Raw genomic sequence first — 87654 nt, 5'->3', positions numbered from 1 at the left:
ATCCGAAAGTTAGCCTTGATGATGCAATTACTGTCCTGAAAAGCGTCAATCGTCCCAATGCATCACGGTTAGCGAAAATAGGAATAAACTGCATTCGTGATTTGGTTTATCTATTTCCAAATCGTCATTTGGATTACACCGCACGCAGAACAATTTCGCAGCTGATACCTGGGGATGAACAGACAGTAGTGGCGACTATCTGGGAGGCCAGGGAAGTAAGGCTTGGGCGTAACGGCAGAATGCGAGCAACCGAAGCTGTTGTCGGTGATGAAACTGGGAATATACGGGTAGTTTGGTTTGGCCAACCATGGCTAGCAGTGTCATTAAAACGTGCTATGACTTACGCGTCGGAAACTGCTAACGTACCAGCGCAGGTAGTACTGAGTGGGAAGGTCAAAATTTTTAACGGTCGCCAGCAACTGGATTCGCCTGAATGGGAAATCCTGGACGATCCTGAAGCAGCTGACCTTCTTCACACGGGTCGATTAGTTCCGATTTACCCTTCAACCGACGGTATCCCTGCAAGGACAATGAGGAGAATGGTTCGTGAAGCTCTTGATGCGATTGCATCTGCAGAAGGGCTACTAATTGACGACCCTTTACCCGTGTCTTTACTTGAAGAACTTGAATTCCCAGATTTACCCTGGGCAATTGCGCAATCACATTTTCCTGAGAGTTTAGAAAGCAAAGAGCAGGCACGACGAAGGCTTGCATTCGATGAATTATTGATTTTACAGTTAGCGCTTGCGAGTAAGCGCACAGCCAGTACTGATCAGCCAGGCATCAAGTTGCCAAGCTTCCCACCATTGGTAACTAATTTCATTGGTTCGTTACCATTTGAGCTCACGGAAGGTCAGAAACAAGCGTTAAATATTGGTATGGAAGAAATATCGATTGCCGCTAAGCCAATGACACGCTTATTGCAAGGAGATGTGGGATCGGGAAAGACAGTGGTGGCTTTGGCTCTCTTACTTTCAGCGGTAGCAGATGGATACCAAGGAGCAATGATGGCTCCCACCGAAGTTTTAGCCGAGCAGCATTACTTTAATCTCAGGCGTCTACTTGCTGAAGTTGCTTCGCCTATTGAGAACCCCGATTGGTTTTCCGTGCAATTGGGCGGACATGACAACCCCATTGTTATAGCGTTGCTAACAGGGAGCACGAAAGTTGCTGCAAGACGTGAAATTCATCGAATGCTTTCTGATGGAATTTTGAATGTACTTGTGGGAACACATGCCCTAATACAAAAGGATGTAGAGATCCCCAATTTGGCTATCGCGGTTGTGGATGAGCAGCATAGATTTGGGGTGATGCAGCGTGCTGCATTAAAAAGCAAAGGTACGATGCCGCATCTACTTTTAATGTCAGCAACTCCCATCCCAAGGACATTGTCGGCGACGGTATATGGAGATTTAGATGTCTCTACAATGCAAGAATTGCCTAAGGGGCGAAAACAAATTCGCACGAGAATAGTGCCATCTAGCCGCTCAGAAGACGCAGAGAATTTTTTACGCGAGCAGGTAGATTTGGGCAGGCAATGCTTTGTGGTTTGCCCACTAATTGAGGAGTCGGAGGCAGTGATGGCAAAAGCTGCCACTGTTGAGTACGAAAGATTATGCACAACTACCCTTGCAGATGTCCGGGTAGGTTTACTCCATGGTCAAATGGGTATGGTAGAAAAACAGAAAATCATGGACGAATTCCGCGATGGTAAAACTGACATACTGGTCGCAACTTCAGTGATAGAAGTCGGGATTGATGTCCCTAATGCCACGGTGATGATGATTTTGGGTGCAGACAGATTTGGTCTTGCACAGTTACATCAGCTCAGAGGCCGAGTTGGTCGTGGCGAGCACCAGAGTTATTGTTTCCTGTTGTCTGAAACACTATCTGACGATTCACGAAAACGACTTGAAGTTCTTGTAAGAACAAATGATGGATTTGAAATCGCGGAGGCCGACTTGAGCTTGCGTGGGCCAGGAGATTTTTTTGGTACTAGGCAATCTGGTCTACCCACTTTAAGAATGGCCTCTCTCCAGGATAGGGAGTTGCTGTCGGCTTCTAAAGAACAGGCGAGCAATTTATTTTCAAATAGTAGACAGCTTGAACTACTTCCGAAATTAAAAGAGTCGGTATCTCGCTACATGAACACAGTAGCTGAGGAAAATGCCTAATGACATGGTATTTTAAAATGATTAAGGCATAATTAGCCCCAATGTACATTGTTAAACTCGAATGGAGAGGTGTCCGTATCCCCTTACGGGATCTAGACTTAGCCATCGACCCTCGTAAAGCCGGACGTAATGCCCTTATTATTTGGATGCATATGGATAACGGGGTAGTTGGGTTTGGAGAAGCTGCTCCCATAGGTCCCGGGCGACCTCCTCGAATTGCAGAAGTGGCAGAAATCCTTCATGAATTAGCTCCCTCTGCGTTAGGTTTACATCCTGCAATAGCCTTTGATGTTTTGGCAGCACTTGCGCCTCGGAGTAATGCTGGTGATGCACTCAGATTTGGGCTTGAAACAGCCGCATTTGATGCGATGGGTAAAAATGCCGGACGGCCAATTACTGACTTATTGGGCGGTGTAATTGATTGGGTTCCGATGGTTGCTCTCTTGGATTTTATGAACCCTGAAGAAGCTGCAATTCAGGCACGCAACGCGGTAGAAAGAGGGTATGAGTGCATTAAGGCATCTCTGGGATTCCGGGATCCCGATATGGATGTGGAAGTAATAAAGCAGATACGTTCTGCTGTTGGGGATGAAATTGCGATAAGGGCAGATGCGGATGAGGGATGGACTACAGAGCGAGCACTTTATACCGTCGAGCGATTACAACCATTTGGCTTAGAGTTTCTTGAACAGCCTGTGATTGCAGAGGACCTTAGTGGTTTGGCCAGAATTAGAAATTCAACAGAAGTCCCCATTGCTGCAGATGAAGTGGTGGGAACCTTGGCAGATGCACAGAAGGTAGTTTCAGCTGGTGCAGCTGACGTTTTGGTGGTCAAGGCTGCGAAGGCTGGAGGTATCAGGCATGCGCAGGCAATTATGCTTTATGCCGCACAGAATAATTTGCGGTCTACTGTTGCTTCCTCATTAGAGACTGGGATTGGATTGGCCGCAGGACTACATTTGTCCACCTCTTTGGGGAAGGCAAGTGCAGCAAGTTTAGGAACAGGAACGAGACTAGAGAGTGATCTATTGCTGAACCCCATGATACCTGTTCGGGGACATATTACTGTTCCTCACGTGCCTGGCTTAGGCATTGAATTAGACTATGAAGCTATCGATCGATATACAACTAATGTAATGGGTGTGATAGCAGGGTAGATTAATAATAGGTACACACTGATATCATTAGGGAATGCTAGTTAGAGATACAATTGCAACTCGGCTTAAAGATGCCATCCATAAAGCACAGAATCAGAGCTTAATTCAGTCAGATCTTGAGATTCCAGGCACTGGCTTAGTGGAACGTCCCCAAAAATCAGAAAATGGTGACTTTGCCTCAAGCTTTCCGCTAAGAGTGGCAAAATCAGTAAAGAAACCGCCTTTGGAAATCGCTCAAATCATCGCCGATTCTTTTGAAATCGGAGGATGCGTAGGTGCAGTTTTTGTCGCGCCCCCGGGTTTTATTAATTTCAAGCTTAGCTCTGATTGGCTTCAGGAACAGGTAGAAAAAATTCGCGACCAAGCAGAGGTATTTGGGAATACCGATACGGGTAAAGGTCGTTCGGTACAGGTTGAATTTGTTTCAGTTAACCCAACAGGGCCAGTGCATGTGGGACATGCTCGTGGGGCAGTACTTGGAAGTGCACTCGCAAATGCTCTGAGCGCTGCTGGATTTGATGTAACTCGTGAGTATTACGTGAACGATGCGGGTACACAGATGGAACTATTTTATAGCTCAACTTTTGCTCGCTATGCACAGGCAAGAGGACGTACGGATATTGGTATTCCCGAGAATGGATACCAAGGTGCTTATCTTGTTGAGCTAGGTGAAAAGCTTGCTGAAAAATACGAAGATAAATTCTTAAAGATGGATGAGCAGAAGGCAATCGCTGAATTAGGTGAGGAAGCACTGAATTTGATGCTTCAGGTGATAGGAGTGGATCTAGAGCGCATCGGGGTTAATTTCGATGTTTGGTTTCGAGAAAAAACTCTTTATGAGGACGGGAAGTACGAGGCAGCAATCAATTATCTTAGGGGGCGTGGATTAACTGAGATCCACGACGGAGCTGAATGGTTTACTTCGACTGCTCTGGGTGATGAAAAAGATAATGTTATTGTAAGAACCTCCGGTGCCCCAACATATTTCGCCTCGGACATTGCGTATCACAGAGATAAATTTATAGGACGTGATTTTAACCAAGTTATAAATATATGGGGCGCAGACCATCAGGGGCATGTTCCAAGAATGAAGGCTGTCATGAAAGCATTGGAACTTGATCCTGAACGATTGACGATTCTTATTGCTCAGCTTGTTACGCTTAAGAGTGGAGGTGATATTGTCCGGGCCTCTAAGCGTACTGGCCAGATAGTTACTTTGGCAGATTTAGTAGAAGAGGTTGGTCCGGATGCATGCCGGTATTTCTTTTTAGCAAGAGCTGCTGAAAGCCAGATGGAATTTGATTTAGAGCTAGCCAAGCGTGAATCGAGCGAAAACCCTGTTTTCTATGTCCAGTATGCCCATGCTCGGATTGCAGGTATTTTGCAACAGGCTTCTGATCGTCGAATTGATTGGCAGGATGGAGATGTTTCGCTTCTTCAAGATGACGCAGAATTACAACTGCTTAAGAAAATGTTGCAGCTCCCCGAAATCATCGACACCATTGCTATAACACTGGCACCGCATGCTTTACCGCACTACTCAATTGAATTAGCGACTGCTTTTCATGGGTTCTACGATCATTGCAGAGTATTGTCCAGTGACCCTGATGATGAGCCAATGATGAAAGCCCGATTGAAATTAGTTGAATCGGCAAAAATAGCATTGTCGCGAACTCTGCAGATTATGGGAATGAACGCTCCCGAGACTATGTAATTATTTATTATCGACGATGGAGGCTTCTGGTGATCGATTACTCGTGATCTGTGCAACCCCTTCGTCAACATTAGTATCGATGATCGGATGACTAGCGTCTCTGAAAACTCCTATAGGGTCTTTCCCTTCGTGCACTAGCTGTATTTGCTCTTTCATAATTCTCCGTAGCATTACCACGCCACGATCTGAATAACTAAGATGCTCCGCGGTCCTGTCAGTGATTGGACCTTGGGTTTCCCATGCCATTTGGTCCTGTGAATTTACGTCGTGGAGGATGAATTTTGTAAAAGGATGATCTTTTTCAGGATCAGTTTTATTAGGGGGGTCGATTAGAATCTCGGGATCAAATGCATTTGGATCCTCACTCCCGTCTGCATTTGGATAAAAATGCATGCGAATGTGGAGTGTATGGGTATCATCAATAGGTGTTCTGAATTGGGTACTTGAACCCTGCCTAAGAATGTTTGGAAAGAGGACAGGGTGCTGGTCAACCATTCCATTTTTGTAGGTTCGTTTTTTCATAAGCCCGCCATAGTCAGTCATGGAGAAAATGAAATCTTCTACATCGTCCGTATATCCACGGGTTGTGTTAACTGGTTCACGTCCTCTTCCTATGAATTCCTGATGGAGAACTTGTAGGTGAGCCGGATCCATAGAATTTTCCATGGCCTGGAACCAGTTACAGTTAAGTGGAGGATGAACCCTTACCATTCTAGTTCCATCTTTTCTGAACATGGTGTCATACGGTGGTAGAGGTGGTGCAGGGTCGGGCCCAAGATAGGCGAACAGTAGACCTATATGTTCTTTAATTTTATAGGCCCTTTGTTTTACGGATTTTGTAATGGCTTCGTTAATTTCAGGAGGCGTTTCGAGGATATTTCCTTCACAGTCATAGAGCCAGCCATGGTAGGCACAGGAAATCCCTCTTTCCTCTACTCGACCATAAACCAAAGATGCATTTCTGTGCGAGCATTTGTCAGCGAGTAATCCAAGGCGCCCAGACTTATCTTTGAATATTACTAGGTCTTCACCTAATACTCGAACAAATTTCGTAGGTGAATCGTCGGTAATATCTTGTGCAAGCGAAACAGGGTACCAATATCTGCGCAAAAGGGTACCTGCAGGAGTTCCGGGTCCAACTTGCGTAAGTAATTCATTTTCCTCTTTGGTGAGCATGACTTCCGCCTTTTGGCATTGACTTAGTTACATTATGAAAGATGCGTCAAGTATTGACTACACGAACGAAGCGTCGTCTCCCAGCGCGAATGATGGATCCAAAGCGGACGAAAGATGTTTCCTCCGATGCTCTTTCACCGTCAATCTCAATCGCATTCTGTGACATTAAGCGCCGGGCTTCACTTTTGCTTTTAGCAAGGGAGGTAATAACTAAGAGATCCAGTACATCAACCAAGACGCCATCAGCATTTTGATCTCTGATTGAATTTGCAATCTCGGCAATAGAAACCTCAGGAATTTCTTCAGGTTCTTGTCCTCTTTGTATCACTCTTTCGAATTCTGCATTGGCAGTAATGGCGGCTTCAGGGGAATGGAACCAAGAGACCATTTCAACCCCGAGTTTCTTTTTGAAGTCCATAGGGTTTTCAGTGTGCAGTTCTATTGAAGTAGTTAGGTGTTCGAGTTCAGGTTCCGGTAGATCTGTCAACAGTTCAAAATACAAAGGAATTACTTCGTCGGGTAGTGACATTATTTTACCGAACATATCCTTCGGAGAATCTTCAATCGCTATATAATTATTGAGAGATTTACCCATTCTTCGAACCCCATCTGTGCCAGGTAGAATCGGCATTAAGAACACGATTTGTGGATCCTGTCCCATTTTTTCTTGCAGTTCTCTTCCTACCATAAGATTGAAGAGCTGATCAGTGCCACCGAATTCTACGTCTGCTTTTATTGCTACGGAGTCATAGGCCTGAAGGAGAGGGTACAACAACTCGGTTACTGCAATAGGCTTTTGGGTTGCATAACGTTTAGAGAAGTCATCGCGATGCAGAAATTGATTAACTGTAAAGAACGAAGTAAGCCTAATTACATCTGTAAGAGAAAAATTTCCAAACCATTCGCTTTGGTATACGGCTTTAGTTTTTTCAGGATCCACAATTTTGAAAAATTGCTGCATGTATGTTTCGGCGTTTTGCTGAACTTCAGATGCAGTGAGCATTGATCGAGTGTCTGATTGACCCGAAGGATCCCCAATTTGCGCAGTCCAATCTCCAACTATTAGCGTGAGCTCATGACCTAAATCTTGGAGTTGGCGTAATTTTTTCAGTCCTACCACGTGCCCTAAATGTAAATCAGGTTTGCTAGGGTCAAAGCCCATTTTCAGGCGTAATGGCGTGCCCTCATTTAGCCGTTTAATGAAATCATTTTCGGGAATGATTTCAGCTACGCCCCTACGAGTAATTTTGCGCAGGGTATTTGAGTCAATTGTACTCATATTATTTCTACAATACTCCGAGGATACGTTTTGTCTCTACAATGTCTTTTTCAATTTCTGCACTTAATAATTCTATAGTGCTAAATTTCTCTTGACCTCGAATTCGTTCAACAAATTCTAATTCAAGATGCTCACCGTAGAGATTTCTTTTGAAATCGAGTATAAACGTCTCGACTGTTAATGGCGCGTCTGTATGAAATGTTGGCTTTTTCCCGATACTCGTAGCCGATGGTAGAAGCTGATCATTGAATTTAATCCACGTAGCATATATTCCTTCGGCTGGTATTGCCTGGGAGGGAGAAACATTTATATTTGCAGTTGGGTAGCCAAGTAATTCCTTCCCTATCCCTTCTCCTTGAATTACAGGTCCGATTAGCGAGAAATGCCTTCCAAGTAACTGAGTGACGGTAGTTAGGTCTCCTTGATTCAAGGCCTTGCGTATGGAAGTACTTCGGACAGGAAGTTCGTGAAGATTGAATTGCTCTACGGTTTCAATGCTGTAGCCGATTTGACTCCCTAATTCGGTAAGTACTTTTAAATCTCCTGCACGGTTATGGCCGATAGAAACGTCTTGCCCTGCCACGAAGTGCTCCATGTGTAATGCGTTCTTTAAGGTCTGCATAAAATCTTTTGCGCTGAGCTGAGAGATTGCTTTGGTAAAAGTTAAAGGCACGACGTATTCAATACCAGCATCTTTGATTAAATGAAGTCTTTGATCTAAGGAAGTAAGCATATGTATTTCTACTTCTGGGCGCAACACGGATAGAGGGTGATTCGCGAGTGTGACTACAATCGGTACTAGGTCTCTTTTTGCAGCGGCTTTTTGTAGAGTGTTGAACACATGCTTGTGACCTAGGTGAACTCCATCGAAGACACCAAAAGCTACCGCAGTGGGTTCTTTTTTCGCATAGAGTTCGAGCTCTCGCAAAAGCTCATTCATTCAAGCCCTCAGGATTGAGCAACCGGTACGGCTGCGAGTGTTTTATGGGCTTGAGTTAGCATTTCTTCTGTCTCTTCCCAGCTCATACAGGCGTCGGTAATAGAGATTCCATATTTAAGAGCCGAAGGATCATTTCCTAAATCTTGCCTTCCACCATGTAAATGACTCTCTACCATCAATCCAACAAGGTCAGGGTTTCCAGATAGTCGTTGCGCTACAACATTATGGAATGCAATCGGTTGTCGATTGTGATCCTTTTCAGAATTGGCATGAGAGCAATCAACCATAATTCGATGGGGTAGCGTGGCATTTTCAAGCTTCGCTTGGACATCTTTAACGCTAGTTTCAGAGTAATTCGGACCTCCGGTGCCGCCTCGGAGAATCAAGTGACCGTAAGGGTTCCCACCTGTGTGTACGACGCAGGTTTGACCTTGACGATCAATTCCAAGAAATGAATGAGGAGCTCGTGCAGTTTTCATCGCGTCAATTGCTATTTGTGAATTACCATCCGTACCATTTTTGAAACCAACTGGCATGCTCAACCCGCTTGCCATTTCGCGGTGTGTTTGACTTTCGGTAGTACGTGCACCAATAGCTGCCCACGATACTAGGTCTGCGAAATATTGCGGTGTAATAGGGTCGAGGAATTCAGTTGCCGCTAGGACGCCCATTGAAGCTAGCTCTAAAAGCAGCTTCCTCGCTCTACTTAGCCCGCCTGCTACGTCAAAAGAGCCGTCAAGATTGGGGTCATTGATAAGGCCTTTCCATCCCAATGAGGTTCTAGGCTTTTCAAAATAGACCCGCATAACCACTAGGATCTGATCATTTAGATTTTCAGCTAGACCCTTAAGTCTTGAGGCGTACTCAAGTGCTGCTTTTTCATCGTGGATTGAACAAGGACCGACAATTACCAGAAGCCTAGGATCTTTACCTGAAAGAATACTCTCGATTTGATCGCGGCCTGAAGCAATTGTCGTTGCAATTTCCTCAGAAACTGGGAATTCAGATTGAAGCTGTTCAGGTGAAATTAAAGCCTCAATTTGTTTAATATGTAAATCACTTATAGAGCGAGCCACTACAATTTCCTCCGGTGACCTCGTTTGAAGCCAGACTACTAACGATAATCCGACTAATTAGATGGAGTACGCAATTTAGTTGCGCCTTTCAGGTAGACGTAATGCAAATCTTCTTTTTGTTTAGTTGTATTGATTAGCATTAGGACCCGAATGACCGATTCCGGAGCGCCAGGTACCGGAATTTCGGTGCAGTCCATCAAGGCTGTTGTTTCCCAACCAAGTCTTAACCTTGCAGCTTTCGCTGGGAACTCAGCATTGAGGTCATTAGTCACGCTAAAGAATAACGCACCAATGTCTGCCTCCACAAGGTCGTTAACTGCTACAAGCTCTCTTAAGAGCTCTTCTGTGGCATCAAGAATTGCAGATGCAGTATTGCTGTCTGCAGTTGTCGCTCCACGTAGTCCTAACGTTTGCATGAGAATTTCCCTTACTTTGAGTTATATAGAGGATATTATGAAATCAGAGATGAGACGAATGTTTTTGCAGCTTCTGGTATTTCGCCTTCATTAGCGGAGTCTAACACGTTGATAAGAGCGCTTCCGACAATGGCGATATCTGCGATAGCACCGACTGCTTGAACATGTTTTTTTTCTGCGATACCGAACCCGACTGCAATTGGTAGCGTTGTATAGCTTCTAACGCGCGCAATAAATGAATTGAGGTCTTTAGGAAGCTCGGATCTCGCCCCTGTAACGCCCGCAATGCTAACGCAATAAACGAACCCATCAGACATCCGTACGCCCAGTGCAATGCGTTCATTGGGGCTCGTAGGCGCAAGTAGTGATATTAGTCCTAATCCATTGGCGTGTAGCGCTTCACGTAATTCATCTGATTCATCCGGGGGCAAGTCGGGCACTATAACTGCATCCACTCCAGCATTTGCGCAATCTTCCGCGTAAGATTCAATTCCATAGCTTAGTATCGGATTAAAATATCCCATAAATATAATGGGGATCTCAATACCACTTTGGCGTAGCTCACCCACTAAATTTATGCATGCTGTCGTGGTTATACCTTGGCTTAATGCTTTATAGCTTGAGGCTTGGATAGTAGGGCCATCTGCTACAGGATCACAGTAAGGGACTCCAAGCTCTACGGCATCTGCTCCAGCTTCTTCGATAGACTTAACGATTTGAAGGGTGTCTTCTAGCCGTGGAAAGCCTATTGTTACGTAAGGTATCAAGCCAGTTCGTTTTTCAAGTAAGATTTTGTCTAAACTGTTTTGTAGTCGAGTTAGCATTTTCACTCTTGATTGCGAGATTTTGAGTATCCAAACTAATTTTAAAACACCCTTTTAACAAGGCCAATACCTACTGGAAGGGGTAATTATTAGTTTGACAAACTGCTTCTTTGATGTTATCCTATCGGGGCTTTCATATTAAATCCACTGTGAAGGGAAGTAGTAGGAAGTAGTACGTCAAAGCGAGTCAAGGTTTGGTGTGAGCTTGATGACGTGGCCTTCTGAACTCGTCCCTGAGTGGCCAACTTGAAAAATGTACTAGAGTTGGCGGGCGCACCGATATCGCGTATAAGCTGCCTCGTAGAATAATGCGAGGAAGTTGGGTGGTACCGCGGTTCAATATCCGTCCCTTCGTGAGGGGCGGTTTTTTTATTTCCGCGGTTTTAGGGTTAAGGGGTATCTGATTTGCAGTTAACTGGTGCACAAATGATTTGTGAAAGTCTCATTCATGAGAATGTAGACCTTATGTTTGGTTTGCCTGGCGGGGCAATACTTCCTTTTTACCAAACTCTTCCAGAATACCCACAATTACGGCATATTCTTGTTCGGCACGAGCAGAACGCAGGTCACGCTGCCGATGCATATGCGCGCGTGTCGGGCAAAGTTGGTGTGGCTGTAGCTACTTCTGGGCCAGGCGCCACCAATTTGGTTACGCCTTTAGCTACGGCAATGATGGACTCAGTGCCAATGGTTGCAATTACTGGTCAAGTACCTAGAGCTGCAATTGGACGTGATGCTTTTCAAGAAACTGATACGACCGGAATTACGGTGCCGGTGACCAAACATAATTATTTAGTCATGCACGTCAATGATATTCCTAATGTTATGAAAGAGGCTTTCCATGTAGCTCGTTCTGGCAGGCCTGGACCAGTTTTGATAGATGTTCCTCGTGACGTATTAACCGACGAAGGTATTTTTCATTACCCAGAAACTGTTAATTTACGTTCATTTAAGATCAGTACAAATGTCAATGCACAGATGATCAAGCGTGCCGCAAGGCTAATTAAAGACGCGGAGAGGCCTTTGCTGTTAGTAGGCCATGGGGCCTCTATTTCTGGTGCGTTTACTGAGGTAAAGCTAGTAGCTGAAAAAGCCCAAATCCCTGTGATTAGTACACTGTTAGGTATTGGAGCGCTGCATAGCGATCACCCGTTAAATATGGGAATGCCTGGGATGCATGGCCCTGCATACAATAACTGGGCGATTGAACGAGCAGATCTTGTTATAGGCGTGGGTATGCGGTTTGATGATCGGGTTACTGGAAGGATTAGTACTTTTGCTCCGAACGCGAAAGTGATCCATATTGATATAGACCCTGCAGAAATAGGCAAGAATGTTAGGGTTACTGTTCCTCTCTTAGGTGATGCAAAAATAATTATGGACGCCTTGGCTAGTGAGATCGAGGCCAAGTCAAACAGTTTATGGCTGGATGAAATTGAAACCCTGAAAGCTGAGCACCCACTTAGCATTAATTCGGACTATCTTTCGCCTCAATATGTGATCAAGGCACTTAGCGACATAACCTCAGGAGACGCTATTGTTGTCACTGGGGTTGGCCAGCATCAAATGTGGGCTGCTCAGCATTATGCGTTCAACCAGCCCAATTCGTGGATAACTTCCGGAGGTCTAGGCACTATGGGATTCGAAGTTCCCGGTGCTATGGGGGCCGCCTTGGCTAAGCCTGATCGTCAAGTCTGGAGTATCGCGGGAGACGGTGGATTCCAAATGACGATGTCTGAACTAGCGACAATTGTTGAGAATAATATTTCCGTAAAATTTGCGATCCTAAACAACAATAATTTGGGACTAGTGAGGCAATTACAGGACCTTTTTTATGGAGGGCTCCGAGTGGCTTCCAGTTACTCAGGTAATCCTAATTTCGTTAAATTGGCTGAAGCGTATGGTATTTGGGCTAAAAAAATTGAAAATCAGTCAGAGGTAATCCCCGCTTTACGAGAAGCTATGTCATTTGAAGGCCCTGCAATTCTCGATTTTCATGTGAATGCTGAGGAAAATGTTTATCCTCATGTGCCTGCTGGGGAGAGTGTTTTAGAAATGATAGATCTTTCATCTGTAAAGGGTGAGCAATAATATGATGGATTTATCAGGAAATACACAAAGGCATACTATTTCAGCTTTGGTTGCGGATAAACCTGGTGTTCTTGCACGTGTTGCAGGCTTATTTTCACGTCGAGGTTTTAATATTTCTAATCTGTCGGTAGGCCGTAGTGAGTCGGAAGGACTCTCAAGGATGACCTTTGTAGTAGAGGGCGATGAATGGGTGGTTGAGCAAGTAACAAAGCAACTATACAAACTTATTGACGTTATACGCGTTAGTGACCTTTCAGAAGATAGCATAATTGTTCGCGAGTTAGCGTTTATTAAAGTTAAATCGGATAGCAGTAACAGTGCGGAAATTATTAAAATAGCCGAATCGTATAGGGCTAATATCGTAGATATTGATAAAGATTCTTTGATTATTGAAGTTACTGGAGATGATGGTAAAGTCGATTTACTTCTTAATTCACTGAAGCCTTTTGGTGTACGTGAAACTATGCGAACAGGAAGAATTGCGATGACAAGAGGTGCAGCCACTACGGGGCTTAAGAAAACTTCTAATATGGTTGATCATAGTGCTCCTGATGCTGATGTTGTGCCTTGAATTAGAAAAAGATTTATTGATGGGGAGAATGTAAAAATGGCAAAGATTTATTACGAAAAAGACGCAGACCCTAGTTTGATTACGAATAAGAAAGTTGGGATCATTGGTTACGGGAGTCAAGGGCACGCCCATGCTCTTAATTTGAGAGACAGTGGAGTAGATGTGATGGTAGGGCTTCACGAGGGTAGCGCTAGCCGTGCTAAGGCTGAGGCTGAAGGCCTGAAAGTGAGCTCGCCGGCGGAAGTAACTAAAGCGTCTGATGTGATTATGGTGCTTGTGCCTGACACGGTCCAAGGTTCAGTTTATAAAGACTCGATTGAACCTAATTTAGACAGTACAAAAACATTAATGTTTGCGCATGGATTTAATATTCATTTTGGTGAGATTACACCACCGGAAAACGTAGATGTATCGATGATTGCTCCCAAAGCTCCAGGGCACCGTGTCCGTGAAGTTTTTGTTGATGGACAAGGCGTACCTTCATTAGTTGCTATTCACCAAGATGCTTCAGGGAATGCGCTAGATAATGCTCTTTCTTACGGAGCAGGGATTGGTTCTATGCGAGCAGGAATCGTTGAAACTACGTTTAAGGAAGAAACCGAAACTGACTTATTTGGAGAACAAACAGTTCTGTGTGGAGGGGTAACCAGCTTGGTAACAAATGCATTTGAAGTTTTGGTAGAGGCTGGATATCAACCAGAAATTGCTTATTTTGAAGTGATGCATGAATTGAAGCTCATTGTTGATTTGCTTTACGAAGGCGGGATGAAGTACATGCGTTATTCGGTTAGTGAAACTGCAGAGTATGGAGATTATAGCCGAGGTCCCCGAGTTGTTGATGAGCATGCGCGGGTAGCTATGAAGCAAGTACTTAATGAGATTCAAGACGGTACTTTTGCGAAGGAATGGATTGCAGAAAACCATGAAGGGCAGCCACGATTCCAGGCAATGCGCCAGGCAGCTGAAACTCATGAAATTGAAGATGTTGGGGCACAGTTACGAGGAATGATGTCTTTTCTGGGGAAGAAATAGGGGCAGTTATGGGTACTAATCCATAACAATCTTGGAGGAGTCCAATGGAAGATCGAGTTTTAATATTTGATACAACACTTAGAGATGGCGAACAGTCGGCAGGTGCTGCAATGACTGTGGAAGAAAAAGTTGAGATTGCCAAGCAACTTGAAAGGTTGAAGGTAGATGTTATTGAGGCTGGCTTTCCTATAAGTTCACCAGGTGATTTTGAGGCTGTACAACGGATTTCGCGAGAAGTTCGAGGCCCTGTGATAGCGGCATTGGCTCATGCAAACGAGGCTGCTGTCGATCGTGCAGGTGAAGCGTTGAGAGATGCCGCTCGATCCAGAATCCATGTATTCATATCCTCATCAGATCAGCATATTCAGCATCAATTGAGAAAGAATCGTGAAGAAGTTGTTGAGATGGCAGCAAAAGCAGTTGCAAGAGCACGGAAGCATACTGATGACGTGGAATTTTCCCCAATGGATTCCAGTAGAACGGACAGAGAATTTCTTGCTCATATGGTTAAAGCAGCAGTTGAAGCTGGCGCCACCACTGTAAATATCCCAGACACAGTAGGCTATGCGATTCCTGAGGAATTTGCTTCACTAATCACATTTTTACGAGATCAGGTACCTGAATTAGGTAACGAAGTGCGACTTTCAGTTCATTGCCATGATGATTTAGGAATGTCAGTTGCAAATAGCTTAGCTGCTGTTAAGGCAGGGGCCCGTCAAGTCGAAGGTTGTATAAATGGGATCGGCGAGCGTGCAGGCAATACTGCAATTGAAGAAGTTATTATGGCTTTGCGTACTAGGCCTGATTATTTTGGCGTAGATTCAGAGGTTGAAACCGAACAGCTATACACCACAAGTAGATTGGTAAGCCAAGTAAGTGGATTCCCCGTTCAGCCTAACAAAGCAGTTATAGGAAGGAACGCGTTTCGGCATGCCTCAGGTATTCATCAAGATGGGGTGCTAAAGGAGCGTTCCACCTATGAGATCATTAACCCCTTGGACGTTGGTGTACCTCGGAGCGAGCTTGTATTAGGTAAATTAAGTGGTCGTCACGGGTTACGGTCTCGTTTAGAAGAACTTGGCTATACGCTTACTGAAGCCGAACTAAACAAAGTGCATGAAGCTTTTAAAGATCTGGCTGACAAGAAGAGGGAAGTAACTGACAGAGATCTTATTGCACTTATGGGGAGTGAGAGAACTTCAGTTGTCGAGACATATACCTTAGGTCATGTTCAAGTTACTTGCGGGAATAATGAAATTGCCACTGCGACTGTTGAGCTAATAGACCAAAATGGGGAAGCAAAGGTTGATGCGGCTACAGGTACTGGGCCGGTAGATGCCGTGTACAGGACTATTAACCGCATTGTAGGGGTGGAGAACGAACTCACCGAATTTAGTGTTAATTCCGTTACTGAAGGGATTGATGCTGTAGGAGAAGTGAGCATCAGAATTGAGCAAGATGGCCGTCCCTACATTGGGAGAGGTGCAGATACAGATATTATTGTTGCATCTGCGCGTGCATACATGAATGCCTTGAATAGACTACTTGCTATGGGCGATACTTCTCGTGCTCCAGAAGCAGCTGGGGCGGTATAGAATAGGAATGTGCTGGGGTTAAAAATTTTATAGAATATTGGAATGTCACAGCGCTCCCTAAGGAGCGCTGTGACATGATTGGTATCTTGGATCAAGTTGGGAGGCATCATGGTCACTAAGACAATGTTTGAGAAAATTTGGGATTTGCATGTAGTACGAGAAGAGCCTGACAAGCCTTCACTCTTATACGTTGATCTTCATCTGGTTCATGAAGTTACTTCACCACAAGCATTTGATGGCTTAAGAATGAACGGGAGGGCTGTCAGAAGGCTGGATAGGACAGTTGCTGTAGCTGATCATAATGTACCTACAAATGATCGTGACAAGCCTTTGACGGATGAAGTCTCCAAAGCCCAACTAGAAGCAATGCAACGGAATGCAGATGAGTTTGGGCTTGAATATTTCGACATGTTTAGTGAAAAGCAGGGTATCGTTCATGTGATCGGGCCTGAACAAGGCAGAACTCAACCTGGAATGATTATAGTTTGCGGTGATAGCCATACGGCTACACATGGTGCCGTAGGCGCAATAGCATTTGGAATAGGGACATCGGAAGTCGAGCATGTTCTTGCAACTCAATGCATTTGGCAATCAAAACCAAAGACGATGGAAGTTCGAGTAAACGGTGAATTAGCTCCTGGAATTACTCCTAAGGACGTCATATTGGCGATTATTGGGAAGCTCGGTACTTCGGGTGGAATTGGTCATGCTATCGAATACACGGGTGATGTTTTCCGGAATATGTCGATGGAAGGAAGAATGACTGTTTGCAATATGTCCATTGAAGCAGGTGCTAGAACTGGCATGGTTGCTCCCGATCAGATCACATTTGATTACCTAAAGGGACGGGAATATTCCCCAAATGATGCAGATTGGGATTCTTCTGTTGCATTCTGGTCTTCACTTTGTACTGATGAAGGTGCAGTTTTTGATACGGTTGTTGAACTTGAGGGGTCTGAAATCCAGCCTCAGGTGACTTGGGGCACAAACCCTGGACAGGTTTTACCAGTTGGCGAGAGAGTGCCATCTCCTGAAGATTATAATTCTTCACAGGAACAAGCCGCGGTAGAAAAAGCTCTGGAATACATGGGTCTTCAAGGTGGTGAACGGATACAAGATATCAAGGTTGATACAGTATTCATTGGTTCGTGTACGAACTCTAGAATTGAAGATATGCGTGCAGCAGCTTCAGTAGCTAAAGGGAAAAAGAAATCGGAATTAGTGCGAGCGATGGTGGTTCCAGGCTCTTGGGTTGTTAAGCAACAGGCTGAGGCTGAAGGGCTAGATAAGATTTTCATGGAAGCAGGATTTGAATGGAGAGAAGCAGGGTGTTCGATGTGCCTTGCAATGAATCCGGATCGTTTGACTCCTGGTGAGAGGAGTGCTTCTACCTCAAACCGTAATTTTGAAGGAAGGCAGGGACCAGGCGGGCGTACTCATTTGGTGAGTCCTGCCATGGCCGCAGCTGCAGCGATTGCAGGACACTTTGTGGATATCAGGGAGTGGGAATAAAGCTATGGATGCATTTATAGAACACACGGGTAAAGTTGTCCCCTATGACATGTCCAATGTAGACACTGACCAAATCATACCTGCGCGGTTTTTAAAAAAAATCGACCGGGTAGGTTTTGGTGAATTATTATTTTTTGAGCTTCGTTATAACGAAGACGGTAGCCCAAATGATGCTTTTGTTCTGAACCAAGAAAAATACCAAGGAAGTTCGGTACTGGTTAGTGGTCCTCAATTTGGGATTGGTTCTTCACGTGAGCATGCACCTTGGGCTCTTCAGCAGTACGGGTTTAAGGCTGTAATTACCCCAAGTTTTGGTGATATTTTCAAGAATAATTGTTACCAAATTGGTTTACTGCCTGTTCAATTATCTTCTGGGGAAGTTGACACTTTAATATCGCGAGCGCAGGAATTGGATGGCTATGAGATAACTGTTGATTTAAACACTCAGGAAGTAAGAGATTCTCATGGATTTATTGCTAAATTTGAAATTGATAGTTTTAGGAAAGGGACTTTACTGCAGGGGTTGGACGATATAGGGCTGACTTTGCAGTACAGCGAAGATATAACCAAGTTTGAAGGGGAATACCGTTAATTTCCCAGGATAGAGGTTTGGATGGCGACATTTAACATAGCAGTTCTCCCTGGAGATGGAATTGGTCCTGAGGTTACGCATGCCTCACAGCAAATCCTCGATGCAGTGGGTGAACGGTGGAAGCATAATTTCCGATTTGAAAGCGATCTTGTTGGGGGCTGCAGTATTGATGCGCATGGTACGCCATTACGTGAGGAAACCATAGGAATAGCTAAGAAATCGGACGCTGTTTTATTTGGTGCAGTTGGTGGGCCAAAATGGGATGACGAACAAGTAAGGCCTGAAGCGGCTATTTTAGGATTGCGTAAGGCACTTGGGCTGTATGCAAACATACGTCCAGTAAAAGTATTTCCAGGTATGGAGGACGCGAGCCCTTTAAAAAATGATCGAGTCCGTGGTGCTGACATGGTTATTTTGCGTGAACTTACAGGTGGTTTGTACTACGCAAAACCGAAACGGCGATGGCAAAATAAATCTGGTCGTAAAGGTGTGGATACGCTTTTATATGCTGAAAAAGAGATCGAAAGGATAGTACGTGTGGGCTTTGAGCTTGCTCGGTCCCGTCGTAAAAAGCTCACGTCTGTGGATAAAGCCAATGTACTGCAGTCTTCGAGGTTATGGAGAGATATAGCAATAGAGGTATCAAAAGATTATCCAGATGTAGAATTAGAGCATCAATTAGTAGATTCTTGTGCAATGCTCCTGATTACCCGGCCAACTTCATTTGATGTAATGGTAATGGAAAATATGTTCGGGGATATTATTTCGGATGAGGCTGCTGTCCTTTCTGCTTCTCTAGGAATGCTTCCGTCTGCGAGCTTAGCTGGTCTTCCTGGTTCGGATTCGAAGGGCAAGGCTAAACGTGTGAGGGGTTTGTATGAGCCAAGTCACGGTAGTGCACCAGATATTGCGGGTCAGCAGAAGGCGAATCCAGTAGGTTCGATATTAAGCACGGCTTTCATGTTGCAGTACTCGTTTGGTTTACTTGAGGAAGCATCCGCAGTGAATAACGCGGTTGAGAAAACTTTGAATGATGGATTTCGCACAGCTGATTTGGTCGGCGCAGGAGCGGAATTTTCAACTACGCAGCATATGACAGAGAAAATTCTCGAAAATCTTTAGACTATACGTTGGGTTAGCAATTACCTAATCAATAATCGAAAGTTGTGCTAATGGATCCACTTGTTGCTCTTCTTCTAGCTAGTACCGCGTTCGTTGCTGCGCTTATAGGAGGCCTTGCAGGTTTAGGATCTGCAATAATCATGATTCCTGTGTTGGCATTTACGGTTGGTATTCGTGAGGCTGTCCCCATAACGACAATAGCGGTGACCATGCAGACATGGTCAAGGGTATGGGTAAATAGGTCCTTGATTGATAAGCAAGTTGTGGGGTGGTTTTTGCTAGGTGCGGTACCGGCTGGCACCGTAGGTGCGATGCTGTTTGCTAATCTCCCTGCAGAATATTTGCAAAAAGGTCTAGCTGTTTTTCTTGTTGCAATAGTTCTGTATAGGCATACGCCTCTTGTAAGACAGATATCTATGAAGCCGCGTTGGTTTGCTGCAGTTGGGATGGGGCAGGGTTTTCTTTCTGCAATTTTTGGAGGAGCTGGACCATTTGGTGCGTCTTTTTTCCTATCCTATGGTCTTAGGCGAGGAGCATTCGTAGGTACGATGGCATCTGGTATGACGGGCGTAAACTTTGTGAAGATAGGAGTTTACGGGAACTACTCTTTACTAGATCTCGATGGAATAGCAATTGCAGTAGTACTAGGATTGATTATGGTATTTGGTGCTTATGTTGGAGGACTTTTGGTAAATCGATTATCGGATAAAGTTTTTGTATATATTGTTGAACTAGTGATGCTGGTAGCTGCAGCCTCATTATTTTTAGGATAGGAGCGCATGAAAATAGGTCTCTCACTTTCTGGTCTTTTGCAACATGAGGGATCAGGAGATATGGTTCAGCGATTTGCGGATGTTCTTGATCTTGTTCGATTCGGACGAGAATTAGGTTTTGATTACATATATGCAGGGCAGCATTACCTCTCATACCCCTACCAAATGCTGCAGCCTCTGATTTCGATGGCTCGCTTAAGCGCAGAAACTGACCAAATGGATCTTTTGTCCACGGTACTTGTGCCCCTTCAGAACCCTGTCCAAATGGCAGAAGATATAGCAACCTTGGATGTTCTTACTAATGGCAAAGTAATAATTAACGCTGCACTAGGGTATAGGGACCAAGAGTACCAGGCATTTGGAGTCGAACGGGAAGATCGGATCTCTCGGATGTTTGAAAACTTAGAGATTGCCCAAAAACTTTGGTCTGGGGACGAAGTGAATTTTCAGGGTAGATTTACTACTTTAGAGAACGCGTATATAGGAGTTAAACCTATTCAAAAGCCTCATCCTAGAATTTGGATTGCTGCAAATGGAGACGGGATGGTCAAGCGGATTGCTCGCATGGGTTATGTCTGGTACTTAAATCCTCACGCTCCTTATGAAACACTTTCAAGGCAACTGCAAATTTACCGTGACGTTCGCAAATCCAACGGGTATGGAGACCCCAGTATCATTCCCATGTCACGAGAAACATTTGTTGCTGATACTCGTCAAAAGGCCATTGCGACAGCTCGTCCCTACCTTGAGGGGAAATATGCAACATATGCACAATGGGGCCAAGACAAAGCCCTTCCCGGCGAAGAAGATTTTACAAAGCCTTTTGAAGAACTTACCGAAGGGAGATTTATCATAGGAAGCCCTGAAGATGTAATAAGCGATTTAAAGAAATTCGACGAAATAGGCGTGACTCATGCATCCTTGCGATTCGGGTGGCCTGGTACTCCTAAACAAATTGTAAAGGATGCAATTAGTTTGGCTGCATCTGAAGTCCTTCCGCATTTCAGGGATTCAACGAAGTAATGAGGACATCTAAATGGCATTGATATACGAAGGGAAGCATTTGATTTTTAAGGTTTCTGGAATGGGGCCGTATGACAATAATGGGTATGTAATTGCGGATCCTAAAACCAAAGAGGCTTATTTGGTTGATGCCCCTGAAGGAATTGAGAGTCTTTTGACCGAGGCTAGCAGCTTTAGCATAAAAGGTTTAATAATTACTCATACTCATCCTGATCATGTAGCAGGGTATGGGCTATTAAGGCAAATTACAGATATCCCCGTTGCAGTTCATGAATCTGATATAAGTCGATTTCCGGGGAAACCGGAAATGATTATTTCAGACAAAGATAAATTTAATATCGGGAATATTAAAATTCATGCAGTCCATACTCCTGGTCATACCCCTGGAGCGGTTTGCCTCTATATTCCAGGTACCTTGATCTCAGGAGATACTTTATTTCCCGGTGGTCCAGGGAGAACGGAAAGTTCTGAGAAGTTCACTCAAATTGTTGAGAGCATTGAGAAGAAATTATTTACTTTTGACGACGAGACTTTAGTAATGCCCGGCCATGGTTCAGATACGGTACTTTCAATATCAAAGTATGAGTATGAGGTATTTAAAGGTAAAACTCATCTCAACGGTTTATTCGGTCATATAAATTGGTTAACAAGTTAAACGCATAGCCTTATGATTCAATAGTTGATCCAATGGAAATTGGGCTTATTGAGGTAAATTTTGCCACCAGAATTGAATGGCCGTCTTGATTTTTGGAATATTGGATACCCTTTAGGGGCTCTTGTTTATTTCACTGCGCTTATTTCAGTGATGGCCATTGCGTGGGCACTCTGGAATCGTTCCAAATATTGGCAACTAGGCCGCCCGAATCCGGATGTGGGTTCATGGAAAATACGTATAAAGGTAGGCCTACGTACTCTACTTATTGATTCTGCAGGACATAGGAAATTTGTTAAGCATGAAACATATCCCGGATTAATGCATTTTCTGATTGTTTGGGGGCTTTTATTATTATTTGTTGCCACTACCATCGATGCGTTTGAATTCAATACTGAGAAATACTTGGGATGGCATCTTCCTACTAGAGAAATAAGCCTTCAACTCGAATTAATATGGGATATCGCAGGCCTTATGCTTATTGCGGGTATTGGAATGGCCGCATATAGACGTTATGTGATACGCCCTGACAGACTAAATACAATGCTCGAAAATTCGGTTCTACTGATATTGCTATTTGGACAAGCTATGTCTGGGTTTGTACTTCAATCGTTTAGGATGGCCGCAACTGAGTTAGAGCCCTCAAGTGAGTTGTACTCAGTAGAATCTTCATATTGGTCTCCTTTTTCGTATGTTATTGCCTTAGGTATTCGTGGGTTTGGATTTTCTGTGCAGGCAATGGAATCTTCGCACTTTATTTTATGGTGGGGGCATGCGGCATTGATGACCCTTACTTTTGTGTATGCAGCGTGGCGCTTTGGTCCTCTGATGCATATTTTTGTTAGTCCAATGAATTTACTTCTTAGGTCGTCTGTTGTACGCCCGAAAGGAGCACTAAGGCCTATATTAAATATGGATACTATCGAAGTTTTTGGTGCTCGCGATATTACAGATTTAACCTCAAAGCAACTACTAGATTTTGATTCATGTACTAATTGTGGCCGCTGCCAAGATCAATGCCCTGCGTGGCGCAGCGGAAAACCTCTTTCTCCTCGAGCGCTCATCCAAGATGCTAAGTCTTACATGGTTGAGAGGGCTCCTCTATTGATTCGCGATGGTAAGGATGCTCCCCCACCAGATGTTAATTTGATTGGTGGTTTTATTAGCCCCGAAGTGTTGTGGTCATGTACCAGTTGCCGGGCATGTATGGAAGCTTGTCCTGTTTCGATAGAGCATATTGATACAATTATTGATATGCGACGGTACCTAACTATGGAGGAAGCTTCTGTTCCTCAAACTGCAATGGACGCGCTGAATTCGATGGAGCAAAGAGGTCATCCATGGAGAGGGACGCAATCTACAAGAATTGATTGGATGGAGGGAACAGGCTCTGTAACGATGGCAGAAGACCCTGAGCATGAAATCCTTTTATGGATTGGGTGTACATCAGCTTTAGATGGCAGAGGCCAGCAGGTTGCAAAGGCAATGGCGTCCGTACTTAAGCTGGCAGATATTAAATATAGAGTTTTAGGCATGGAAGAAAATTGTACGGGCGACCCAGCTAGAAGGTTAGGGAATGAATACCTTTACCAGATTATGGCTGAGCAGAATATTGAGATTCTGAATAATTATGGCGTGAGAAAAATTTTAACTCTTTGCCCGCATTGCTTTAATACCATTAAAAATGAATACCCTCAGTTCGGAGGGATTTTTGAAGTTGTTCATTACACGGAATATGTAGCAGAGTTACTTAGAGATAACAAAATTAAACCTCGGAAGGCAATACCTATGTCAGTTGCGTATCACGATTCATGCTATTTGGGTAGACATAATGATATTTATGATCCCCCGAGAGAAATCGTGGACTCTATCCCGGGACTTCAACTGATTGAAATGGGGGAAGATAGGTGTCGTGAACGAGGATTTTGCTGCGGTGCGGGTGGTGGTCGCATGTGGATGGAAGAGGCAGGCACTAAAGTTAATCACATTAGGACTGACCATTTTATAGAAACCTCTGCGGATGCCGTAGGCGTTTCTTGCCCTTTTTGCCTTCAGATGATGGAAGAGGGTATTGGGTCTAAGGGTTTGACTTCAGAGAAATCTGCAAAAGATTTACTAGAACTTCTTGCAGAATCACTTAATGGTTAATTCGCGATTTCTTCTTCCAAATCCTCTATCAATAAATCATCGTCGGGGTTGTCTTCTAACTGAATACTCGCTCCAACTAAAACCAATTGATTGGAATCTTGATCAGTTTCAAAAACCTCGTCCACATTTTGTAGATGGTTAATAATTTCAGAATCTTGTTCAATTTGAACAGGTTCTTCGATTGAAATTAAATCCCATGAGGCAGTTGGAGGGAATGAAATTTTGGAGCGTTGGTTAGGATCTTGGTAGCATTCTCTTAATATTGCGCGTAGTGCTCCTTCAGAACGCCCTGAAATGGCACCATCATATTTATTCCCGCCATCCATAAGACATATTAATCTGCGAGATAATTTTGAAGGTACATATCCCAATCGATTATTACTTTGGTCCAAGGCTACAATTGTATTTCCCTCAATTGCGAGCGTAATTGGAGTACCAGGTGAAGGGTCACAATTTACGGAGCTTTCACTTAAAGTAACTTCAACGGATTTTCCACTTTGTCCTATGAAAAATTTAGCAGAGAGACTCCTTACAGAAGTGTTAGTTGAAGGAGTAATATCAGATTTATTAGCGTTCGCCCAATTTAATCGATTTATATTTTTTGCAGCTATGGTGTTCCCAGGATTTATGCTTAAAACCTTAGTAAATGCTTCGAGAGCTTCATCGAATTGATTGAGTTCAATAAGTGCTTTCCCTAGCCGATTTAGTGATTCAACGTTATCAGGCAAAGAATTTAAGATTTCCCGATTGATTGCCACTGCTTCTGACCAATTTCCTTCCATGGCAAGGCTTACGGCCACTCTAGTTTTTTCCTTTATGATTCTTGATTCGTCTGTTTCTCGAAAAACCATTTGCCTCTCCTTACTTAAGCCTTAACTATTTGTTGTGGGTTTGATATTTAAAAATCGGTGTTCTATCGCAGTACATTTATCCATAACAACATCTAATCCATAATCGGCTGCTTTTTTTGCAGCTTCGTTGTGAACTATTCCTAATTGCATCCAAACTGCAGACGCGCCGATTGCTATAGCTGAGTCAATCACAGGCGGTACGTCGATAGACCTTCGGAAGATATCAACAAGGTCTACATGTTCAGTTAATTCTTCAAGTCTTCCGTAAGGTTTTTCTCCAAGCACTGGCTCAGTTAATTTAGGGTTAATAGGAATTATGCGATATCCATTTCTTTGAAGATATTGTGCTACTCCGTAGGAGGAGCGCGTAGGATCATTTGATAGTCCTACAACTGCAATTACTTTGGTTCGCAGCAATATTTCTTCGACTGTAGACATCATTAATCACCCTAATCTGACATAGCAGGGTGTAGGGTCGTTAGATAATCAAATAGCGTCAATGAGATTTTATCTAATTACAAAGCAATTTTTTTGCATTTCTATTGATATAAATTTTGAGGATAGCGTTATATAAATGTCAGTACGTTCAAGTACAGAACAGCAATAGTAAGAACTGTACTGCACTCGTGAATTACTTACACGCACTTGTGCTTACTTGAAGGTGCTATTTTATTATGAATCTAAGCCAAAAGCGTGATGAAGCACACGAGTCGCATCGTCAATTTGAGCTTCATTAACGATGCAGGTTATACGGATTTGTGACGTTGTGATCATTTCAATGTTTACATTTGCTTCAGAAAGAGTCGAAAACATTAGAGAAGCAACCCCTGGTGCATTTTGCATGCCGGTTCCAACGATACTTACCTGCCCTAATTGATCGCTCGTTGTACATTCTGTTGCATTGATTGACGAAGCGATTCCGGAAGTTACACGAAAAGCCATTTCAAGATCTTTTCCGTCGACAGTAAATGATAAGTCAGTGAGGTTTTCAGCACTTGCATTTTGGACGATAGTATCAACACTAATATTAGCCTCAGAAAGTGGCGCAAAAACAGAAGCTGCGATACCTGGTCTATCAGGAATTCCTCTGACTGTAATTCGTGCGATGCCTTTCTGATAGGTTACCCCGCTCACTTTGTTAGCGATTTCCATAAAATTATCCTTTGTATCGACTGAATGAATCATTGTACCTGGGATAGATTCATAACTGGCCGCGACCAGTATCGGAACTTTGTACCATGCTCCAAGCTCTATAGAGCGGGGGTGCATTTTTGCTCCGTAGCTTGCAAGTTCAAGCATTTCCTCGTATCCAATTTCCTTAATTTTTTTTGCATTTGGTACTACTCTCGGGTCAGCGGTGTATATACCATCTACATCAGTAAAGACTTCGCACCTTTCAGCACCTATGGCCGCGGCAAGAGCAACTGCTGTTGTATCAGACCCTCCTCTTCCGAGGGTCGTAATATCCATGTCTTCGCTAACGCCTTGGAAACCAGCGACGATTGCCACAGTACCTGAATTAAGGATGCTGATGATTCGATTTGCATCAAGGCCTACAATGGATGCTCTCCCGTGAGCTGTATCAGTTTTTATCCCTGCTTGGGCGCCACTCATGCTTATTGCCGGAATACCTAATTCTCTTAGAGCCATTGCCATTAAGGTGCATGACACTAGCTCTCCTGTAGATAGCAATGTATCCAACTCTCGTGGTTCAGGGTTAGTACTGATCGACTCTGCCAGTTCAATTAGTTGATCAGTAGAGTCACCCATGGCTGATAAAACAACTGCTAGTTGATGCCCTTGCTTTTTTGATTCAGCAATTCTTAACGCCACACTCTTTATTTTTGTCGCGTTACTTACAGATGAGCCGCCATATTTTTGAACCAGTATAGACATTAATTATCCAGTGGGACGCTCTATTAATTTAGCCCCGTGTGTTGTCGGCCTAAGTACTTTAAAAGTACCTGTTAATCCTGATTTGTCTGCAGCATCTGCCATTTCATAGCCTATAGTGAAGGCTCGATTCTCTTCAGTAGTAGTGAATGCAATTATCGTTGATCCTGCACCGGATAGGAACGCACCTTTTGCCCCTGCGGCAATCGCGTGATCTAAAATGACTTTCATTTGCCGAAATATCTGTTGCCTATGAGGTTGATGTAATCGATCTTGTGTTGCTAGTTTTAAGTACTCAAATTCGCCTTGGCTAAGTGCTGCAACTAACAAAGCGGTTCTACTTATGTTGAAAATAGCATCCTCTCTTGGGACGCGGGGTTCTAGAAGACTTCGCGCATTACTAGTGGACATTGGAGTATCAGGGATATACGCCACACATTGTAGGTTCTCTGGAAGCTCTACTGGGACAGCATGTACAAGCGAATTTTCTGTTACGACAATACTCATTCCTCCCATTAAGGCAGGTGCAACATTATCAGGGTGCCCTTCAATTTCTGTTGCGATTTGTAATAATTGATGGGGTGTTAAAGGATAGCCCAGTAGGGCATTTACTCCATAAATGCTACCTGTGATTGCTGCTGAACTACTACCAAGGCCTCTGCTTAATGGGATATCTAACCAAGCTTCAATTGAAAGTTCTTTCTCTTCTTGACCAGCTTCTTTGAGTATTCGCTTACCTGCCGTATACATTAAATTACTTTCATCAATGGGAAGTGAATCTTCACCTTCTCCATGAATAATTACCTCTGGAGATTCAGAGATTTTCATAGATAGGGTATTCCATAAAGAAAGCGCTATGCCTAGGCAGTCAAAGCCTGGGCCAAGATTAGCTGATGTCGCTGGAACATTTACAGTTATTGAATCTGTCATATGCCTGTCACTCTTTATTCTGATATGAGATTATACAGTTAGATGTGGATATAGTATTTATGGGATTAATATTCTGGTAGGGTAATTGTTCATTGAGAGACTTTTTCAATATTTTTATTAGGTTCGCACACTTATGAGCATCGCATATATCGTAGGTTATTCTTCTGGGTCTGGGACAACGGCTATGGCTGTAGGATTGGCCACATCTTGGAAAAATTCAGGGAAAAAAGTTTTGTTGATACCAGCAGCCGATGGAACTGCCTCTGATATTAAAACCTTTGTAGATAGTGTGCTACCTTCAAATAATGAAGCAGAATTATTTTTAGGGGCTGGAAGAGATGAAAAAATTGAATTATTGCGCGATTGGCAACAGTCTTACGATGTAATTGTTATTGATGGTGGAGCTTCCACTGAAACTCCACAAAATAGAGCAGAAATTGAAGTTGACATTATCAATGCTACGCATGCAAAAGTACTAGGAGTGATCGGTTACGATCGATCTATAAATAGAGAAGAAGTACGAAAATGGAGTCGTACTTATGGAGATCATTTTACCGGGCTTATCGTAAATAAATGCCATAAATATTCAACTAATGATGTTGATAATAGATTGCTTCCCGAATTAAGTCTTGATGGAATTAGTATGATCAAGGTGATTCCAGAGAAGCGAGTGCTCATTGCGCCTACGGTTGCTCAAATAGTTGAGCATATCCAAGGTAAATACTTTGCCAATGCTGATAGAAATGAAGATCTTGTTGAACATTTACTAATAGGGGGGCTTATTACTGAATGGGGAGGGAATTATTTTAATCGTTTCTCTAACCAGGCAGTGATTGTAAGAGGAGGGCGTATCGATATACAAATGTCTGCTCTCAACTTCCCTTTGAATTTATTGATTTTGACAAATTGTGAGACTCCATCTCAATATGTTTTCCAAAGGGCAGAAGATTTAGGGGTACCTCTTGTTACTGTTTCCTCTGACACTCATCAAACTATGAGCTTATTGGAAACATTGCATTCGCGAGTAAATGTCATGCATCCAGAAAAAATCAATTACCTTTCAGGTTTATTAGATGAGGATGCTACTTCGCACGTCCTTGGACAGGCATTAGGTGTTTTGTAATAGTGCCGAATATAGTTGTTACCGCTACGGGACCACGCGAAGCAATTCCATACACAGCTTCAATTCAATCAAGGGGAGGGCAAGCTAAAGTTCTTACACCTAAGAGCTTTATCAGCGCGGAAGATAGCTTCATAAGTGCTAGTGGCTTACTGTTGTGCGGGGGGTATGATCTCGAGCCTTCACTTTATGGTGAAGAGCCCAAAATTGAAATTGAAGAAACGTTTCGTGCACGTGACGATATGGAATTGGCACTCTTGAAGTACGCAATAAGTTGTGAGATTCCAGTTCTCGGTATATGTCGAGGAATGCAGCTCATCAATGTAGCTTTCGGCGGCAAGCTGCTCCAAGACATACCAAATCACAGAGACCCTCTAGATCAAGATGATCAAAAACCTCTCCTTCACAGCACGTATGTTTCCCCTGGAAGCAGGCTTGGAGCAATTATTGGGGCTGGAGCCATATACCGTGTTAATAGTTTGCACCACCAGGGCTTGAAGGAAGCGCAACGGGCACCTTCTTTGTTAGCATCAGCTTATTCTCCGGATGACGGTATCATTGAAGCGCTAGAGAGCCCGGATTACCCGTTGCTGATAGGAGTTCAATGCCATCCTGAGCGTGAAAAAGAAGTACCTAAAAGCTTTTTGAAGCTATTTGACTGGCTAATAAATTGGGCAGAATTTTATGAACGGGGTTCTTTGTAAGATGAAAATGAACCAAAAGGGATCGGGGCAGATTGATAGCAGTGGTAATTGCCGACATTTATATCTTAAACGTGGTTCGGATGCGATTGCTGCTTCGTGTATACATTGCAATATGCAATTTAAATTGGAGTGGACGTCAGTTCGTAAGGATTTAATAAGACCTGCAACTCGTAATTTAGCATTAGCGTTTACTGCAACTGCACTGTTGGTTGTTTCGCAGCTTTTCGGCCTACAGCTTGGGGCTTTCCCTATTTCATCCGTTTTCTTAATGATCGCAGTGCTCTTCTTCACTCGCTCAGTATTAGGAGGGTTTGAACTCTGGACAAGGCATGGTTTTGTCCCTGGGAGGTTAGGCCCTATAGTCAGAAGGAATAGAATTAACCCGCTTCCTCCTAAGCCTTATGTAACTACACTGGGGCCAGTTAGATTTCCGATAGATTTAGCTACTTATAGATTGTTTGATCCGGGCGACACATTACTCATTGAGCATCTGCGATGGTCAAGAATTCCTGTTGCCATTTATAAGGGAAGCATATAAGCGTTTAATTTAACATCTGTTTGGCCTATAAAATCAATTGAGCCTGTAGATTTCTTCAGATACTGACTATGGAAAAAATGGACATAGCCTAAATATAGATATTTAGGAGTGTCTGCTTACGCGTGCGCGCGCGCGGTATGTGTTATACTCAATTGTAGCTATATATAGAGTTGTTTTGGATCACTGGTACTAGATGTTGCTAGTATTGATCCTCAGTTGATGAAAGGAGCCAGGATGGTAACTGGTAATTCGGGCAATGTAAGGCCGGTTCGAATTGAAGAAGAGATGAGAAGTGCTTATCTGGATTATGCGATGAGCGTGATCGTCTCGAGAGCATTGCCAGACGTAAGAGACGGCTTGAAGCCTGTCCATCGACGTATTCTTTATGCAATGCAGGGAATGGGTCTTCGCCCCGGTTCTTCTTACAAAAAAAGCGCAGCAGTTGTAGGTGAAGTCCTTGGTAAATACCATCCTCACGGTGATTCATCTGTTTATGACGCTTTGGTGAGAATGGCGCAGGATTTTTCGATGCGGCATACCTTGGTTGATGGACAGGGGAATTTTGGGTCCGTAGATGATGATCCTCCCGCGGCTATGCGCTATACAGAAGCAAGGCTTGCTCCAATTGCTGAGCAACTCCTTCAGGACATTGACCGAGATACTATTGATTTTGTGGATAACTATGATGGTTCACAGCGTGAACCAACTGTGCTCCCGTCGCGGATACCTGGTTTTTTGATTAATGGTTCTTCAGGTATAGCGGTCGGAATGGCAACAAATATACCTCCTCATAACCTTAGGGAGGTTTGTGATGCTATCGATCATCTGATTGAGAATCCTGAAGCTACGGCAGACGAATTGATTCAATTTGTTCAGGGCCCTGATTTCCCTACTGCAGCCACCATTATGGGCCGTGAGGGTATTTCCCAAGCCTATCATACTGGCCACGGTCGGATAATGACTCGTGCTACGGCTTATTTTGAGGATATGGAAAAAAGCGGTTCTCGCCAGAGGATTATAGTCAACGAGCTGCCCTATCAAGTTAATAAAGCTGCTCTTATAGAAAAAATAGCTTTCCTTTCGAAGGATAAAAAAATTGAGGGGATTTCTGAGATCAGAGATGAATCTGATCGTGAAGGAATGCGAATCGTAATTGAATTACAGAGGAATGCTGCAGCAAATGTTGTATTAAATAATCTATACCAGCATACACAAATGCAGAGTGCATTTCATGTGAACATGGTCGCTTTGGTTGACGGGCAGCCAAGGATCCTGAGCCTAAAATCATCTCTTCAGCACTTCATTGAATTTAGGAAAACAGTCGTGCGGCGTAGAGCCGAATACGATTTGGCACGAGCCAGAGAGCGTGCACATATCCTCGAAGGATTGAGAGTTGCTTTAGAAAATTTGGATGATGTTATTGCGCTTATAAGGCAGTCTCCAGACGTAGAAAATGCCAGGAATGGTTTGACCGTAAAATTTGGCCTAACTGACCAACAGGCGCAAGCCATACTCGATATGCAACTGCGCCGATTAGCGGCTTTGGAAAGAGAGCGGATTGAGAATGAATATCAAGATTTAATGAAAAAAATTGCTGAGCTGGAGGAATTACTATCGAGCGCTTCTAAAGTATTAGCAGTAATTAAATTGGAGAATTCTGAGCTCCGCAAGAATTTTGGGCAAGATAGGCGCACGCAAATATCTGACGAAGAGGCACGAGACCAGTCACGAGAAGAATTAACTCCTCACGCTGATGTGGTATTTACGTTAAGTGATCGAGGGTATATTAAGCGATTACCTATTGCACTTTATCGACTGCAACACCGGAAGGGTAAAGGCGTTAGAGGGCAGCAGCCCCGAGAAGGAGATGCTGTTCAGCAATTGATTGTTGCTGATACGCATGATTGGCTACTATTTTTCACGGATAAGGGGAAGATATATAGAAAACGAGTGTTTGAAGTATCTCAGGATTCTTCCAGGACATCGCGTGGCACACCCATCCAAAATTTGATTGACACGATCAATCCGAATGAAGAAATAGTTACAGCAGTAGTCAATATTTCGGACCCTAATGCGGATCAATATATTTTCATGGCTACGCGAAAAGGGAAAATTAAAAAAATGCATTTAAGCAAATTCGCTAACATACGAAGGAGCGGAATAGCTGCATTTGATCTGGAAAAAGATGATAGCTTGCTTACAGCTAGGCTAGTTAGCGATGGTATGACCGCAATTCTTGTTAGTAGGAACGGTAAGGGAGTTCAATTCAATATTGACGACGTTACTATTCGACAAGGTCGTACTGCTGGTGGCGTGAGAGGGATCAAATTAATAGATGATGACCACGTCATTGCCATGGATGTGGCAACCCCTGATGCGCAGTTAATGATTCTTTCTAGTAGGGGTTATGGCAAGCGCACTGCAGTTGAGAAATTCCGAATCACGGGGCGTAATGTCCAAGGGGTAATCGCGATGAAAATAACGGACAAAACTGGCCCAATCGCTGCTGCTGTTGTAACGGGCCCTGATGTAGAGGAAATTATGGTAGGTTCTCAAAAAGCCATGGTTTTCCGCACCCCCATAATGGAAATTAGATCAATGGGTCGGGCAACACAAGGTGTTCAGGTGATGACAAAATTGTCTGAAGACGATCGGGTGATTTCAATGAGTGCATTTAAAGAGCGTACGTGGGAAGACTTTGAGCAAATCTCTACGACACCAGTAAAGACTAAGGAAATTACTTCGCCTCAAGCAGAATCGTTAGACGAAGAAAGCGAAGAAACTGATGAGGTGGAAGTAACTATAGAGGATGAAGAAGACGCGCAATCTCAACTGGTGATGGAATTACCTACAGAAGAGGAACCAGAAGAGGAGATCGAATCAGAGTAATAAACTACTCTTCTCTCGCTTTGCAGCATCTAAGTAGGGCGCCAATTTGGTGCCCTACTTGCTCTGCGAGAGATACTCACGTAAAATTCTCTAGTTGTCATGGAATACGCAATAATACAAACAGGTGGAAAGCAATACCGAGTTCAGCCAGGTGATTTGATTACCGTGGAGAAACTCGAAGGTGATGAAGGCTCGACTGTTGAGCTTGATCAAGTGCTGCTAATTGCTAAGGACTCGAATGTATCTATTGGACAGCCAATGGTTCAAGGTGCAAAAGTGGTCGCAGAGGTTGCTCAGCAGGGCCGCGCCGATAAAGTTATTGTGTTCAAATACAAACCTAAAACTAGGTACCATGTTAAGAATGGCCATCGGCAAAGCGTGACTAAGCTTTCAATTAAGCAAATTGTTGCCGAAGGTGAATCTCCTCAGGCCCCTAAGAGAAGAAAGAGAGCTACCAATGGCGCATAAGAAAGCTGGCGGAAGTAGTCGTAATGGGCGCGATAGCCAAGGTAAGCGTTTGGGCGTCAAAAGATTTGCAGGGCAGCAGGTAAAAGCGGGCACTATAATTGCTCGCCAAAGAGGTACTAAGATATATCCTGGTATCAATGTTGGAATGGGTCGAGATTTCACTTTGTTTGCTCTTGTAGATGGTGAAATTAAATTCGACCATGCCACTAAATTAAGAAAACGAGCTAATGTAGTTGCGGTCTAAAGGTATTTATAGGAAAGATAATGAAAGCAGATATTCATCCTACATACTACGCTGAGGCAGTGGTTACTTGTTCCTGCGGTAATACTTTTGTTACGGGAGCAACAAAGCCACAGATCAAAATAGAAATTTGTGGAGCATGCCACCCGTTTTTCACAGGTGAGCAGAAAATTGTTGATACAGAGGGTCGAGTCGAACGTCTCAGAAGACGCTTTAACCTTGAGTGATATGATTTCAGCTGCCCTTTTATTGAGCGAGGGGTAGTTTTTTCTTAAATGAATAGAGAAGTACAAGCTAAATCTATATACGGTGGTCAGGCTGTTATCGAAGGCGTGATGATACGTGGCCGCCATGTGTATACAGTTGCCGCAAGGCACCCTGATGGGGTGATTAAAACAATAGTTCGCGACGTTCCAAATTGGAGCACTAATCGGTTTAGGCAAATACCATTTATTCGAGGGATTTTGGTGTTGTCAGAGTCATTGGTAGTTGGTATGCGAGCTTTATCGTATTCTGCCCAAGTTTCGGTGGGTGAAGAAGACGACGATGAGCCTATTCCTGCATGGACCATGGCATTAACTCTGAGCTTTTCACTTGGCCTCGGGATTGCACTTTTCTTTGTCCTGCCTCTTTTGCTTACTCATGGTTTTATCGATAAATTCACAGAGAGTTCGGTTCTAAGCAATACAGGTGAGGGAGTACTTAGGCTTGCAATTTTCTTTGCCTATTTGGGATTAATCGGGTTTATGCCTAGCATTCGCCGAGTATTTGGGTATCATGCCGCTGAGCATATGGCAGTGCATGCACATGAGGCATCCTTGAACTTGAATAGTACTAATTTGAGACTTTTCCCTGCCGCTCATCCTCGTTGTGGGACTGCTTTTTTGCTCACCGTAATGATTGTCTCGATTATTATTTTTGTTTTTCTTGGTACTCCTGATTTGCCATTGCGAATTGCATCTAGAATAGTTTTGATTCCTGTGATTGCCGGAATTGCCTATGAGGTTATTCGATTTAATGCAAGGCATAGTTCTAATGTACTTGTAAGAATGGGTACTATTCCGAGTCTAGCATTGCAATCACTAACCACACGCAAGCCTGATGAAGGTCAAATTGAAGTCGCTATTGCAGCAATGAATGCAGCCATAGATGGCGACAATGCAAGATCGACTTAATTATTTTTGGTACTTGTTGCGTTAGTCAGTAGTTCGGCAGCTGCATTTGCTAGAGTTTCTGATTCATTATTCCCTAGCATCTCTGCTAATTCTAAAATCTTTTCCTTCTTGTTAAGCTCCCTGGCGCTTGCGTATGTTCGTTCATTAATTACTGATTTTTCCACTTTGAAATGGCTATCTGCAAATGCTGCAATTTGAGGTAAATGGGTTACGCATAAAACTTGGGCTTGCTTTGATGACGACCATAATTTCTTACCTACAATTTCAGCCAAACGTCCGCCAATACCAGAATCAATTTCATCAAAAATTAGAGTGGAGTAGGTTGAGTTACTCTGGATAGCACTGTTTATGGCAAGCATTGCCCGAGAAGTTTCCCCTCCAGAGGCAATCTTCGATAAAGGTTTTAACTGCTCTCCAGGATTTGGGCTAAGTAGAAAATTAATGAAATCGATCCCATCGCTATTGTATGTAAATTGCTGACCATTAGGACTCGGTAAGCCCGTTGTGGACGGGCTGTTACTAATTTCTATTTGGAATACAGAATTTTCCAGTCCAACTTCAGCAAGTTCAAGTTGGGTTATTTCTTCGAGAGACTTAGCAGCTTTTTTCCGACCATCGGAGAGGCTAATAGCGATCTCTCCTGCTAATTGCCAAGCTTCTTTCATGGATAAATTTAGAATTTTTTGATCTTGCAGCAAATCATCATTCCCTTGAACATGGTCTCGTAATTGGTTCGCATATTGATTTACCTGTTCTTCACTTTGTCCATATTTTCGTTTTAAGTTTTTGAGTAACTCGATCCTGTTTTCAACGTAATCCAACCGTGCTTCATCTGCTTCAATTCCGGCACTAAGGGACTTTAGTTCGCGAGATACTTCTTTAAGCTGCTCCGTAAGGCTAAGGAGTACTTCTACCTTCGGCTGGATAAAGCCCGAAGGATCTGGAGATCGCTGAAGCGGAGTGACTACGTGTCCTAGAAGATCAATGATGTTATTGTCTTGTTCTTGTAGCGTGAGATAAGCATTTTCTAATGCGTCAATGATTTTTGTTGAGTGGTATAACAACTCCCTTTCTACCACCAACTGGGACTCCTCATCAGGCTTGATATTAGACTCCTCAATTTCTTTTAACTGAAATTTATAGAGGTCAGCTTTTTCGTTATTCTGGCTAATTAGTTCTGCTATGGAATTAATTTCTTTTTGTAGACTGATCGCTCTTTGCAATTCTTTTTCAAAAGACTTTTTTTCGCCATTCAGCCCTTTGTAAGTGTCAATTATCTGCAATTGACGGGTAGTCTTCACTAAGGAAAGGTGACTTCCTTGGCCATGTATATCCACGAGCATATTAGCTATGGCCTTTAATGTTTTTACAGTAACAGTTTGCCCATTAATTTTAGAAATAATTTTCCCTTCAATGTGCAATTTCCGAAAAATAACAAGTAAGCCATCTGCTTCGCAATTTATGTCAAATTCAGTTTCCAAATAATGAAGCTGTGATGCTGTTGCAATGGAAAATACTGCTTCTACACTAGTCGAATCAGTTTGATTTCTTAGGAGATCACGATTGGAATTTTCTCCTAAAGCAAACTCAAGGGCGTCTATAAGCAACGATTTGCCTGCACCAGTTTCTCCAGTAATTACGTTAAATCCTGGTCCAAACGTAAGGTTAGTTTCATGAATTATTGCTAAATTTTTGACATTTAATTCTAGGAGCATTTTAAAACTCAACCCAACCTTATGCTGAAGTGTTTACTGAACACGCATTAATTCAGTAACTTCTTGTAAATCGGGAGCTTTTTCGATTTCCCATAATGTACTAAGCAGCTTGTTGACTTGACTACTATTCAATACTTCTCCTGCAAGGTCCCTAAATTTAGACTCTAAGGAAGCGTCAGACATCGGATTTTCGGGTGATCCTGTTGCATGTTTCACATGATGCTCGAGCGTTTGGCCGTTATTCATCACGATTGAGATGTAGACCTCATCTTCTCCTAAGGAATCATCAATTTGCGCATTTACCTTACTTCGTATATTTGCAATTAGTGGTTCGGTGATTTTTGTGTCTGAAAATTGAGCATCATGACCTGCACCATCTACTAAAGCTGCTGCAGCACAATGTTGGAATGAAAATTTACCTTCTAGCCCTCGCTGGGGTTCGGGTCTGTTCATCAATTCTAGTACCAATGGATGGACTCGAGCGTTTATTGCAGAAACATTTGCGGGTTGGATAGAGTGGGTGTTTCGGAGGTAAATCACCGCATCTTGTATTGGATGTGAAACAACGCCGTTTGCGTAGGGTTTAAGGCCATTGTTTTTCAATTCCCAATGGTCTCCAAAATTATTGAGCAGGATCTCCTTATTATGGCCATTTGGAGATAGTACTTCCCAAAAACCCCTTCTGCCTCCAATAATGTCATCGGCACCAGTAAAACCACTGGTCGCAAGATAGGCTGATTGCAAGCCGTTACTTGCTGCTTTTGCAGCATGCATCGGCTTTGTATGTGAGCCAAAAACTTCCCGAATTCCGCTCGCGTATGTTCCTGCTTGACCGATGGCCATATTAAGGGTTGTATTGTCTAAATTTAATATTTTCCCTACGCCAATTACTGCGCCAAATACGCCTGTAGTTCCCGTAATATGCCATCCCATATCGTAATGCCATGGGTGTACGGACATCGCAAGCCTGCAGGCTATTTCGGCGCCTAGTACAAAAGACCCTAAAGATTGCAAGCCTGTGGCATTCTGATCTTCGCTTGCAGCGAAAACAGCTGGCCAAACTGGTGCTGTAGGGTGCAAAACAGTCGGGAAATGCGTGTCGTCATAGTCTTGAAGATGAGCTAAAAACCCATTCATCAGCGCCGCATTAAAGGGACTCGTACGAACTGAACTGCCTATGATGGAAGCTCTAGGGCTAGCATTTTCTTTTTCGATCCAAGATAGAAGCATGTCGTTTCCCGAAGAAGTAGAGGCTGAAAGCGATATACCTACCATATTGATTAATGTGCGTTTTGCCTCATGTATTGTCCAAGAAGGTAAATCTTCTAAACGTTTTTCCGTTATGAGTTTTGCAAGTGAACTAGAAACAGACATCTGGCCTCCATCAGTTTAAATTTACATAAACTTATATACCCAAAGTCAGCCTTGGAAGTGTAAGTCTATATGAGGAAGGATCTTACTGGGTTTCGTCCTCTGATGATTTTTCTGTATAGAATCCCTCTGGGTCTAATGCCCTTTGTCCGGCATGAATAGAAACGAGGATAGAGTTTACCTGCTCCTCTAATTGCTGAAGTGCTTCTAAGCTGTATTTATTTGCTCCACTACGCCGATTGATCGCATCTTTTTTAGCCGCTTCAATTAGGCGGTCTCCCTTTTTTTTCGCGTCTTCAATGAGTTCGTCGCATTTTATTTTGGCCGCCTTTACCATTTCGCTTTCATCAACTAATGCGCGTGCGTCACCTTCTGCAGTAGAGCGAATCCTTCTTGCGTCTAGCATTGTTTGATTAACTATTTGTTCTCTTCTATCTAGAACTTCTTGAGCATCTTGCAAATTACGGGGCATAGATAATTTAATTTGATCAATTAAATCTAACATGGCCTCCGCATCTACCATCGCCCTACCAGCCATTGGTATTTTTTTTGCCTGGTTTGCCATTGCTTCTAACTTATCTACTAATTCAAGAATTTCCATGATTACTCCTTAATTAGGCCCGCTTCGTGCTCTATTCTACGTTTTAGTTCGAGTATTACATTTGGTGGAGCCAGTCCCTCTATATCGCCGCCAAGTTTGGCAACTTCCTTCAGTAGACTTGCTCTTACGAATTGGTATTGAATATCGGTCATTAGGCAAACAACATCGATATCAGGAGCGAGCTTTCTATTCATTAATGCCATTTCAAATTCATATTCAAAATCGGCATTCATTCTTATGCCGCGAACTATGGCCTTAGCATTTTGCGATCGCGCATAGTCCACAATAAGTCCATTAAAGCTCTTAACTTGAACATTCTCAATACCGTTTATGGAGTTTTGGAACATTGAAACTCGTTCTGCGGTTGAGAACATCGTTCGTTTTTCAGGAGCGTCAAAAACGGCAATAATTATTTCATCAAAAAGCCTTGAAGCTCTTTTTACGATGTCCAGATGACCTGCAGTCACAGGGTCAAAGCGTCCAGGGTAGATTGCAGTAGTCATTAATAATCCTCACTTGAATAGCTGAAAAACGCGAGCGAACAGTCACCATAGCGCCGATCGTCCCAGCATTCAAGCAACCCATAGGTTGAATTAATTGGCGTTCTTGAAGAATGCCCACAAACTAGGATTCCTTTGTTTTTTAGTAAGCGGCGATTACCTATTTCAGTAACGATTTTCTCTGGAAAAGGTTCAGTGTAAGGAGGATCCATCAAGACTATGTCATAAGGTCTTAATTTTACGAGGCAGGTTTCGACTCGCTCGTTATAAACGAAGCCCAGTTCAGAGAATCCTGTAGATTGGAGGTTATCCCGTATCACATTAATTTGCCTCCGGTTTGCTTCTACAAAATCTACTCGTGCTGCTCCTCTACTTAGAGCTTCGATTCCCAATGACCCCGTTCCTGCAAATAAATCAGCTACTTCAGAATCCTCTACAGAATATCGCGACATAATATTGAATAGAGCGCTACGAACCCTATCGGTCGTAGGCCTTACCCCAGGAGCTTTAGGAGAAATAAGAGTGAATCCTCTTGCACTACCGCCAGTTACGCGCAACTAAGTTCTCCGCCTTGCTCATTAATAGCTCTTCAAGATCATTTTAGAATTTATGGGGAAGTAAGTTCAATTGCATTGAAGGTCGCTTATTGCTGTTTCAGTGCGTGCTCTGTACGTGTGCTCGTTTACTTTGATATTTGGGTGTCATAAAATTTACCCTAGGAAAGTCATGATGTTAGGTATTCAGTAGCCTCTGAGGGGGGACATGGCGCTGAACGATACGTATATTACTATTGCCGGCTTACGAGAACTAGAGCAAGAGTTGGATCAGTTGCGTAGAGTGAAGCGTCAAGAAGTTGCGGGACGAATTCAAGATTCCAAAGAGATTGGAGAGTTGGAATCCGCTGGATTTGAGGACGCTAGAAACGCACATGCCCAGGTTGAGAGGCGAATACAAGAACTTGAAGGGATGATTCAAAACGCAATAATAATTCCTGATCATACACGCTCGCGTGCGAAATCTGACATTATTGAAGTTGGATCAATTGTGAAGGTTCAGCCACTTGGTTCCAAAAGGGCAGGAACTTATACAATTGTAGGTAGCACTGAAGCAGCTCCAGGTGATGGGCGGATATCAAACGAGTCTCCTCTTGGCAAAGCGCTTATTGGTCATAAGGCTGGAGAAACAATTGAGTTCCCTGCACCGTCTGGCATTCAGTCCATAAAGATAGTTTCGGTCCGTTAATTTAATTTGGAGGGTTTTTATGCCCCAGCGCGGTGATGAGCTCTTGGCGAGCCGCCGGGCAAAGCTAGAACGGTTGATTCAGCGAGGCATTGACCCGTTTCCAGCCCGGTTTGAAAGAACACATAATACAAAGACAGCATCGGAAGTATATGTTGCTTCTGAACAGTCAGACATTGAATTGAATGAAACTATTTCCTTAGCTGGACGTGTGACTCGCCTTAGGAGAATGGGGAAGGCAAGCTTCATTGACTTGGATGACGCTGAAGGACGCCTGCAACTATTTGCACGTAGTGATTTGCTTGGGGATTCATATTCAATTATTGACGATATAGACCTTGGAGACTTTATCGGGGTAACAGGAAAACTGCTAAGGACAAAGACAGGTGAAATATCACTCAGTCTTTCAGGTATTGTTTTTTTAAGTAAAGCACTGCGGCCTCCTCCAGAAAAATTCCATGGATTACGTGATATTGAACAAAGGTATAGGCAAAGATACTTGGACTTGATGTCCAATCGTGATGTTCATTCTGCAATGCGTGCTCGTAGCAATATTATTACTAAGGTACGTTCGTTTTTTGACGAACGAGGCTATCTAGAGGTGGATACCCCTGTGTTGGTTCCCATTCCTGCTGGTGCGATGGCACAGCCATTTGTGACGAAGCACAACGCTCTTGATAGACAGTTATATTTGCGGATTGCGACTGAATTATATTTGAAGCGATTGATTGTAGGGGGGATGGATAAGGTGTATGAGATAGGCCGAGTTTTTCGTAACGAAGGGATTGACGCTGATCACAACCCAGAATTTACGTTACTTGAATCGTATGAGGCTTATGCGGACTATCAAGACATTATGAAAATGGTCGAAGAATTAATACCCTACTTAGCGCAGGAAGTTTTTGGTTCCACCAAAGTTCTTTTTGGGGATGTCGAAATCGAATTAAATGGGCCTTGGCCGCGAATATCATTGCATGAATCTTTAATGCAATATGCGGGCGTAGATTTAAATTTGTACCCGGACGCAAAATCTTTAGCTGATCAAATGCACATGATGGGCGTCCCTGCAACTTACGCCGAGAGCAGAGGTCGTTTGATAGACAAATTGGTTGGAACATACGTTGAGCCAAAATTGATACAACCAACGTTTTTAATAGACTACCCGGTTGAGATGTCACCATTAGCAAAGGCTAGCAAGAAAGATGATCGATATGCAGAGAGATTTGAGGCATTTGCTGCGGGAATGGAAATAGCTAACTCATATACTGAGTTAAATGATCCGGATACTCAACGTCAAAGATTGGTAGATCAGGAAGATTTGCGAAAGCAATACCAGGGAGAAGAGCTTGATCGTTTGGATGAAGATTTCCTTATAGCATTAGAGCATGGAATGCCCCCTACTGGAGGCTTAGGCATAGGTATTGATCGCCTCATTATGATTCTTACTGGGCAACAGACTATTCGTGATGTGATGTTGTTTCCTCAAGTGCGTCAAAATGATGAGGATCAAAATGATTAATCCAGAGCTACTTCGCAGAAACCCTGAGAGCATCAAATTATCTCTCTCGCGCCGGAATGAAGAAGTTTCAATTGTCGATGAATTAATCGGAATTGATATCCAGCGTCGGAAAATTATTTCTGAAATTGAAAACTTCCGATCGGCCCGGAATGAATTAAGTAAAAAGATTGCCGAGCTAATCAAAAGTGGGAATGTAGCGGAAGCTAATAAACTCAAGGATGAAGTTAGGCAAAGTGGTGAGGAGCTTAAGGCCCAAGAAGAGAAATTACGTGCTAGTGACGAAACATTTCGTTATCAAATGCTTCGTCTCCCCAACTTAGTATCAGAAGAAGTCCCTGATGGATTGGATTTCACAAGTAACATAGTGCTATGGCAAGAAGGCGAGCGAAGGAAATATGAATTTGACCTTAAGCCACATTGGGAATTGTCGGAATCCTTGGACATAACTGATTTTGAGCGTGGGTCTAAGGTTTCTGGAAGAATGTTTTATGTTTTAGGTGAGACAGGCGCTCGTCTTCAAAGGGCCTTAGTTAGCTACATGATCGATTTGCATAGGGAGACTCATGGGTACCTTGAGCGGAGTGTACCGTTTCTCGTGCTCGGCAAAACTATGGAGAACAGTAGTAATTTGCCTAAATTTGCAGATGCCTTATACCGTGATGCTGAAGAAGATTTATGGTTGATTCCTACAGCGGAGGTTCCTTTAACAAGCCTACATGCTGACGAAATATTGAATATAGCGGATTTGCCGATTAAATATATGGCCCACACCCCGTGTTTTAGGCGAGAAAAGGCTGCTGCAGGGACTCAAGTTCGTGGTTTAAAGCGCGTTCATCAATTCGAGAAAGTGGAAATGTATCAATTTGTCGAACCGGAGTCTTCAATGGATGCGCTGGAAGAACTGATACAGCATGCGTCGGATGTTGTTCGTGGCCTTGGCTTGCCGTTTAGGCTTTTACAATTGTGTGCAGGTGACTTGAGTTTTCCTTCAGTAAAAAGTTTCGATATTGAAATCTATAGTCCTGCTTCGGATGAATGGCTTGAAGTTAGCTCTTGTTCAAACTGTACTGATTTCCAGTCGCGTAGGGCGAACATTAGATTCCGTAGAGACCAAGCCCAACGCCCTGAATTGGTACACACTTTAAATGGATCTGGATTGGCCATCCCACGTGTAATAATTGCTATTTTGGAAACGTTCCAGCAACCTGATGGTAGCGTAGTTGTACCGAATGCTTTGGTTCAATACTTAGGAGGACAGGAAGTATTGGAACCTTTAAACAAAAGTATGAATAGCTTTGGTAGGTGAAATTTTTGTACGAACGCACAATTTTAAGTAACGGTCTTAGAGTATTATCACAAAAAATCCCTGGGATAAAATCTGTTTCAGTAGGCATATTTATTGGCGCAGGTTCTCGTTACGAACCTCCTAAAATTGCAGGGATTTCACATTTTATTGAACATATGTTGTTCAAAGGCACCACCCAACGCCCAAAACCTCAAATGATTTCAGAGGAAATTGAATCGGTCGGTGGCATTTTGAACGCGAGTACAGACAAAGAAGTAACAATTTTTTACACAAAAGCTGGGGGAAACCATTTTGTGAAATCTTTAGATGTACTGATGGATATGATTCAAAACCCTATTTTTTTGCCAGAAGAAATTGAGCGCGAGAGGAGCGTAATCCTTGAAGAGCTCTCGATGACTTACGATCAGCCAGATGCCTTAGCAGATTTGTTGATTGATCAAGCATTATGGCCAAGTCAACCAATGGGCACAGACGTTGGGGGGACAAGGGAAACGGTTAATTCTATTACTAAGGCACACTTAACTGATTATCATGCTAATCAATACGTGCCCTCTAATATTGTAATTGCTGTTGCTGGCGATGTTGAACATGACTACTTATTACGTGAAATAAACAGCAGGATGAGTATTTATGATCAGCCAAGAAAATTTGAGATAGAACCTGTAAAGCAGGCCTACAGCAATACAGTAAGTGTTGAACTCAACGAAAAACCCACGGAACAAACTCATTTTTGCTTGGCTTTTAATGGTGTTGCTTTTACAAATGTAGATAGTTATGCATTAGATATGCTGAGTACGGTTTTAGGAGAAGGGATGACGAGTAGGCTGTTTTTAGAGGTTCGTGAAAATTTAGGGCTTGCTTATGATATTCATAGTAGTTCAATCCATTACTCTGATTGCGGCGCTACAGTAATTGGTTGCGGTTCGGATAGTGCTAAAGTTGATTTAACGATAGCGGCAATATTGCGTGAGCTAAGGGAAACCAAAATACATGTTTCTGCGCGTGAATTGTCCCGGGCGATCGAATATTCAATCGGACGCTTACATTTAAGAATGGAAGACACTCGTGCAGTTATGATTTGGCTGGGTGCACAGGAGATACTTAAAGGAGACATCATTACGGTTGATGAAATTGAGAGTAAGCTCCGGTCAATAACCACTGAGGATCTTCGCGTAGCTTCTGAAAATTACATTGATTTCGGGATGAGTAGATTATCTGTAGTGGGTCCGCATTCTGATAAACATGAATTTGAACAGTTACTTTCAAGCATAATATAAAAGAGCGCCTCAAGAGGCGCTCTTTTATATTATCGGAATTCTTGTGATTAGAAGTCCATATGATCGCCATGAGGCATGGCTGGAGCGGCGGCGGCAGGCTCAGGAATGTCTGTTAGTACAGCCTCAGTAGTGAGCACCATAGCTGCTACGCTAGCAGAATTCTCTACAGCTGCTCGGGTTACTTTGGCAGGGTCAACAATTCCTTTTTCGAACATGTCACCCCATTCGCCTGCATCAGCATCAAATCCCCAATTATTTTCTGATTCTTTTGCCTCTGCGACGATTACATCCCCTGAGTGCCCTGAATTCGATGCAATAGTACGAATCGGCTCTTCAAGAGCTTTCTTAACGATCTGGGAGCCAGTAAGTTCATCGCCTGAAAGACCCAGTCCTTCAATTGCTTCAGCAGCTCGGACCAGAACAGTTCCGCCTCCAGGTACAATCCCTTCTTCAACTGCAGCACGTGTTGCTGACAATGCGTCTTCTACCCGTGCTTTCTTCTCTTTTAACTCAACCTCGGTGGCTGCACCTACTTTTATGATGGCAACACCACCAGAGAGCTTGGCCAATCGTTCTTGCAGTTTTTCACGATCAAAATCTGAAGTAGTTTCTTCGATCCTCGCTTTGATTTGCGAGATGCGGTCTTCGATCGCTTGTTCAGTGCTATGACCCTCAACGAAAGTAGTTTCGTCTTTTGTTGCTACTACGCGACGCGCTCGCCCACAATCTTCAACTGTGGCTGAGTCAAGCTTACGTCCAACTTCTTCGCTTAGTACAGTTCCACCGGTCAGAATCGCGATATCTTGAAGCATTTCTTTACGGCGATCACCGAAGCCTGGGGCCTTTATGGCCAACACATTAAGAGTACCTCTTAGCTTGTTTACAACTAAGGTTGCTAACGCTTCTCCTTCAACATCCTCGGCTATAATTACAAGATTTTTTGTAACTTGGAGGATTTTTTCTAAAGCGGGTAAAACGTCATTCACTGCTGTAATTTTTTTGTCGGTTATAAGTATATAAGGATCATCAATGCCAGCTTCCATACGCTGAGAGTCTGTAAGGAAGTAAGGAGATATGTATCCTCGGTCAATTTGCATTCCCTCTACATATTCAGTTTCGTAGGCTAGACTCTTTCCCTCTTCAACGGTGATGACTCCGTCTTTTCCGACCTTTTCCATTACTTCCGCTAATAATTCGCCCATCTCGTTATCATGAGCTGATAGTGAAGCTACCTGAGCGATTTGATCTTTCCCGTCTACCGGTTTTGATTGCGCTGAAACACTGTCACGTACAGCAATGACAGCTCTTTCAATACCACGTTTAATTGCCATAGGGTCTGCACCTGCAGCAATGTTCCTGAAACCTTCACCAATCATTGCCTGAGCTAAAACGGTAGCAGTTGTAGTTCCGTCACCGGCTACGTCGTTTGTTTTTGTAGCAGCTTCTTTAAGAAGCTGAGCGCCCATGTTCTCATAGTGGTCTGAGAGTTCAATTTCTTTTGCAATAGTCACCCCATCAGAACATACATTTGGGGGACCAAATTTCTTGTCTAATATTACGTTACGGCCTCTTGGACCCAAGGTAACCTTCACTGTGTTTGCCAGTGTGTCCATGCCGACTTTGAGCGACTTTCTTGCCTCGTCGCTAAAAAGGATTTGCTTTGCCATTTATGGCTCCCTCCTAATAGATAAGGCCCAGAGGGCCACTTAATGATTTAGCCAACTTTGGCTAGGATGTCTGTTTCCTTCATGATTAAATACTCTTCGCCATCCTCTTCAAATTCGGTTCCGGCAAATTTTGAGTAGATAACCACATCTCCAACAGCGACGTCCATGGCTACTCTAGAGCCATCGTCATTTACGCGCCCTGGACCTACAGCGACGACGCTACCTTCTTGAGGTCGCTCCTTCGCGCTGTCAGGGATAAATATCCCACTTTTGGTCTGATTTTCCTGTTCCACTGCTTTTACGACGATTCGATCGCCTAGTGGTTGTAGCTTTCGCGCCACGCCTTCCTCCTTAATCTGAAGGCATAATGCAATTTAGCACTCGCCTTAATAATCTGTTAGCAGTCTCAAGCGCCGACTGCTAATCCACAAGAAATGGTAAGAAACACGAAGGCAAGTGTCAAGTGGCTACTTTCAGGTAAGATGGATGCTGGTTAAGATGTTTAAGGATAAAAATATGCCTGAACAAAAGCCTCAAAAAAATATTTTTGCTAGTAATGTGATGTCGCTTTTTTTGCCTAATGATTTTCAATCATTCCGGGATAGTGATTTTATAGAATCGCTTATAAACGATTTCAGTATCAGAGTCGTAGTTGTACATGGCAACTGGCATTCTTGCGAGTTTGACCACAGCATAATCAAGAGACTCAGTGAAATTCCCATTCCCGTGGTCGCTTTTATAGAAGGCTACTGTAGAGACGAATCGTTAGAGTTGTGCTTGGCTGCTGATATACGAATAGCTTCTGCAGATGCAAGTTTTCAACTTGGCTATGTGAATCAAGGGAGAATGCCAAAAAATGGCGCCACTCAAAGACTGGCTCGGATAGTAGGCAGGGGACAAGCTATGAGATTATTGCTTTCAGGTGAATGTATTGACGTTTCAGAAAGCATTAGGATTGGATTAGTGGAATCTATAGGCACGTTGGAGGATGTTTCTGCGCTTGTCGAATCCATTTGTAAAGCTGCTCCTATAGCAGCACGATATGCAAAAGAATCGGTAAACTACTCGCAGGAATTAAGTTTCTTGCAATCACATCGCCTTGAAAACGATTTAAGTATCCTCCTCCAGTCCACTGAAGATAGGGAGAAAGGACTAAGGAGTTACTTCAACAAAGAGACTCCGGATTTCCAATCTGAATGAGCACATTTAGCTGTATAAAATTCACTAAAAGTGAGGGCGTTGCATTTCTGACCTTAAATCGCCCAAGCAAAGTTAATGCATTTAATGTTCAGATGCGAGATGAATTATCCGAGCTGCTTGCAGTAATAAATGATGATATCGAGGTACAAGGTGTAATTATTTCTGGGGCCGGGGAGTATGGATTTTGTGGAGGTGCAGACCTGACTGAATTTGGGACTGCCCCTTCAATGACTATTGCTCGCTATTCCAAAATTGCTAGAGATATTTGGAAAGATTTACATTTTATTTTAAAGCCAACGCTAGTGGCTATTCATGGACATTGTATTGGAACAGGAATAGAAATTTCTGCATTATGCGACTTCCGTTATGCCACGGAGGATACAGTTTTTAGAATGCCTGAGTTGCACTTAGGGTTGATGCCTGCCGCTGGTGGTACTCAATCATTAACTAACCTCGTTAATAAAGCGAATACATTGAGGATGTTATATACAGGTGAGGCTTTCAGTTCTAACCAGGCATTTGAGATGGGTCTTATAGACGGCATATTTTCAGACCGAGGTTCTATGATGATTGAGGTTGAAAAAAAGATGCGTCAGATTATTGCATTCAATTCGGATGTTTTGCGTAATTTGAAAAAATCGGTTATTCACGGGGCCGATTTTCCTTTGTATCATGCTTTACGTTTAGAACAAATTTTAGCAGCTCAAATAGATAATTCTAAATGACAAATCTAGGAGAAGATTCCTGCATACTTTTGATGTATTAAATATTGCTGCGGCTATAGTACCTGATAGACCGGCTTTAATAACTGACGAGAAAGAGCATTCGTTTTCTGAACTTGCGGAGAAAGTGAATCGCCTTGCAAATGCTCTTTCGAAGAGCGGGGTGGCTCGAGGTGATCGCGTCTGTGTTGTTGACGTAAATACTCCTGCGCACGTCCTGACATTTTTTGCAGCCTCTAAACTGGATGCTATTTATGTTCCATTAAATTTCCGAGGCCATCGTGAAGAGTTAGCATATCCTTTAAGACATTCTGCACCAAAAGTGATTGTTGCTGGACCAAGGTATGTTCCGCTTATTGAGGAATATGGAGATGAATTTAGTTCTACCCTTAGGATAACAACTTCAGCCATGAACGATCATACCTCGCAGTGGGTAGACATCGATGAACTAATCAATTCTGCTGATCACCAAGAATATATATTCCCGATTGACTCACCTGAAGAGACCGCAGTGCTTTTGTTTACTGCGGGAACTACAGGTAATCCAAAGGCGGTAATGCTTAAACATTCTAGTTTCACATCATTTCTATTGACTAGCATGGAACCTCCCGATCCTGAAGTGTTTGAAAAAACACTTCTGACTTTACCTCTTTACCATGTAGCAGGTCTTCAAGCAGTCCTTGCAGGGATATACGGGGGTAGAACAATAGTAATGCAGCGACAGTTTGAGCCTGGAGAATGGATGCAATTAGTGGAGCAGCATGGAATTGAACGTGCTTTAATCGTGCCTACTATGTTGAAGCAAATCATTGATCACCCAGAATTCTCTACAAGAGAATTGTCTTCGCTCAAAGTTTTAACTTATGGGGGGTCATCTATGCCGCCTACATTAATTAGGCGTGCAGTTCCTCTTATGCCCCAAGTGCAGTTTATTAACGCATTTGGGCAAACTGAAACTGGGTCAACTATCACGATGGTGCCCCCCGAAGACCATATTTTAGAAGGCCCTGATGAAATTGTTGCGTCACGAATTAAACACCTATCCAGTATTGGGAAACCATTACCTGATGTAGAGGTACGGGTTGTTGATGAGAATGGGCAGTTTGTAAGTTATGGTGTTTCAGGTGAAATAATAGCTAAAAGCCCTCGGCTAATGACGGGTTACTGGAAGCAACCAGCGGAAACGGATCAAGCGCTGCATGACGGATGGCTTTATACCGGTGACTTAGGCTACCAAGATTCAGATGGATATATATATCTTGAGGGTCGCGCAAAAGATTTTATTAAGCGTGGCGGCGAGATGGTCTCACCCGAGGAAGTTGAGCACGTATTGCAAGAAGTACCTGGTATAGAGGACTGCGCAGTCATTGGACTTCCAGACGAAACCTGGGGTGAGCGTGTAGTAGCGGTAGTAGTTACTGGATCTGGTTACTTGAACGTAACAGAAGATTTGATATTAGATCATTGCCAGTCTTTGGCTAGATTTAAACGACCAGAGCAGGTAATTTTCATGAGCGAGTTGCCTAGAAATTCCTTGGGGAAGGTTCTGAAAAAAAATTTACGAACTGAATTGTCCAAAATAGATGGAACTAATTAATTCTTTGCTTGCTTGAAATAGCAGGAGTTGATTCGTCCCATTCCATTCCGCCTTTTTTCCATTCGTACGCCCAACCTACCATCATGATTACAGAGAAAAATAACACTGCTAGGAATGCAGACCAGCCTAGCGAGCTTGATTGAGTAGCCCAAGGAAATAGAAATATGACTTCAACATCAAATAACAAGAAAAGTAGAGCGAATTTGTAGTAGCGTACGTTGAATCGTTGCCAACGCCCTTGTTCTGGTTCCATACCGCATTCATAGGGTGAGTATTTCAGAGGGTTGGGTCTGGATGGCCGAGCGTTGATGAAGGTACTTAGTTTGGATATCAGAAGAACACTTGCTGGCAGAACAATCGAAACGACGGCTAGCAAGAAAATCAGACCATATTGACGCAAGTAGTCTTCCATAATTCTATCCTAGGCATCAAATGTTTTGAGGTCAAGCTAGATTGAATGTTTCTGTTGCTCCCATATGGCTGAGAATGCTAGAATTTGACCTTATGTCGCCGTGTATCCCTGAGGATACAGATTTATATGGAGGCCTGTCTGATTGAAAGCTCTTGGTCGTCACGTACTACTTGAACTTCGCACTTGTAATCCAGAATTATTAGATGACCTTGAGTTTCTCAAGAAAGTGTTATTAGAGGCGGCAGTAAAAACTGGAGCCACTGTAATCGGTGAAATTTTCCATCAATTTAGCCCTCAAGGAGTAACGGGTGTTGTCGCGATTGCTGAATCACACCTATGCATTCATACATGGCCAGAATTTGGTTATGCGGGCGTTGATATTTTTACCTGTGGGGAAAATTTTGACCCCACGGAGGCAGCTAAATTAATTATTGATGAACTGGAGTCTAAAGATCCTGAGATTACGGAAGTAAAAAGAGGTCTTCTGGACTCATGGTCACAGGCGTTTAGTTAATGGATCAGCTTTCTCCTAGAACAATATGGTATACAGAACAGATCACACCTGAACTTATTCAGGCTTCAGGGGTTCGAGAAGTGATTTACGAAGGATTTACCAAATACCAGAAGGTCCAAATCCTTGATACCGGCTCGTTTGGACGAATTTTGGTACTCGACGGGAAAACGCAATCATCCGAATCGGATGAATGGGTGTACCACGAAGCGCTTGTTCACCCCGCAATGCTTGCGCATCCGAATCCTAAGAAAGTATTAGTAGCTGGGGGTGGTGAAGGGTCTACGATCAAAGAAGTTCTCAGGCATCATTCAGTTGAAGAACTGACGATGGTCGATCTCGATGCAGAAGTAGTCAATTTGTGCAAACAGTATTTACCTAACCATCACTTGGGTTCTTTCGAAGATAAGCGGTTGAAGTTACTTCATGAAGATGCTCTTTTGTACCTCCAGGGACGTACTGACCCGTTCGATGTGATAATCATTGACATCCCTGATCCTCTGGAAGGAGGACCGGCATATTTGTTGTACACCGTTGAGTTCTATAAATTAATTCTGTCGAATTTATCGCCAGGCGGCATTATGGTCGCGCAGTCAGGTGCAGCGAGCCCTACAAACTACATGGATGTTTTCACATCGATTTCAAAGACTATGAGGCAAGTTTTTGCGCACACTTCAGAATATCGAGTGTTTGTGCCTAGCTTTGGTACCATGTGGGGATTTATTGCCTGTGGAAGAGAGGATGCACTAGTTGTAAAGGATATGGATCGAGACGTTATTGACCGTGAAATAGAAAAGCGTATATCTAGTCCACTACGTTATTACGACGGTATTGCACATTCGGGTATGTTTAATTTGCCTAAATATATTCGTTCAGGAATTAGCTCAGAATCACGTATCATTACAAATGATAATCCAGTTTTTGTAATTTAATTTACCCATAAACCTTCATTAGTTCTACTGTTGCATTTGCCTTGACCGTGGCATAGTTTTAGTGCTAATAATCGAGGATTTTATGAATTGGGTTGATGCAGCTACCTTAATCACTATTGGATTGTTTGGATTCCTTGGCTGGAAAAATGGAATAATTAAATGGGCGTCAACTCTGGCTGGAGCAATAATTGGAATAATTTTTGCTGGACAGTATTACGCGCGTGTTGCTGAATTAATTCCAATTGATACCGATTTCGATAAAATTGCAGCTTTTACTGCAATTTTTATTGTCTCTCTTATATTCTTTTGGGTGCTTGCGAATTTTGTAAAAAAGATTCTTAATATGCTTTTTTTGGGATGGGTGGATCGTTCAATTGGAGCTTTGATTGGTATTGTGGTGGGGCTATTGTCCGTTTCTGCGATTGCCTCAATAGCAGTGATTGTTCCTATAGATTCGTTGCATGTAGCTATTGCAAAATCCAGCTTGCTTGAATCCATATTAACTGCAACTGATGTGATTAAAGTTTTGCTTCCGTCTCAGTTTGATCAGATAGATCGTATTTTTGAAGAGGGATTGGATTGGAAGAACCAATTTAGTGGATAACGTTACTAAATATCTTATTGTCCCTACTGGTAAATGCCTTTATGATCTTATCGACTACTTTGCTTGTTTTGATGTAGGAGATAATGCCCCGCGAAACAGTCCTTATCTTGAATCAGAACTACGAGCCGCTTAACGTCTGCGGTGTTAGGCGTGCTATCGTCTTAGTGATTGGGCAAAAAGCACAGCCGATTGAACTTTCCTTGGAACATTACAAAACAGTGTCAACTTCTTTTTCAGTTCCGTCCGTTATCAGGTTACTGTATATGGTAAAGCGCCCTCTTTTCACACGTAAACTTTCTAGGAGAGAAGTTTTTTGGAGAGACCATTTCACTTGCCAATATTGTGGTAAAGAAACAAAAGACCTAACGCTGGATCATGTCGTACCACGTGTATTGAAAGGCCCGCACACATGGGAGAATGTCGTTGCCGCCTGTGTACAATGCAACCACCGCAAAGCAGGAAGAACACCTGTTCAAGCCCGAATGCAACTCTTATCACAGCCTTCAACGCCCAAGGCTAATCCGTATTATCACTTGATGCATCGCAGTCTTCCGGACGAATGGAATATTTATCTACCTTGGGTAAGTAATAATCAGATAATTTCTACTGATTTGCATGCTGCTATTGCATAGAATGTTGTGTGGTCAAAGGAGAGGAAATTAGTACAGCCTCTAGGGCAAGTCGAGGGTTGATATTTCGTTGCACTAGATTGCTGGTGCTTTGAATTTGGCGAATCCATCGCACGATTTCATCGTTTGGAAGAGACTTTGCGTGTTTAGACAATGTTTCTTTCCAGTCTATATTTATCACGTACTCTTCTACCCCTTTTTGAATAAGCATTACGTCTCTTAGCCAAGAGAGCCAAAGTCGCAAGTGAGTTTCGGCAGATAATCGGTCACGCTGATAGATTCTTCCGAACTCCTCACAATAGTGGAATCGAGACTCAATTCCCCCTTCGATGGTGTCCACTATTTTTTCTAAAAGCTGATGTAACGAAGCATATATTGAACTGTCTTGTGACGCTTCGATAGCCCAACCTATACATCCGTCACACAACCTCGAAAATATTTCTGCGTTTTCAGCGTCTATTCCATAATTTGTAGTTAGTATTGAAAACACTGCAGCACGATCCATTTTTTTAAATTGGAAAAGCTGGCAGCGAGAAACAATGGTAGGCATAAGGTCTGCTGCGCTGCTCGATATGAGGATAAAAACCACGTCCCCTGGAGGTTCTTCTAGTACTTTTAATAGTGCATTGGAAGAATGATCATTTAGCTTTTCAGCAGGTTTAATAATAAAGACCCTCCGGATGCCCTCAAAAGGTTTTAGATATGCAAGGCTGGATAATTCCCTAATTGCATCAATTCCGATTTCATGAAGGGGGCCTTCATCTCCTCCCGTGGTGATGTAGTGCACGTCAGGATGCTCATATTTTTGGATTCGTTGGCATTGATTGCATTGCATGCATGGAACTTCTGAACTTGTACAGTTCAAGGCTTGCGCAATTTGTAGCGCTAGTGTGTTTTTACCAGTATGAGACGCTCCTGAAAGCAGGTAAGCATGGTGGAAGCGGCCTTCATTAATTGAGTTATTTAAATTGGATAAAATTAATTCTTGGCCGTGAAGCTGAAACACTACAAAGGATCCTTAGCAATTGGGTCGATTATATCCTGAGACATCATGTCTTCGAACGATTCCCTTCGGCGAATTAGGCGTGTATTACCATTGTCTACCATTACAATAGGCGGTTTTCCGTTCATGTTATAGGTACTCGCCATTGAGGGTGCGTAGGCACCTGAAGCTGGAATAGCAATTATATCGTTTGGTTGTACTTTTGGTAGTTTAGCGTCAGTTACTAGGACGTCCCCAGATTCACAGTATTTGCCCGCAATGGTAACTGTTTCTGTTGCCTCAGCTGTTGGTTGATTTGCTAGAACGGCAATGTAGCGTGATCCATATAACGCGGGACGAATATTATCTCCCATACCCCCGTCTACTGATACATAAGTGCGAACGTCAGGTATTTCCTTGATTGCACCAACTGTATATATGGCAACTCCCGCGGGTCCTGACATAGAGCGGCCTGGCTCTATTGTCAATTCGGGTTGATTCAATCCATTTTGCTTACATCCCTCTATAAGAGCTTCAGTAATGGCTTTTGCATAAGCATCTTTAGTTGGGGGTTCGTCATCTTCTGTATAGGCAATTGCAAACCCACCTCCTGGGCTAAAACGATTTAAAGTCATGCCTTCATTTTGCATTTCAGAAGCGAAGCCAAGGACGAGTTCAATGGCTTCTGTATAAGGCTCTAGTTCAAAAATGGGAGACCCTAAGTGAAAATGAAGGCCCTGAAGTGATAAATTTTCACATTGCAACACTTGCCTAATTGCATCGTGAGCTTGACCTGTTTCAATTGGGAAACCAAATTTACTATCTAAAACCCCAGTGGTAGTTAGCCTATGGGTGTGCGGATCAATAGACGGAGAAACACGAACTAAAACATTTTGCTTTATTCCTTGCTGACCTGCATATTCATTAAGTAAATTCAATTCGTGCGAACTGTCTATAACAAAATGCCCAACTCCCCACTCAAGTGCAGTCCATATCTCCTGAGGAGTTTTATTGTTGCCATGAAAATCGACTGTTGATAGATCAACATTGGCGGCTTTTAGGATTGCTAATTCTCCTCCGGAAACGACATCAAACCCTAATCCTAGATCGGCAAAATATCTTGCTAAAGGGATATTGATAAATGCTTTGCAGGCATATACAACTCTAGTATTAGGATAAAGATTCTTAAAAGATGAAAGGAATCCTTCCGCCTGATTGCGTAAAGTATTCTCATCAAACACATACAATGGGGTGCCGAATTGTTCCGCTAGGTCGATAAGACTGCAACCACCAATTTCCAGATGGTTTTTATTAGAGATTGTTGTATTTAAAGGAAATACTTTCGAGTTAAATAGTGTGGGCACAATGACTCCGTTGAGATATTAAAATTGGCATTATTCATTTTATCCGACTAGCCCCTATAGGTTAGTCTTGTAAGTATCATTCTCTTCTTTAACTACCTTCCCTTCTTCCAACAATTTAAGCAAGGTAGTGATTATTTGCCTTTCGGCAAGGGGCTTTCGTGAGCTTTGTAGTCCTTTGTATATTACATCACTGAGCTGGGCCGTACTTAGGGGCCTTACTTTTAATTTATTTAAAATGGACTCCTCTCTTCTTAGTCTATGATCAATTAACCGGTTGAGCCTTTGGCGAGGATTTTTCACAGGACGACCGTGTCCTGTGTACATGATTCTAGGATTAATATCTTGGAAAAGATTAAGCGTTTGCATGTATTCAACAAGACTTCCGTCATTAGGGTTTATGCTGGTAGTGGAAATATCCATAACAGTGTCTGTTGTAAATAAAACTTCACGCTCAGGAATATAAATAGCCAGACATCCGAAGGTGTGCCCAGGAGCATGGATCAATTCTAGATTAATGCCTCCAAGGTCTCGTACCTCACCTCCATTGAGAGAAGATGCTATCTTTATTTCACTGTTCAATCGGTCGCGCTCGATAACTTCTTGGTCTTTTTCATGGCAGGCAATAGGAGTTCCGAACTCCTTATGCAAATGAAGAGCACCTCCACCGTGGTCAGGATGGCGGTGGGTAATTATTATTTCTGAAATCGGTGGTGAGTTTGTTTGCCTAAGGTAAGCCATTCGACTTCGATGGTCATCATTATTTTCCCAGCCAGTATCAATCAGAATTGAAGTATCCGTTCCAAAAACCAAATAAGAATTTGGAGCAGGGAAACCTGGTAATGGCTCCTTGCCGAACGTCATTTGATGTATGCCAGGTTCTAATTCCATAGTTAAATGATTTTATTGCTTGCAACAGAGTTGGGTTTGAGCACTATGACACGAGATCTTCCAGTTAGATCATTTACTACATTATATGAGAGTGAAGGGAAATAGTCAGAGGCTAAGGAGAGTATTTTTTTTACCTGTGAGGGATCAATCTCTAAGAAGATTACTCCTTGTGGTAATAGTTTGTATTTTGCTTGCTGGAGTAGAGTATTTATGATCTCAAGACCATCTATTCCCCCATTTAAGGCAATCAAAGGTTCATATAGCTGTACTTCACTTTGAAGATACGGTAATTGCGTTGTTGGGATGTAAGGTAGATTGGCCAAAAGCATATCTACCGGATGCGGTAAATTAGTAAGCAAATTACTTTGGATTAGCTCAATCTGATTCTCTAATTGATGCATCAAAATATTTGCCTTAGCAAGATGTAACGCTTTTTTTGATATATCTAAGGCGTATAAAGTAGCGCTGGGATTATTTTTTGCTATTGCTATCGATATTGCTGCAGTGCCGCACCCTACATCCGCTATAAGCATTTTTTCTTTGCCTGATAGGTATTCCAATGCTTCGTCGACCATTACTTCGGTTTCAGGCCTAGGTATAAGAGCTTTTGGAGAAGTTTTAATTTTTAGCCCATAGAACTCTTTTGATCCGATTATATAAGCGAGCGGTTCATTTTTTAGGCGACGGTTAAGCAGGGACCTGGCTTTAATCAGCGTCGATTTTTTAATTGCCTCGTGTTGAGAATACCCAAATAATTCGGCACGGGAAACGTTTAAAATATTCATCCATATGAGATCAGCTTCAAGCCTAGGATTATCTGCTCCGATTGATGAAAGTTCCGATTGGAATTTGATGATAGCTTGTTGGAGAGTAGTCAATGCGGATAATCGACTATACTAATTTTTGAGTTTCTACTTCGGCTTGTTCAAGCAATCTTGCCTGCTCGTCCTGTAATAAGGATTCGACCAAGGAACCGAATTGCCCTGCACCTACCATAATTTCTTGCAGTCCATGTATAGACATATTAATACGGTGATCTGTAAGTCGATCCTGTGGGAAATTGTAGGTCCTAATTTTTTCAGATCTCTCCCCACTGCCTACTTGCGATCTTCTTGCAGCAGACGTAGATTCTTCTTGTTCACGAATTTGCTGTTCATACAATCTGGATCGAAGAACAGATAGAGCTTCGGTTTTGTTACGTAATTGCGACCTCTCGCCTTGAGAGACCACTACTATGCCAGAAGGATTATGAACAACACGTACAGCGGTGGCGACTTTATTCACATTTTGCCCACCGGGGCCACCGGAATGGAATATGTCAATTCGCAGGTCTTCTGTACGGATATCAACATCAACCTCATCGACTTCAGGAAGGACGGCAACTGTTGCAGTGGATGTATGTATCCTGCCTTGTGTTTCGGTAGTCGGTACTCGCTGGACACGATGCACTCCGCTTTCATGCTTTAGCAGCCTGTAAGCACTTTCTCCTTGAATAGTGCAGACTACTTCTTTAATGCCACCTTGTTCAGTTTCATTCATATTGACTATATCTATTGTCAGCCCATGTTTATGGGCGTATCTCTGATACATTCGAAATAAATCACCTGCAAATATTGCAGCCTCATCTCCTCCTGTGCCTCCACGTATTTCCATAATTACGTTTTTATTGTCATTAGGGTCTTTAGGTAATAAAGCATTTCGTAATTCTTGGTCGAGGCTTTCTACCTCAGTGCCAAGCCTTTCAATTTCCTCTAACGCCATTTCTGCAACCTCAGGGTCGTTGTCATTAGACAAAGACTTGGCGTCATCAAGTTCTTGCTTAGCAATTTTTAGGGATTCGTATGAATTGACAATTGGAAGAAGATCAGACCTTTCCTTTGCAAGTTTACTAACCAAATCGGGGTTAGAAATTACTTCAGGGTCTGAAAATAGTTCATCAATTTCCTGAACTCGTTTTAGGAAGTTTTCTAGTCTATCTAGCATGCTTTTGTAATAGGTTTCTCTAAATTGAAGATACGGATGACGAAAGCAATGGTATCAGATTAGGTCGTCTAAGGAGCGAGCTAATCATCCACATCAAGAAGAATTTGCCAGTTAATGTCATTGCCAGCCTACATGCCTGACGTTATACAATCTAAAGGAAGACTAGGATGTAGGGATGGTATTTAGACATTTTAAAATAGCTTTATTAGCTCCAGCTTTTGTATTAGCACTGGGGCTAGTTGCTGCGTGTGTTAACGTTGAGCCAACTCCTACTCCTGCACCCCCTAGACCTACACCTACGCCTAGCCCAACACCTAGTCCAACGCCAACGCCAACGCCAACGCCAACGCCTAGTCCAACACCTACACCTCCGCCAACGCCCACTCAGGCCCAAGGTATAGCTCTGGCGGAGCCTGCTGTTGTGAAACTAATTGCAGGAGATAAGCAATGGACAGGGGTTTTCATCGAGGGGACGTTAGGTCGAATATTAACTACATCATCTGGTCTAGGTCAGTCCCCCTTGGCAGATTTCTACACCCCTTCGGGCTCTAATGGCCGAGCATGGGTTATTGGCAGAGATGACAACTTAGATCTTGCATTGCTAGAAGTTATTTCTCCGGGCCAAGTTTATCCATCATTTAACTTAGCCAAAACGGGTGATCCCCAACTAGATCAAGATTTTGTCTTGCTTCGCCAAGGTGGATTAACTGATGTAGTTCAGAAGAATTCTTCGAGGATCATAGGAAGTCGTCAAGATTTTAATACGGGACTTCGGTACATTCAGTTGCAAGGATTATCAAATGAGGATTCTGATGGATCGGCTTTAATTGATAACAGCGGCCTATTACGTGGTATTCGTATGAACGAGCAGCATATGTTGGATATTGCAATTGGTCGAACAGGCGAAATATACGCTTTATCTGTCGACGGGTTGATATCGACTGTTATTCCTCGACTTGAGACAGGAGTTAGCATAATTGATGCGCCTCTCTCAGGTACTTCTAAAGGCACACCTCCAAGCATCCCTGCCATTTTTAAAGGAACCATTAAAATCGACAGTAGAAGTGCTACAAAAGGCACTCGCGTCTACGCCAAGGTTTCTAAAGTAGGATCGTCCGATTTATGGTTTTCTACAACTGTCGAAAAAACAGGAGAGTACTTATTACCTATTAGTATTAGCAGAACCGGCTATACCAATGCTACTGTGCAATTCTGGGCAGGCAAATATCCTGCATCAGCTACCAGTGTTTTCGTAGCTGCTCGTACAACTACGATTAATATAGATGTTCCTTAGGTATTTTGCTTTAAGTAATTCAGTAAATCACTTCTGGGGATAACCAGTTGGTCGCCTCTGCTCATATCACGGCAGGTGATATTTCCTTCTCGTAATTCGTTTTCACCAATGATTAATACAAGATTTGCTTCGGTCCCTGATGCAAATCTCAATTGGGATTTTAAGCTTCTATTCGGTGCAAGCAGAACCAATTGATCCTCGCTCCTTAATGTTTCAGCTAATTTAATGGCATCGTTTTTTGCTGGTATTCCGTTATAACAAAGGATTAGTGGTTTTTTTGCACTTATGCCACCTTCATAGGTTTGAGTTTGTAGATTTAGAATCAATCTTTCAATTCCGGCAGCAAACCCTATTCCGGGAGTTGATTTACCCCCTAGTTCTTCAAATAATCCGTCATATCGCCCTCCTGCACAAACCGCGCTTTGGGCTCCGGTAACTGCTGGGTGGATTTCAAAAACAGTACGGGTATAGTAATCAAGCCCTCGGACAAGCTTGTGATCTAATGTATAGGAGATCCCCATCAATTCGAGGTAACCCAAAAGCTCTTCCCAATGATCTTTTGCGTCTACACCTAAGAAATCAGCGCTTTTAGGGGCAAGATCAATGAAAGTTTCCTGTGATAATTCTTTTGAATCAAGTACTCTCAACGGATTTGTTTCGTACCGACGACGATCATCCTCGCCCATGTTAGATGTATGTGTTGCGAGATGTTCTTTAAGCGCATCAATATAATTTTTGCGATCGTTGTGGTCCCCGATGTTATTAAGGACGAGGCGCATATTTTGAAGTCCAAGATTACTCATGCTATGGATTGCAAGCTGGATTACTTCCAGGTCGATAATTGCGTCTGATTCCCCAATGGCTTCAATCCCAAATTGATTGAATTGCCTGAATCTTCCTGCTTGCGGCCTATCGTATCGAAACATTGGGCAGAGGTAGTAAAGTCGTTGGGGCTGAGCAAGATTATGAAGGCCGTGTTGAAGATAAGCTCTACAAACTGCGGCAGTTCCTTCTGGGCGTAAGGTCAGTGATTGGCCTCCGCGATCTTCAAAACTATACATTTCCTTTTGAACTATGTCGGTTTCTTCTCCAACAGTTCTAGAGAATAGCGCGGTATCTTCAAATATAGGTGTATCAATTCTTTGATAGCCAAATAGGTCGGCAGAGTAAGTTAACTTGGATCTTACATAAGACCATAAAGCTTGCTCTTGTGGAAGAATATCGGCAGTGCCTCTTGGTGATTGAAACATTAGACCTCTGATGTACAGGCTAAGAATACCAGAAACTACATATTTCTGAGTTTCATTAATCGTATTGAATTTGCCTGCGGAAAAGATATTTGTAAATTATTTGGTTTACCTAGGGCTTATAATGGATTAATGAATCAGCTGACGGTGAAGCTAAAAGAATATTTAGCAGACGAGAGAATTGTAATAGTGAATGATGCGCTTGATTTTGCGACTAAAGCGCATACGGGGCAAACACGTTTATCAGGAGGGCCATATATTGATCATCCTATCACCGCGGCGACTTATTTAGCAGACCTCCATCTTGACGAGAAAACGATTGCCGCAGCTTTACTTCATGATGTTGTTGAAGACTGTGACATACCCTTGTCAGATATAAAAAAAGAGTTTGGAGAAGAAGTCGCGAAACTCGTAGATGGAGTAACAAAACTAAAACTCATAAAAACCAAACTTTCGGGTAATTCTGAAAGCGATACTGAAAGGTCTGATAATCTCCGCAAGATGCTTGTTGCCATGGCAGAAGATATTCGAGTGGTACTCATTAAACTTGCTGATCGCTTACATAATATGCAGACTTTGGAGCCACTTCCGCCAAACCGTCAAATTGAAATTGCTCAGGAAACGTTAGATATCTATGCTCCTTTGGCGCATCGTCTCGGAATGGGTGAAATGGAATGGCAACTTGAGGATTTATCATTTCGTTACCTAGAACCATTGCAGTACCGGAGAATGTCTAGGTTACTGTCTGCCAAGCGCAAAGAGAGAGAACAGTATATTGAGAGAATTTCTGAAATTTTATCTGAAGAATTGAATAAAGCCGGATATGATTTTGAAGTCACTGGTCGACCTAAGCATCTCTACAGTATCTACAAGAAAGCTCAGTCGTACGCGTCTATTGGTAAAGAAATTGGAGAGATACAGGATCTTTTTGCGTTGCGCGTAATCGTTAATACTGTGAGTGATTGCTACGCTGCACTGGGTATTGTTCACGGTCTGTGGAGGCCTCTCCCTGGTCAATTTGATGATTACATCGCAAGCCCAAAGGGAAATATGTATCAATCTTTGCATACCACAGTAAGAACGCCAGATGGAGTCCCTGTAGAGGTACAATTACGTACTTATGAAATGCATCAAAATTCTGAATACGGAGTTGCATCACATTCAAGTTACAAAGAAGGATTGGACGCGCGCGGGAACCGATTTGAAGAACGGATGTCTTGGTTGCGTCAACTGCTAGAGTGGCAACGTGAGGTAAGCGGGAGTGAGGAATACATTGAGAGCATTGCTAATGATCTCTTTGATGACCAGGTTTTTGTGTACACTCCTAAAAATGAAATCCGTGAACTTCCTAGCGGCGCTACTTCAATAGATTTTGCGTATCGGATTCATACAGAACTTGGGCATCGTTGTATTGGGGCAAAAATTAATGGACGTTTGGTCGCACTTGATACGCGACTGTCTAATGGAGACACTGTAGAGATTTTAACCAGTAAAGTAGCCAGAGGTCCAAGTTTGGATTGGTTAAACCCTCATTTAGGATATGTCAAAACTACTAATGCCCGGCAGTCAATTAGAGCTTGGTTTCGACATCAAGAGCGCGATGTCAACGTTGATAGAGGCAAGGATCTCCTAAAGAAAGAACTGAAGAGGCTAAATAGCAATATCTCAGATTTTGAAATCGCTAAATGGTTTCGGTATGAAAGCGAGAATGATTTTTACGCTGCATTAGGATCTGGAATGGTGTCTATTTCCCAAATCGCAGGGAGAATTACTGCTATTAAGTCTGAACAAGGCTCGCCTGCAGCAATTTCTATCGAAGAGCTTGGGCCTGTGATTGCAACAGGGGTTACAGTATTGGGAGTAGGCGATCTGCTAACTAGAACTGCTGAGTGTTGCCTTCCTCTTCCTGGCGAAAGCATCTCAGGTTTCGTGACCCGTACTAGGGGCGTTACTGTACATCGGCAGGATTGCATTAATCTACGAAATGTTAGTGAGCCTGAAAGAATAGTACCAGTGGAATGGGGGCAAAGTAGAAATGTTTTCCCCGTTCGAATTGCGATTGAATCGCAGGACAGGGTCGGTTTGCTTCATGACATAACTGGGGCCACGTCAACTGAGCATGTCAATATAGCTGGATCTAGCACCGAAAGCATAGACGGAGATACGGTTATTGTTCATTTAACTGCTCAAGTTTCTAGCCTTGAACAACTATCGCGACTCTTTAATAAAATAGAGAGCGTTTCAGGTGTAAAGAGCGTTAATAGAAACTTCACCAAAAGAGCCCCTGCAAAGAATAATTAACTTTCCTACTACTTAGACCTAGCCAGAAATACATTTGAGCGGCATAATGTATGTCTACAAATTGGAGATAGTATGCCAGCGAAAAAAACAGCTAGAGTTCAAGAGCGTAAGAGAATAATAAACCGAGACGTACGATCTAGTACACGTACCGCAGTTAAGAAAGCAATGCAAGTGCTTGGAACAGGCAGCAGCGAAGAATCTGCAGAGGCAGTCAAGCTAGCAACTAGTAAGCTAGACCGAGCGGCATCTAAGGGAATAGTTCATCGCAATGCGGCTGCACGAAGTAAGTCTAGGCTTATGAAACGCCTTAACTCAAATTCAGACTAAACTAGCAAAAAATTCCATTTATTAATCTTGAAAAGGGGCATTAGCCCCTTTTTTGATGTCACTAGGGCGTTGACATGCTTGTACTCTGATGTTTACGATCAGAACTAACGTTCGTATTTGAGGTGCGCATGGGGAAATTATCTAGCAGGCAACAACAGATATTAGATTTTTTGCAAGAATTCCATATTGATAGAAGTTATATGCCTTCAGTTCGAGAGATACAGACTGCTTGTGGTATCAGCTCTACGTCGGTCGTAGATTACAACCTCCGTCTTCTAGAAAGGGACGGTTATATTCGGCGCTCTCCTGATATATCCCGGGCGATTGAATTGGTAATTGAAAAAGAGATAGACCTTGTGGAAGTTGCTATGGTTCCAATAATGGGTACTATTGCTGCGGGGCAGCCAATTCCTGTCCCAGAAGCTTCCTCTTACGATCCAGCCGACTTAGAAAAAATTGCCTTGTCACCTGATTTTACTCCTCATCATGCTGAAGATTTGTTTGCTCTGAGGGTAAAAGGCTTCTCAATGATTGATGCATTTATCACTGATGGAGATATCGTAGTACTGCGTCCAACTACTGATGTGAGAGACGGTGATATGGTGGCGGCTTGGCTACCGATTGAAGAAGAAGCTACTCTAAAGCATTTCTACCTTGAAGGTAATCAGGTTCGTCTCCTGCCGGCTAATAAGGAGATGGATCCGATTATTGTCCCTGCAGATAAAGTACAGATCCATGGTCGAGTTGTTGCAGTTATGAGAAAAATGAATAACTAAGGATGTATTCAGAATGTTTAGCGTCCGACGAGCGAATATTGACGATTTGCAATTAATTGTAGATTTTCAAATAAAAATGGCTGTTGAAAGTGAAGGGGTTGATTTAGAGGAAGCCACGATTAATTCAGGCGTCGGTGCTGTCCTAAAGGGTGAAGTAACCGCAGAGTATTGGTTGGTAGAATCTGAAGACGGCCCTGTTGGAATGATGATGACTTTACCTGAATGGAGTGACTGGCGGAACGGCGTAGTAATCTGGATTCATTCAGTATATGTCCGGCCAGATTATCGCAAGAAAGGGGCTTTTTCGACACTCTTTGAACATTTGAAGAACCAAGTTAGTGAGTCCTCAGAACTGGTGGGGCTTAGGCTTTATGTAGACAAGGGAAATCATTCCGCTCAGCAAGTGTACAAACGCCTAGGTATGTCAGCAGAACACTATGATCTCTACGAATTTATGAAATATTAATCAGATGATGGCAGTGATCTTTGGGCTACTATTTCCATTTGACGATTATTGCAATAAATGTTTGATTGGCCTGATTTAGTGCAGAGAACCATAATTCCGGTTTCGTTATCTATATAACGCTTGCCTAGCTGGTCTGCCTGCCCCTGCTCAGCTGGTTTGCAAGATAATTCTGCATCACCGCCTTTAGTGATCATGTATTGGGAACCTAGTTCACTACATTCAAAACGCGAACCTGTTTGTGAAGGCATAATCTCTCCTCTTGATTTCGGCATATATATTAGCAAGTATTTGCCGCTTGCGGTGGTACCGACACAAGCCTATGCTCACAGTTGGAGGTAGTAATGACTATTGCAATTAATGTTCAGAAGCATATGACAGATAGCTCTTGGATTCGTCGTATGTTTGAGTTAGGTATCGCGTTGAAGAATGAGCGTGGAGAAGAGAATGTCTTTGATTTATCCTTGGGGAACCCTGTTGTAGAACCACCTCGCGCATTTCATGACGAGTTAGAAAAATTCATCCAATCTCATCCAAAAGGTGCCCACAGATACATGCCAAATGCTGGATATGCATTTGCAAGGCAAGCCATTGCTGAATCCCTTTATGCTGAGACCGGCCTCAAATACCAAAAAGAGCACATAATGATGTCTGTAGGCGCTGCAGGCGCATTGAATGTGGTCATTCACGCATTATGTGACCCAGGTGATGAAGTGCTAATCCTTAGCCCTTATTTTGCAGAATATCTTTTTTACGCTTCTAATCACAATGCTTTGCCAGTTGTTGTCAAACCTGATGCAAGCTTGCTACCTGATATTGAGGATTTGAAAAGTAAAATTTCTCCAAGAACTAAACTCCTGATATTAAACTCTCCTAATAACCCATCAGGGGTTATCTACCCTGAATCCGTGATTGAAGCCATTTCTAAAATTCTTATAGAAAAAGAGCATGAATTAGGGGTAAAGATTTATTTAGTGAGCGACGAGCCATATAGGAGAATAATTTTTGATGGTTATAAATACCCTTTCCCTCAGCATTACTACGAACGAACCATTACTGTCACTTCACATGCAAAAGATTTAGCACTTCCGGGAGAAAGGATTGGATATTTAGCGTTACACCCTGAGATCGAGCATCACGAAACTTTAATGGACGCCTTCGTATTTTGTAATCGTGTCTTAGGCTTTGTAAATGCTCCAGCAATTATGCAGCATGTGGTAAGTAAGCTTCAGAATGTAACTGTTGAGGTGGCCGACTACCAAGCGAAAAGAGATTTCCTATTTAGCGTTCTTATGGAAGCAGGATATGAGGTTCGAAAACCTGAAGGTGCGTTTTATATGTTCCCGAAATCACCGGTCCCAGACGAGATGGAATTGATAAATGTATTACAAAACGAAGGAGTTTTAGTTGTACCAGGAAGAGGTTTTGGATTGCCAGGGTATTTCAGGATTTCGTACTGCGTAGACGATGCGACTTTACAGGGAGCAGCTGTTGGTTTTAGAAACGCTATGAGAAAATTGAAGCCATAAATCCTTGAGATAATTTTTAGTATGATCTGTATGATGGTACGGGGAGAATATTTCAATATGATCGGGGGAGCTCGTGAATAGGCCACGTGATTTGGGCAGAGATACTCAACTAGTTACTCGCATGGTGATTACAGTGATACTACTAGGAATAGTCTATGGATTCTTCCTGTGGTTTTTACTATCGGTTGCTGGTGCGGCATTCATGCTTGTATTTGCAATAATGCTTGTATTGTTCCAATTTATAATGTCTGATCGATTAGTTCTGACATCAATGAGAGCGAAGGTTGTTAGCCCTGACGAAGCTCCCGAATTACATCAAACAGTAGAGCGATTATGTGCTGCAGCAGGGATTCCAAAACCAAAGATTGCTATATCTGAGATGCAGGTTCCCAATGCTTTTGCTACGGGCCGCAGCCAAAAGCACGCTGCCGTGGCGGTAACTACAGGACTACTGTCTATCTTAAATAAAGATCAACTTGAAGGCGTCCTAGCTCATGAGATCAGTCATATTGCTACCAGAGACGTTCAGGTAATGACCTATGCAAGCTTTCTTTCCGTAGTCGCTTCAACTTTAATGAGCTTATTTTTTTGGAGTTCTATGTTTGGCGGTATGGGTAGAAGTCGAGAGAATGGTGCTCATAGCTATATGATGATCGCGTACCTAGTTACGATTATGGTATGGGTTTTAAGCCAAGTACTGATTGCCGCACTATCTCGTTATAGGGAGTATTCTGCAGATCGTGGTGCATCTCAATTAACAGGACGCCCCATGGATCTTGCAGCAGCGTTGCACAAAATTTCAGGTTCGTTAACAGGCCTACCTAAACAAGATCTGCGTCGAGCCGAGACCTTAAATGCGTTTTTTATAATGCCTGCTGTAGGAGACGGCTTCGCTCGACTATTCTCTACTCATCCTCCAATGGGACGAAGAATAGAGAAATTACAAATATTAGACAACGAGCTTAGAGGTTCCAGGTAGTGTTTTTTTTAAAACGATCAGCAGATTGGGGTAAAGCCCAGGCAGCTATGGGAAAGTCCAAAGAGGTACTTGAGGAAAGGCTCGATACTTTTACTACATCTAGTTCGGGTATTCTTGTAAGCCCTTCATCTGATCAGAATGGAGAACAGGCAAAAGAAGAGATAGAGCGCGCCCTTTTGATGGTTAATTTCATGGGAGGGCGCCCATGGGAAGTAAAACTTGATTCTGCAGATAATCCGCATCCTTGGGTTATAACACAGGCTAACGACTTGGAAGCACTTTCTGATGCTACTCGTATTGCGGGTGAAGGGTTGGCGAATGCAGGGGTTGGCTCTAGGGTATTAGCTGCGGTGTACCCTTTCCTATGGAAAGGAATTAAGATTTACTGGATATATCAGCCTAGGATAAAAGTTTTCACTCCGTTTGTGCCTGACAATTCCGAAGAAGGACGTGATCATCCCCTTGAATTGCGAATGGAGAAGGCGATCAGATCATGCCTCCCTACTTCTCGTGATGTTAAACAATGGTTTCCCGTTTGGGGTTTGCCTTTATGATTTTTTTAATCTGAATCTAGCCCAGATCAATAACATTGCATCTAATGCCAAAAGTAAAGTTAACGCTATCCATATTGGGATATTAAAAAAAATGGATACTATCACTACGAAAAGTGCTACTAAACCTAATCCTGCCAGCAGTATCCATGCGGTACTAGTTATATTGTCCATGACCTAATGATAATTGAAGTGATATATGGATAGTAATCCTGAGCTAAATAAATATGTTGTTTTACCTGTGGAAGGTATGACTTGCGCTGCATGCGTGAGCACGGTTACGAGCGCAGTTCGTTCCGTTGCAGGGATTTTACAAGTATCAGTAAGCTTAGCTTCAGAAACAGCAACAATTAACTTTGAATCAAATAAGCTTCCAGTTAATGAAGTCGTGCATGCTATCACCGATTTTGGATATCAAGTGACTACATCAGAATCGATTTTGGCATCAGATGCACTTAATGATCCACAGGTAGCTATCTCCCTTAAAGAATACTTAGAAAATATTGATGGGATAGTTTCAGTGAATGTGAATAGAGCTACTCCAGAAATTACCATCAGATCAGTCTACGGGCTTTTTAATACGAATGAGATCCTAAATTTGACATTGAAATTCGGGGTGAAAACCCAACTTGTGGAAGGCACAGACTCATTGCATTCTGAGATTGAACGTCTTTCACGTAGAAGTGAGATCAACCGAGTTAAGAAAAAAATGCTGTTCAGCGGTTTTGTAGCCTTATTACTGTGGTCGTTAGGGATTGCCTTTAACCCAGTGACTTCTGGGCAGATAGACTGGCTAGGCTGGATTTCATTACTATTCGCGGCCCCTGTCCAGTCTTGGGCTGCTTCAGAGTTTTATAAAAGTGCATGGGGCAGCTTGAAGCACTTTAAATTCAACATGAATACACTGATTGCTTTGGGTACTTCAGTTGCCTATTTCTATAGCGCGATAGTTGTAATATCTAGACCTTTCATCGACCAAGTCCTCAGCATACATTTTGATACAGCAACGATCATTATATCTTTGGTACTTTTTGGTCGTATGCTTGAGTCACAAGCCAAAGGCAAGGCATCAGACGCAATTATTGGCCTGATGGATTTACAGGCGAAATATGCTTTAGTGCAACGAGGCACTAATACAGTTGAAGTGCCTATAGACCAAGTTGCGCTAGGTGAGCTTGTGCTTGTCAAACCAGGGTCGAAAATCCCTCTAGATGGTGAAGTATTTGCCGGAGCGTCCACAGTTGATGAATCGATGTTAACTGGAGAAAGTACTCCTTCAGATAAAATAGAAGGAGCAGTTGTTTACGGTGGTACTGTGAATCTGCATGGAAGTTTTACCTTTCGCGTTACTAGGGCTGGTGATAGAACAACACTTGCCCAAATAATTCATTTGGTGCGGCTAGCCCAAGGGTCTCAGGCTAGCATCCAGCGCTTGGCGGATGCATTTGCTTCTCATTTTGTACCAGCGGTACTGTTGTTCGCATTTTTGACATATTGCTATTGGGCGTTCTTTGCTCAGGACGTAAGTCAAAGTGAAGCAATGCTTACAACAATAGCGGTACTTATTATTGCTTGTCCATGCGCACTTGGATTGGCAACACCTGCTGCAATAATGATTGCGATTACCACCGGGGCGAAATACGGAATTTTGATTAGAAGTGCAGAAGCACTGGAGATACTAGGGCGAGTGGATACTGTTTTTTTTGATAAGACAGGAACTTTAACTAGCGGTAAATTAAAAGTAGAAAAAGTATATGGGTTCGAGTTTACAGAGAGTGAAGTATTGGGGTTTGCATGTTCTGTCGAATCTCATAGTGAGCATTTATTAGCGAAGGCAATAATAGATTGTGCTCAAGAAAATGAAATCGAAACTCCCGCGTCTTCTAATTTTCAAGTGGCACCTGGATTGGGAGTACGTGCAGTTATTCAAGAGAGATCATTTACTGTCGGTAGTCTCAATCTTGCGAGGCAAGCGAATATAGTTATTAGCAGTGAAGTGGAAGCAAAGGTCAACGAACTACTAGACGCGCACTGCACTCCAATTGCAGTTCTTATGGAAGAAAAAATTATAGGCCTTATAGGTTTGACTGATGAGATACGTTTTGAGTCAAAGCAAGTTGTATCTCGATTACGGTCTATGGGTTTAAGAGTAGGCATTTTGACTGGGGATCATTATGCAGTAACTCGTAGTTTGGCAAGTAAACTGGCCGTAGATTCTTACGTATCAGAGATATTACCTTCAGAGAAGCATAATCAAATTACACAACGTCAAGCATTAGGTCATAAAGTAGCGATGGTGGGAGATGGAATTAATGATGCACCAGCATTGGCACAAGCGGATGCTGGTATTGCGATGTCTTCAGCTTCGGATATTTCATTGAATGTAGCAGATTTTGTATTGATGGGAGCTAACATCCAAGGAGTAACTACTGGTATTAGGCTTTCAAGGAAGACAATTACGATAATTAAGCAAAATTTGTTTTGGGCTTTTGGTTATAACATAATCCTAATTCCAATAGCTGCAGGATTTTTTCATTTATTTGTTGGAGAAGGGTCGATTCCTTCCTATCTACATTGGATTCTTGGGGAGAACGGTTTTTTGAATCCTAATATCGCAGCATTGGCGATGGCCACAAGTTCTGTTTCAGTTATGTTTAACAGCTTAAGGCTGCGAACTTGGGATCCATATTTATAGGAGGAGGTTGTAAGCACATGAGTAACTTGGATTTAATTTTCGGAGAAAATGCGATAGATCCTATATGCAACATGGTAGTGAGTAAATTGAATCCTCCTGGCGGGGAGTATAAATTTGAAGGTCAAACTTATTTTTTCTGCGCAATTAGTTGCCAGATAGAGTTTTCACAGAATCCAACCAAATACACGTAAACTTACTTTTTTAGGAATATCGCAATAATAGCTAAATAGAATGCAATAACTACCTTTAGCGCAATCATCCCAATTACCGATAGTACATTTAATGAAGAAGTAGTTGCGTCTTGGAGGTGTGTTCCTTGGTCTTCTACTCCCAACCCCAGAGATGCAATCGCAGACCCTATAAGATCTTCGAGTACTCCTGCCCCCCAAGTTGAATTCCTAAAGAATTCTAAGCTCTCTGACAGTTGACCAATATCTGTAAGTATCGAGAGCATAATGATTACAGAAGTGGCTAATACAAACCAGGATATGAGAGAAGAGAAAAGTCGAGCAGCTTTCATTTTTACCCCAATTAGTTATTTTCGATCAGCGAAGTGACTAACTCATTAAGTTTATCTTTTGAAAGTAATCCCAACCACTGCCTAATTATTAAACCTTCAGAATTAATAAAAAAGGTTGTAGGTAAGCCTGTGACGTATTGGCCTTGTAGTTGATATGGCGCGGATTGACTGTTTGTTTGTTTAAAGCGTGGTATACCTGCGGGGTAAGATGCTCCTAGTTCAGCAAGTAATAATTCCCCTTGCTCGTAACTGCCGAGAATAAATTCTGGGCCCATATCTAGCCCTAGTACAATAAGTTTTGCGGAATTAGCTTCATGGATTTCCTGGAGTAGAGGGATTTCTTTCCTACATGGAGGGCATGATGCCCCCCAAAAATTTATTACTAACGGCTTCCCGCTAGACAATAATTCTTCAATGTTAGTTGGTTCGAAATCAAATTGATCCATACCTTGGTATAGCTGAATTTGAGATGTACTTAACTCATTGCTTTTGTTATCCAGTGGAAATATTTCGATTGATAGGATGATGGCGATAGATATTATCCCAATGATTGCGGCAATGAGAAATTTAGTGTTAGATTTCATGGTTTTATTACCTAGTATGTTAGGGCATACGGAGCTAAACCTGTATCCTAATAAAGTAAATCAATGCATATATGATCAATATGCCTAAAATAAAGGGCCCAATGACAGAAACTCAACTAGCACCTCAATATGTAAAATACACATTCTTCACTGTTGACCCACTATGGAGAGGGCTATCCGAATCAGAAAAGAAGAGAAGCAAAGAAGAATTTTCGGCATTAATAGCTTCTTCTAATTTACTAATTCGCGCGTATTCATTAATGGGTATGCGATCGGATGCCGAATTACTTCTATGGTTAGTTAGCCCTGATCTCGAAGGGATCAACAAATTTGCAACTTTAGCTATGAATACTCGATTAGGTCAGTACCTGACTGTTTCTCACTCATACCTTGCTATGACGCGACGATCAACTTATATAGATGAGCATAGCCATGAAAACGGAGAGAGTAGAACCAGAATCCGGCCTATGGGTAGGAAATACCTTTTTGTATATCCATTTGTTAAGACACATGCTTGGTACCAGCTGTCACTTGAGGAACGCCAAAGGATGATGAATGAGCATTTTAAAGTAGGCCACTTATACCCAGAAGTAAAAGTACACACCACTTACTCATTCGGACTTGATGATCAGGAATTTGTCTTGGGGTTTGAAACTGATGACCCCTCGAGATTTTTGGATTTAGTTATGGAATTACGTTCAGCAGAGCAACGCCCATATACGGAAAAAGATACCCCTATTTTTACATGCCTATTAGGGACGATAGAAGAAGTATTGGACAGTATTGGGTGACGAAAGCAACGAAGGCGGTCCAATGTCCGCCTTCGTTTTTACTTGTGAGTGACTATTATCCTTGTTCTTTAGCGAACTCTATGAAACTAGCCTGGTCAGGAGGAACAGCCTCGAGTGCGAAAATGGCAGCCACCGGACATACAGGCTCACAGGCTGCACAATCAATACATTCGTCTACATTAATGTAGTATTGGCGATCCGCCTCGTAGATACAATCTACTGGGCAAACATCAACGCAAGAAGCGTCTTTAACATCAACACAAGGTTCGGTAATTACATATGCCATGACAGGAATGCACCTTCCAAAATATTAACAACTTGCTCCGAAATGAAGCGGGCTTAGTTTAGCAGTCATCACAACTTGTGAAAACCGTTTAATTATACAGTTAAATTTCATCAGAAAGTGCCGAAGGACCTCCAACGTTTTTTTTGATGGACAGATTTACGAATGTTTCTGACCTTCTAACTCCTTCAATCTCTCCAACTCGGCTACGAAGAAATTCCGAAAGGTCAGCCGGTGAATTGAGTGCAACTCTGCAGAATACGTCGTAGGCACCTGTTGTGACAGCTGAATATTGGACCTCATCCATTCGTGCAAGAGAAGTTGCGACAGAATCAACAAATGCTGGGTCTACTTGCAGTCCTATAAGAGCCGAAGTTTGTCTACCCAATTTTGAGGCGTCGGGGATTGCTACTACCCTAATTACTTCTTCTTTAACTAAGTTCCGGAAGCGTCTACGAATGGTTCCTTCACTTACACCCATTTTTCGTGCTAATTCTATATTCGAAGCACGGCCGTCATTTTGCAATAAATTGATTAATTGGCTATCAAGATCATCGAGAACGGTCATTTTTCACCTTGTTGAAATATTACATAATTTTACGATAGTTATGTATGAGATCGCAATACAATGGCGGTTTTATTACAGTGCATTAATTATAAAATAATGAATTCTTATTATTTTGGCGAATTTCGTTAAAGCAATTATTGTTTCATAGATACTTGGAAGTGGCCTATTCTTATTGACCATATTAGTGGTGACTGCTAGTCTTGAGTAGTAGTATTAGTAGTGCCAAGGAGGCATCTATGGTAACCGTTACAGATCTCGCAGCTGAAAAATTGGCTGAAATTCTTGCAGAAGAAGGACAACCAGAAGCCTCGCTTCGTGTAATAGTGGTTCCTAATGGGAACGGTGCGCAGTACATGCTTTCACTTGAAGAAGGCATTAATGATGATGACACTGTCCTACATGAATCAGGAGTACGGGTTATCACGGATTCAGAAAGTGCACCTTTACTTGAAGGCGCGTCGATAGATTACTCCGACGGTTTGATGCGCAGTGGATTTATTATTGAAAATCCAAACATAGCACCTAGCGCTGGTGGTTGTGGATGTGGTGCTGGTGGCTGCGGTAGTGGCGGAGGCGGCGGCTGCGGAGGCGGCGGCTGCGGTTGCCATTAAATTCAGACTAAATTAAAGAATGATAAAACAGCGGGTGTATAACACCCGCTGTTTTTGTTTGACTTAGTATGTCGCTTGTTCTTATTTCAATTTTACTTGTGCCTTAATTTTTGCCGACTCTAGCATTGCAGCTGTAGCTTCGACTGTACGTAGTCCGTCGATACCTGTTGCTAACGGATCCTGCTTCGAGATTAAGGAACTTTCGAATGCTTCTACTTGTACTTTATAAAGGTTAATTGGGTCATACTCGTATTGCATGTTGGCATTTTGCTTATCGGTATGAATAGATAAGCTGCCTTCCTGGTTCATATCTATAGTGGAATTGGTGTATGCACTGCCAAGAGTCCCATAAATCCCTATTTCATTTCGATAGTAATCAGGAGTTTTTCGCCCTGTCATCAATGTTGCAATAGTGCCTCTAGAAAATTCTAAGACTAGATGAGCAAATTCCTCTAGCGGCTTTGCATGAGTTGCGTCAGTTGTTGCATTGACGGCGATAATCTCATCGCTTAGAGCGTAGCGTAATAAATCTACACAGTGTACTCCTGTAGCCATGAAGGCTCCTGCCCCTATCATCTTAGGTTCATCCCACCATGCTTGTAGCCCTGAACGAGGAGGGACGGATTCTTGACCACGGACGCCTCTTCCCCAATTGGTTTCAGCGAAATGTATGTTCCCCAAGTCACCATTAACCACTAATTCCCGTATTGCCTGATGTGCTCCATGTGCACGTAGATGAAATCCAACCCCGAGTGTTACAGAGAATTTCAGGCAGGCTTCAATCATTTGCTCAGCATCAGCGATTGAAAGAGCCATAGGTTTTTCAACTAGCACATGTTTTCCTGCCTTGGCAGCTTTGATAGTTTGTTCGGCGTGAAGAAAATTGGGTGACGCTATATACACAGCATCAACATTTGGGTTTTCAATTAATACGTCCACATCATCTACTGCGGTTGAGGCATTATGCTTTGCAGCAAATGCCTGCGCTCTTCCTATATCACGACTCATTACAGCTGCAATATGGGACCCTTTTGAGGCGTTAATTGCCGGAGCCATCTTTAAATCTGGATGACGTCCTGTACTAATTATGCCCCAACCGATTGGCATAGTTTGACACCTAATCGTCTTCGTTTATGTATCTGTACGCAGCTAAAGCAGCAGCGACACCGTCGCCTACTGCATTGGCAAGTTGCCGATCGGAGAATTGGCGCACGTCTCCTGCTGCAAATACTCCGGGAACATTTGTTTCCATTTGGAGGTTAGTGATCACATGCCCTGCACTATCTAGGTCGATTATGCCTTGCATAAATTCATTCACAGGATGGAACCCGATAAAAATAAAAATCCCTTCAGTGAGATGTTCAGATAATTCATCGGTTTTAAGGTTTTTCAAAGTCATACTTTGGACTGTACCGTTGCCTTTAATTTCTTCAACAACTGAATTCCAAACGAATTTCATTTTTGGGTTATCAAAAGCTCTTTGCTGAAGAATCTTACTTGCTCGTAATTCATCTCTTCGGTGGATTACGGTAACACTTTTAGTCATGCGTGTAAGGTACAACCCTTCGTCCATAGCTGCATCACCGCCACCAACTACAGTGACATCCATGTCACGGAAGAAATTGCCATCACATGTGGCGCAGTAAGAGACGCCTTTTCCAGAGAAATAATCTTCGCCGGGGACTTCAAGCTTATTGTGCTCGCCACCGCTAGTAATAATTACAGTTTTGGCTGTGTATTCATTGTCTTCACAGACTACACGCTTTACGGCACCAGATACATCTAAATTTGCAACTGTGTCATACTCAAATTGAACGCCAAAACGTTCAGCTTGCTTCTGATAAAGCATTGCAAGTTCGGGACCGTCTATTGGTTCAGGAAACCCGGGGTAATTTTCAATTTCTCCAGTTAGCAAAATTTGCCCGCCTAAGGCCTGTCTTTCAATAACTAAGGTTTTGAGCATTGCGCGAACGGAATATATCGATGCTGCAAGCCCTGCAGCACCGCCGCCAATTATGATGACGTCATATTGTGGGTCGGCTGTCATTTATTAATTCCTCACTAGAGCTAATTCTATTCTATGCGAAAATCTTGTAGATATTAACTCCAGGTTGCAAATCCCATTGCACAGCCGGTACCAGCAAGGGTTCTGTAGCAGGGCTGGTAGTCAATGAGGTTCATAGTCATATCTTCCATTGCTCCCCCTAGAGTAACCCAATTACGGATTTCAGTTGTTCCTAATATAAGCCGATCGTTAGGGAGAGTTTTTAATGTCTCTGCATCTTTGGATTCCAGTGCAGCGAGCGCAATGCGATCAATTTCTTCATCAATAATGAAATGACTTAAGCCCCCAGATGCCATGATTGCAACGCGTGCATCACTTTCCCAAGAGTCTATGGCTGCTCTCAGTTCTTTGCCGACATCGTAGCATCTAGCAACTGTGGGTTGATTGGGGGGGTAGAAGCAGTTAACCATCAAAGGAATAATGGGAATGTTACCCTCAGGTAAAATTTGTCGATAGAGAAACGCAAAGGCATGCCCTGCTCCAATATCGTCTTGAAGCTTGTTAGTTACAGAAATATCGATATTCTGATTAACAAAGTGCTGAATAATGTGTTTAGCGAGTTCCGGGTGCCCAGGTTGAAATGAATCACCTACGGGTTCTTGCGCATTTCGCCATTCACGTGCACCACTTGACCAAGCTTTTTGTAGCGCTGCATCTCGACCCGGACCTTGCCTTTCTCGAATCGGCAATTCATTTCCGTAGTAAATAGAAAACATAGGCATATTGTCTTCCATGAACTGTTCATGCTGATCGTCGCCTATGACTACTATGACGTCGGGGCCTATTTCAGCAACTGTATTCTTAAGAACTTGAAGCGCTTTTTGACAAGACTCATAGCGTTCTACAAATTTTTGAGGTGTGATTTCGTCTTCAATGTTGGGGATATTTCTGGCTAATAGAGCCTCATAATCAAATCGAGGATCATGTTTATCTTTTTCTTGCAATAATGCCCATTTATCAGGAGTCATTCTAAGTTGAGGGCCGTGCGAGGTTGCAAAGCCTAGTACAGTTTGTGCCACTTTATGCCTCCTCGATGGAAGAGGGCCTTAGGTTAGCCATTTTCATGCTCAGATATGGCCCCTTTCTCTAAAAGATATTTCACAAAACCCAGACGGGCTTCATCTAAAATTGGCGGTCGCGAACGGAGCGGAGGACGTGGGATAGGTACTGGAGTTCCACTCTCAAACATTTGCTGTATCAGTTGCTCTCGTAAAAGATCAAGCTCATCAATCACGTCTACTGCAGAATCGCCAACTACAGTGCATCCTGGAAGCTCTGGGTAAGAAGCACGTCGTCGCCACTCTCCATCGACATCTTCAAATGATTCCATAACCAACCGGTATGGAACGGCAAGATGTTCCTCAAGTGATAGCTCCATTGGCATATATTACGCTACATTGCTAGATATTTCTCTTTAGAGAGTCGGTTTGGCTTAGGGAATTAAGGAGATACAAGTTCCCCATTGTAACAAACATTGATTTGATAAAGGAATTTAGAGGTAATTATCTAGATTGAGTTAGGGATATACACTTGAATTACAGATGAAACCTTGACGAATTCGTTGGAAGGAGCGAAGGTCGTAATGAATAAGGAGAAGGAGACAGAATATGACAGACGATGCACCAGCTAAATTAATTAGTGATTTGAAGATAGATACGGATGCTCGATCCACCCTTCCTTACGATCAATGGGTTCAAGGTTTAGGGCTTCCTCTTCACACAGGATATTTCATAGAAGATTGCAGGACTATTGAAACAGCACCTTGGGATTTCCTTGGGTGCAATGCAGCGTTTATTCAACTAGCGGGGATGGAAGGCATTGTAGACGCAAGAGTTACGGAGATTGCGCCTGGCGGTACTGTCGCTCCATATAGATTTGCTTTGGATGAAGCAGTGTATGTGGTGGATGGACAGGGAATGACAACGATATGGGCAGACGGCGTTGGTAAGAAAACCTTTGAATGGGGTCCACGAAGCCTATTTCTTATACCGCGTGGTTCGATTCGGCAATTCAGTAATGCCAGGGGAGATAAACCTGCGAGACTGATTAGTAACACGCACTTACCAGTTGGAATGTCTTTGGTACCTGATCCCAGCTATTTTTTCAATAACGATTACCAAGATACTCAGTTGCTTGAAACTAGTGAAGATGAACTTTACTCAGTTGCGAAAAGAGCCCCTGGTGGTCGTGGTGCCAGTTGGCACGGTAATTTTTTCACTGATCTTGCTGCCTGGAATGGACTCGTACCACATCGACAGAGAGGCGGGGGAGGACATGTGGTAGACATTCGTTTCCCTCACTCAGAAATGGGTGGGCATATGTCAGTATTCCCTCCAGGGACTTATAAAAAGGCTCACCGGCATGGCCCAGGTGTATTTATCATGATCCCTGCAGGCGAAGGGTACTCAATTATGTGGCCTGAGGGAGAAGAGAAGGTAATTGTTCCATGGCATGAAGCCAGTATGTTTGTTCCACCAAATAATTGGTTCCACCAGCACTTTAACGTTAGCGTTGAACCTGCAAGGTACTTAGCTCTTTCACCAATTAAACAAATGCGTGCTGAAAGAAATAATCGTTTGTTGGATCAAATAGAATATCCAGTTGAGGAGCCATGGGTCCGAAAAATGTATGAAGAGGAAATAGGTAAACGTGGGCTAGAGAGCCTTATGCCCGAAGAGGTGTATCAGGATCCTCATTATAAATGGACTTATGACGAGAATGAGGAACAAGGTGCGGTACTAGATGCTAGTGCTGGACGTGGGCTCTAGGTTTTAATACTTTGCCACAACAATCTGTTAATGATCGTATGACTGCCGGTGAACGCCAAATTGTGGCGTTCACCGGTGTCGCACATGGATTAAACCATGCTGTTGAACTAGTGTACGGGGCTATTTTGGCAGTAGTTGCCATTGAATTTGGTGTGACTATTGCGGCGCTCGGAGTTTTGGGCACTATCTCTTCGCTTGCATATGCGGGGGCTGCTTTGCCTGCTGGTGCAACTGCGGATCGATTTGGCTCTAAAAATACAGTCGCGATCTCGATGGCCGGCGCAGGCGTTGCTGCATTGATTGCCGCAATTTCTCCTAACATCCAAGTATTAGGTTTTGCCCTGGTATTGATGGGTATTTTCGGGGGGATGTATCACCCCGCTGGGCTTTCATTTATTAGCAGAACTGTTCGGCAGCGTGCGAGAGCCTTGGGTATTCATGGAGCTGGCGGAAACTTAGGAACTGCACTTGCACCATTTATTGCTGCCGCAATTGCCGGAGTGTGGAGCTGGCGGGGTGCATTTTTAGTATTTGCATTACTTTCATTTCTCATTACATTAATTGCATTGCGATCTTCGATAGGTCCCGATGCAAATCAAGCTGATTCTTTGAAGCCTCAGCATAGGGCTCAAAGTTTTTTAATTCCTCTAATATTAATATTTGTTATCAACGCTAGTTTTGGTTTTATTTTTCGTGGGCTCACACTATTTTTGCCACTGCACTTGTCTACAAATTTAGGTTTAGACGTTTTTGGGCTTAAGCCTGTTGTAGTCGGAGGAGCGGTTGCAACTGTCGCACTTTTATTTGGGGTATTGGGACAATATATTGGAGGCGAGCTTGGAGAGCGGTTCAAAAGAGAACGTCTCATAGTTCCTGCTGTTGCTCTTACTATTCCCCCTTTAATTTTGATGTCGTTAGGTGCAGGCTGGTTGCTTCTAATAGCTTCTTCTGTGTTTGTCTTCTTTAATTTCATGGCTCAACCAACTTCGGTAGCAATGATTTCGGATTACACTTCTGAACGGCTACAAGGAAGAGCGTATGGGCTCACTGCTTTAACCGGATTTGGGTTAGGGTCTTTGGCTGGAGTGAGCGGGGGGGTGCTCGCAGATGGCCCTGGTGTCCAATGGGTATTCATCATGCTCGCAGGTTCCGCTTCCCTTACCTTGTTTTGCACACTAGGTATCAATGCTTATATTTTGGCAAAAGGAGATCCGGAGGCTTCACCAGAAGGTTGACTTTACTTAATATTCAAAGTTATTTTCTTCCTAGAGGCACTTAAAATTTCAAATGCTTACTAAAGAAACAAATGATCTATTAACTCAGGTTGGCCCCGGTACTCCAATGGGAGACCTTTTGCGCAGGTACTGGATCCCCGCATTGCTAGATTGGGAACTACCAGAGCCGGACTGCGCTCCAGTCAGGCTTCGCTTGCTTGGGGAAGATCTAGTTGCCTTCCGTAATACCAGTGGTCAGATCGGCATACTTGATGAGTATTGCCCCCATCGGCTCACCTCTCTCTGGTTGGGAAGAAACGAAGAGAATGGACTCAGATGCGTCTACCATGGGTGGAAATTTGATATTTCTGGACAGTGCGTCGACCAAATGAACGAGCCGAACCAATTCGCAGAAAAAATAAAAGCTAAATCATATCCAGCTATCGAACTTGGAGGTGTGGTTTGGGTCTATATGGGACCGATTAACGAAAAGCCTGCCGCACCTAATTTTGAATGGACTCGGGCTGCTGACCATCAGCGTTCCGTGACAAAAGTTATAGAAGAATGTAATTGGCTACAAGCTTTGGAAGGTGGCATAGATACCTCGCATGCTCCTATTTTGCACCGTGCTCTGAAGGAAAACCCTGCTCAGCCAGGGATTCCAATTAACGATGTTTTTGTTCAAGGAGAGGCTCCAACTTTGGAGGTTGATGAAACTGAATATGGGTATAGGTACTATGGAATTCGCCGCTTAGGTTCAGATGAGCAATACGCGCGCGGATATCATTATGTGATGCCATGGACACAGCTGAGGCCTGCAGGTAGAGGAGTTTCTAATCAGACACATGGTCATCACTGGGTGCCGATTGATGATGAACGCTGCATAGTTTGGAATTGGTATTACACTTGGGAAGAGCGATTGATTAGTGACGGAGAAGCTGGCCTAAAGGCATCCGGAAATGGTTACGGTGAAGATATTGATGTCGAAAATGGCTTCACCTCTCTTAGGAATAGGTCTAATTGGTGGGGAATTGATCGCTCTGTACAAAAAACAGAAACTTTCTCAGGCATACGTGGGATTAATACGCAAGATCGTGCGATACAGGAAATGATGGGCACTATTGTCGATCGCTCCAAAGAGCACTTAGGTCCCGCTGATAAGGCTATTATCGTTGCCCGTAAATTACTTGCTGATGCTGTCAAAACTGTCCAAGATGGTGGTAATCCTCCTGGGGCTGATTCCAGTTATTACAACTTGCGGGCTATAGATACGGTATTACCTTCAGATGTTAACTGGAGAGATCATTTATTGCCTGAAATGGACCCTAGCTGCTAAACCTGTTCATTAAGCATTTGACGAGTTGGTTTTAGGTTAATACCCTTTATATGAAGTGGCCCGCTAGCTCAATCGGCAGAGCAGCTGACTCTTAATCAGCGTGTTCTCGGTTCAAGTCCGAGGCGGGTCACCAACTCTCTAGCACATAACGACCATGTAAAGAATGCTATATCTCTCGTTTTGAAAATCTCAGCCATGCAAGAAATGTAAGAATCGGGGTTGATACTATCGTGGTAATTAAAGCATCTTGCCTAAAATGTGCATCCAGAGGATATGAGACCCCAAGGAAACTAATATACCCGCTACTTACTTCCGAATTAGTAACACCTAGAAATCCTTGTGTATCTTCCAGCGCAGTAGGCCACCATAGCAATGCCTTCGCAACGTAAGAAGTAGTTTCCCAATCTGCAAAAGGTATTTCGATTAGTCCTCGCATAAGTAATTCTAATGAAATAAGCGTGCTCCCAATTAGTGGAAAACCTAAAATAACAGCAAGCGTAAATAACACAGAAATTACTGGACCACGAAAAATTGAAGAAGTAAATAACATCAATGCCACATAAAAAAGGTCTGAGATCAAGTACAGCAACAATCCCCATAAAACCCAATTAAAGTTCAAATGATCGCTTGTATCGAAAAGAATTAATCCCCCCAATAAGGCGATCAAGAATCCTGCGAAGAACAAAATTTGGGAAAGAAGGAAATATACTGTAGCTTTGGTCAACAGAATTTGCTTCATAGAAAACCGAGTTCTTAAAAAGATAGATGAATCTCTGTTTCCATCAAACGCCAATGAAGAGACAACAATACCAATAAACACAAGAGTCCCGACTATTGAAAACGTTATGTACCAATCAATAGCCTGCGAATATGGGAACGATCCATTTGCTCGCTCGATGAAGAATCCTACAAAAAGAGAAATGAGGGATGCCAACAAATAAATTCCAGACAAAGTCCAGCCACGCCAACTACGAAACAAATGGATTAGTTCCATTCGCCATAGGTTCATTTCTCGCCTCGCTCAGGTAGAAGTAATTCTAAAACAGCCTGTTCAAATGACTGTCCTCTTTTTTTCTTAATTCCTTTTACCGTACCTTCGTAAACAGCCCTGCCATGGTCAACTACTGTGACGGAGTCACATACGTCTTCGACATCACTAAGGATATGAGTCGAAAACAATACAGTAGCACGACCTTTTAATTGTGAAATCATATCTAAAACTTCTCTACGTCCAATTGGGTCTAATGCCGAGCAAGGTTCATCTAATAAAACTAACTCAGGCCGACCAATTAATGCTGCAGCTAAACCAAGCCGCTGCTTCATGCCTCTGGAGAAACCGCCAACTCGACGGTCGATTGCCTCTTCTAGTCCAACCTCTCTAATAATCGATGCAACATCAGTTTCATCAATTTCGTGTCGAAAAGGATGTCTCGCCAAATCAACAACTTCACGAGCGGTTAGAAGAGGGAAGAATTCTGGAGTATCTGGCATTAGCATCATTTGACGTGCCGGTACACCAAATTCTATTTCACCCGAAGTCTGACGTTTTAGTCCTGAAACAACAGACAACATCGTGGTCTTACCTGCTCCATTAGGGCCTACAAAGCCGTGGATAGAACCGGCTTCAAGTGTTAAATCTAAAGCGTCTAGCGCTCGAACTTTTCCAAATAGTTTTGTAACCCCTGAAAGAACAAGTGCGGGTGGCATATTTCTCCTAAATTGCTAGACCTACCGACACCTATTGGGGGCAGCAGTGAGCAGAATTACAACTTGAGGAGCATAATCTGTACTTCATAGCACAGCATTTTTGGATTGCTTCGCAGCAACCAGTTATAAGTTCGTTTATACGAGCATCTAAGTTTTTGTGAACTTGTTGATTAAAATGCTCAAAAGATTCATCCCCGCGTCCTGTCGCCTGCTTAGGGGACTTAGTGATAAGTAATTTGAGTGATTGAAAAAATAAACCCATCTTTTACTCTTCCCCCTGTTAAGATTAAATGTATTGAATGCAATATATGATTTTGCATAAACCGTTTCAGTATTGCAAGTAATTATCTGGGAAAAAGGCGGTAGAAATGGCAACAAACATTCTTTCTCTTCACGCTGGATACGATTCAGGAGATAGTTTTGTCGACGGCTACGTCGCTCGTCCTGCTGATTCGGGTACACACCCAGGGTTGGTAGTAATTTCAGGCATGGGAGGTCTGAATTGGTTTCAGCGTGAAATAACAAGGACTTTTGCCCGAGAAGGTTTCGTCGCTGTTTCCCCAGATCTTTATGACGGAGTACTACCTGAAGGGCATGCAACCCAACTACGTTATAAAAATTCTTTAGACATCGACCATGCAATCGCTAATATTTGTGCTGGTTCAAATTTTTTACACTCGCTACCCTGGGTAGAGGACAAATCCCCTATTGGTGTGGTGGGTTTTTGCCTCGGTGGTGGGCTTGCGCTGCTTGCACTTGCTCGATCCAATGCTTTTGGTGCAGGGGTAATTTACTACCATAGCCTTTTCCCAGATAGCGGAGAGCTAAACTCTATAGAGGCTCCAATGATGTGCCATTATGGGACCAATGACCACACTACTCCGATTGAAGAGATTGATGCTTTCCGCGCATCCTTAGATAACTACAATAAATATTACGAACTCTTCATGTATGAAGGAGTTGGGCATTCATTTTTAAATCCCAAGCAGGATACCTCGCCCTTAAGGGCTGATGCTGCAGCACTATCTCTTCAAAGAACTGCAACATTTTTCCATGAGCATTTAGTACAGAATGATGGTATTGAAGGAACCGAATCGGGCGAACAAGAAATTGACAAGTAATTTCCCACAGAAATTACTTCATCCTCATATGCTTTAAGCATCAACGCGTTAGTGTATTATCCGCCTATGTATCGACCAGCACTCACAAAAGCCGAATTCATATTATTAGCTAAGCATGCAGGCATTGAAGGAGATGATGTCTATCTGAGTTCGTTGATGACAGATGTACAAGGAATGCTGGAACGAGTCGAATATTTGAGGGATGCAGCATTTTCAGGTGAGGAACCTAACGGCGTTGGTGATATCAATTGAATGACTTTGTATTACACCGCTTAACGGTTGCCCAATTGGGAGAGCTAGTCCAATCTAGACAAGTATCTCCGGTGGAAATTGCGGAAGCTTTCATAGACAGGGCGACAAAACTTCAGCCCACTCTCAATGCGTTTATTACTACAACTTATGATCAAGCTTTAGCCAAAGCGAGTTTAGCCGAAGCTGAAATTATGAAAGGGGACTACAGGGGGCCATTGCATGGCATACCAATAGGCTTAAAAGATTTGTTCTGGACAAAAAATGTTAGAACAACATCAGGGTCAGCTGTCACTGCAGATTTTTTGCCTACAGAAGATGCAACTGTTGTTGCAAAATTACAAAACGCTGGCTCCTACTCCATAGCCAAAACCAATATGGTCGAATATGCCTATGGCGGGGCTGAACATAACGACTTATACGGAGCTCCTCTTAATCCATGGGATTTGGAATGCGTTACTGGAGGATCAAGCAGTGGTTCAGGAGCAGCTTTAGCCGCTGGCATGGTGCCATTAGCTTTGGGGTCTGACACTGCCGGATCGGTTCGGTCACCAGCATCTCTTTGTGGCCTGTCAGGCCTCAAACCGACATATGGGTTAGTAAGCAAATACGGGGTCACACCTCTTTCATGGAGTCAAGATCACGTTGGGCCGATGGCAAAAACGGCAGAGGACCTTGCTATCGCTATGGACGCAATGGTTGGGCATGATCCACGTGATCCATCATCTGTTTATCGAAAACCAGAGAGTTATTTCAAGGGCCTTAGTACAGATATCAGCAATCTTCGCATTGCCGTACCAAGTAATCACATATGGCAGGTAATGCATCCGGAGGTTCGAAAGGCTTTTTGGAATGCAATGGGCGCTTTAGAAGCACTTGGAGCAAAAATCGAAGAAGTCGAAATTCCAGAGTTAGATTATATTTCAATTGCGCAGGTTACTATCACTTTGGCGGAAGCAACTTCTTATCATGCAGAAATGATCCGTGCTCGTCCAAACGATTATCACCCTGGGGTTCGCCGGAGAATTGAAACTGGTTTCTTTTTACCTGCCAATGCATTTGTAGATGCTTTAAGAGTCCGATCGCTAATGGAACGGCGATGGAATGAACTTTTCGCAACGTATTCGCTAATTGCTACCCCTACTAATCCAATCTACGCGCCTAAATTTGGGGAAAATGAGATGCGTACGCAAGATGGCTTAATTACTACTCGTGAATTAGTTCGACTTACTCGTTTATTCAACCCGAATGGCCTGCCGAGTGCATCAATACCGAACGGATTTTCATTAAGTGGGATGCCAATTGGCCTACAGCTAACAGGGAAACGATTTGATGATCGGCTTGTCCTTGCAGTAGGACATGCCTACCAGCAAGTTACTGAATGGCATAAGGTATTTCCTGCAATTTAGTCCAGATAAATTAGAGAGTATGCTTTAGGAAAATTATTCAGGAAAGTATATCTGCTTGCCGTAGGCTTTTAACGCTTCAATTGGCTCAACACCCTGCATCTGTACCCTGGCAATAAAATGGGTATGCCCTATTTTACGGGCGAGTTCATGTGTTTTATCTGCGGCTTCACGAGGGGATCCGCAGATAGCCATTGCTTCAGTAAGCTTCCAGGCATCCTTTTTAGAGAGATCAGTGTAATTGGAGGCACTTTCCAAAGCGGGCAATATTGACCTTAGAACTCGAGAAAAAACCCTTGTGCGTCTCTTTAAGCTAGAAAATGCATATGGTAGAGCATATTCAATGGATTGTTCTAACGAAGATGCCATAAATACAGGTAATCCAAGAGCAATGGGTATGCTTTCAAGGTCACGCCCACCCTTACTAGCGCCTTGAAAAACATGTTCTAAGGCCGTATTTACTACCACTGGATCAACCCCGACCATTGCATAGACACCGTCGGCTATTAACCCACCAGCTTCCAGCATTTTAGGGCTACTTCCATTGATAAAAACTTCAACTCCAGTTCCTGCTAGCTCTGCTTTAATCATTTGAACTGCATTAATCAGCTCTAATGTAGTAGCAGGCTTTTTGCCCAAAAAGCCTACAGCGTTATCTCCCCCTCCTAGTATCAGACGAGTTCTGCCTAATGCTACAGTGCGGAGTTCTTTTGCTTTAACAGACAACTCTTCTACAGTTCTAGTTATCGGGTTGGTTACAGACGGAAAGAGCATTATTCGTGCAGTATCTTGCGCGGCAGTAATTAGACGCTCAAAAACATCCTGCCCGGTGTGAGGGTGATCAGGCATCCCGACACCAGCGAAGCCAAGGGCCTCGGCTTCTATCGCAAAACATGAGGAATCCTGCATAGCAAAATTTGTTGAATCGTTGACTTCGATTTTCAAGTTCATTGGCTTTAACCTAACATTTTTTGCTATTACATGATGCGATTATCGTCTTATCAATCCTCTTATTAGGTCCCACGGCTCGATATTTTTTGATGAAAAAATTACTACCAGAATTCACTTAGGAATGGTTTGGACCTTTGAATTGCATTTAAATCTCTCGCCTACAGCCCTGGCGAGTCACTGACCAACCGTGGTCTATTGAGTGATTGGCCGATGTTATTCTCCGGGAGGAACAGGAACTTGGTATTTAAGTGTAATTTCCTTATTCTGGCGCCCTGATTCAATGATTGCCCATTGAATTTCAGCGGTAGCCATCCCCCACGGACCGTCATGGAACAGTGGCTTATCATGCCTAATAGCGTTATATAACTCCAAGACTTCTGAGTCGAGAGCCATACCTGCTCCTCCGGGCTGAAACACTTCCACCTCATGATTTCCATGATTGTCATATACCATCAAGCCGTTTTCAGACATCAGGATGTCGCCTTCCTGGCACGAGATAAGGAAGATTCCTAGATTACCTGGAGTCCATGGTCTACCAGCTTCGCCTCCTACAACGCTTCCTTCACCGGGTGAACTGAAGCGAGTTTTTTCTTTTTCTTCTTCCTCATTAATTTCACCATTAAGTAAAGCTGCTCTCGATTTTGCTCTGCCTGCAATCCCTTTATCGGAGCTCCATGTAGTAAGCCCAAGGGTATCGAAGTAGCCATAGGCGTTATAGGTCATCGTGACTGGGACATTTTCATCAAATTCAATTACAGCTGTGTAGTAGCCCGTACCATTGGGTCTTTCAGGGCGCCAACTACCTGTGAACGCACGAACACTTTTTGCCAATCCGCCTGCGAGATAGCGAGTTGTTTCTATTTGGTGGGGAGCCTGTCTCCAAATTACGCCTCCTCCCGCAGAATCGTCGACTTCTTGTGGCATACGCGGACGGAGCATCCATCCGGTATAGGCAACTACATTTATTGCCCGAAGGGGGCCTAACTCACCCGAAGTGATAATATTTCGAGCCTCGCGGATTAAAGGACTTGTTCCTTGAGTTTGCCCACCGGCAAGAAGCTTGACATCAGTTTTTTTGACCGCATCCAACACTGCTTGGCATTCGGCCATCGTTATACCTAAAGGCTTACGCGCTAGAATATGCTTCCCGTTTTTTGCAGCGGTAATTGCATTTTGGGCATGTAGGTGATTCGGGGTTGCTATCCATATCGCCTCAACGTCAGAATCGGCACATAATTCTTCTACGCTGGCATATGCTTTGCCTTGGTATCGTTTTTCAAATTCTTCACGAGCCCATGGCCTAAGATCCGCACCAGCGACTATCTTTATTTCATCTAGTCTTTCTAGCGTTGGAATAAATTCAGTCGCTCCAAAGCCTAAGCCTGCTATTCCAACTTTAAGTGGATTTTCCATCTTCCCTCTTCTTTTGCCTAAGCGTAGGCTTTGTAGATACCTTCAAATTTTGCGAGCTTTAATTGCACTTGGGTTTGAGCTGCTTGCCATACCAGCTCACGGTCCCGTTCATTTTGAATCAAGCTTGCTACAATTTCCCCTGCGCGCTTCGAATGCTCTAGATCTACTAATCCATGAATTCTGAAAAACTCAAGCTTCTCAGAAGGGATA

At 43.0% G+C, this 87654-nt stretch carries 89 protein-coding genes, 1 tRNA gene and 1 other annotated feature; of the genes, 52 read left to right on the top strand and 38 right to left on the bottom strand.

Annotated features, from left to right (window positions below):
• The 3 genes from recG to argS all read left to right on the top strand — a co-directional run.
• Positions 1 to 2174: ATP-dependent DNA helicase RecG (recG, locus tag MK127_05180; protein ID MCH2532185.1), on the top strand; the 2174-nt coding region annotated here is incomplete at its 5' end.
• Between the two features lie 41 nt (positions 2175 to 2215).
• A complete protein-coding gene (locus MK127_05175; GenBank protein MCH2532184.1) occupies positions 2216 to 3331 on the top strand; it encodes a mandelate racemase/muconate lactonizing enzyme family protein in 1116 nt (371 codons plus the stop codon).
• A 34-nt stretch (positions 3332 to 3365) separates the two neighbouring features.
• Positions 3366 to 5045, top strand: coding sequence for an arginine--tRNA ligase (gene argS, locus MK127_05170; protein ID MCH2532183.1), 1680 nt, complete (start codon positions 3366 to 3368; stop codon positions 5043 to 5045).
• Here the strand turns inward: argS and MK127_05165 are convergent, their stop codons facing one another.
• From MK127_05165 to trpA, 6 genes are read right to left on the bottom strand one after another with little or no spacing between them, the layout of a single operon-like run.
• Positions 5046 to 6221, bottom strand: a complete 1176-nt coding sequence (locus MK127_05165) for an aromatic ring-hydroxylating dioxygenase subunit alpha (GenBank protein ID MCH2532182.1) — start codon at positions 6219 to 6221, stop codon at positions 5046 to 5048.
• Between the two features lie 46 nt (positions 6222 to 6267).
• The gene (tyrS, locus tag MK127_05160; GenBank protein ID MCH2532181.1) at positions 6268 to 7500 is read right to left on the bottom strand and encodes a tyrosine--tRNA ligase; all 1233 of its coding nucleotides are present in this window, start codon (positions 7498 to 7500) and stop codon (positions 6268 to 6270) included.
• 7 nt (positions 7501 to 7507) lie between these two features.
• Entirely contained in the window at positions 7508 to 8440 is a 933-nt protein-coding gene (locus MK127_05155; protein ID MCH2532180.1) for a bifunctional riboflavin kinase/FAD synthetase, read from the bottom strand.
• 8 nt (positions 8441 to 8448) lie between these two features.
• Complete coding sequence (locus MK127_05150; GenBank protein MCH2532179.1) at positions 8449 to 9516, bottom strand: 3-deoxy-7-phosphoheptulonate synthase; 1068 nt, start codon at positions 9514 to 9516, stop codon at positions 8449 to 8451.
• Positions 9517 to 9569: 53 nt separating this feature from the next.
• Positions 9570 to 9932 (bottom strand): chorismate mutase, encoded by a 363-nt coding sequence (gene aroH / locus MK127_05145; protein ID MCH2532178.1) that lies wholly within the window; start codon positions 9930 to 9932, stop codon positions 9570 to 9572.
• A gap of 35 nt (positions 9933 to 9967) precedes the next feature.
• On the bottom strand, positions 9968 to 10756 hold the full coding sequence (trpA, locus tag MK127_05140; GenBank protein MCH2532177.1) for a tryptophan synthase subunit alpha: 789 nt from the start codon (positions 10754 to 10756) through the stop codon (positions 9968 to 9970).
• 140 nt (positions 10757 to 10896) lie between these two features.
• Positions 10897 to 11110, top strand: a binding site (T-box leader).
• Positions 11111 to 11182: 72 nt separating this feature from the next.
• Here trpA and ilvB point away from each other — a divergent pair.
• The 11 genes from ilvB (at position 11183) to MK127_05085 (ending at position 23867) form a co-directional block, all read left to right on the top strand.
• A complete protein-coding gene (gene ilvB, locus MK127_05135; protein MCH2532176.1) occupies positions 11183 to 12847 on the top strand; it encodes a biosynthetic-type acetolactate synthase large subunit in 1665 nt (554 codons plus the stop codon).
• Between the two features lies 1 nt (position 12848).
• A complete protein-coding gene (gene ilvN / locus MK127_05130) occupies positions 12849 to 13418 on the top strand; it encodes an acetolactate synthase small subunit (GenBank protein MCH2532175.1) in 570 nt (189 codons plus the stop codon).
• Between the two features lie 36 nt (positions 13419 to 13454).
• A complete protein-coding gene (gene ilvC / locus MK127_05125; protein ID MCH2532174.1) occupies positions 13455 to 14450 on the top strand; it encodes a ketol-acid reductoisomerase in 996 nt (331 codons plus the stop codon).
• Positions 14451 to 14494: 44 nt separating this feature from the next.
• Complete coding sequence (locus MK127_05120) at positions 14495 to 16045, top strand: 2-isopropylmalate synthase (GenBank protein MCH2532173.1); 1551 nt, start codon at positions 14495 to 14497, stop codon at positions 16043 to 16045.
• A gap of 108 nt (positions 16046 to 16153) precedes the next feature.
• Entirely contained in the window at positions 16154 to 17557 is a 1404-nt protein-coding gene (leuC, locus tag MK127_05115) for a 3-isopropylmalate dehydratase large subunit (GenBank protein MCH2532172.1), read from the top strand.
• 4 nt (positions 17558 to 17561) lie between these two features.
• A complete protein-coding gene (leuD, locus tag MK127_05110) occupies positions 17562 to 18149 on the top strand; it encodes a 3-isopropylmalate dehydratase small subunit (protein MCH2532171.1) in 588 nt (195 codons plus the stop codon).
• Positions 18150 to 18170: 21 nt separating this feature from the next.
• Positions 18171 to 19271: a 3-isopropylmalate dehydrogenase gene (gene leuB, locus MK127_05105; GenBank protein MCH2532170.1), complete on the top strand. Its 1101-nt coding sequence runs from the start codon at positions 18171 to 18173 to the stop codon at positions 19269 to 19271.
• A 50-nt stretch (positions 19272 to 19321) separates the two neighbouring features.
• The gene (locus MK127_05100) at positions 19322 to 20044 is read left to right on the top strand and encodes a sulfite exporter TauE/SafE family protein (protein MCH2532169.1); all 723 of its coding nucleotides are present in this window, start codon (positions 19322 to 19324) and stop codon (positions 20042 to 20044) included.
• Positions 20045 to 20050: 6 nt separating this feature from the next.
• A complete protein-coding gene (locus MK127_05095; protein MCH2532168.1) occupies positions 20051 to 21067 on the top strand; it encodes an LLM class flavin-dependent oxidoreductase in 1017 nt (338 codons plus the stop codon).
• 13 nt (positions 21068 to 21080) lie between these two features.
• Complete coding sequence (locus MK127_05090; protein ID MCH2532167.1) at positions 21081 to 21722, top strand: MBL fold metallo-hydrolase; 642 nt, start codon at positions 21081 to 21083, stop codon at positions 21720 to 21722.
• Positions 21723 to 21782: 60 nt separating this feature from the next.
• On the top strand, positions 21783 to 23867 hold the full coding sequence (locus MK127_05085) for a 4Fe-4S dicluster domain-containing protein (protein MCH2532166.1): 2085 nt from the start codon (positions 21783 to 21785) through the stop codon (positions 23865 to 23867).
• Here MK127_05085 and MK127_05080 read toward each other — a convergent pair.
• The 4 genes from MK127_05080 to thrB all read right to left on the bottom strand — a co-directional run bounded on the left by MK127_05080 (position 23864) and on the right by thrB (position 27541).
• Positions 23864 to 24718 carry a tetratricopeptide repeat protein gene (locus MK127_05080; protein MCH2532165.1) on the bottom strand — a complete coding sequence of 285 codons (855 nt, stop codon included), beginning with the start codon at positions 24716 to 24718 and terminating at the stop codon, positions 23864 to 23866. The genes MK127_05085 and MK127_05080 overlap by 4 nt on opposite strands.
• Before the next feature lie 21 nt (positions 24719 to 24739).
• Positions 24740 to 25156 (bottom strand): CoA-binding protein, encoded by a 417-nt coding sequence (locus MK127_05075; GenBank protein ID MCH2532164.1) that lies wholly within the window; start codon positions 25154 to 25156, stop codon positions 24740 to 24742.
• A gap of 234 nt (positions 25157 to 25390) precedes the next feature.
• Positions 25391 to 26614, bottom strand: a complete 1224-nt coding sequence (locus MK127_05070) for an aspartate kinase (protein ID MCH2532163.1) — start codon at positions 26612 to 26614, stop codon at positions 25391 to 25393.
• Positions 26615 to 26617: 3 nt separating this feature from the next.
• Positions 26618 to 27541: a homoserine kinase gene (thrB, locus tag MK127_05065; protein MCH2532162.1), complete on the bottom strand. Its 924-nt coding sequence runs from the start codon at positions 27539 to 27541 to the stop codon at positions 26618 to 26620.
• A gap of 184 nt (positions 27542 to 27725) precedes the next feature.
• Here thrB and MK127_05060 point away from each other — a divergent pair, with 184 nt between their 5' ends.
• The 8 genes from MK127_05060 (at position 27726) to MK127_05025 (ending at position 34676) form a co-directional block, all read left to right on the top strand.
• Entirely contained in the window at positions 27726 to 28664 is a 939-nt protein-coding gene (locus tag MK127_05060; GenBank protein ID MCH2532161.1) for a DRTGG domain-containing protein, read from the top strand.
• Positions 28665 to 28666: 2 nt separating this feature from the next.
• Positions 28667 to 29365: a gamma-glutamyl-gamma-aminobutyrate hydrolase family protein gene (locus MK127_05055; GenBank protein MCH2532160.1), complete on the top strand. Its 699-nt coding sequence runs from the start codon at positions 28667 to 28669 to the stop codon at positions 29363 to 29365.
• A gap of 112 nt (positions 29366 to 29477) precedes the next feature.
• Complete coding sequence (locus MK127_05050; GenBank protein MCH2532159.1) at positions 29478 to 29903, top strand: hypothetical protein; 426 nt, start codon at positions 29478 to 29480, stop codon at positions 29901 to 29903.
• 234 nt (positions 29904 to 30137) lie between these two features.
• Positions 30138 to 32792, top strand: a complete 2655-nt coding sequence (gene gyrA, locus MK127_05045; protein MCH2532158.1) for a DNA gyrase subunit A — start codon at positions 30138 to 30140, stop codon at positions 32790 to 32792.
• A 99-nt stretch (positions 32793 to 32891) separates the two neighbouring features.
• Positions 32892 to 33260: a 50S ribosomal protein L21 gene (rplU, locus tag MK127_05040; GenBank protein MCH2532157.1), complete on the top strand. Its 369-nt coding sequence runs from the start codon at positions 32892 to 32894 to the stop codon at positions 33258 to 33260.
• Positions 33250 to 33504 carry a 50S ribosomal protein L27 gene (gene rpmA / locus MK127_05035; protein ID MCH2532156.1) on the top strand — a complete coding sequence of 85 codons (255 nt, stop codon included), beginning with the start codon at positions 33250 to 33252 and terminating at the stop codon, positions 33502 to 33504. The genes rplU and rpmA overlap by 11 nt, the downstream gene beginning before the upstream one ends.
• A 20-nt stretch (positions 33505 to 33524) precedes the next feature.
• Positions 33525 to 33728, top strand: a complete 204-nt coding sequence (rpmE, locus tag MK127_05030) for a 50S ribosomal protein L31 (protein ID MCH2532155.1) — start codon at positions 33525 to 33527, stop codon at positions 33726 to 33728.
• A 48-nt stretch (positions 33729 to 33776) separates the two neighbouring features.
• Complete coding sequence (locus MK127_05025) at positions 33777 to 34676, top strand: DUF1385 domain-containing protein (GenBank protein MCH2532154.1); 900 nt, start codon at positions 33777 to 33779, stop codon at positions 34674 to 34676.
• Here the strand turns inward: MK127_05025 and recN are convergent.
• The 5 genes from recN to rsmD form a co-directional block, all read right to left on the bottom strand.
• On the bottom strand, positions 34673 to 36391 hold the full coding sequence (recN, locus tag MK127_05020; GenBank protein ID MCH2532153.1) for a DNA repair protein RecN: 1719 nt from the start codon (positions 36389 to 36391) through the stop codon (positions 34673 to 34675). The two genes, MK127_05025 and recN, sit on opposite strands and share 4 nt — an antisense overlap.
• Before the next feature lie 33 nt (positions 36392 to 36424).
• The gene (locus tag MK127_05015) at positions 36425 to 37765 is read right to left on the bottom strand and encodes an MmgE/PrpD family protein (GenBank protein MCH2532152.1); all 1341 of its coding nucleotides are present in this window, start codon (positions 37763 to 37765) and stop codon (positions 36425 to 36427) included.
• Between the two features lie 82 nt (positions 37766 to 37847).
• The gene (locus MK127_05010; GenBank protein MCH2532151.1) at positions 37848 to 38363 is read right to left on the bottom strand and encodes a hypothetical protein; all 516 of its coding nucleotides are present in this window, start codon (positions 38361 to 38363) and stop codon (positions 37848 to 37850) included.
• 2 nt (positions 38364 to 38365) lie between these two features.
• Positions 38366 to 38866, bottom strand: coding sequence for a pantetheine-phosphate adenylyltransferase (gene coaD / locus MK127_05005; GenBank protein MCH2532150.1), 501 nt, complete (start codon positions 38864 to 38866; stop codon positions 38366 to 38368).
• Complete coding sequence (gene rsmD / locus MK127_05000) at positions 38866 to 39420, bottom strand: 16S rRNA (guanine(966)-N(2))-methyltransferase RsmD (GenBank protein MCH2532149.1); 555 nt, start codon at positions 39418 to 39420, stop codon at positions 38866 to 38868. The genes coaD and rsmD overlap by 1 nt, the downstream gene beginning before the upstream one ends.
• 205 nt (positions 39421 to 39625) lie before the next feature.
• On the opposite strand from rsmD, the gene MK127_04995 reads away from it, so the two are divergent.
• Genes MK127_04995 through MK127_04980 form a run of 4 tightly spaced genes read left to right on the top strand, consistent with a single transcriptional unit; the run spans position 39626 to position 44204 of the window.
• Positions 39626 to 40105 (top strand): transcription elongation factor GreA, encoded by a 480-nt coding sequence (locus tag MK127_04995; protein MCH2532148.1) that lies wholly within the window; start codon positions 39626 to 39628, stop codon positions 40103 to 40105.
• 19 nt (positions 40106 to 40124) lie between these two features.
• A complete protein-coding gene (lysS, locus tag MK127_04990) occupies positions 40125 to 41621 on the top strand; it encodes a lysine--tRNA ligase (protein ID MCH2532147.1) in 1497 nt (498 codons plus the stop codon).
• Positions 41614 to 42927, top strand: coding sequence for a serine--tRNA ligase (gene serS, locus MK127_04985; protein ID MCH2532146.1), 1314 nt, complete (start codon positions 41614 to 41616; stop codon positions 42925 to 42927). Before lysS ends, serS begins: the two co-directional genes overlap by 8 nt.
• Before the next feature lie 5 nt (positions 42928 to 42932).
• The gene (locus tag MK127_04980; protein ID MCH2532145.1) at positions 42933 to 44204 is read left to right on the top strand and encodes an insulinase family protein; all 1272 of its coding nucleotides are present in this window, start codon (positions 42933 to 42935) and stop codon (positions 44202 to 44204) included.
• Positions 44205 to 44251: 47 nt separating this feature from the next.
• On the opposite strand, the gene groL is transcribed toward MK127_04980, so the two are convergent.
• Both groL and groES read right to left on the bottom strand, forming a co-directional pair.
• Positions 44252 to 45871, bottom strand: coding sequence for a chaperonin GroEL (gene groL / locus MK127_04975; GenBank protein ID MCH2532144.1), 1620 nt, complete (start codon positions 45869 to 45871; stop codon positions 44252 to 44254).
• A gap of 47 nt (positions 45872 to 45918) precedes the next feature.
• Positions 45919 to 46212 carry a co-chaperone GroES gene (groES, locus tag MK127_04970; protein ID MCH2532143.1) on the bottom strand — a complete coding sequence of 98 codons (294 nt, stop codon included), beginning with the start codon at positions 46210 to 46212 and terminating at the stop codon, positions 45919 to 45921.
• 175 nt (positions 46213 to 46387) lie between these two features.
• Here groES and MK127_04965 point away from each other — a divergent pair, with 175 nt between their 5' ends.
• From MK127_04965 to MK127_04955, 3 genes are read left to right on the top strand one after another with little or no spacing between them, the layout of a single operon-like run.
• Positions 46388 to 47071 carry an enoyl-CoA hydratase/isomerase family protein gene (locus MK127_04965; protein MCH2532142.1) on the top strand — a complete coding sequence of 228 codons (684 nt, stop codon included), beginning with the start codon at positions 46388 to 46390 and terminating at the stop codon, positions 47069 to 47071.
• Entirely contained in the window at positions 47068 to 47796 is a 729-nt protein-coding gene (locus tag MK127_04960; protein ID MCH2532141.1) for an enoyl-CoA hydratase/isomerase family protein, read from the top strand. Before MK127_04965 ends, MK127_04960 begins: the two co-directional genes overlap by 4 nt.
• A 19-nt stretch (positions 47797 to 47815) precedes the next feature.
• Positions 47816 to 49390 carry an AMP-binding protein gene (locus MK127_04955; protein MCH2532140.1) on the top strand — a complete coding sequence of 525 codons (1575 nt, stop codon included), beginning with the start codon at positions 47816 to 47818 and terminating at the stop codon, positions 49388 to 49390.
• Here the strand turns inward: MK127_04955 and MK127_04950 are convergent.
• On the bottom strand, positions 49383 to 49802 hold the full coding sequence (locus MK127_04950; protein MCH2532139.1) for an NADH-quinone oxidoreductase subunit A: 420 nt from the start codon (positions 49800 to 49802) through the stop codon (positions 49383 to 49385). The two genes, MK127_04955 and MK127_04950, sit on opposite strands and share 8 nt — an antisense overlap.
• A 142-nt stretch (positions 49803 to 49944) precedes the next feature.
• On the opposite strand from MK127_04950, the gene speD reads away from it, so the two are divergent.
• The 4 genes from speD to MK127_04930 all read left to right on the top strand — a co-directional run bounded on the left by speD (position 49945) and on the right by MK127_04930 (position 52481).
• On the top strand, positions 49945 to 50316 hold the full coding sequence (speD, locus tag MK127_04945) for an adenosylmethionine decarboxylase (GenBank protein ID MCH2532138.1): 372 nt from the start codon (positions 49945 to 49947) through the stop codon (positions 50314 to 50316).
• Positions 50316 to 51245 (top strand): polyamine aminopropyltransferase, encoded by a 930-nt coding sequence (speE, locus tag MK127_04940; protein ID MCH2532137.1) that lies wholly within the window; start codon positions 50316 to 50318, stop codon positions 51243 to 51245. The genes speD and speE overlap by 1 nt, the downstream gene beginning before the upstream one ends.
• A gap of 82 nt (positions 51246 to 51327) precedes the next feature.
• Positions 51328 to 51849 (top strand): CvpA family protein, encoded by a 522-nt coding sequence (locus tag MK127_04935; GenBank protein ID MCH2532136.1) that lies wholly within the window; start codon positions 51328 to 51330, stop codon positions 51847 to 51849.
• Between the two features lie 83 nt (positions 51850 to 51932).
• Positions 51933 to 52481: an HNH endonuclease gene (locus MK127_04930; protein ID MCH2532135.1), complete on the top strand. Its 549-nt coding sequence runs from the start codon at positions 51933 to 51935 to the stop codon at positions 52479 to 52481.
• On the opposite strand, the gene holB is transcribed toward MK127_04930, so the two are convergent.
• From holB to prfA, 5 genes are read right to left on the bottom strand one after another with little or no spacing between them, the layout of a single operon-like run.
• A complete protein-coding gene (holB, locus tag MK127_04925) occupies positions 52471 to 53484 on the bottom strand; it encodes a DNA polymerase III subunit delta' (GenBank protein ID MCH2532134.1) in 1014 nt (337 codons plus the stop codon). The genes MK127_04930 and holB overlap by 11 nt on opposite strands.
• Positions 53484 to 54824, bottom strand: a complete 1341-nt coding sequence (gene lysA, locus MK127_04920) for a diaminopimelate decarboxylase (GenBank protein MCH2532133.1) — start codon at positions 54822 to 54824, stop codon at positions 53484 to 53486. Before lysA ends, holB begins: the two co-directional genes overlap by 1 nt.
• Positions 54825 to 54878: 54 nt before the next feature.
• On the bottom strand, positions 54879 to 55712 hold the full coding sequence (locus MK127_04915) for an MBL fold metallo-hydrolase (protein MCH2532132.1): 834 nt from the start codon (positions 55710 to 55712) through the stop codon (positions 54879 to 54881).
• A 2-nt stretch (positions 55713 to 55714) separates the two neighbouring features.
• Complete coding sequence (prmC, locus tag MK127_04910) at positions 55715 to 56590, bottom strand: peptide chain release factor N(5)-glutamine methyltransferase (protein ID MCH2532131.1); 876 nt, start codon at positions 56588 to 56590, stop codon at positions 55715 to 55717.
• Positions 56591 to 56603: 13 nt separating this feature from the next.
• A complete protein-coding gene (gene prfA, locus MK127_04905) occupies positions 56604 to 57695 on the bottom strand; it encodes a peptide chain release factor 1 (protein ID MCH2532130.1) in 1092 nt (363 codons plus the stop codon).
• 175 nt (positions 57696 to 57870) lie between these two features.
• Between prfA and MK127_04900 the strand changes: the two genes are divergently transcribed.
• Positions 57871 to 58989 (top strand): serine protease, encoded by a 1119-nt coding sequence (locus MK127_04900; protein MCH2532129.1) that lies wholly within the window; start codon positions 57871 to 57873, stop codon positions 58987 to 58989.
• On the opposite strand, the gene hisS is transcribed toward MK127_04900, so the two are convergent.
• Complete coding sequence (gene hisS / locus MK127_04895; protein MCH2532128.1) at positions 58986 to 60239, bottom strand: histidine--tRNA ligase; 1254 nt, start codon at positions 60237 to 60239, stop codon at positions 58986 to 58988. The two genes, MK127_04900 and hisS, sit on opposite strands and share 4 nt — an antisense overlap.
• A gap of 129 nt (positions 60240 to 60368) precedes the next feature.
• On the opposite strand from hisS, the gene MK127_04890 reads away from it, so the two are divergent.
• From MK127_04890 to MK127_04875, 4 genes are all read left to right on the top strand, one after another.
• Positions 60369 to 62537 carry a bifunctional (p)ppGpp synthetase/guanosine-3',5'-bis(diphosphate) 3'-pyrophosphohydrolase gene (locus MK127_04890; protein MCH2532127.1) on the top strand — a complete coding sequence of 723 codons (2169 nt, stop codon included), beginning with the start codon at positions 60369 to 60371 and terminating at the stop codon, positions 62535 to 62537.
• Between the two features lie 72 nt (positions 62538 to 62609).
• The gene (rpsT, locus tag MK127_04885) at positions 62610 to 62864 is read left to right on the top strand and encodes a 30S ribosomal protein S20 (GenBank protein MCH2532126.1); all 255 of its coding nucleotides are present in this window, start codon (positions 62610 to 62612) and stop codon (positions 62862 to 62864) included.
• Between the two features lie 128 nt (positions 62865 to 62992).
• Positions 62993 to 63640, top strand: coding sequence for a transcriptional repressor LexA (lexA, locus tag MK127_04880; GenBank protein MCH2532125.1), 648 nt, complete (start codon positions 62993 to 62995; stop codon positions 63638 to 63640).
• A 13-nt stretch (positions 63641 to 63653) separates the two neighbouring features.
• The gene (locus MK127_04875) at positions 63654 to 64106 is read left to right on the top strand and encodes a GNAT family N-acetyltransferase (protein ID MCH2532124.1); all 453 of its coding nucleotides are present in this window, start codon (positions 63654 to 63656) and stop codon (positions 64104 to 64106) included.
• On the opposite strand, the gene MK127_04870 is transcribed toward MK127_04875, so the two are convergent.
• Positions 64103 to 64354, bottom strand: coding sequence for a hypothetical protein (locus MK127_04870; GenBank protein MCH2532123.1), 252 nt, complete (start codon positions 64352 to 64354; stop codon positions 64103 to 64105). The two genes, MK127_04875 and MK127_04870, sit on opposite strands and share 4 nt — an antisense overlap.
• Before the next feature lie 93 nt (positions 64355 to 64447).
• Between MK127_04870 and MK127_04865 the strand changes: the two genes are divergently transcribed.
• The 5 genes from MK127_04865 to MK127_04845 all read left to right on the top strand — a co-directional run bounded on the left by MK127_04865 (position 64448) and on the right by MK127_04845 (position 70048).
• A complete protein-coding gene (locus MK127_04865) occupies positions 64448 to 65632 on the top strand; it encodes a pyridoxal phosphate-dependent aminotransferase (GenBank protein ID MCH2532122.1) in 1185 nt (394 codons plus the stop codon).
• A gap of 73 nt (positions 65633 to 65705) precedes the next feature.
• Positions 65706 to 66611, top strand: a complete 906-nt coding sequence (gene htpX, locus MK127_04860) for a zinc metalloprotease HtpX (protein ID MCH2532121.1) — start codon at positions 65706 to 65708, stop codon at positions 66609 to 66611.
• Positions 66611 to 67165: a hypothetical protein gene (locus MK127_04855; protein ID MCH2532120.1), complete on the top strand. Its 555-nt coding sequence runs from the start codon at positions 66611 to 66613 to the stop codon at positions 67163 to 67165. Before htpX ends, MK127_04855 begins: the two co-directional genes overlap by 1 nt.
• 196 nt (positions 67166 to 67361) lie before the next feature.
• Positions 67362 to 69857, top strand: a complete 2496-nt coding sequence (locus MK127_04850) for a heavy metal translocating P-type ATPase (GenBank protein MCH2532119.1) — start codon at positions 67362 to 67364, stop codon at positions 69855 to 69857.
• A 71-nt stretch (positions 69858 to 69928) separates the two neighbouring features.
• A complete protein-coding gene (locus tag MK127_04845; GenBank protein MCH2532118.1) occupies positions 69929 to 70048 on the top strand; it encodes a YHS domain-containing protein in 120 nt (39 codons plus the stop codon).
• Positions 70049 to 70050: 2 nt separating this feature from the next.
• Here the strand turns inward: MK127_04845 and MK127_04840 are convergent, their stop codons facing one another.
• Positions 70051 to 70377, bottom strand: coding sequence for a hypothetical protein (locus tag MK127_04840; protein ID MCH2532117.1), 327 nt, complete (start codon positions 70375 to 70377; stop codon positions 70051 to 70053).
• An 11-nt stretch (positions 70378 to 70388) separates the two neighbouring features.
• On the bottom strand, positions 70389 to 70961 hold the full coding sequence (locus MK127_04835) for a TlpA family protein disulfide reductase (protein ID MCH2532116.1): 573 nt from the start codon (positions 70959 to 70961) through the stop codon (positions 70389 to 70391).
• A 101-nt stretch (positions 70962 to 71062) separates the two neighbouring features.
• Between MK127_04835 and MK127_04830 the strand changes: the two genes are divergently transcribed.
• Positions 71063 to 71752, top strand: coding sequence for a chlorite dismutase family protein (locus MK127_04830; protein ID MCH2532115.1), 690 nt, complete (start codon positions 71063 to 71065; stop codon positions 71750 to 71752).
• Between the two features lie 55 nt (positions 71753 to 71807).
• On the opposite strand, the gene MK127_04825 is transcribed toward MK127_04830, so the two are convergent.
• Both MK127_04825 and MK127_04820 read right to left on the bottom strand, forming a co-directional pair.
• Positions 71808 to 72038 (bottom strand): ferredoxin family protein, encoded by a 231-nt coding sequence (locus MK127_04825; protein MCH2532114.1) that lies wholly within the window; start codon positions 72036 to 72038, stop codon positions 71808 to 71810.
• A 100-nt stretch (positions 72039 to 72138) separates the two neighbouring features.
• Positions 72139 to 72603, bottom strand: a complete 465-nt coding sequence (locus MK127_04820) for an Lrp/AsnC family transcriptional regulator (GenBank protein ID MCH2532113.1) — start codon at positions 72601 to 72603, stop codon at positions 72139 to 72141.
• Positions 72604 to 72839: 236 nt separating this feature from the next.
• On the opposite strand from MK127_04820, the gene MK127_04815 reads away from it, so the two are divergent.
• On the top strand, positions 72840 to 73214 hold the full coding sequence (locus tag MK127_04815) for an iron-sulfur cluster assembly accessory protein (protein MCH2532112.1): 375 nt from the start codon (positions 72840 to 72842) through the stop codon (positions 73212 to 73214).
• An 81-nt stretch (positions 73215 to 73295) separates the two neighbouring features.
• Here MK127_04815 and MK127_04810 read toward each other — a convergent pair whose 3' ends face one another.
• The 4 genes from MK127_04810 to MK127_04795 are packed head-to-tail and all read right to left on the bottom strand — an operon-like array spanning position 73296 to position 76657.
• Positions 73296 to 74321, bottom strand: coding sequence for a Gfo/Idh/MocA family oxidoreductase (locus tag MK127_04810; protein MCH2532111.1), 1026 nt, complete (start codon positions 74319 to 74321; stop codon positions 73296 to 73298).
• A 10-nt stretch (positions 74322 to 74331) separates the two neighbouring features.
• On the bottom strand, positions 74332 to 75261 hold the full coding sequence (trxB, locus tag MK127_04805) for a thioredoxin-disulfide reductase (GenBank protein ID MCH2532110.1): 930 nt from the start codon (positions 75259 to 75261) through the stop codon (positions 74332 to 74334).
• A 53-nt stretch (positions 75262 to 75314) separates the two neighbouring features.
• Entirely contained in the window at positions 75315 to 76298 is a 984-nt protein-coding gene (locus tag MK127_04800) for a protocatechuate 3,4-dioxygenase (GenBank protein ID MCH2532109.1), read from the bottom strand.
• Between the two features lie 32 nt (positions 76299 to 76330).
• Positions 76331 to 76657 carry a hypothetical protein gene (locus MK127_04795; GenBank protein ID MCH2532108.1) on the bottom strand — a complete coding sequence of 109 codons (327 nt, stop codon included), beginning with the start codon at positions 76655 to 76657 and terminating at the stop codon, positions 76331 to 76333.
• Positions 76658 to 76886: 229 nt separating this feature from the next.
• Between MK127_04795 and MK127_04790 the strand changes: the two genes are divergently transcribed.
• The 4 genes from MK127_04790 (at position 76887) to MK127_04775 (ending at position 80730) form a co-directional block, all read left to right on the top strand.
• A complete protein-coding gene (locus MK127_04790) occupies positions 76887 to 78047 on the top strand; it encodes a cupin domain-containing protein (GenBank protein MCH2532107.1) in 1161 nt (386 codons plus the stop codon).
• 11 nt (positions 78048 to 78058) lie between these two features.
• Positions 78059 to 79282 (top strand): MFS transporter, encoded by a 1224-nt coding sequence (locus tag MK127_04785; GenBank protein MCH2532106.1) that lies wholly within the window; start codon positions 78059 to 78061, stop codon positions 79280 to 79282.
• A 52-nt stretch (positions 79283 to 79334) separates the two neighbouring features.
• Positions 79335 to 80597 carry a Rieske 2Fe-2S domain-containing protein gene (locus MK127_04780; protein ID MCH2532105.1) on the top strand — a complete coding sequence of 421 codons (1263 nt, stop codon included), beginning with the start codon at positions 79335 to 79337 and terminating at the stop codon, positions 80595 to 80597.
• Positions 80598 to 80654: 57 nt separating this feature from the next.
• Positions 80655 to 80730, top strand: a tRNA-Lys gene (locus MK127_04775).
• Between the two features lie 33 nt (positions 80731 to 80763).
• Here the strand turns inward: MK127_04775 and MK127_04770 are convergent.
• Positions 80764 to 81591, bottom strand: a complete 828-nt coding sequence (locus MK127_04770) for a hypothetical protein (protein ID MCH2532104.1) — start codon at positions 81589 to 81591, stop codon at positions 80764 to 80766.
• Positions 81592 to 81602: 11 nt separating this feature from the next.
• On the bottom strand, positions 81603 to 82304 hold the full coding sequence (locus MK127_04765) for an ABC transporter ATP-binding protein (protein ID MCH2532103.1): 702 nt from the start codon (positions 82302 to 82304) through the stop codon (positions 81603 to 81605).
• Positions 82305 to 82672: 368 nt separating this feature from the next.
• Between MK127_04765 and MK127_04760 the strand changes: the two genes are divergently transcribed.
• From MK127_04760 to MK127_04750, 3 genes are all read left to right on the top strand, one after another.
• Positions 82673 to 83425, top strand: coding sequence for a dienelactone hydrolase family protein (locus MK127_04760; protein ID MCH2532102.1), 753 nt, complete (start codon positions 82673 to 82675; stop codon positions 83423 to 83425).
• Between the two features lie 66 nt (positions 83426 to 83491).
• Positions 83492 to 83677: a hypothetical protein gene (locus MK127_04755; protein ID MCH2532101.1), complete on the top strand. Its 186-nt coding sequence runs from the start codon at positions 83492 to 83494 to the stop codon at positions 83675 to 83677.
• Positions 83674 to 85083 carry an amidase gene (locus MK127_04750; GenBank protein MCH2532100.1) on the top strand — a complete coding sequence of 470 codons (1410 nt, stop codon included), beginning with the start codon at positions 83674 to 83676 and terminating at the stop codon, positions 85081 to 85083. Before MK127_04755 ends, MK127_04750 begins: the two co-directional genes overlap by 4 nt.
• A gap of 33 nt (positions 85084 to 85116) precedes the next feature.
• Here MK127_04750 and MK127_04745 read toward each other — a convergent pair whose 3' ends face one another.
• The 3 genes from MK127_04745 to MK127_04735 all read right to left on the bottom strand — a co-directional run.
• On the bottom strand, positions 85117 to 86031 hold the full coding sequence (locus tag MK127_04745; GenBank protein ID MCH2532099.1) for an LLM class flavin-dependent oxidoreductase: 915 nt from the start codon (positions 86029 to 86031) through the stop codon (positions 85117 to 85119).
• Positions 86032 to 86244: 213 nt separating this feature from the next.
• Positions 86245 to 87444, bottom strand: a complete 1200-nt coding sequence (locus MK127_04740; protein MCH2532098.1) for a Gfo/Idh/MocA family oxidoreductase — start codon at positions 87442 to 87444, stop codon at positions 86245 to 86247.
• Positions 87445 to 87461: 17 nt separating this feature from the next.
• Positions 87462 to 87654, bottom strand: a 193-nt coding sequence (locus MK127_04735) for an iron-containing redox enzyme family protein (protein ID MCH2532097.1), incomplete at its 5' end; no start/stop codon positions are given.

The organism is Dehalococcoidia bacterium (assembly GCA_022449765.1).
GTDB lineage: Bacteria > Chloroflexota > Dehalococcoidia > Lucifugimonadales > Australimonadaceae > UBA2963.
The sequence above is the reverse complement of the archived record's forward strand: the minus strand, read 5'-3'. Positions and strand labels throughout refer to the sequence as shown.

Bases quoted from the DNA above. Each gene is read 5' to 3' on its own strand.
- MK127_05175 (MCH2532184.1), top strand. From the start codon at position 2,216: ATGTACATTGTTAAACTCGAATGGAGAGGTGTCCGTATCCCCTTACGG.
- argS (MCH2532183.1), top strand. From the start codon at position 3,366: ATGCTAGTTAGAGATACAATTGCAACTCGGCTTAAAGATGCCATCCAT.
- MK127_05165 (MCH2532182.1), bottom strand. From the start codon at position 6,221: ATGCTCACCAAAGAGGAAAATGAATTACTTACGCAAGTTGGACCCGGA.
- tyrS (MCH2532181.1), bottom strand. From the start codon at position 7,500: ATGAGTACAATTGACTCAAATACCCTGCGCAAAATTACTCGTAGGGGC.
- MK127_05155 (MCH2532180.1), bottom strand. From the start codon at position 8,440: ATGAATGAGCTTTTGCGAGAGCTCGAACTCTATGCGAAAAAAGAACCC.
- aroH (MCH2532178.1), bottom strand. From the start codon at position 9,932: ATGCAAACGTTAGGACTACGTGGAGCGACAACTGCAGACAGCAATACT.
- trpA (MCH2532177.1), bottom strand. From the start codon at position 10,756: ATGCTAACTCGACTACAAAACAGTTTAGACAAAATCTTACTTGAAAAA.
- ilvB (MCH2532176.1), top strand. From the start codon at position 11,183: ATGATTTGTGAAAGTCTCATTCATGAGAATGTAGACCTTATGTTTGGT.
- ilvN (MCH2532175.1), top strand. From the start codon at position 12,849: ATGATGGATTTATCAGGAAATACACAAAGGCATACTATTTCAGCTTTG.
- ilvC (MCH2532174.1), top strand. From the start codon at position 13,455: ATGGCAAAGATTTATTACGAAAAAGACGCAGACCCTAGTTTGATTACG.
- MK127_05120 (MCH2532173.1), top strand. From the start codon at position 14,495: ATGGAAGATCGAGTTTTAATATTTGATACAACACTTAGAGATGGCGAA.
- leuC (MCH2532172.1), top strand. From the start codon at position 16,154: ATGGTCACTAAGACAATGTTTGAGAAAATTTGGGATTTGCATGTAGTA.
- leuD (MCH2532171.1), top strand. From the start codon at position 17,562: ATGGATGCATTTATAGAACACACGGGTAAAGTTGTCCCCTATGACATG.
- leuB (MCH2532170.1), top strand. From the start codon at position 18,171: ATGGCGACATTTAACATAGCAGTTCTCCCTGGAGATGGAATTGGTCCT.
- MK127_05100 (MCH2532169.1), top strand. From the start codon at position 19,322: ATGGATCCACTTGTTGCTCTTCTTCTAGCTAGTACCGCGTTCGTTGCT.
- MK127_05095 (MCH2532168.1), top strand. From the start codon at position 20,051: ATGAAAATAGGTCTCTCACTTTCTGGTCTTTTGCAACATGAGGGATCA.
- MK127_05090 (MCH2532167.1), top strand. From the start codon at position 21,081: ATGGCATTGATATACGAAGGGAAGCATTTGATTTTTAAGGTTTCTGGA.
- MK127_05080 (MCH2532165.1), bottom strand. From the start codon at position 24,718: ATGGTTTTTCGAGAAACAGACGAATCAAGAATCATAAAGGAAAAAACT.
- MK127_05075 (MCH2532164.1), bottom strand. From the start codon at position 25,156: ATGTCTACAGTCGAAGAAATATTGCTGCGAACCAAAGTAATTGCAGTT.
- MK127_05070 (MCH2532163.1), bottom strand. From the start codon at position 26,614: ATGTCTATACTGGTTCAAAAATATGGCGGCTCATCTGTAAGTAACGCG.
- thrB (MCH2532162.1), bottom strand. From the start codon at position 27,541: ATGACAGATTCAATAACTGTAAATGTTCCAGCGACATCAGCTAATCTT.
- MK127_05060 (MCH2532161.1), top strand. From the start codon at position 27,726: ATGGCTGTAGGATTGGCCACATCTTGGAAAAATTCAGGGAAAAAAGTT.
- MK127_05050 (MCH2532159.1), top strand. From the start codon at position 29,478: ATGCAATTTAAATTGGAGTGGACGTCAGTTCGTAAGGATTTAATAAGA.
- gyrA (MCH2532158.1), top strand. From the start codon at position 30,138: ATGGTAACTGGTAATTCGGGCAATGTAAGGCCGGTTCGAATTGAAGAA.
- rplU (MCH2532157.1), top strand. From the start codon at position 32,892: ATGGAATACGCAATAATACAAACAGGTGGAAAGCAATACCGAGTTCAG.
- rpmA (MCH2532156.1), top strand. From the start codon at position 33,250: ATGGCGCATAAGAAAGCTGGCGGAAGTAGTCGTAATGGGCGCGATAGC.
- rpmE (MCH2532155.1), top strand. From the start codon at position 33,525: ATGAAAGCAGATATTCATCCTACATACTACGCTGAGGCAGTGGTTACT.
- MK127_05025 (MCH2532154.1), top strand. From the start codon at position 33,777: ATGAATAGAGAAGTACAAGCTAAATCTATATACGGTGGTCAGGCTGTT.
- recN (MCH2532153.1), bottom strand. From the start codon at position 36,391: ATGCTCCTAGAATTAAATGTCAAAAATTTAGCAATAATTCATGAAACT.
- MK127_05015 (MCH2532152.1), bottom strand. From the start codon at position 37,765: ATGTCTGTTTCTAGTTCACTTGCAAAACTCATAACGGAAAAACGTTTA.
- MK127_05010 (MCH2532151.1), bottom strand. From the start codon at position 38,363: ATGGAAATTCTTGAATTAGTAGATAAGTTAGAAGCAATGGCAAACCAG.
- coaD (MCH2532150.1), bottom strand. From the start codon at position 38,866: ATGACTACTGCAATCTACCCTGGACGCTTTGACCCTGTGACTGCAGGT.
- MK127_04995 (MCH2532148.1), top strand. From the start codon at position 39,626: ATGGCGCTGAACGATACGTATATTACTATTGCCGGCTTACGAGAACTA.
- lysS (MCH2532147.1), top strand. From the start codon at position 40,125: ATGCCCCAGCGCGGTGATGAGCTCTTGGCGAGCCGCCGGGCAAAGCTA.
- serS (MCH2532146.1), top strand. From the start codon at position 41,614: ATGATTAATCCAGAGCTACTTCGCAGAAACCCTGAGAGCATCAAATTA.
- groL (MCH2532144.1), bottom strand. From the start codon at position 45,871: ATGGCAAAGCAAATCCTTTTTAGCGACGAGGCAAGAAAGTCGCTCAAA.
- MK127_04965 (MCH2532142.1), top strand. From the start codon at position 46,388: ATGCCTGAACAAAAGCCTCAAAAAAATATTTTTGCTAGTAATGTGATG.
- MK127_04960 (MCH2532141.1), top strand. From the start codon at position 47,068: ATGAGCACATTTAGCTGTATAAAATTCACTAAAAGTGAGGGCGTTGCA.
- MK127_04950 (MCH2532139.1), bottom strand. From the start codon at position 49,802: ATGGAAGACTACTTGCGTCAATATGGTCTGATTTTCTTGCTAGCCGTC.
- speE (MCH2532137.1), top strand. From the start codon at position 50,316: ATGGATCAGCTTTCTCCTAGAACAATATGGTATACAGAACAGATCACA.
- MK127_04935 (MCH2532136.1), top strand. From the start codon at position 51,328: ATGAATTGGGTTGATGCAGCTACCTTAATCACTATTGGATTGTTTGGA.
- MK127_04930 (MCH2532135.1), top strand. From the start codon at position 51,933: ATGCCCCGCGAAACAGTCCTTATCTTGAATCAGAACTACGAGCCGCTT.
- MK127_04915 (MCH2532132.1), bottom strand. From the start codon at position 55,712: ATGGAATTAGAACCTGGCATACATCAAATGACGTTCGGCAAGGAGCCA.
- prfA (MCH2532130.1), bottom strand. From the start codon at position 57,695: ATGCTAGATAGACTAGAAAACTTCCTAAAACGAGTTCAGGAAATTGAT.
- MK127_04900 (MCH2532129.1), top strand. From the start codon at position 57,871: ATGGTATTTAGACATTTTAAAATAGCTTTATTAGCTCCAGCTTTTGTA.
- hisS (MCH2532128.1), bottom strand. From the start codon at position 60,239: ATGTTTCAATCACCAAGAGGCACTGCCGATATTCTTCCACAAGAGCAA.
- MK127_04890 (MCH2532127.1), top strand. From the start codon at position 60,369: ATGAATCAGCTGACGGTGAAGCTAAAAGAATATTTAGCAGACGAGAGA.
- rpsT (MCH2532126.1), top strand. From the start codon at position 62,610: ATGCCAGCGAAAAAAACAGCTAGAGTTCAAGAGCGTAAGAGAATAATA.
- lexA (MCH2532125.1), top strand. From the start codon at position 62,993: ATGGGGAAATTATCTAGCAGGCAACAACAGATATTAGATTTTTTGCAA.
- MK127_04875 (MCH2532124.1), top strand. From the start codon at position 63,654: ATGTTTAGCGTCCGACGAGCGAATATTGACGATTTGCAATTAATTGTA.
- MK127_04870 (MCH2532123.1), bottom strand. From the start codon at position 64,354: ATGCCTTCACAAACAGGTTCGCGTTTTGAATGTAGTGAACTAGGTTCC.
- MK127_04865 (MCH2532122.1), top strand. From the start codon at position 64,448: ATGACTATTGCAATTAATGTTCAGAAGCATATGACAGATAGCTCTTGG.
- MK127_04850 (MCH2532119.1), top strand. From the start codon at position 67,362: ATGGATAGTAATCCTGAGCTAAATAAATATGTTGTTTTACCTGTGGAA.
- MK127_04845 (MCH2532118.1), top strand. From the start codon at position 69,929: ATGGTAGTGAGTAAATTGAATCCTCCTGGCGGGGAGTATAAATTTGAA.
- MK127_04840 (MCH2532117.1), bottom strand. From the start codon at position 70,377: ATGAAAGCTGCTCGACTTTTCTCTTCTCTCATATCCTGGTTTGTATTA.
- MK127_04835 (MCH2532116.1), bottom strand. From the start codon at position 70,961: ATGAAATCTAACACTAAATTTCTCATTGCCGCAATCATTGGGATAATA.
- MK127_04830 (MCH2532115.1), top strand. From the start codon at position 71,063: ATGACAGAAACTCAACTAGCACCTCAATATGTAAAATACACATTCTTC.
- MK127_04825 (MCH2532114.1), bottom strand. From the start codon at position 72,038: ATGGCATATGTAATTACCGAACCTTGTGTTGATGTTAAAGACGCTTCT.
- MK127_04820 (MCH2532113.1), bottom strand. From the start codon at position 72,603: ATGACCGTTCTCGATGATCTTGATAGCCAATTAATCAATTTATTGCAA.
- MK127_04815 (MCH2532112.1), top strand. From the start codon at position 72,840: ATGGTAACCGTTACAGATCTCGCAGCTGAAAAATTGGCTGAAATTCTT.
- MK127_04810 (MCH2532111.1), bottom strand. From the start codon at position 74,321: ATGCCAATCGGTTGGGGCATAATTAGTACAGGACGTCATCCAGATTTA.
- trxB (MCH2532110.1), bottom strand. From the start codon at position 75,261: ATGACAGCCGACCCACAATATGACGTCATCATAATTGGCGGCGGTGCT.
- MK127_04795 (MCH2532108.1), bottom strand. From the start codon at position 76,657: ATGGAGCTATCACTTGAGGAACATCTTGCCGTTCCATACCGGTTGGTT.
- MK127_04790 (MCH2532107.1), top strand. From the start codon at position 76,887: ATGACAGACGATGCACCAGCTAAATTAATTAGTGATTTGAAGATAGAT.
- MK127_04780 (MCH2532105.1), top strand. From the start codon at position 79,335: ATGCTTACTAAAGAAACAAATGATCTATTAACTCAGGTTGGCCCCGGT.
- MK127_04770 (MCH2532104.1), bottom strand. From the start codon at position 81,591: ATGGAACTAATCCATTTGTTTCGTAGTTGGCGTGGCTGGACTTTGTCT.
- MK127_04765 (MCH2532103.1), bottom strand. From the start codon at position 82,304: ATGCCACCCGCACTTGTTCTTTCAGGGGTTACAAAACTATTTGGAAAA.
- MK127_04760 (MCH2532102.1), top strand. From the start codon at position 82,673: ATGGCAACAAACATTCTTTCTCTTCACGCTGGATACGATTCAGGAGAT.
- MK127_04755 (MCH2532101.1), top strand. From the start codon at position 83,492: ATGTATCGACCAGCACTCACAAAAGCCGAATTCATATTATTAGCTAAG.
- MK127_04745 (MCH2532099.1), bottom strand. From the start codon at position 86,031: ATGAACTTGAAAATCGAAGTCAACGATTCAACAAATTTTGCTATGCAG.
- MK127_04740 (MCH2532098.1), bottom strand. From the start codon at position 87,444: ATGGAAAATCCACTTAAAGTTGGAATAGCAGGCTTAGGCTTTGGAGCG.